Annotated in this window: 66 protein-coding genes, 3 tRNA genes and 1 pseudogene; 38 read left to right on the top strand and 32 right to left on the bottom strand. The window is 71.2% G+C overall.

Annotation, left to right across the window (positions count from 1 at the left end):
- Together ACWGKQ_RS33770 and ACWGKQ_RS33765 are read left to right on the top strand one after the other, a co-directional pair.
- Positions 1-649: acyl-CoA dehydrogenase family protein (locus ACWGKQ_RS33770; RefSeq protein ID WP_453295827.1), on the top strand; the 649-nt coding region annotated here is incomplete at its 5' end.
- Positions 646-2,022, top strand: coding sequence for an FAD-binding oxidoreductase (locus ACWGKQ_RS33765; protein WP_453295826.1), 1,377 nt, complete (start codon positions 646-648; stop codon positions 2,020-2,022). The genes ACWGKQ_RS33770 and ACWGKQ_RS33765, both read left to right, overlap by 4 nt.
- 51 nt (positions 2,023-2,073) lie before the next feature.
- Here ACWGKQ_RS33765 and ACWGKQ_RS33760 read toward each other — a convergent pair whose 3' ends face one another.
- Entirely contained in the window at positions 2,074-3,525 is a 1,452-nt protein-coding gene (locus ACWGKQ_RS33760) for an MFS transporter (RefSeq protein WP_453295825.1), read from the bottom strand.
- A gap of 142 nt (positions 3,526-3,667) precedes the next feature.
- Between ACWGKQ_RS33760 and dusB the strand changes: the two genes are divergently transcribed.
- Complete coding sequence (gene dusB / locus ACWGKQ_RS33755; RefSeq protein WP_453295824.1) at positions 3,668-4,810, top strand: tRNA dihydrouridine synthase DusB; 1,143 nt, start codon at positions 3,668-3,670, stop codon at positions 4,808-4,810.
- A gap of 7 nt (positions 4,811-4,817) precedes the next feature.
- On the opposite strand, the gene ACWGKQ_RS33750 is transcribed toward dusB, so the two are convergent.
- From ACWGKQ_RS33750 to ACWGKQ_RS33740, 3 genes are all read right to left on the bottom strand, one after another.
- Positions 4,818-6,944 (bottom strand): sulfatase-like hydrolase/transferase, encoded by a 2,127-nt coding sequence (locus ACWGKQ_RS33750; RefSeq protein WP_453295823.1) that lies wholly within the window; start codon positions 6,942-6,944, stop codon positions 4,818-4,820.
- 227 nt (positions 6,945-7,171) lie between these two features.
- A complete protein-coding gene (locus ACWGKQ_RS33745) occupies positions 7,172-9,109 on the bottom strand; it encodes an amylo-alpha-1,6-glucosidase (protein ID WP_453295822.1) in 1,938 nt (645 codons plus the stop codon).
- 64 nt (positions 9,110-9,173) lie between these two features.
- The gene (locus ACWGKQ_RS33740) at positions 9,174-10,649 is read right to left on the bottom strand and encodes an MGH1-like glycoside hydrolase domain-containing protein (RefSeq protein WP_453295821.1); all 1,476 of its coding nucleotides are present in this window, start codon (positions 10,647-10,649) and stop codon (positions 9,174-9,176) included.
- A gap of 120 nt (positions 10,650-10,769) precedes the next feature.
- Here ACWGKQ_RS33740 and ACWGKQ_RS33735 point away from each other — a divergent pair, with 120 nt between their 5' ends.
- From ACWGKQ_RS33735 to ACWGKQ_RS33725, 3 genes are all read left to right on the top strand, one after another.
- Positions 10,770-11,990, top strand: a complete 1,221-nt coding sequence (locus ACWGKQ_RS33735; protein WP_453295820.1) for an ROK family protein — start codon at positions 10,770-10,772, stop codon at positions 11,988-11,990.
- Between the two features lie 420 nt (positions 11,991-12,410).
- The gene (gene ppdK / locus ACWGKQ_RS33730; protein ID WP_453295819.1) at positions 12,411-15,131 is read left to right on the top strand and encodes a pyruvate, phosphate dikinase; all 2,721 of its coding nucleotides are present in this window, start codon (positions 12,411-12,413) and stop codon (positions 15,129-15,131) included.
- Positions 15,132-15,464: 333 nt separating this feature from the next.
- Positions 15,465-15,686, top strand: a complete 222-nt coding sequence (locus ACWGKQ_RS33725; RefSeq protein WP_453295818.1) for a hypothetical protein — start codon at positions 15,465-15,467, stop codon at positions 15,684-15,686.
- A gap of 277 nt (positions 15,687-15,963) precedes the next feature.
- Here the strand turns inward: ACWGKQ_RS33725 and ACWGKQ_RS33720 are convergent, their stop codons facing one another.
- Both ACWGKQ_RS33720 and ACWGKQ_RS33715 read right to left on the bottom strand, forming a co-directional pair.
- A complete protein-coding gene (locus tag ACWGKQ_RS33720) occupies positions 15,964-16,692 on the bottom strand; it encodes a rhomboid family intramembrane serine protease (RefSeq protein ID WP_453295817.1) in 729 nt (242 codons plus the stop codon).
- Between the two features lie 81 nt (positions 16,693-16,773).
- Positions 16,774-17,880 (bottom strand): Lrp/AsnC family transcriptional regulator, encoded by a 1,107-nt coding sequence (locus ACWGKQ_RS33715; RefSeq protein ID WP_453295816.1) that lies wholly within the window; start codon positions 17,878-17,880, stop codon positions 16,774-16,776.
- Between the two features lie 80 nt (positions 17,881-17,960).
- Here ACWGKQ_RS33715 and ACWGKQ_RS33710 point away from each other — a divergent pair, with 80 nt between their 5' ends.
- On the top strand, positions 17,961-19,121 hold the full coding sequence (locus ACWGKQ_RS33710; protein WP_453295815.1) for a lactate 2-monooxygenase: 1,161 nt from the start codon (positions 17,961-17,963) through the stop codon (positions 19,119-19,121).
- 17 nt (positions 19,122-19,138) lie between these two features.
- Here the strand turns inward: ACWGKQ_RS33710 and ACWGKQ_RS33705 are convergent, their stop codons facing one another.
- Entirely contained in the window at positions 19,139-19,948 is an 810-nt protein-coding gene (locus tag ACWGKQ_RS33705) for an SDR family NAD(P)-dependent oxidoreductase (RefSeq protein WP_453295814.1), read from the bottom strand.
- A 101-nt stretch (positions 19,949-20,049) separates the two neighbouring features.
- On the opposite strand from ACWGKQ_RS33705, the gene ACWGKQ_RS33700 reads away from it, so the two are divergent.
- Positions 20,050-20,616, top strand: coding sequence for a TetR/AcrR family transcriptional regulator (locus ACWGKQ_RS33700; protein WP_453295813.1), 567 nt, complete (start codon positions 20,050-20,052; stop codon positions 20,614-20,616).
- A 103-nt stretch (positions 20,617-20,719) separates the two neighbouring features.
- Positions 20,720-21,298, top strand: a complete 579-nt coding sequence (locus ACWGKQ_RS33695; RefSeq protein WP_453295812.1) for a YciI family protein — start codon at positions 20,720-20,722, stop codon at positions 21,296-21,298.
- A gap of 35 nt (positions 21,299-21,333) precedes the next feature.
- On the opposite strand, the gene ACWGKQ_RS33690 is transcribed toward ACWGKQ_RS33695, so the two are convergent.
- The 8 genes from ACWGKQ_RS33690 to ACWGKQ_RS33655 all read right to left on the bottom strand — a co-directional run bounded on the left by ACWGKQ_RS33690 (position 21,334) and on the right by ACWGKQ_RS33655 (position 30,286).
- Entirely contained in the window at positions 21,334-22,266 is a 933-nt protein-coding gene (locus ACWGKQ_RS33690) for an aminoglycoside phosphotransferase family protein (protein WP_453295811.1), read from the bottom strand.
- Positions 22,267-22,334: 68 nt separating this feature from the next.
- Positions 22,335-22,685 carry a nitrite reductase small subunit NirD gene (nirD, locus tag ACWGKQ_RS33685; RefSeq protein ID WP_453295810.1) on the bottom strand — a complete coding sequence of 117 codons (351 nt, stop codon included), beginning with the start codon at positions 22,683-22,685 and terminating at the stop codon, positions 22,335-22,337.
- Complete coding sequence (gene nirB, locus ACWGKQ_RS33680; protein WP_453295809.1) at positions 22,682-25,303, bottom strand: nitrite reductase large subunit NirB; 2,622 nt, start codon at positions 25,301-25,303, stop codon at positions 22,682-22,684. Before nirB ends, nirD begins: the two co-directional genes overlap by 4 nt.
- The gene (locus ACWGKQ_RS33675) at positions 25,303-25,629 is read right to left on the bottom strand and encodes a hypothetical protein (protein WP_453295808.1); all 327 of its coding nucleotides are present in this window, start codon (positions 25,627-25,629) and stop codon (positions 25,303-25,305) included. Before ACWGKQ_RS33675 ends, nirB begins: the two co-directional genes overlap by 1 nt.
- Before the next feature lie 264 nt (positions 25,630-25,893).
- Entirely contained in the window at positions 25,894-26,517 is a 624-nt protein-coding gene (locus ACWGKQ_RS33670; protein ID WP_453295807.1) for a class F sortase, read from the bottom strand.
- A gap of 167 nt (positions 26,518-26,684) precedes the next feature.
- Positions 26,685-27,206, bottom strand: coding sequence for a hypothetical protein (locus ACWGKQ_RS33665; protein WP_453295806.1), 522 nt, complete (start codon positions 27,204-27,206; stop codon positions 26,685-26,687).
- Between the two features lie 487 nt (positions 27,207-27,693).
- Positions 27,694-28,368 (bottom strand): YceI family protein, encoded by a 675-nt coding sequence (locus ACWGKQ_RS33660; RefSeq protein WP_453295805.1) that lies wholly within the window; start codon positions 28,366-28,368, stop codon positions 27,694-27,696.
- Between the two features lie 274 nt (positions 28,369-28,642).
- Positions 28,643-30,286 carry a M4 family metallopeptidase gene (locus ACWGKQ_RS33655; protein WP_453295804.1) on the bottom strand — a complete coding sequence of 548 codons (1,644 nt, stop codon included), beginning with the start codon at positions 30,284-30,286 and terminating at the stop codon, positions 28,643-28,645.
- A gap of 138 nt (positions 30,287-30,424) precedes the next feature.
- Between ACWGKQ_RS33655 and ACWGKQ_RS33650 the strand changes: the two genes are divergently transcribed.
- Positions 30,425-30,859, top strand: coding sequence for a gamma-glutamylcyclotransferase family protein (locus ACWGKQ_RS33650; protein ID WP_453295803.1), 435 nt, complete (start codon positions 30,425-30,427; stop codon positions 30,857-30,859).
- Positions 30,860-31,524: 665 nt separating this feature from the next.
- Positions 31,525-32,835: an AMP-binding protein gene (locus ACWGKQ_RS33645; RefSeq protein WP_453295802.1), complete on the top strand. Its 1,311-nt coding sequence runs from the start codon at positions 31,525-31,527 to the stop codon at positions 32,833-32,835.
- A 19-nt stretch (positions 32,836-32,854) separates the two neighbouring features.
- Here the strand turns inward: ACWGKQ_RS33645 and ACWGKQ_RS33640 are convergent, their stop codons facing one another.
- Positions 32,855-33,535, bottom strand: coding sequence for a SanA/YdcF family protein (locus tag ACWGKQ_RS33640; protein WP_453295801.1), 681 nt, complete (start codon positions 33,533-33,535; stop codon positions 32,855-32,857).
- 165 nt (positions 33,536-33,700) lie between these two features.
- Between ACWGKQ_RS33640 and ACWGKQ_RS33635 the strand changes: the two genes are divergently transcribed.
- The 5 genes from ACWGKQ_RS33635 to ACWGKQ_RS33615 all read left to right on the top strand — a co-directional run bounded on the left by ACWGKQ_RS33635 (position 33,701) and on the right by ACWGKQ_RS33615 (position 40,783).
- The gene (locus ACWGKQ_RS33635; protein ID WP_453295800.1) at positions 33,701-34,435 is read left to right on the top strand and encodes a sirohydrochlorin chelatase; all 735 of its coding nucleotides are present in this window, start codon (positions 33,701-33,703) and stop codon (positions 34,433-34,435) included.
- 239 nt (positions 34,436-34,674) lie between these two features.
- Positions 34,675-35,949: a deoxyguanosinetriphosphate triphosphohydrolase gene (locus ACWGKQ_RS33630; RefSeq protein ID WP_453295799.1), complete on the top strand. Its 1,275-nt coding sequence runs from the start codon at positions 34,675-34,677 to the stop codon at positions 35,947-35,949.
- Between the two features lie 158 nt (positions 35,950-36,107).
- Positions 36,108-37,370 (top strand): NAD(P)/FAD-dependent oxidoreductase, encoded by a 1,263-nt coding sequence (locus ACWGKQ_RS33625; protein ID WP_453295798.1) that lies wholly within the window; start codon positions 36,108-36,110, stop codon positions 37,368-37,370.
- Between the two features lie 129 nt (positions 37,371-37,499).
- A complete protein-coding gene (gene dnaG / locus ACWGKQ_RS33620) occupies positions 37,500-39,401 on the top strand; it encodes a DNA primase (RefSeq protein WP_453295797.1) in 1,902 nt (633 codons plus the stop codon).
- An 80-nt stretch (positions 39,402-39,481) separates the two neighbouring features.
- On the top strand, positions 39,482-40,783 hold the full coding sequence (locus tag ACWGKQ_RS33615) for an RNA polymerase sigma factor (protein WP_453295796.1): 1,302 nt from the start codon (positions 39,482-39,484) through the stop codon (positions 40,781-40,783).
- A gap of 135 nt (positions 40,784-40,918) precedes the next feature.
- Here ACWGKQ_RS33615 and ACWGKQ_RS33610 read toward each other — a convergent pair whose 3' ends face one another.
- From ACWGKQ_RS33610 to ACWGKQ_RS33595, 4 genes are all read right to left on the bottom strand, one after another.
- The gene (locus tag ACWGKQ_RS33610; protein ID WP_453295795.1) at positions 40,919-42,847 is read right to left on the bottom strand and encodes an ABC transporter ATP-binding protein; all 1,929 of its coding nucleotides are present in this window, start codon (positions 42,845-42,847) and stop codon (positions 40,919-40,921) included.
- Positions 42,847-44,580, bottom strand: coding sequence for an ABC transporter ATP-binding protein (locus ACWGKQ_RS33605; RefSeq protein ID WP_453295794.1), 1,734 nt, complete (start codon positions 44,578-44,580; stop codon positions 42,847-42,849). The genes ACWGKQ_RS33610 and ACWGKQ_RS33605 overlap by 1 nt, the downstream gene beginning before the upstream one ends.
- 163 nt (positions 44,581-44,743) lie before the next feature.
- Positions 44,744-46,198: an FGGY family carbohydrate kinase gene (locus tag ACWGKQ_RS33600; RefSeq protein ID WP_453295793.1), complete on the bottom strand. Its 1,455-nt coding sequence runs from the start codon at positions 46,196-46,198 to the stop codon at positions 44,744-44,746.
- Between the two features lie 175 nt (positions 46,199-46,373).
- Positions 46,374-46,676, bottom strand: coding sequence for a YtxH domain-containing protein (locus tag ACWGKQ_RS33595; RefSeq protein WP_453295792.1), 303 nt, complete (start codon positions 46,674-46,676; stop codon positions 46,374-46,376).
- A 132-nt stretch (positions 46,677-46,808) separates the two neighbouring features.
- Between ACWGKQ_RS33595 and ACWGKQ_RS33590 the strand changes: the two genes are divergently transcribed.
- The 3 genes from ACWGKQ_RS33590 to ACWGKQ_RS33580 all read left to right on the top strand — a co-directional run bounded on the left by ACWGKQ_RS33590 (position 46,809) and on the right by ACWGKQ_RS33580 (position 47,214).
- A tRNA-Asn gene (locus tag ACWGKQ_RS33590) sits at positions 46,809-46,881 on the top strand.
- A gap of 5 nt (positions 46,882-46,886) precedes the next feature.
- Positions 46,887-46,959: transfer RNA gene (locus ACWGKQ_RS33585), tRNA-Asn, on the top strand.
- 178 nt (positions 46,960-47,137) lie between these two features.
- Positions 47,138-47,214: transfer RNA gene (locus ACWGKQ_RS33580), tRNA-Ile, on the top strand.
- A gap of 182 nt (positions 47,215-47,396) precedes the next feature.
- On the opposite strand, the gene ACWGKQ_RS33575 is transcribed toward ACWGKQ_RS33580, so the two are convergent.
- Together ACWGKQ_RS33575 and ACWGKQ_RS33570 are read right to left on the bottom strand one after the other, a co-directional pair.
- Positions 47,397-47,810, bottom strand: a complete 414-nt coding sequence (locus ACWGKQ_RS33575; protein ID WP_453295791.1) for a PIN domain-containing protein — start codon at positions 47,808-47,810, stop codon at positions 47,397-47,399.
- Positions 47,807-48,064 carry a type II toxin-antitoxin system VapB family antitoxin gene (locus ACWGKQ_RS33570; protein ID WP_453295790.1) on the bottom strand — a complete coding sequence of 86 codons (258 nt, stop codon included), beginning with the start codon at positions 48,062-48,064 and terminating at the stop codon, positions 47,807-47,809. The genes ACWGKQ_RS33575 and ACWGKQ_RS33570 overlap by 4 nt, the downstream gene beginning before the upstream one ends.
- A 129-nt stretch (positions 48,065-48,193) precedes the next feature.
- On the opposite strand from ACWGKQ_RS33570, the gene ACWGKQ_RS33565 reads away from it, so the two are divergent.
- The 3 genes from ACWGKQ_RS33565 to ACWGKQ_RS33555 all read left to right on the top strand — a co-directional run bounded on the left by ACWGKQ_RS33565 (position 48,194) and on the right by ACWGKQ_RS33555 (position 50,900).
- Positions 48,194-48,895, top strand: coding sequence for an MmyB family transcriptional regulator (locus tag ACWGKQ_RS33565; RefSeq protein ID WP_453295789.1), 702 nt, complete (start codon positions 48,194-48,196; stop codon positions 48,893-48,895).
- 214 nt (positions 48,896-49,109) lie between these two features.
- The gene (locus ACWGKQ_RS33560; RefSeq protein ID WP_453295788.1) at positions 49,110-50,252 is read left to right on the top strand and encodes a serine hydrolase domain-containing protein; all 1,143 of its coding nucleotides are present in this window, start codon (positions 49,110-49,112) and stop codon (positions 50,250-50,252) included.
- A gap of 174 nt (positions 50,253-50,426) precedes the next feature.
- A complete protein-coding gene (locus ACWGKQ_RS33555; RefSeq protein WP_453295787.1) occupies positions 50,427-50,900 on the top strand; it encodes a hypothetical protein in 474 nt (157 codons plus the stop codon).
- Between the two features lie 79 nt (positions 50,901-50,979).
- Here ACWGKQ_RS33555 and ACWGKQ_RS33550 read toward each other — a convergent pair whose 3' ends face one another.
- The 3 genes and pseudogenes from ACWGKQ_RS33550 to ACWGKQ_RS33540 all read right to left on the bottom strand — a co-directional run bounded on the left by ACWGKQ_RS33550 (position 50,980) and on the right by ACWGKQ_RS33540 (position 52,553).
- On the bottom strand, positions 50,980-51,660 hold the full coding sequence (locus ACWGKQ_RS33550) for a response regulator (RefSeq protein WP_453295786.1): 681 nt from the start codon (positions 51,658-51,660) through the stop codon (positions 50,980-50,982).
- Between the two features lie 55 nt (positions 51,661-51,715).
- Positions 51,716-51,886: pseudogene (locus ACWGKQ_RS33545) on the bottom strand (CocE/NonD family hydrolase C-terminal non-catalytic domain-containing protein); the annotation flags it as partial.
- 124 nt (positions 51,887-52,010) lie between these two features.
- Positions 52,011-52,553, bottom strand: a complete 543-nt coding sequence (locus ACWGKQ_RS33540) for an NUDIX domain-containing protein (protein WP_453295785.1) — start codon at positions 52,551-52,553, stop codon at positions 52,011-52,013.
- A 144-nt stretch (positions 52,554-52,697) separates the two neighbouring features.
- Between ACWGKQ_RS33540 and ACWGKQ_RS33535 the strand changes: the two genes are divergently transcribed.
- The 3 genes from ACWGKQ_RS33535 to ACWGKQ_RS33525 all read left to right on the top strand — a co-directional run bounded on the left by ACWGKQ_RS33535 (position 52,698) and on the right by ACWGKQ_RS33525 (position 55,280).
- The gene (locus tag ACWGKQ_RS33535; RefSeq protein WP_453295784.1) at positions 52,698-53,891 is read left to right on the top strand and encodes an AfsR/SARP family transcriptional regulator; all 1,194 of its coding nucleotides are present in this window, start codon (positions 52,698-52,700) and stop codon (positions 53,889-53,891) included.
- Positions 53,892-54,037: 146 nt separating this feature from the next.
- Positions 54,038-54,463, top strand: a complete 426-nt coding sequence (locus tag ACWGKQ_RS33530) for a hypothetical protein (protein WP_453295783.1) — start codon at positions 54,038-54,040, stop codon at positions 54,461-54,463.
- A 1-nt stretch (position 54,464) separates the two neighbouring features.
- Positions 54,465-55,280, top strand: a complete 816-nt coding sequence (locus ACWGKQ_RS33525; RefSeq protein ID WP_453295782.1) for a helix-hairpin-helix domain-containing protein — start codon at positions 54,465-54,467, stop codon at positions 55,278-55,280.
- A 24-nt stretch (positions 55,281-55,304) separates the two neighbouring features.
- Here the strand turns inward: ACWGKQ_RS33525 and ACWGKQ_RS33520 are convergent, their stop codons facing one another.
- Positions 55,305-55,631, bottom strand: a complete 327-nt coding sequence (locus ACWGKQ_RS33520) for a hypothetical protein (RefSeq protein ID WP_453295781.1) — start codon at positions 55,629-55,631, stop codon at positions 55,305-55,307.
- Between the two features lie 261 nt (positions 55,632-55,892).
- On the opposite strand from ACWGKQ_RS33520, the gene ACWGKQ_RS33515 reads away from it, so the two are divergent.
- Positions 55,893-59,135 (top strand): patatin-like protein, encoded by a 3,243-nt coding sequence (locus tag ACWGKQ_RS33515; protein WP_453295780.1) that lies wholly within the window; start codon positions 55,893-55,895, stop codon positions 59,133-59,135.
- 65 nt (positions 59,136-59,200) lie between these two features.
- Here the strand turns inward: ACWGKQ_RS33515 and ACWGKQ_RS33510 are convergent, their stop codons facing one another.
- Positions 59,201-60,853, bottom strand: a complete 1,653-nt coding sequence (locus tag ACWGKQ_RS33510; protein WP_453295779.1) for an alkaline phosphatase family protein — start codon at positions 60,851-60,853, stop codon at positions 59,201-59,203.
- Positions 60,854-61,213: 360 nt separating this feature from the next.
- Positions 61,214-67,333, bottom strand: coding sequence for a LamG-like jellyroll fold domain-containing protein (locus ACWGKQ_RS33505; protein ID WP_453295778.1), 6,120 nt, complete (start codon positions 67,331-67,333; stop codon positions 61,214-61,216).
- 482 nt (positions 67,334-67,815) lie between these two features.
- Between ACWGKQ_RS33505 and ACWGKQ_RS33500 the strand changes: the two genes are divergently transcribed.
- A complete protein-coding gene (locus tag ACWGKQ_RS33500; RefSeq protein WP_453295777.1) occupies positions 67,816-74,490 on the top strand; it encodes an RHS repeat domain-containing protein in 6,675 nt (2,224 codons plus the stop codon).
- A 23-nt stretch (positions 74,491-74,513) separates the two neighbouring features.
- The gene (locus tag ACWGKQ_RS33495; RefSeq protein WP_453295776.1) at positions 74,514-74,852 is read left to right on the top strand and encodes a hypothetical protein; all 339 of its coding nucleotides are present in this window, start codon (positions 74,514-74,516) and stop codon (positions 74,850-74,852) included.
- A 161-nt stretch (positions 74,853-75,013) separates the two neighbouring features.
- On the opposite strand, the gene ACWGKQ_RS33490 is transcribed toward ACWGKQ_RS33495, so the two are convergent.
- Positions 75,014-75,694: a hypothetical protein gene (locus tag ACWGKQ_RS33490; RefSeq protein ID WP_453295775.1), complete on the bottom strand. Its 681-nt coding sequence runs from the start codon at positions 75,692-75,694 to the stop codon at positions 75,014-75,016.
- Between the two features lie 400 nt (positions 75,695-76,094).
- Between ACWGKQ_RS33490 and ACWGKQ_RS33485 the strand changes: the two genes are divergently transcribed.
- Positions 76,095-76,754: a response regulator gene (locus ACWGKQ_RS33485; protein WP_453295774.1), complete on the top strand. Its 660-nt coding sequence runs from the start codon at positions 76,095-76,097 to the stop codon at positions 76,752-76,754.
- Here ACWGKQ_RS33485 and ACWGKQ_RS33480 read toward each other — a convergent pair.
- From ACWGKQ_RS33480 to ACWGKQ_RS33470, 3 genes are all read right to left on the bottom strand, one after another.
- Complete coding sequence (locus ACWGKQ_RS33480; protein ID WP_453295773.1) at positions 76,715-77,758, bottom strand: DMT family transporter; 1,044 nt, start codon at positions 77,756-77,758, stop codon at positions 76,715-76,717. The two genes, ACWGKQ_RS33485 and ACWGKQ_RS33480, sit on opposite strands and share 40 nt — an antisense overlap.
- The gene (locus ACWGKQ_RS33475) at positions 77,755-78,279 is read right to left on the bottom strand and encodes a MarR family winged helix-turn-helix transcriptional regulator (RefSeq protein WP_453295772.1); all 525 of its coding nucleotides are present in this window, start codon (positions 78,277-78,279) and stop codon (positions 77,755-77,757) included. The genes ACWGKQ_RS33480 and ACWGKQ_RS33475 overlap by 4 nt, the downstream gene beginning before the upstream one ends.
- A 65-nt stretch (positions 78,280-78,344) precedes the next feature.
- Positions 78,345-79,088, bottom strand: coding sequence for a sulfotransferase-like domain-containing protein (locus tag ACWGKQ_RS33470; RefSeq protein WP_453295771.1), 744 nt, complete (start codon positions 79,086-79,088; stop codon positions 78,345-78,347).
- A 380-nt stretch (positions 79,089-79,468) separates the two neighbouring features.
- Between ACWGKQ_RS33470 and ACWGKQ_RS33465 the strand changes: the two genes are divergently transcribed.
- The 9 genes from ACWGKQ_RS33465 to ACWGKQ_RS33425 form a co-directional block, all read left to right on the top strand.
- Positions 79,469-80,044: a hypothetical protein gene (locus ACWGKQ_RS33465; RefSeq protein ID WP_453295770.1), complete on the top strand. Its 576-nt coding sequence runs from the start codon at positions 79,469-79,471 to the stop codon at positions 80,042-80,044.
- The gene (locus tag ACWGKQ_RS33460; protein ID WP_453295769.1) at positions 80,034-81,086 is read left to right on the top strand and encodes a BtrH N-terminal domain-containing protein; all 1,053 of its coding nucleotides are present in this window, start codon (positions 80,034-80,036) and stop codon (positions 81,084-81,086) included. The genes ACWGKQ_RS33465 and ACWGKQ_RS33460 overlap by 11 nt, the downstream gene beginning before the upstream one ends.
- Positions 81,087-81,117: 31 nt before the next feature.
- Entirely contained in the window at positions 81,118-82,422 is a 1,305-nt protein-coding gene (locus tag ACWGKQ_RS33455) for a DegT/DnrJ/EryC1/StrS family aminotransferase (RefSeq protein WP_453295768.1), read from the top strand.
- Positions 82,419-83,276 (top strand): transketolase, encoded by an 858-nt coding sequence (locus ACWGKQ_RS33450; protein ID WP_453295767.1) that lies wholly within the window; start codon positions 82,419-82,421, stop codon positions 83,274-83,276. The genes ACWGKQ_RS33455 and ACWGKQ_RS33450 overlap by 4 nt, the downstream gene beginning before the upstream one ends.
- Entirely contained in the window at positions 83,273-84,220 is a 948-nt protein-coding gene (locus tag ACWGKQ_RS33445) for a transketolase family protein (protein ID WP_453295766.1), read from the top strand. The genes ACWGKQ_RS33450 and ACWGKQ_RS33445 overlap by 4 nt, the downstream gene beginning before the upstream one ends.
- 56 nt (positions 84,221-84,276) lie before the next feature.
- Positions 84,277-84,453: a lysine biosynthesis protein LysW gene (locus ACWGKQ_RS33440; protein WP_453295765.1), complete on the top strand. Its 177-nt coding sequence runs from the start codon at positions 84,277-84,279 to the stop codon at positions 84,451-84,453.
- A gap of 4 nt (positions 84,454-84,457) precedes the next feature.
- Complete coding sequence (lysX, locus tag ACWGKQ_RS33435) at positions 84,458-85,324, top strand: lysine biosynthesis protein LysX (RefSeq protein WP_453295764.1); 867 nt, start codon at positions 84,458-84,460, stop codon at positions 85,322-85,324.
- Positions 85,321-86,346 carry an N-acetyl-gamma-glutamyl-phosphate reductase gene (argC, locus tag ACWGKQ_RS33430; RefSeq protein WP_453295763.1) on the top strand — a complete coding sequence of 342 codons (1,026 nt, stop codon included), beginning with the start codon at positions 85,321-85,323 and terminating at the stop codon, positions 86,344-86,346. Before lysX ends, argC begins: the two co-directional genes overlap by 4 nt.
- Positions 86,347-86,365: 19 nt before the next feature.
- Positions 86,366-86,881 (top strand): amino acid kinase family protein (locus ACWGKQ_RS33425; RefSeq protein ID WP_453295762.1); only part of this gene is annotated, 516 nt, incomplete at its 3' end.

Genomic DNA, 86,881 nt, shown 5'->3' with positions numbered 1-86,881 from the left:
GGCGACCACCGACGAACCCGAGCCGAGGGTGGGCACCTTCCTGGTGCCGGGCGACGCACCCGGCATCGAGATCACCGGCCGCTGGGACCAGCTGGGCCTGCGGGCGAGCGGCAGCCACGACGTCACGTTCCGGGCCGTCGAGGTGCCGTACGAGCACGTCATCGGCATCGGCCCGCACGGCCCGGCCGCCGAGCAGGACAACCGCGCGGGCGCCGCCCTGCACCTTCCCCTCGCCGCCCTGTACCTGGGCGTGGCGCGGGCGGCGCAGTCCTTCTTCCACACGTTCGCGCACACGCGTGTGCCCGCCAACCTCGGCCACCCGGTGGCCCGTACGGAACGCTTCCGCAGGACGGCCGGCGAGATCGAGATCCTGCTGACGGCCGCCGAACAACTGGTGTTCGACGGGGCCGCCCGGGTCGACGCGGCCGAGCCGTCGTACACCCCCGAACAGGCCCTCGGCGCGCGCGTGCTGGCCGACCGGCACGGGGTACGGGCGGTCGAACTGGCCGTACGCCTGCTCGGCAACCCCGGCCTGGCCCGGGGCAACCCCCTGGAGCGGCACTTCCGCGACATCCAGTGCGCACCGGTGCACGCACCCCAGGAGGACATCGCCCTGCTGACGATCGGAACGAAGGCCCTGACCCCGTGACCACCGCAGACACCACCACCGCCCCGGCCCGGTTGCTGGGCCTGCTCGCCCGTGACCTGCCGCCCGACCGGCTGGCCACCGACCCCCGCACGCTGGCCGCGCACGCCACCGACCGCTCCGGCACCCACCCCGAAGGGCTGCCGACGGCCGTCGTGCACGTCCGGCGCACCGAGGACGTGACGGTGACCCTGCGGCACGCGCACGCGCTGCGGGTGCCGGTGGTTCCCCGGGGCGCGGGCACCGGCCTGTCGGGCGGGGCGACGGCCGGCGAGGGCTCCCTGGTCCTGGACCTGTCCGGGATGAACCGCGTCCTCGACCTGTCCCCGGACGACCAGCTCGCGGTCGTGGAGCCGGGCGTGATCACCGCGGAGCTGGACCGGGCGGCGGCCGCCCACGGACTGCGCTACGCGCCCGACCCGGCCAGCGCGGCCCTGTCCACGATCGGCGGGAACATCGCCACCAACGCGGGCGGCCTGCGCTGCGCCAAGTACGGCGTGACGCGGGACAGCGTGCTGGGTCTTGAGGCGGTCCTCGCCGACGGCACGGTGATCACCACCGGCCGCCGTACCGTCAAGGGCGTCACCGGCTACGACCTCACCGCGCTGCTGACCGGCTCGGAGGGCACCCTCGCGGTGATCACCGGGGCGACCCTGCGACTACGGCCGCTGCCGGCCGCGACGGCGACCCTGGCCGCGTACTTCGCCACGTTCGAGGCGGCGGCGCAGGCGTCGTACGCGATCGCGCGGGCCGGGGTGGTCCCGGCCCTCGCGGAACTGCTCGACGGACCGGTCCTGGAGGCCGTCGACCCGGCCCTGCGCGAGCGCGGCGCCGCCCTGCTGATCGTGCAGTGCGACGGCGCCGGGGCGGTCGCCGAGGCACAGGCGGTGGCCGACGTCCTGGCCCCGCTGGCCACGAGCGTGCGGACCACCACCGACCCCGCCGAGGCGGAAGCCCTGCTGTCCGCCCGCCGCCGGGCGCTCCCCGCGCTGGAACGCCTCGGCCGCCCCCTCATCGAGGACATCGCGGTGCCCCGCTCCCGGCTCGCCGAGGCGGTCCGCGGGATCCGCGCGATCTCCGCCCGCAACGGGACGCCGGTCTTCACCATCGCCCACGCGGCCGACGGCAACCTGCACCCGATCATCGTGGTCGACCCGGCCCTGGACCGGCTCCCGGACGCGGCCTGGGAGACGGCGGGCGAGATCTTCGCCCTGGCCCTGCGCCTGGGCGGCACCCTCACCGGCGAACACGGTGTCGGCGTCCTGAAACGCCAGTGGGTCGCCGAGGAACTCGGCCCGTCCGCCCACGCATTGCAACGCCGCCTCAAACAGGCCTTCGACCCACACGGAATCCTCAACCCGGGAAAGGCCTTGTGAGGCGGCCCGAAGCCCCTTCACCGGCCTCGGTGAACCTTCCTGGTCACAGCGCTACACGCGCTCCGCCGCCCCCGAGGCCGCGCGGATCTCCGGTGACTCCAGTCGTTCCGCGGCCCGCTCGGCGGTGGCGCGGGCCCAGCGGCCGTTCGTCAGGGCGCCCAGGACCAGGACCGCGAGGCCGCAGCCCGCGAGGATCCACCAGCCGGGGCGGGCGGCGGAGACGAACCTGCCGGCGTATGACGACGAGCCGATCCCGGAGGCCAGCACCGCGCCGATCACCGCGACGCCGAGGGTCTGGCCGAGCTGCCGGCTGGTGGAGGCGACCGCGGCGGCGACGCCGGCCTGGGACCTCGGCATGCCGGAGACCGCCGTGTTGGTGATGGGGGCGTTCACGAAGCCGAAGCCGATGCCGAACAGCACGTAGCCGAGGAAGAGGCTGGTGTTCGAGGTCTCCGCCTCGAACGCGGCGAAGAGGACGGCACTGCCGGTCATCGCGACCCCGGCGATCACCAGCGGCAGACGCGGACCCCGGCTGCCGACCAGGCGGCCCGCCAGCGGGGCGCACAGGAACATCGGGACCGCCATCGGCAGCATCCACAGGCCCGCGTGCAGGGCGTCCAGACCGCGCACGTTCTGGAGGTAGAGCGTGGACAGGAACAGGAAGCCGCCCAGGGACGCGAACGCGCTGATCGCGATCACGGTGGCGCCGCTGAACGGCGCGGAGCGGAAGAAACGCAGGTCGATGAGGGGCTCGTCGCGGCGCGGCTCGTACCACAGGAGGCCCAGCAGCGCGGCGAGGGCCACCGCGGCGAACGGCAGGACCGTGCCGGTGCCCGCCGTCGGCGCCTCGATGATCGCGTAGGTCAGCGAGCCGAACAGCGCGATGACCAGGACCTGGCCGACCGGGTCGGGGCGGCGGGCCTTCGGCGCCCGGGACTCCGGTACGAAGCGCAGCGTCAGCAGTACGGCCGCCAGGCCCACCGGGATGTTGACCCAGAAGATCGCGCGCCAGCCCACCGACTCCACCAGCAGGCCGCCGACCAGCGGGCCGGCGGCCATGGATATGCCGACCACCGCACCCCACACCCCGATCGCCCGGGCCCGCTCACGCGGGTCGGTGAAGGTGTTGGTGATGATCGACATGGCGACGGGGTTGAGCATCGAACCGCCCACCGCCTGGACCATGCGGAACGCGATCAGCGAGTCGAGGTTCGGTGCCAGCGAGCAGAGCAGCGAGCCGATCGAGAAGACGACCAGGCCCGTCATGAAGACCTTCTTGCGGCCGACCCGGTCGCCTGTCGACCCCGCGAGCATCAGCAGTGAGGCCAGGACCAGGGTGTACGCGTCGATCGTCCACTGCAGACCCGCGGTCGAGGCGTGCAGTTCGCGCTGCATGGACGGCAGGCCGACATTGAGGGCGGTGGTGTCGAGGCTCACGATCAGCAGGCTCATGCAGCAGATCGCGAGGACGAGCATGCGTCGGCGGGGGCTCAGCTCGGGCATGGCTCACATCGTACGCCCGTTTCAATAGTGCGTCTAACTAATGACTGCTACATGATCATGACGGAGGGTGCGGAAGGGACGGTTGTCCACAGCCCGGACGAGTGCCGGACGAGCACCGCGCTCCGTACGCGACAATGGGGGAATGCCCGAGCCCATGTCCCCCCTCCAGGTCGGCCCGCACACCGTCCGGCCGCCGGTCGTCCTCGCCCCCATGGCGGGAATCACCAACGCGCCCTTCCGGACCCTGTGCCGGGAGTTCAGCGGGGGCAAGGGCCTGTTCGTCAGCGAGATGATCACGACCCGGGCGCTGGTCGAGCGCAACGAGAAGACCATGCAGCTGATCCGCTTCGACGAGACCGAGAAGCCCCGGTCCATCCAGCTGTACGGCGTCGACCCGGCCACCGTCGGCAAGGCCGTCCGCATGATCGCCGAGGAGGGCCTGGCCGACCACATCGACCTGAACTTCGGCTGCCCGGTCCCGAAGGTCACCAGAAAGGGCGGCGGGTCGGCCCTCCCCTACAAGCGGAACCTGCTCCGCGCCATCCTCCGGGAGGCGGTGAGCGGCGCCGGCGACCTCCCGGTCACCATGAAGATGCGCAAGGGCATCGACGACGACCACATCACCTACCTCGACGCCGGCCGCATCGCGGTGGAGGAGGGCGTCACGTCGATCGCCCTGCACGGCCGCACCGCCGCCCAGCACTACGGCGGCACCGCCGACTGGGAGGCCATCGCCCGCCTGAAGGAGCACGTCCCGGAGATCCCCGTCCTCGGCAACGGCGACATCTGGTCGGCCGAGGACGCCCTCAGGATGGTGCGGGAGACCGGCTGCGACGGGGTGGTCGTGGGACGCGGCTGCCTGGGCCGGCCGTGGCTCTTCGCGGACCTGGTCGCCGCCTTCGAGGGCCGGGACCAGGACGTCCTCAGGCCCGCTCTCCGCGAGGTCGCCGACATCATGGTCCGGCATGCCACCCTGCTCGGCGAGTGGCTCGGCGACGAGTCCAGGGGCGTGGTCGACTTCCGCAAGCACGTCGCCTGGTACCTCAAGGGCTTCGCGGTCGGCAGCGAGATGCGCAAGCGCCTCGCCGTCACCTCGTCCCTGGCCGGACTCCGCGCGGGTCTCGACGAACTGGACCTGGACCAGCCCTGGCCCACCGGCGCCGACGGGCCCCGCGGCCGTACGTCCGGCAACAACCGGGTGGTGTTGCCGGACGGCTGGCTGAAGGACCCGTACGACTGCGCGGGCATCGGCGAGGACGCCGAACTGGACTCGTCCGGCGGCTGATTCGCCGCTAGTTCGACTTGGGGTGCGGCGTGGAGCCGTACGCAGTCAGGAACTTGTCGCGGAACGCGCTCATCTTCCACACCGGGGCGTTGTGCGCCGGGCGCAGGCCGTCGGTCCAGTTCCAGGAGTTGATCGCGTCAAGCACCTTCGGGTCCTTGGCGACGATCGAGATCGGCACGTCCCGGCTGGCGTGGTTGCCGCTGACCCGGGCGATCGGCTGGTGGTCGCCGAGGAAGACCAGCACCGTGTTGTCGTTGCCGTAGCGCTGCAGCCACTGGGTGAGCGCGGTCACCGTGTACTGCACCGACTTGCCGTACTCCTGCCGGGACTTGGTGGTGTCGGCGATGACGTCGGACGCCTTGTTGCCGGCCTTCTGGATGGCGTTGAAGATCGAGCCGTCGCCCAGCTGGTCCCACGGCACCATCTTCGGGATCGGCGCCCACGGCTGGTGGCTGGAGGTCAGGATCAGGAACGACATCCGGGACTTGCCGTCGGCCGGCTTCTTGCTGTGCACCCGGTCCTGGAACTGCTGGAGCGCGTACTGGTCGGGCATCGTCGACCAGCTGAACTTCGGTCCCTTGTAGCCGAGCTGGAAGGCGTTGTAGACCTTGTCGAGGCCGTAGAAGCTCTGCTCCGGCCAGCCCTTCTGGATACCCGGCATCACACCGACGGTGTCGAAGTCGCCGGTCTTCTTGAAGGCCTTGGTCAGGCTGAGGTGGTCGCTGGCCATGACGGTCCGGTAGCGCTGCTGGTTGCTCACCCACAGCCCCGACATCGTCGTCGAGTGCCCGAGCCAGCTGCTGCCGCCGTACGTCGCCGACGTCAGCCAGCCGCTCTTCGCCGCGTAACCGGCCTTCTTCAGCATCGCCGTCTGCGCGTCCAGCGTCTTGTCCACACCGGGCGCCTCGATCGGGTCCTCGATCGCGCTGCGGCCGTAGCTCTCGATGAACGTGAAGACGACGTCCTTGCCGCGCAGGGCCGGCACCAGCTGGCTGCCCGGGGTGTTCCCGAAGGCGTCCACCTTGGCCACCTTCTGGAACTCCGCCTCGTCCTTCAGCGTCTCCCGGACGGACCGCACCTGCGTCTTCAGGGCGGCGGTCGCCTTCTGCGCGGCGATCGGCGACCCGGCGATCTGCAGCCCGAGAGCACTGCAGGTGATCCAGACCACGCCGATGATCAGGGTGGTCCGGGTGGCGCGCGCCCGGACCCGGGTGAGCTCGTTGGCGACCCGTACGGTGGCCAGCGCGACCAGCCCGATCAGCAGGAAGATCAGCACCATGGCACCGGCGGTGATCGCCAGCTCGGCGGTCCCGCCGAGGGTGTCCTTCAGGTAGCTGCGGGCGTCGGGCAGCAGCGACCAGTCCAGGATGATGTTGAAGGGCCGGCCCAGGTAGTCGACGAAGCCCATGTTGAAGAAGTCGATGATGGTCAGCGCCCCGACCACCGCCCCCGCCAGCGCCGACAGCACCAGCCGGGCCCGCCGCGGCAGGCTCAGCAGCACCACCGCGCCCATGATCGCCTCGGCCGGGATCCGCACGAACGTGACCGCCTTCAGCCCGCTGAGCGTGTTCGGCATCAGCAGGCAGGCGTAGACGAGCAGGGCGGACACGGTGGTGAGCGCGATGGAGAGCACACGAGCCGCGGTGGGGTGCTCCTTGCGCCAGCGCTGCCATATCCGGGGCCGCCGGGCGGGGGTGGCGGCATCGGGAGCCGGCAAGGTTTCGGCCTCTGCCTCTGCCTCGACCTCTGCCCCGGCTGCCGCCTCAGGCTTGGCTTCTGGTTCTGCTTCCGCCTCGGGCTCGGCTTCGGGCTCTGCTTCCGCCTCGGGCTCGGCCTCAGGCTCGGCTTCGGCTTCAGGCGTGGTCTCGGGGCCGGGGGCTTCTTCGGGGGCGGCCGCTTTCTCGGGCTCGGCGGCGGCCGCCTCGGCTATGCCCGCCTCTTCGGACTCGGACTCGGACTCGGACTCGGGAGCGGCCGTTTCCGCTTCCGCCGAGGCGGCGGCAGGGGCTGCCGTCGCCTCGTCCTCCGCGGTCTTCTCGACCTCTTCTGCTTCGGCCTCCGTGGTCTGCGTGACCTCAGCCTCGGTCTCCCCGTCCGTACTGGATGACTGGCGTGTGCTCGTGTGCTGAGGCAACCCGGAGGTCCTTCCGTGCGAGACCCGTGAAACGGAAACGGCGGGCCGACGCTGGGGAGGCCTGGACCCGACAACTTTCCGTACGGCTCACACATGGCCCCTGTTCAGGCCTTTCGGCAAACACAGGGCAAACTACAGCGCCCCAAAGGGGCGCGGGGCTGTGTCGATATGCGGCTCCGCCGTGTGGGCGCGAGCAACCCCCGCCAACCCGCGCCCGGGACGCAACCCTACGCACCCCCCACCGCAGTCAACAACGCCAACGGAGCCGCCGCCGACCGCGATTCGCGTACGCACGCATGCGGATACGGCACCGGCTCCGGATGCGAGTCCCGCCCGTACCCGGCCAGCACCTCCGGCAACCGGTGCCCGCCCGCCGTCGCCGCGTCCACCAGCCCGTGCGCCACCGCCCGCGCCTCGTCGTGCAGCCCGTACCGCGCCAGCCCCAGCGCGATCAGCGCGTTGTCGTGCGGCCACACCGAACCACGGTGGTACGACAGCGGGTGGTACGCCGCCTGCCCCGCGGCCAGCGTCCGCACCCCCCACCCCGAGAAGAAGTCCGGCTCCAGCAGCCGCCGCCCGACCACCTCCCCGTACTCCTTGTCCAGCAGCCCGGACCACAGCAGGTGCCCGGCGTCCGAGGCGAGCGCGTCGACCTGCCGCCCCTCCCCGTCGAGGGCCAGCGCGGGGAAGGACGCCTCCCGCATCCAGAAGTCCTGCTGGAACCGGTCCCGCAGATCACCGGCGGCCTGTTCCAGCAGCGCCGCGTACGTCTCGTCGGCCCACGCCGTCCGCGCCAGCCACGCCGTCCGGCGCAGCGCGTCGTACGCGTACCCCTGCGCCCCCGCCGCCATCACGGTCCCCATCGGCCGGCTGCCGTCGGCGGAGCAGATCGCGCCGGGGGAGTCCTTCCAGTTCTGGTTGGCGAGGCCGCCCTTGTCCGCGCGGTAGACGAGATAGCCGCGCGAGGTCAGCCCGCCGTGGTCGAGCATCCAGCCGACGGCCGCGCGCGCGTTGCGTTCGAGCCGGCGGGCCATGTCCAGGTCCCCGGTCTGCTCGACATACGCGCCCAGCAGGATCAGGAACAGCGGTGTCGCGTCGACCGATCCGTAGTAACGCCCGTACGGCACCTGCCCGAAGTGGGCCAGTTCGCCGTGCCGTACCTCGTGGACGATCTTCCCGGGCTGGGCCACCGAGTGCGCGCCGGTCTCGGTGGCCTGGGTGGCGGCGAGGGCGGGGAGGGTGGCGGCGGCCAGGTGCGGGCGGTAGGGGAGGGCGAAGAGGGAGGTGAGCAGGGCGTCGCGGCCGAGCAGGGTGAGGAACCAGGGGGCCCCGGCCGCCGGGACCTTGAGCTCCTCGCCGTCCGGGCCGGTGGCCGGCACCTGGAGGGTGGCGAGGTCGGAGAGACCGCGGGCACAGGCCGCCGCCAGCTCCGGCCAGCCCGTCGGGAAGGCCACGCCCTCCACGAACTCGCCCTCCAGCGCGAGGAGTTGTTCGTTCAGTGCGGCCGGGTCGCGGGGCACCCGCAGCGCCCGCCGGTCGCCGTGCGGGCGCGCCATCACCCGTACCAGCAGTTCGGTGGTGCCGTGCGGTTCCAGTTCCAGCGTCCACACCATCCGCCGGGCGCCGGTCCCGGTCTCCTCCACGGCGTCGGGGGCGGGCTCGGCGGTGATCGTCGTCGAGGACCGCCACTCGCCCCGGCGGTAGCCGAACTCCAGCCCGTCGTCGAGGACATGGCGGGAGCGGACGGCGCCGGCCTTGGTGTAGGTGCGGTGGTCGGCGCGGAGTTCGAACTGGTCGGTGAAGTCGGCGTCGGCGGTGATCGCGAGCCGGATCGTGGTCGGCACCGGGCGGTTGCTGGTGACCCGCAGGGACTCGGCGAACGAGCCGTAGCCCACGGCCTGTTCACGGAAGAGCGTGTGCGCGGGCGGTTCCTGGCGGCCGCCGCGCGGGACCAGGACACAGCGCGTGCCGTCCCCGTCGGTGACCGGGGTGAGCACCTCGGGCAGCGCCCCGTCGACGGTCAGCTGCCAGCGGCTGAGGTGCCGGGCGTCCCGTACGAATAACCCGTCCGGGGAACCGCCGCCCCGCACGCCGCTGATGTCGCCGCGGTCGTCCACGGCCGCGAACGTCGTGCCGTGCACGAGCAGATGATGCCGGTCCGTCATCCCCGGTCCCCTCCTCTGTTCCTCAGGTCGAACGCGCGGTGCCCGCCTAAGACACCGCGTTTTGTCAGCTCTTGTCCAGGTTTTGACGTGCACTGTGTGGCTCTTCGCGTGCCGCGGGGTGCGGTGCGGCGGTCCGCCGGTGGTGCAGGTCCAGCGCGAGCGCCGCCGTCCACCCGAACCCGGTCGCGCCGCACGCCTCGCCCGTGAACGGGTCGACGTACTCGGCGAAACCGCTCGCGTCGGCCGTCCGTACGACCGCCTCGGCGAGCGCGTCCGCCCGCTCCCGCTCGCCGTGCTCGCGCAGTCCCCGCTCCAGCAGCCACCCGGTGTTGAACCAGGCGGGCCCGCGCCAGTAGCGGTGCGGGTCGAAGGCCTCGCCGAGCAGGTCGTAACTGGGCACCAGGCGGGTGCCGGTGCCGAAGTGCGGGCCGTCCAGGGTGCGGACGAGCGCGGCGGCGATCTCCCGGGGCAGCTCGGGCAGCAGCAGCGGGACCAGCCCGGAGACCCCGCGTTCGGGGATCAGCGCGCCGCCCTCGCCGCCGTCCTCGCCGCCTCGCAGGTCCCGGCACAGGAAGATCTCCCTCTCCGGGTCCCACAGCCGGTCCACCAGCGCCGCCGTCAGCCGCCCGGCCCGCGCGTGCCGGGCCGTGCCGGGTGCGCCCAGCTCCCGTGCGATCCGGGCGAGGGCGTGCTCGGAGGCGATGAGCAGCGCGTTGAACGCGGGGTCCTCGACGGCGAAGTCCCTGGTCCGGTCCGCGTATCCGGCGTCCCGGTAGTCGGCCGCCAGCCGCACGTACCGTCCGTAGTCCAGGTCCGTGGGCCGGTCCTCGGCGGCACCGTGGTCCAGGTCGGCCCGGCGGAAGGAGCGCGCCGGGGCCGGGGTGACCCGGGCCAGCGGGGCGTCCCAGCAGGGGCTGTTGTCCATGCCCTGCTCCCAGGGGTGGACGACGGACGCCAGCCCGCCGCCGCCCAGGTCGCGCCGGTGCAGCAGATAGCGGTGCCAGGCGGCCAGCCGTGGGTAGACGCCCGCCAGGAAGCCGCGCGCCCGCGACAGGCCCGGGTCGGCGAGGTGCACCAGCCAGGCCGCCAGCGCGTGCACCGGTGGCTGCACGATCCCGGAGGTCTGTACGGTGCGCGGGGCGCCCGCAGCGCGCCCCGCGGTCGAGGAGCGCCAGAAGTCGGGGCTCGGGAAGTACGCGTCGAGGGGCACGGAGGGGTTGAAGACGATGTGCGGGATCCGCCCGTCGCCCCACTGGGCGGCCAGCAGCGTCTCCAGCTCCGTCTGCGCCCGCAGCGGCGAGAGGTGCCTGAGGCCGATCGCGATGAACGCCGAGTCCCACGACCACTGGTGCGGGTACAGGCTCCGGGAGGGCACGGTCGAACTGCCGGTCCAGTTGTCTTCGAGCACCCGTGCGGCCCTGACGTGCAGGGACCGTCCGCCGGCGACCGCGGTGCCGGCGGTGGTGGCGCGGACGGGCGGCGGATCGTATGCAATACCGCGATCGAGCGCATGGGTGGTGAGCTGGGCAGTGCGATCCACTCGGGACTCCCCGAAGACGTCCGGCCGGCCGGGTTTGGCTGTGGCTACCGTAGGGTTACGTCTATTTAACACGCAAAACTCAATATGTAATGCAAGCTTGAGAAACACAAGGGGGTGCGCATGACCGGACGTCCCGGCAGGACCGGCAAGGGCGGCGGACAGGCGAGCGCCGGCGATCTGCTCGAACTGGTGCGCAACGGGCGGGCCGTGACGCGCGGAGCGCTCCAGCAGGCCACCGGACTCTCCCGCGCCACCGTCGGCCACCGCCTGGACCGCCTGTTCCGCGCGGGCTGGCTGCGCGAGGGCGCCGGCGGCCCGGTCGACTCCCCGCTGGGCGGACGTCCCTCCATCACCCTCGAATTCGACGACTCCCACGCCGTCGTCCTCGCCGCCGACCTGGAGACCCGGCACGCCCGCGCCGCCGTGCTCTCGCTCACCGGCGAGCTCCTCGCCGAACACACCGGCACCCTGGTCATCCAGGACGGCCCGGACGCCGTGCTCGGCGAACTCGGCCACTGGTTCGCCGAGTTGCTGGAGAAGGCGGGCCACCGCGCCACGGAGGTGTGCGGGATCGGCCTCGCGGTGCCGGGGCCGGTCGACATGGACACCGGCCGGGTCGTCCAGCCGCCGATCATGCCGGGCTGGGACGGCTACGACATAAGGGGCCGGCTGGCCAGGGCGTTCACCGAGCACACCGGCGCGCCCGCCGTCCCGGTCCTGGTGGACAACGACGCGAACCTGCTGGCGTACGGCGAGCAGCGCACCGGATACCCGGACTGCTCGGCGTTCGTCCTCGTCAAGGTCTCGACGGGTATCGGCGCCGGGGTCGTGGTGGACGGCTCGATATACCGCGGCGTCGACGGCGGCGCCGGGGACATCGGGCACATCCGGGTGGGTGCGGAGGCGCAGTGCCGGTGCGGTTCGTACGGCTGCCTCGCCGCGGTCGCCAGCGGCGGCGCGGTGGCCCGGCGGCTGGCGGAGGCCGGGGTCCCGGCGTCCTCCGGCTCGGACGTGCGCGACCTGCTCGCCTCGGGCCACCCGGAGGCGGCGGCGCTGGCGCGGGAGGCCGGCCGCATGGTCGGGGACGTGCTGGCGACGGTCGTGACCCTGCTCAACCCGGGCGTCCTGATGATCGCGGGCGACCTGGCGGGCACCCCGTTCCTCACCGGTGTCCGCGAACTGCTCTACCAGCGGGCGCTGCCCCGCTCCACCGCTCATCTGGACGTCGTGACATCGCGGCTGGGGGAGCGGGCCGGGCTGGTCGGGGCCGGTGCGCTGGTCGTGGAGCACCTGTACGCGCCGGAGCGGGCGGAGGAGCGGTTGCTGGCGCTGGGCGTGTGACCGGGGCGTTTCCGGCGGGTTGTGGTGTCCGCGCCCGCGTCCGCATGGTGAACCCGGGCGGTCTGTGGCAGCGTGATTCTCGCCACCCTTGATAAGGGTTGCGCTCAGATGAGCGGATCATGAGCGACTGCACTTCTCCAAGGGGTGGCACTGGGTGCCACCCCTTGATCGTTCATCGATCGAAATCAGGTGTGCGGTCTACTCGCTCATCTGAGCGGAAAGGTGTGATGCTGAGCGGTCTTGCGTTCAACAAGTGAAAACACGAACCGGTCTCCGCTTGCCAAGCTTTGACTTTCGATCCGGTGGCGGACGACTGGTTACGGGCGCATGACACGCAAGTAGACGTACCCAGGCTCCTTCGATCTGGGTATGTTCCTGGCCGTCAGGGCAGCCACCGAGTCCTCGAGGGAGTCGAGACCCGTGTCGGAAAACAAAGATCCCCATGGTGTGAAGTTCGTTTACGACTTCACCGAGGGAAACAAGGACCTCAAGGACCTCCTGGGTGGCAAGGGCGCGAACCTCGCCGAGATGACCAACCTGGGGCTCCCCGTTCCCCCGGGCTTCACGATCACGACGGAAGCCTGCAAGGTCTACCTCGACAGCGGCGAGGAGCCGGTGGCACTGCGTGACGAGGTGAGTGCGCACCTCGACGCCCTCGAAGAGCGGATGGGCAAGAAGCTCGGCCAGCCCGACAACCCTCTCCTGGTCTCGGTCCGCTCCGGCGCCAAGTTCTCCATGCCCGGCATGATGGACACGGTCCTGAACATCGGCCTCTCCGACAAGTCCGTGCAGGGCCTGGCCAAGCAGGCCGGCGACGACCGCTTCGCGTGGGACTCCTACCGCCGCCTCATCCAGATGTTCGGCAAGACGGTCCTCGGCGTCGACGGCGACCTCTTCGAGGAGGCCCTGGACGCGGCGAAGGACGCCAAGAAGGTCACCGTCGACACCGACCTGGAGGCCGCCGACCTCAAGAAGCTGGTCACCAGGTTCAAGAAGATCGTCAAGACGGAGGCCGGCCGGGACTTCCCGCAGGACCCGCGCGAGCAGATGGACCTCGCCATCAAGGCGGTCTTCGAGTCCTGGAACACCGACCGGGCCAAGCTCTACCGCCGCCAGGAGCGCATCCCCGGCGACCTCGGCACCGCCGTCAACGTCTGCTCGATGGTCTTCGGCAACCTCGGCCCCGACTCCGGCACCGGCGTCGCCTTCACCCGCGACCCCGCCTCCGGCCACCAGGGCGTCTACGGCGACTACCTCCAGAACGCCCAGGGCGAGGACGTGGTCGCGGGCATCCGCAACACGGTCCCGCTGGCCGAGCTGGAGAACATCGACAAGAAGTCGTACGACCAGCTGATGCAGATCATGGAGACGCTGGAGAACCACTACAAGGACCTCTGCGACATCGAGTTCACCATCGAGCGCGGTCAGCTGTGGATGCTCCAGACCCGCGTCGGCAAGCGCACCGCAGGGGCCGCCTTCCGCATCGCGACCCAGCTGGTGGACCAGGGCCTGATCGACGAGACGGAGGCCCTCCAGCGGGTCACCGGCGCCCAGCTCGCCCAGCTGATGTTCCCCCGCTTCGACGAGCAGGCGAAGGCCCAGCACGTCGGCCGCGGCATCGCCGCCTCGCCGGGCGCGGCGGTCGGCAAGGCGGTCTTCGACTCGTACACCGCCGTGAAGTGGTCCCGCTCGGGCGAGAAGGTCATCCTGGTCCGCCGCGAGACGAACCCCGACGACCTGGACGGCATGATCGCCGCCGAGGGCATCCTGACCTCCCGGGGCGGCAAGACCTCGCACGCGGCCGTCGTGGCCCGCGGCATGGGCAAGACCTGCGTCTGCGGCGCGGAGGACCTGGAGGTCGACACCAAGCGCCGCCGGATGACCGTCCCCGGCGGCCACGTGGTCGAGGAGGGCGACGTCATCTCCATCGACGGCTCGTCCGGCAAGGTCTACCTGGGCGAGGTCCCGGTGGTCCCCTCCCCGGTGGTCGAGTACTTCGAGGGCCGGATGCACGCGGGCGCCCATGACGCCGGCGAACTGGTCGAGGCGGTCCACCGCATCATGGCCTTCGCGGACCGCAAGCGCCGCCTGCGGGTGCGTGCCAACGCCGACAACGCCGAGGACGCGCTGCGCGCCCGCCGCTTCGGCGCCCAGGGCATCGGCCTGTGCCGCACCGAGCACATGTTCCTCGGTGACCGCCGCGAACTGGTGGAACGCCTGATCCTGGCGGACACCGAGGAGGACCGCGAGGAGGCGCTGAGCGCCCTGCTCCCGCTCCAGAAGAAGGACTTCGTCGAGCTCCTCTCGGCGATGGACGGCCTCCCGGTGACGGTCCGTCTCCTCGACCCGCCGCTGCACGAGTTCCTGCCGGACATCACGGAACTCTCGGTCCGGGTGGCCCTCGCCGAGTCCCGCCAGGAACCCCACGAGAACGAACTCCGCCTCCTCCAGGCGGTCCACCGCCTGCACGAGCAGAACCCGATGCTCGGCCTGCGCGGCGTACGCCTGGGCCTGGTCATCCCCGGCCTGTTCACGATGCAGGTCCGCGCCATCGCCGAGGCCGCCGCGGAACGCAAGAACGCCAAGGGCGACCCCCGTGCGGAGATCATGATCCCCCTGGTCGGCACGGTCCAGGAACTGGAGATCGTCCGCGAGGAGGCCGACCAGGTCATCGCGGAGGTGGAGGCGGCGACCGGCACCAGCCTCAAGCTCTCCATCGGCACGATGATCGAACTCCCGCGGGCGGCCCTGACGGCCGGCCAGATCGCGGAAGCGGCCGAGTTCTTCTCCTTCGGTACGAACGACCTGACCCAGACGGTCTGGGGCTTCAGCCGCGACGACGTCGAAGCCTCCTTCTTCACCGCCTACCTGGAGAAGGGCATCTTCGGGGTGTCCCCCTTCGAGACGATCGACCGGGACGGCGTCGGCTCCCTGGTGGCGGCAGCGGCGAAGGCCGGCCGCGCCACCCGCCCGGACCTGAAACTGGGCGTCTGCGGAGAACACGGCGGCGACCCGGAGTCGGTCCACTTCTTCCACGAGGTAGGCCTGGACTACGTCTCCTGCAGCCCGTTCCGCATCCCGGTGGCCCGCCTGGAAGCGGGCCGCGCGGCAACGCAGTCGACCGGCAGCGACCACCGCTGAGGCGCACTGCCCGCGAACCCCGGGTCCGCCGTCCGTCCCCGACCCTCAAGACCGATGGACGGCGGCCCCGGCACGCAAGAAGAGGGACGGCACCCTGTGCGGGGGTGCCGTCCCTTCGTGCATGAGCTGCGGATGCGGGACCGCTTGGCGCCCGGGCGTCCGCCTCAGCGGCCCCCGGCTGCCGTCAGCCCCGGTTCGTGACACAACCGTGTCAGTCGCCGGAACCTCATCGAATCTCGAAATGCCTGGTCAGGGGCGTGGCGCCGGTTCGCCCCGGTGGATCTGTGCCGACGGCCACAGCCAGCGGGGCGCAACGTGGGCTCATACTGAGTCATGACTAAGCCTGCGGCACCGAAGCGTCACCTGCCCACCAGCCCCTTCAAGGCCCCGGTTCCACCGGCTCCCAAGCACTTCGAGATGGGCGATCAGGTCACGCATGACGTGTACGGCCTCGGCCGGGTCATCGGCATCGAGGACGGAATCGCGGCGCTCGTGGATTTCGGTTCTACCCAGATGCGGATCCTGAGCCCGTACGCGAAGATGACCAAGCTCTAGAACCGCTGTGCCCGGTCACGGCACACCAGGCCCCGTCCGGGGTCTGTGACGAAAGGCAGCACTCTCATCGACTCGACCTCACTGTTCTCCGCACCGGAAGGGCAGCCCCGCCGTTCCACCGCGGTGTCGCCGCCCCCGGCGACAGACCCCTTCCAGGCTCCGGACTTCGGAGAAGACGACGCCCTCTGGCCCGACTGGTCCGAGGAAGTTCAGGAGCCCACCCCGGGCACGCGTAGGGGGCGGTCCAAGGCCGCCTAGTCCCGTAGGCCTGCTGTCGTCAGAGCAGGCCGAGGTCGTCGAGTTCCTTGTAGAGGTCGGAGCGCGGGGAGCCGGGGACGGCGCGCGGGGCGCCGTCGGCCGTCGCCCCGGTGGTGCTGTCGGCGGTGCTCGTCCGCGGGCGCCGGTCCCGGAAGAGCCACGCTCCGACCAGGCCCCCGAGCAGCCCGCCGAGGTGGCCGAGCCAGCTCACCCCCGGTGTCCCGGGCACGGCCACGGTGAGGAGGTAGGCGAAGGACGCGCCCATGACGACCCCGATCAGCGTGTCGATCAGGTGCCGGTCGAAGAGTCCCCGTACGACGACGTAGCCGAAGTATCCGAAGATCAGGCCGCTGGCGCCGACCGTCGCCACGTCGCCCCGCTCGAAGAACCAGACCACCAGGCCGCTGCTCAGCGCGATCAGCAGGGTCAGCCCGAGGAACCGCAGCACTCCCCGGTAGGCGGCGAGGAACCCGAAGACGAACAGCGGGCCGGAGTTGCTCTCGATGTGTGCCCAGCTCCAGTGCAGCAGCGGCGCCACCAGGACGTCGGGCAGCGTGCCGACGTCGCCGGAGACCACCGCGTAGTCCCGGGAGAAGGCGTAGTGGTCGGCCCAGTTGGCCAGTTGCACGAGCCAGACCACCGCGAGCAGGGCGAACATCATGAAGAACGCCTTCCGCGCCTCCGTGATCATCTGCTCGGGACTCGTCGGTACCGGGCCGGCCGCCCGGTTCTTGTTCGGCGCACCCATGGCAGGCTCCCCCTCGAACGGATGTCGCGTCCCCACCACGGCGCACTCTACGGCAGCCCGGTGACAGCCGCCGAGGCCCGCTCACAGGGCCGGATCCGCCCACAGGTCCGCCGGTACGACGCCGACCGAGCGGCCGTGCGCGTCCAGCAGACGGCCGAGGAGTTTGTCCTGGCGCAGGGTGATGACCCGGTCCGCGATGTCGAGGGTCGGGTGGGTCGTCGCCAGGTGGGTCTCCAGGCGGAGGATGTCGCTGACCGAGTGCAGGCCGGCCTGCAGGATGAGGTTCTGGGGGCCGCTGATGGCCGCGCAGTTGCGGGTCTCGGGCAGCCGGATGAGGGCGTGGCCGATCTCGGGGAGGTCGGCGGCCGGGACCCTGGCCCAGAAGGTGACGGCGACCGGCCAGCCGCCGAGTGAGCGGGCGAAGTCGCAGCGGAAGCGGAGCAGCCCCTGGCGGGTGAGGGCTTCGACGCGGCGCTTGGCGGTGGAGAGGCTGACGCCGAGGTCCCGTGCCAGGGTCTGGTAGGGCGCGCGGCCGTCGTGCGCGAGACGGGTGGCGAGGGCGCGGTCGAAGGAGGTGGGCTGCCGGTGCGCCGCCGTGCCGCCGGTGCGGGCCGGGGGCGGGGCCGTCAGCCGGGCGCGTTGGGCCGGGGCCAGGGCGGCGATGCGCCAGCGGCCGCCCTCGGTGAACATGTGGGTGACGATCCGGGACCGTACGACGGTGATCCCCGGCAGGTGGGGGAGCAGGTCGAGGGTGTAGCGGGACAGGGCCGGCAGGTCGCGGGTGGCGACCGTGGCGAGGATGTCGTGGCCGGAGGCCGTCCGCTCGATCGTCACCATGTGGGGGTGGGCGCTCAGCGCCCCGGCGACCCGGGCCGTCGTCCCCGGAGCGCAGTCGATCACGACGTACGCCACGCAGATCTGCTCCAGCAGCAGCGGGCCGGGGGAGAAGCTCACCCAGGCCGTGCCCTGCGCGGAGAGGCGGTGGAAACGGCGGGCCACCGTGACCGGGTCGACGCCCAGGGCGCGTCCGAGCTCGGTCCAGGAGGCCCGCGGGCTCAGCTGCAAGGCGTTGATCAGCGCCAGCTCGTCCTCGGTCAGCAGCGCCGGTACGGCCGAAGCGGCGGCAGCATCCTGCGTCTGCTCGCCGTCCGAGCCGGAATCCTGCGTTTCGGAGCCGTTGTGCGCCACTCTCCCATTGTGTACTTCGAGCATCGTGTGCTTCGAGAGGCCCGCACCCCGCGGGCGCAGTCGTGAGGAAGGGCCGGATCATGGCGTTCGCCGACTACCAGAACGAGATCTACCTCGACGGGCTGCGCGGAGTGGTGCCGCGCTTCCCGATGACGTACGACGATCTGGAGCCGCTGGCCCAGGCCGCGATGGCCCCTTCGGTGCGCTCGTACGTCGCGGGCGGCGCCGGCGACGAGCGGACGCAGCGGGCCAATGTCGGCGCGTTCGAGCACTGGGGGCTGGTGCCGCGCATGCTGGTGGGGGCCACGGAGCGGGACCTGTCCGTCGACCTGTTCGGGCTGCGGCTGCCCTCGCCGCTGTTCATGGCCCCGGTCGGGGTGATCGGGCTGTGCGCGCAGGACGGCCACGGTGACCTGGCCGTCGCCCGCGCCGCCGCCCGGACCGGCGTACCGATGGTCGCCTCCACGCTGACCGTCGACCCGCTGGAGCAGGTGGCCGGCGAGTTCGGCTCCACCCCTGGCTTCTTCCAGCTGTACACCCCCACCGACCGGGAGCTGGCCGAGAGCCTGGTGCACCGGGCCGAGAAGGCCGGGTTCAAGGGGATCGTGGTCACCCTGGACACCTGGATCACCGGCTGGCGGCCCCGCGACCTGAGCACCAGCAACTTCCCGCAGCTGCGCGGGAACTGCCTGGCCAACTACACCAGCGACCCGGTCTTCCGGGCCCGGCTCGGCAAGAGCCCGCAGGACGACCCGCAGGCCGCCGTCGCGCTCTGGGCGGGGATCTTCGGCAACCCGCTCACCTGGAACGACCTGCCCTGGCTGCGGTCGGTCACCGATCTGCCGCTGATCCTCAAGGGCGTCTGCCATCCCGAGGACGTCCGGCGCGCCAAGGACGCCGGCGTGGACGGCATCTACTGCTCCAACCACGGCGGCCGCCAGGCCAACGGCGGCCTGCCCGCCCTCGACGCGCTGCCGGGGGTGGTCGAGGCCGCCGACGGCCTGCCGGTCCTGTTCGACTCCGGGGTCCGGACGGGCGCCGACGTCGTCAAGGCGGTCGCGCTGGGCGCCACCGCCGTGGGCGTCGGCCGTCCCTACGCCTACGGCCTGGCCTACGGCGGTGAACCCGGACTCGTCCACGTCCTGCGGGCGCTGCTCGCCGAGGCCGACCTGATCATGGCCGTCGACGGCTACCCGACGCTCGCCGACCTCACCCCGGAGGCGCTGCGCCGCGTCGCCTGACCGGTGAAGCCGGGCTGTCAGTCGGTGCCGGCCGTGACCTGCTCCCAGCGGTCGTACTCGGCCATCAGCTCGGTGAAGCGGCCGCGCACCATCTCCAGACCGGCGGTGGCCACCGCCAGGTGCAGCGGGGGCTCGTCGGTGCCGGTGATGTCGGCGACGGCCGCCATGGACTTCACCAGGTCGCCGCGTACCGCCTGCTCGGAGAACTCGGCCATGGTGGCGTAGGCGGGCGCGTAGTCCGGGATGGAGGCGGCGGGGAGCTTCGCGTTGCCCTCGAAGCCGGTGTCGAAGCCCGCAGGCTCGACCAGGGTGACGTGGATGCCCAGCGGGGCGAGCTCCAGGGCCAGGCCCTCCGTCAGGTTCTGTACGGCGCTCTTGGAGGCGCAGTACACGGCCATCGTGGGCAGGCTGACGTGGCCGCCCATGGAGCCGATGTTGAGGATGTGGCCCGAGCGGCGCTCCCGCATGTGCGGGAGGACGGCCTGTATCACCTGGACCAGGCCCACCACGTTGGTCTCCAGCTGGTCGCGCAACTGCTCGGGGCTGATCTCCTCGACGGCGCCGACCTGGCCGTAGCCGGCCGCGTTGACCAGGGCGTCGACGGCGCCGAAACGGTCGACGGTCGCCTTGACGGCCTGCTCGATGCCGGCGGGGTCGGTGACGTCGAGGCGCGTGACCAGGACGTTGCCGAGGCCGGCGAAGGCCGGGTTGGCCTTGGCGGTGTCCCGCATGGTGGCCGCCACGTTCCAGCCGCGGGCGGCGTACTCGAAGCTCAGCGCCTCTCCCATGCCGGTGGAAGCGCCGGTGATCAGAACGGTCTTGCTCATGGTGCTCTCTCTCGTTCTCGCGTGACTCTCGTGTGCCGTGGCCCCCCACTAAACAGAATCAACAAAACATGTATAGCACGCCCAGTCGGTATGGTGTGCGTATGACCGTGACCCGGGGGGACACCCAGCGCCGCGAGCAGGTGCTCGCGGCGGCGCTGACCGTTTTCGCCACGTTCGGCTATCGCAAGACGTCGATGGACGCCGTGGCCCGGGCGGCCGACATCTCCCGGCCCGGCCTGTACTTCCTCTTCTCCGGCAAGGAGGAGCTGTTCCGCGAGACCATGCGCCAGGAGCTGGACCGGGCGCTGGCGGACGTCCGTACGGCGCTGGCCGCGCCCGGCACGGACCTCGGGGCGCGCCTGGTCGCCGCGCTCGACGCGAACCTGGGCCGGTACGTCGGCACGCACCTCAACGAGGGCGTCGACGACCTGCTGGAGCACGGGACGGCCCAGCTCCACGACATGTACGACGACTACCGCGACGCCTTCCTCGACACGCTCGCGACAGCGATCACCGACTCCGGCGGACCGGCGACCACCGCGGTCACCCCCCACCAGATCGCCGAGGTCCTCCAGGCGGCAGGCGAGGGCTGGAAACACCGGGTCGCCGACCGCGCGGAGTTCGTGCAGAAGCTGGGCGTGGCGGTCGGGGTGGCGCTGCGGCCGTAGGGCGTGCGGGGCCGGATCGCGTCATCGTGCCCGAACCTTGCGTTACTCGGGCTCGGGGAAACCGTGTTGAGACGCTCTGCCGTCCTGCGTAAGGCTCCCGGTCATGGAGTTCTTCTGTTACCACCGTGACCGTGCCGGCTCCGAGGTGTTGCGTGGGGAGTTGGGGGAGAAGCACTGGGCCTACATGGACCGCTACGCGGACGAGTTGACTGCCCGGGGGCCGACGTTCGGTGTGGGCGGTGAGGTACCGACCGGGAGTGTGCACATCGTCGACCTGCCCGGCCCCGCTGCTGCCCGGGCGTTCGCTTTCGACGAGCCGAACTACCAGGCCGGCGTGTACCGGGATGTGCTGCTGCGGCGGTGGCGCAACCTGCTGGGACGCACCATGTGGGAGTTCCCCGGTGGCCGAAGCGGTGGCAACCGGTACCTGGTGCTCGGGCTGGGGCCGGTGCGGCCGGTGCACATCGTCGACGGAGTCGTCGCCGAGCCCGGCCTGCCGTCCGGCGGCGACCAGGACGGCCTGATCGCCTTCGGGCCGCTGCTGTCCGACGACGGCACCACCTGGGTCGGTACGGCGGCGCTGGTCCGGGCCGCGGATCGGGACCGGGCGGCGGATGTCCTGGCGCCGGTCCGGTACGCGGACGTCGAGGTGCATGAATGGGAGTTCGGCGGACGGCGGTGATGAGGGGGGGCGTTCGGCGGTCGTACCGTCTCCGCCTAGACGGCCAGTGACTCCGCCAGTACGTCGGCGCATTCCGTGATGCGGTCCAGCCGGGGGCCGCTGCGGGCGACGCGGAAGCCGTGCCGACGGCCCCAGAACGCTGCCTGGACGGCATGGAACTGGGCCCAGCGGCGGACGCGTTCACGGTCGAGCTGCGCCGCCTCGGCGAAGACGTCCAGGAGGCGGCGGGCCGTCTTCGGCAGGTCGTCGGCCTGCATGAGGTTCAGGGCACGGGACTTGAGGAGCGTGCCGCCGTCGTACGCCGGGTCTCCCACGTAGCCCTTCGGGTCGACCGCCAGCCACGGCTCCCGGTCCGCCCGCAGGATGTTGCGCGCGTGCAGGTCGCCGTGGACGAGGGTGTCCGGCTGGGACCGGCCCAGTTCGCGGGCGGTGGCGACGGCCGCGTCCAGCGCGCGGGTCGGCAGTGCGTGGGACAGGTCGGCGGCGTCCTTCCGCAGCTCCGCCACCCACTCGTCGGCGCGGTCCCGGAGCCGGGGCAGGCCGGCCGGGGCCGGGATGGCGAGGCGGTGGTTCAGCCGGCCCGCGACCGCCATCACCGTCTCGTCGTCGGACTCCAGCGCCGCCAGTGTCGACACCCGGGCCCGCTCCAGGAGGAGGGCGAACCGGGCGTCGTCGCGCCGGTGGAGGCGGACCGCGCCACGGCCCGCCCACGCCTCGAAGGCGTCCGGTTCGTGGACGTTGCCGGGGTGCGGGAAGGACACCTTGACGACGCAGGGGCGGGCGGTGGGCCGATGCCGGACGGGGACGATCAACCCGACACCACCGTGGGTCACCTCGCCGTCCGGTGCGCAATCCCAGCGTTCCATCAAGTCCTCGACGATCGCGGGGAGTTCGATGATCCACGCCGCTCCGCGGTCACCCTCGCGATCGATCGTGCCCCGCACCAGCGCCTCTGGAATGCCGATCATCCTGGCACCCTACGCGCCCGGACCGGACCGCAGGGCGCAAGGCGGCGCGACCGTCCTCCTTCGGCGGTTCAGGCCGCCCGGACCTCGTACGCCGTCACCCGTACCGTGTCGTCGTCCAGGCACTCGCCGGTCTCCAGGTCGAAGCGCTGCTTCAGGAGCGGGGAGGCCACGAACGGGCGGCCCTGGTGGGTGCCGGTCAGGCCGCGGGACAGGACCGCCGCGCCGCCGAACGGGTCGCGGTTGTCGATGGCGTAGAGGCGGTCGGCCCGGTCGCGGAAGAGGGCGACCTGGCGGCCGTCCGGGAGCAGCGCGGCCACGCCCCGGCCGGGGGTCAGCCGGTTCAGGTCGCAGACCGTGAACCAGCTGTCCGCCAGCTGGAGCTGGACCTTCAGGTCGGTGGTCTCGGGTGCCAGGGTCATCGCTGGGCGCTTCCTTCCAGAACGTCTGCCGGGTCTTGCGCGGGGCGGCGCATGCCGATGGACAGCAGCGGCAGGTCGGGCTTCATCTGGTCGCGCTCGGGGACGAAGCCGACGACCGGGTCGGGGGTGTCGGGGGCGTTGACGAAGGACACGAACCGGGCGAGCTTGTCCGGGTTGTTGATGGTGGTCGCCCACTCGTCCGCGTAGCCGGCCACATGCGCCGCCATCAGCGACTCCAGCTCCTCGCAGATGCCCAGGGAGTCCTCGACCACCACGTCACGGACGTGGTCCAGGCCGCCCGGGATCCGCTCCAGCCAGGTCGACGTGCGCTCCAGGCGGTCGGCCGTACGGATGTAGAACATCAGGAAACGGTCGATCAGACGGACCAGTTCGGCGTCGGTGAGGTCCTGGGCGAGCAGGTCCGCGTGGCGCGGGGTGGCGCCGCCGTTGCCGCCGACGTACAGGTTCCAGCCGGCCGCGGTGGCGATGACGCCGAAGTCCTTCGACTGGGCCTCCGCGCACTCGCGGGCACAGCCGGAGACGGCGGACTTGAGCTTGTGCGGCGACCTGAGCCCCCGGTAGCGCAGCTCCAGGTCGATCGCCATCCGCACCGAGTCCTGGACGCCGTAGCGGCACCAGGTGGACCCCACACAGGACTTGACGGTCCGCAGGGCCTTTCCGTAGGCGTGCCCGGACTCGAAGCCGGCGTCCACCAACCGCATCCAGATCAGCGGGAGCTGCTCGACCCGCGCGCCGAACATGTCGATCCGCTGACCGCCGGTGATCTTCGTGTAGAGGCCGAAGTCGCGGGCGATCTCGCCGATCGTGATCAGGCCCTCCGGGGTGATCTCACCGCCAGGGATCCGCGGGACGACCGAATACGAGCCGTTCTTCTGGAGGTTGGCGAGGAAGTGGTCGTTGCTGTCCTGGAGCGCCGCCTGTTCGCCGTCCAGGACGTAACCGCTCGCGCCGATCGTCGGGGCGAGGGACGCGATGATCGACGCCACCGCCGGCTTGCAGACCTCGCAGCCGTCGCCGCCCCGGGCGCCCTCCCGGCCGTAGCGGTCGAGCAGGTCCCGGTAGGTGTTGATGCGCAGGGCGAGGACGATCTCGTACAGCTCCTCGCGGGTCTGCGCGAAGCAGCCGCACAGGCCCTTGTCGACCTCGACGCCGGACGCCTCCAGCTCCGCCGTGACCAGCTGGCCGAGCACCTTCACGCAACTGCCGCAGCCGGTACCGGCCTTGGTGCACTTCTTCACCTCCGGCACGGTGGTGCAGGAGTGCTCGGTCACCGCGCCGCGGATCGTGCCCTTGCTGACGTTGTGGCAGGAGCAGATGACCGCCTCGTCGGGGAGCGCGGACGGGCCGAGCTGGGCGCCGCCGCTCGCGCCGGCCGGCAGCACCAGCGACTCCGGCGAGACCGGCGGCACCGAACCGGTGAAGGCCTTCAGCGTGCCGTACGCGTCCGCGTCGCCGACCAGGATGCCGCCGAGCAGGGTGCCGTCCCGGCCGATGACCAGCTTCTTGTACAGGCCCGACCGGGCGTCGGAGTAGACGACGTCCAGGCAGTCCCCGCTGGTGCCGTGCGCGTCCCCGAAGGAGGCCACGTCCACGCCGAGCAGCTTCAGCTTGGTGGACAGGTCGGCGCCGGTGAAGGCGGCCTCGTCGGAGGCGATCGTCGCCGCGGCCGTCTCGGCCTGCTCGTAACCCGGCGCCACCAGGCCGTACACCCGGCCGTCCGCCGCCAGCGCGCACTCGCCGATCGCGAACACGTGCGGGTCACAGACGGTACGGCACTGCTCGTCGACCGTGATGCCACCGCGCTCGCCGACCGTCAGACCGCAGTCGCGGGCGAGCTGGTCCCTCGGCCGGACGCCGGCGCTGAACACCACCATGTCGGTGGCGAGTTCGGAACCGTCCGACAGCTTCATGCCCGTCACGGCGCCTTCGGAGTCGACCACGATCTCCTGCGTGCCGACGCCCGTGTGGACCGTCAGGCCCATCTCCTCGATGGTGCGCAGCAGGGCCGCGCCGCCACCCTCGTCCACCTGCACCGGCATCAGCCTCGGTGCGAACTCCACGATGTGCGAGGTGAGTCCGAGCCCCTTGAGCGCGCCGGCCGCCTCCAGCCCCAGCAGTCCGCCGCCGACCACCGCCCCCACCGCCGCCCCCGACTTCGCGTACTCCTCGATCGCGAGCAGGTCCTCGATGGTGCGGTAGACGAAGCAGCCGGTCGCGTCCTTGTGCGGGACCGGAGGCACGAACGGGTAGGAACCGGTGGCGAGTACGAGCGTGTCGTACGCGAATGCCCTGCCGGACCGGGCCGTCACCGTCTTCGCCGCCCGGTCGATCGTCTCCGCCGGGTCGCCGACGTACAGCTCGATGCCGTGGGCGTCGATGAACTCCATGTCGGTCACGGAGAGTTCGGCGGGCGTCCTGCCCGAGAAGTACGAGGTGAGGGCGACGCGGTCGTACGCGGGGCGCGGCTCCTCGCACAGCACGACCACACGGTGCGTGGCGGTCATGCCGCGTTCGGCGAGCGCCTCGAGGAAGCGCTGCCCGACCATGCCGTGACCGACGAGTACGAGCGTGGGGGTGGCCCCGGGGGCGGCGGTCATCAGGAGCCTCCATCATTGGTGAGCAGGTGGAGCGGGCGGGGCGGGCCGATCAGGGGGTGCGGGCGGTCCGGCGCATCCTGCGCGTCGTATGCGATCGCCGTGCCGTCCGCGCGGCCGGCGGTCCGGGTGGTCACCTCGGGGGCGTGGTCGCGGCCGGCCGGTGTTCCGGCGAGCGGCACCCGGCGCCATGCGCGGTGCTCCTCGTCGCCTACGGACGTCGGTGGCCTCCCGGACTCCACGGGGGTGCCGGGCTCGCCGGGCCGCCGGGCGGGACGGGCGCCGGTGAGGCCGGCGCCGATCACCACCACACGCGTATTCGAGGTCATGTCCAGGAGCGTGCGGGGCCGACGTTACCCGGCCGCATCACAGCTGTTTCCCGCGAGGAACGCTGCCCTCTTCGGGGGCGGGGAGTGGGTGTGAGGGGTCCGGGAGAGGGGCGGCGGGGACTGTGAGGTGGGGGAAACACGGGGTGGCGGCGGGGGCGGCGGGGTCAGTCAGGCGGGGGCGCGGCTGTGTACGTCGCCTCGAAGGCCTGGAACGCGCGATCGGTCAGCGATGATCAACCGCGACTGCCGGTCAGCGACTGATGCTCAGCGACTGTTGGTCAGATGGGCGAAGACGACGACGTTCCCCTGGTAGCCGGTCGTGCGCGAGTAACCGCCACCGCAGGTGATGACGCGGAGCTCGGGGCGTTTCGCGGCACCGTACACCTTCTCGTCGGGGAAGTCGCGGGCCTGGTAGACCTCCACCGCGTCGACGCTGAACACGGCGACGCTTCCGTCCCGCCGGTCCACCTCGATGGTCGTGCCGCGTCTGAGCGCGCCGAGGTCGTAGAAGACGGCGGGGCCCTCGGTGTTGTCGACATGCCCGGCGACGATCGCGGTGCCGGTCTCGCCCGGGGTGGTGCCCGCCTCGTACCAGCCGGCGAGGTTCTTCTCACCGGCGGGCGGTACGTCGAGGCTGCCGGCGGGGGTGAGGGCGAGGCCCATGAGGGGGGCGTTCACACGGATGGCCGGGATGCGGATGCGGGTGGGCGGGGACGGGGGCAGCGCGGGGGCTTCGAGACGTTCCTCGCCGGGGTCGGGGCGGCCCTCGGCGGCGGACGGCTGGGGCGGCGCGCTGTGCGGTCCGATGCCGGGGCCGAGCAGCCATACGCCGGAGCCGAGGGCCATGACGGTCACAGCGGCTATCGCGGTGTCCCCGATCTTGCGCATGTGAACCCCTCCTCCTGGGGTTAGAGCTTCTAACGAGGGGGTGAGGTGCCAGAGGTGGTGAGAGCCTCTGACGAACGTGACCCCCTACCCCCTCCGGGCCGCGAGGGGCGTCGGACCCGGAGGGGGTGGGATTGCGGTACCGGCGGACGGACAGCGGAGGGTGTCCGTCAGATCACATCGCCTCTCGCCCGGCGATGCAGGAGCCAGGTACCGCCCGCGGCGGCGACGGCAAGAGCCGCCACGCCCGCCGCGGTCTGTGCGGGGTCGGAGCCAAGAGCGCCTCCGACCCCCGTCCTCACACTGCCGTGGGGCTGCACCTGCCCCGCGGCCGGCGTCAGCGCCACCACCAGGTCCCCGGTCACCTGCCGGGTCCCCTCGGCGCACTTCGCGACGATCTCGTACGTCCCCGGTTGCGCGCTCGGCGGCACCTGGAACTGCCCGATCGCCTCGCCCTCGTGCGTACTGGGCGCAAGGGTGAACTGGCCGGCGCCGACCGAACTGGCGTCCCCGACCGCCGTTCCCTTCTCGCCGCACGCCGCCGTGTTCACGGTGACCTGACTGCCCGCCGTCGCGGTGGACGGGTACACGTCGAGGCCGCCGGTGCCGCCGCCGTACGCCGGCGCGACGGCGAGTCCGGCCGTGGCCACGGCCAGCGCGGTCCCGGTCAGCAGGCGGGCGCTGCGTCGCATGGTGCTCCCTCGTCGAGGTCGTCCACTCCCTTGCTCTACCGAGGTAAAAGCCAACCGCCCGGCCGCGCTCCCTGAGGAACCGTCAGTTTTGGGATGAACGGGTGTCACGACGGGGGTCCGGGAACCCCGTTGACGAGGAGTTCGGGCAGGTCAAGGGGGTCGCACGGGCACCGGTATGAAGAACACACGAACGGCGGGCGCCGGGGGGAACGAACGGGTGACCCCCCGGCCAGGGGCGGGGTCCGCGCAGCAGTCCTGCCGGCGCCTGCGGCGGCGGTGCGCCGGCCGGTGCCGTCGGCCACGTCGGCGGATCGCCGGGACGCGCGGCGGATGCCGCCCGCGGCGGAAGCGGACCTGGGGCGGTCGCAACGCCCTGACCGTTCGGCGAGGGGTATTCCTGAGGGTGGGCCGGCTGCGAGTGCAGGGGGCGCTTCGCGGGTGATGGCCGAAGACGCGTGAGCCGGACGTCCGGACCGCGTCCCCGGCGCTACGGCATCCTCTGCGTGCCCTCCGGCATCATCCGGATCGCCGCGATGTCGAACTGCAGCCGTACCGTCTCGCTCACCATCGCCCCGCCCTCCGCCAGGCGGGAGTTGTAGGACAGGCCCCAGTCCATGCGGTTGATGGTGGTGGTGCCGTCGAAGCCGACGCGTTCGTAGCCGAAGGGGTCCGTGACGTTGCCTATGTAGGTGAGTTCCAGGTCCACCGGGCGCGTCGTGTTCTTGATGGCGAGGTCGCCGGTCATGACGTAGACGTCCGGCGCTTTCAGGCGTACCGCCGTGCTCTGGAAACGCATCCGCGGATAGGTCGCGGAGTCGAGGAAGTCGCGGCCGATCAGATGGGCGTCCCGCTGTTCCACGCCCGTGTCGACGCTGCCCGTGGACAGGATGATCTCCGCCTGCGAGCGGGACGGGTCACGGCCGTCGAAGTACAGGCGGCTCTTGTACTCGGCGAAGGCCCCGCGGACCGTCGTCACCATCGCGTGCCGGACCGAGAAGCCGATTCTGCTGTGGGCCGGGTCGATGATCCACTCGCCGGTGAGGGCGGCGAGGGCGGGGTCGAGGAGGACGGGGGCCGAGGTGGGGGAGGTGGGGGTGGCGGTCGGGCGTGGGGGGATCGTGGGGGTGCGGCGGGACGTGTGGGGGCGGCTGAACAAGTTCATGATTTATCTAGTTAGTCCACTCGGGGAATTGTCGCAAGTGGTCGCCAGGACAAAGGAGTTCGGGAATTCCGTATACCGTCACCGAAGCTGCACATCATCGCCATGGGATCCACTCAGGAAGTGCTCGGTATTCCCGAGTTCCGCATTTCCTTGAATTGGGCTATTCCCCGTTGTCTGGGGTGTATGCGACGGCCGCCCCGGTTCGTTCACCGGGGCGCCGGGATGCCGGGATGCCGGGTGCCGGGGCGGCCGCCTCACCTCTGTGTGCCGTGCCTCAGTTCACGTTCACCGCGCTCCACGCCGCGGCCACCGCGTTGTACTCCGTGCTGCCGTTGCCGTACAGGTCCTTCGCCGCGTTGAGGGTCGCCGTCCGGGCGCCCGCGTAGTTCGTCGAGGACGTCATGTAGACCGTCAGCGCGCGGTACCAGATCGCGCCCAGCTTGTCGCGGCCGATGCCGGTGACCGTCGAGCCGTTGTACGTCGGGGAGTTGTAGCTCACCCCGTTGATGGTCTTCGCGCCGCTGCCCTCCGCGAGCAGGTAGGCGAAGTGGTTCGCGACACCGGAGGAGTAGTGGACGTCCAGATTGCCCACCGACGAACTCCAGTAGTCCGCCGAACTCCCGTCCTTCGACGGCTGGTCCATGTACCGCAGCGCCGTCTTGCCGAAGCCGGACCGGACGATCTTCTCGCCGATCAGGTAGTCGCCCGGGTCGGAGGGGTTGTTGGCGTACCACTCCACCAGCGTGCCGAGGATGTCGGAGGTCGCCTCGTTCAGGCCGCCGGACTCGCCCGTGTACGTCAGCGCGGCCGTCTTGGAGGTGACCCCGTGGGTCATCTCGTGGCCGGCCACGTCGAGCGCGACCAGCGGGCCGAAGGTCGTCCCGTCACCGTCGCCGTACGTCATGCAGAAGCAACTGTCGTCCCAGAAGGCGTTGTTGTAGCTGTTGCCGTAGTGGACGCGGTTGTACGAGCCCTTGCCGTCGCCGGCGATGCCGTTGCGGCCGTGGACGTTCTTGTAGTAGTCCCAGGTCTCGTTGGTGCCGTACTGGGCGTCGACGGCCGCCGAGGAGCGGTCGGCCGTCGCCCCCGTGCCCCAGTGGTTGTCGGCGTCCGTGAACACCGTGTTGGGCGCCCGGCTGATGCAGATGCCGAAGATGCACAGGTCGGTCTTGTTGGCCGCGTCCCCGGTGAACGTGTTGCCGCGGGTGGGGTCCGTGAGGTTGTACGACGACCCGGAGAGGGTCGTCTCCAGCGGGACCGTGCCGCTGTACAGGGACTTGCCGTCGCCCGTCGCCGTCTCGATGCTGTCCCAGGCGTCGATCTGGGCGCCGGTGCGGGCGTCCGTCAGCACCGTGCGGGCGACCGGGTTGCCGAGCGAGTCCTTGCCGACGGCGTTGGTGCGCCAGGCCAGCTTCGGGGTGCCGTGCAGGGCGTCCACGACCAGCTGCGGCTTGGCCTGCACCTGCTTCAGCGCGTCGCCGAGGTTGGCCGCCCGCAGCGCGTTCACCGCGAGATCGGCGGCCTTCGGCGCGGAGACGCTCGGGGCGATCGAGCCGAGGGATATCCTGGCGCGGGTCGCCCGGTCGGCGCCGCGGTACGCGCCGTCCGACTTGAGGTGGACGACGAAGTCGCCGCCCAGGACGGGGAGTTCGCGGTACGTACGGTCGTAGCGGACGTGCTGGGTACCGTTCTTGTCCACGATCACGTCACGGACCGAGGTGCCCTCGGTGGCCGTGAGGCCCAGGGCGGCGGCGTGCTGCACGAGTGCCTGCGCCGCGTTCGCGATCGCGGTGGCCCGGGTCGGTCTGGCGTCGGCGTGGGCGGCCGGGGAGAGCGCGGCGGCCAGCAGGGTCGCGGTGGTGGCGGCGACGCCGGCCGTGGCGAGACGGGAAACTCGGGTGTTCCGGGTCCGGCTCATCGGTCTCCTTGGAGATGCGCCTCGAAGGCGTGGGGGTGGCGCTGATGACGACTGAGATTTAAGAGGCCATGACAAGTCATGTCCATAGCGCCTCCATGGAGATGTGTGTGGAGGTGGAGGGGGTGCAGAATCCTTCCTGTGACCACCCGCAACCCCCGCCACCTCCCGTTCTTCGTCTACGGCACGCTCCGCCCCGGCGAGATCAACCACGACGCGTTCCTGCGGGGGCGGACGGAGACCGAGGAACCAGGCCGCCTCGACGGCGCGGTGCTCTACGACGGACCCGGCTATCCCTACGCCGTCGAGGAGCCCGGGCCGGTGGCGGTACGCGGCGAACTCGTCACCGCGCGCCCCGAGTCGTACGACCGGCTCCTCCTGGAACTGGACGAGCTGGAGGAGTGCGTGCCTCAGGACCCGGCGAGCCTGTACGTACGCGTCGAACGGGACGTCGTACGGCTGCGGGACGGGGCCGCGGTGCGGGCCTGGGTGTACGTCGCCGGTCCCGTGGTGACCGGGAGACTGCGCGCCGGCGGCCACCGCATCGACGGCGGCGACTGGCTCTCCCACCGCTGACCGACGGGGCGGGACGGGGGACCGGGGGGCAGGGGGCGGGGGCCGGGAGGCGGGGAGACCTCGACGCCCCCCATGGGCAGGGGCGACAGAGCCATCCCGCACCGCGGGGCGCGGTACGGGTGTGGGTGGGCGCCGAGGCGGTCTCCACATCGCCCAGCGTGCGGCCGGTGTGTTACGGCCCGTGACGGACTCGCGTTGCGCGGCCGAAACGGCCAACTCCCCGCGGTATCCCAGCCATCGTGAGAACCGATACCGGTCCGGTGCCCGCCGGTGCAGGGCCCGCGCGGGGCTGAAAGGTGCCGGAACCGGTCCGGTACGAGCCCCGCCCCGGACCGGCACGCGCCCCCGCCCCGGCCCGCCTCGGCGCACGTCCGCCCACGTCGGCCCGCCTCCGCCCCCGTACGGCCGGTCCGCCGCGGCCCCTGCGGCCCCCGCGGCCCGGAACCCCGCACATGGCTCGTTCCCCACCCCCGGTTGGCCGGTCCCGCCCCGTTGAGACTTCAAGGGCCCCGACTACAGTCGTCGTCTGCCACCGCAGCCCGCAGGACCCGCAGGACCCCGCAAGCCCCCGCACGGCGCTCGACACCCCGCCCTGACCGGGCCCCCGCCGCACCCGGACTCGGCCTCCCCCCACGCGAGAGAGTCAGCCAGGAGGTCTCCGAGCCATGCCTCTGCGTCACCTCACCCCCCGCGACCAGCACCTCTTCCGGCAGTACGGCCGCGGCGCCGACGTACCCGTCCACGAACCGCTCGTCCACCGCGCCGTCGAACGGCACGCGATCGCCCACCCGCACGCCGTCGCCGCCGAACACCACGGCGCGACCCTCACCTACGGCGAACTCGACCGCTACGCCGGTGCCCTCGCCGCCCGCCTGGTCCGCGAGGGCGTCCGCCCCGGCGACCACGTCGGCCTGTTCGCCCGCCGCTCCATCCCGACGCTGGTCGGCCTGCTGGCCGTGCTCAAGGCGGGCGCCGCCTACGTCCCGCAGGACATCGGCCGCACACCCCCGGCCCAGCTCGCCCACGTCATCCGCACCGCCCGCACCCGGGTGGTCCTCACCCAGAAGGAACACGCCCCGCGCGTCCCCCTCCCCGCCGGCCACCGGCTGATCGCTCTCGACGACCCGGCGCCGTACGGTCCCGGCCCCGTGCCGCTGCTGCCGCCGCACCCCGACGACAGCTGCTGCGTCCTCTTCGTCCCCGGCCCCGCCGGCCGCCGCCACGGCGTGCGGCTCACCCACCGCAACCTCGCCAACCTGCTGCTCACCGAACCCGGCGGGTTCGCCGTCCGCCCCGGCGACCGGGTCGCCCAACTCCTCCCCATCGCCTCCGGGTTGGCCGTCTGGGAGATCCTCGGCTGCCTCGCCCACGGCGCCACCCTGGCCATCCGCGGCCAGGACACCGACGCCGCGGTCCGCACCGCGACCGTCCTGATCGCCACCCCGGCCGTGCTGTCCGGCATCGACCCCGCCGACTGCCCGCGCGTCCGTACGGTCGCCGTCGCCGGGGAACCCTGCCCGCGCCCGCTCGCCGACCGCTGGTCGCGCCGGGCCGCCTTCTTCCACTGCCGCGGACCGGCCGAGGCGACCCTCGTCACCACCATGGGCCGGCACGCCCCGGTCGCCGGACGGGCCGCCACCGGCCGCCCCACCCCCAACAACACGGTGTACGTCCTCGGCGCCGACCGCCGTCCGCTGCCCATCGGCGAGACCGGCGAGGTGTGGGCGGGCGGCGACTGCGTCTCGGCCGGCTACCTCGGCGACGACGCCCTGAACGCCGAGCGGTACGCTCCCGACCCGTTCCTCGGCGCGGACCGCGTCATGTTCCGCACCCGCGACCTCGGCCGCTGGACCCCCGACGGCGACCTCGAACACCTGGGCCGCGCCGCCGACCGGCCCGGGGTGCCCGACCGCCGGGCACTGCTGCGGCTCGCCGCGGAACGCACGGCGGGCACGGTGGCGGCGGCCACCCGGTGAGGACGCCGGCGCCGCGTCCCTAGTGCGCAGCCGCGGCCAGGGCTCTGGCCACCCCTGGTTCCTTCTTCCCCAGGAACTGGGGGTTCGGCTCGAAGAGCACGTCGAGGGCCGCCTTCCCCGCCGCGAAGACCTCCCGCGTCCCCCCGTAGTACCAGGTCGCGTCGTGCTTGGCGTCGACCCCGACCCCGTACGACGTCACCCCCGCCGCCTCGCACAGCGCCACCGCCCGCCGGATGTGGAACCCCTGGCTGATCAGAACGGCCCGGTCCACCCCGAAGATCTTCTTCGCGCGGACGCAGGAGTCCCAGGTGTCGAAGCCGGCGTAGTCGCTGACGATGCGTCCGCCGGGGACGCCGTGCCGGGTCAGGTAGGCGCGCATGGCGTCCGGCTCGTCGTAGTCCTTCCGGCTGTTGTCGCCGGTGACGAGGACCACCTTGATCCGGCCCTCCTGGTAGAGGGTGGCCGCCGCGTTCAGGCGGTTCGCGAGGTACGGCGACGGCTCGCCGTCCCACAGGCCCGCGCCGAAGACGACCGCGACGTCGGAGCGCGGCACGTCCGCCAGCGTGCGCAGCCGGTCGGCCGTCGAGACGTACAGCCAGGTGGCCGGCAGCAGTGCCAGCACACAGCCGGCCATCACGCCCTGCACCAGGCGCCGCCGGCCGGTGCGGGTCCGCGGCAGCCTCGGACGGCGGATCTTCATACGCTTGTTCCCCCCTTGTTCCCCCCTGCGGGCCTCGCCCATGGAGGACGCAGCGCGGGACGTTCCGGTTCGCTCACAACGTGCGGGTCCGTACCGTGAAGCGCCGGAAAAGACTCGTGACGGTCAGGCAACGGGCGTGCAACCTCGTCCGGCGAGGATCCTCGCATGACGGTGACCGACCTCCCCCCGCGCCCCGGCCCGCCCGCCCTGGTCCTGGTGGCCCACGGCAGCCGCGACCCGCGCGCGCTCAGCACCGTACGGGCGCTCATGGACCGGGTGCGTGCCCTGCGCCCCGGCCTGTCCGTGCGCCTCGGTCACATCGAGCTGAACGAGCCGCTGCTCCCGGACACCCTCGCCGCCCTCGGGGACACCGAGGCCGTCCTCGTCCCGCTCCTGCTCGGCCGCGGCTACCACGTCAAGCGGGACATCCCGGAGCTGGCGGCCGCCGCCGGCGCCCGGACGCGCATCGCCGCCCCGCTGGGCCCGCACCCCCTGCTGGCCGACACCCTGCACGCCCGCCTGCTGGAGGCGGGCTGGCGCCCCCGCCCGGCGAGCGCCGTGGTCCTGGCGGCGGCCGGCTCCCGCGACCCCGACGCGGCGGCCGACACCCGCAGCATGGCCTCGCTCCTGGCCGCCCGCCTGGGCGTCCCGGTCGTCCCCGGCTACGCCTCGGCGGCGACTCCGACGGTTCCGGAGGCGATCACCGCCCTGCGTGCGAAGGGCCGCCACCGCATCGCCGTCGCCTCCTGCTTCACGGCCCCGGGCCGCTTCGCGACGGAGTGCGCGGCACAGGCCCCGGGGATCGCGTCGGCCCCCCTGGGAGCCCACGACGCGATGGCCGGGCTGATCCTCCACCGCTACGAACGGGCACTGGGAACGCCGGTGACTGCGGCCGCCTAGGGGCGCGTGGACCGCTGCGGGTGCCTGGGGGGCTTGTCGCGCAGTTCCCCGCGCCCCCAAGAAGGTGGGTCCACTGCGCCGACCTGAAAGGGGCGCGGGGCTGTGTTTGATCTGTGGCTACCGCCGCTTGGGCGCGATCAACCACAACGCGTCAGCAGCCGCAAACGCACCCCGACCCGGCAGACGAGTAGGCACCCCACAACCCCCGTTTTGTCACCACGAACCCGTACTGTCGAACCATGGCAGTCCCCGCACCCTCTTCGGCCTATGACCCGACGTCAGTCGACCGCTGGGCCCCCGAACCCGACAAACGCCCCGGCCGCACCGCCTTCCAGCGTGACCGCGCCCGCATCCTCCACTCCGCCGCCCTCAGAAGGCTCGCCGGCAAGACCCAGGTCGTCACCCCCGGTACCTCCGCCCAGGCATGGGACGCCAGCCCCCGCACCCGCCTCACCCACTCCCTCGAATGCGCCCAGGTCGGCCGGGAGCTGGGCGCCGCCCTCGGCTGCGACCCCGACCTCGTGGAGGCCGCCTGCCTCTCCCACGACCTCGGCCACCCGCCCTTCGGCCACAACGGCGAGCACGCGCTGAACGAGTTCGCGGACGACTGCGGAGGTTTCGAGGGCAACGCCCAGTCCCTGCGGCTCCTCACCCGCATCGAGCCCAAGCGGTTCACCCCCGAGGGCTCCGTCGGCCTCAACCTCACCCGCGCCGCCCTGGACGCCGCCACCAAGTACCCGTGGCCGCGTGGCGCGCACCCCACCGACCCGGCGTCCCCCAAGTTCGGGGTGTACGAGGACGACCGGCCGGTCTTCGACTGGGTCCGCAAGGAGGCCCCCGGCACCCGCACCTGCTTCGAGGCCCAGGTCATGGACTGGTCGGACGACGTCGCCTACTCCGTGCACGACGTCGAGGACGGCCTGCACGCCGGTCACATCGACCCCGACTGCCTGCGCGCGGAGCCGGAACGGCAGGAGGTGTTCGCCGTCGCCGTCGGCCTGTACGTGCCCGCCGGCACCGACCCCGCGGAACTCGCCGCCGCCCTCGACCGGCTCCAGGACGAGGAGTGGTGGCCGCACGGCTACGACGGCAGCGCGGTCGCCCAGGCCCGCCTCAAGGACGCCACCAGCCAGCTCATCGGCCGGTTCTGCCTGGCCGCCGAGGGCGCCACCCGCGAGGCGTACGGAGGCGGCCGCCTCACCCGGTACGGCGCCGAACTCGTCGTACCGCGCGAGGCCAGAATGGAGTGCGCGGTACTCAAGGCCATCGCCCACCGTTACGTCATGCAGCGCGCCGAACAGGAGCGGCTCCGCGCCGACCAGCGGGTCGTCGTCGCCGAACTCGCCGAGGCGCTCACCGCCCGCGCGCCCGACGGACTCGACCCGCAGTTCCGGGCGCTGTTCGACGAGGCCGGTGACGACCACGCCCGCAAGCGCGTGATCGTCGATCAGATCGCTTCGCTCACCGACGCCTCCGCGCGGTCGCTGCATGCGCGGTTGACGGGACGTATGTGAACAGTTTGTGACTCTCTGCGACTCCCTGTGGCCTGATCGGGGCAAGATCGCGTCAGCGGGGGTCACTCCCTCTTCCCGCATCACGCTGCGTGCGGGAGGCTCACAGTGCGGCGCATGTGGGCGGCATATGTGGCGGCACCCTTACGAGGAGGCATCAAGTGGTCGACGCGGACCAGACATTCGTCATCGTCGGAGGCGGACTCGCCGGCGCGAAGGCGGCCGAGACGCTCCGAGCCGAGGGCTTCAGCGGCCGGGTGATACTGATCTGCGACGAGCGCGACCACCCGTACGAGCGGCCGCCGCTCTCCAAGGGATACCTGCTCGGCAAGGCGGAACGCGACAGCGTCTTCGTGCACGAGCCCGCCTGGTACGCGCAGCACGACATCGAACTGCACCTCGGCCAGACCGTGGACCACATCGACCGTGCCGCCAAGACCGTCCGGTTCGGCGACGACGGCACGCTGGTGCGCTACGACAAGCTGCTGCTCGCCACCGGAGCCGAGCCCCGCCGCCTCGACATCCCCGGCACCGACCTGGCCGGCGTCCACCACCTGCGCCGCCTCGCGCACGCCGAGCGCCTCAAGGGCGTCCTCGCCGCCCTCGGCCGGGACAACGGGCACCTCGTCATCGCGGGTGCCGGCTGGATCGGCCTGGAGGTCGCGGCGGCGGCCCGGACCTACGGCGCCGAGGTCACCGTCATCGAGCACGGGCAGACCCCGCTGCACAGCGTGCTCGGGCCCGAACTGGGCAACGTCTTCGCCCAGCTGCACAAGGAGCACGGGGTCCGGTTCCACTTCGGGGTGCGGCTCACCGAGATCGTCGGCCAGGACGGCATGGTGCTCGCCGCGCGCACCGACGACGGCGAGGAGCACCCGGCGCACGACGTCCTCGCGGCGATCGGCGCGGCGCCGCGGGTCGGGCTGGCCGAGGCGGCCGGGCTGGAGCTCGCCGACCGGGCGTTCGGCGGGGGCATCGCGGTCGACGAACGGCTGCGGACGTCCGACCCCGACATCTACGCGGCCGGCGACGTGGCCGCCTTCCCGCACGCGCTGTTCGACACCAGGCTCCGCGTGGAGCACTGGGCCAACGCGCTGAACGGCGGGCCGGCGGCGGCCCGCTCGATGCTGGGGCAGGACGTCACGTACGACCGGGTGCCCTACTTCTTCACCGACCAGTACGACCTGGGCATGGAGTACAGCGGGTGGGCGCCGCCGGGGTCGTACGACCAGGTGGTGATCCGGGGGGACGTGGGGAAGCGGGAGTTCATCGCGTTCTGGGTGAAGGAGGGGCGGGTGCTGGCCGGGATGAACGTGAACGTGTGGGATGTCACAGAGCCGATCCAGAAGCTGATCACTTCGGGGGGCGTGGTGGACACCGAGGCCTTGGCGGATCCTCATGTGCCGTTGGAATCGCTCGCCTAGGAGGCTGCCGGGATCCGTCGTGTCGCGGGTGCGGGTGGTGCGTGGTTGCTCGCGCCCGCGCGGCGGAGCCGCATGTCGGGCACAGCCTCGCGCCCCTTTGGGGCGCTTGAGTGACCGTAGAATTCATCCGTGGCTGGACGGATCAATGACGAGGATGTGAAGGCGGTACGGGACGCGGTCCCGATCGACGCCGTTGTGTCCGAGTACCTCCAGCTGCGCAACGCGGGCGGCGGGAACCTCAAGGGACTGTGCCCGTTCCACGACGAGAAGTCGCCGTCCTTCCAGGTCAGCCCGAGCAAGGGACTCTTCCACTGCTTCGGCTGCCAGGAGGGCGGCGACACCCTCACCTTCGTGATGAAGGTGGACCACCTCTCGTTCTCGGAGGCGGTCGAGCGGCTGGCCGCCCGGGCCGGCATCACCCTGCGCTACGAGGAGGGCGGGTACAACCCGTCCCACCAGCGCGGGGAGCGGATCCGGCTGGTCGAGGCGCACAAGATCGCCGCCGTCTGGTACGCGGAGCAGCTCGCCACCAGCCCCGAGGCCGAGACCGGCCGGCTCTTCCTCGCCGAGCGCGGCTTCGACCAGGCCGCCGCCGTCCACTTCGGCGTCGGCTACAGCCCCCAGGGCTGGGACCACCTCACCCGCTATCTGCGCGGGCAGGGCTTCACCGACAAGGAGCTTCTGCTGTCGGGGCTGTCGCAGGAGGGCAGGCGCGGGCCCATCGACCGCTTCCGGGGCAGGCTCATGTGGCCGATCCGGGACATCGGCGGCGAGGTCGTCGGCTTCGGCGCCCGCAAGCTCTACGAGGCCGACAACGGGCCCAAGTACCTCAACACGCCCGACACCGCGATCTACAAGAAGTCCCAGGTCCTGTACGGCATCGACCTCGCCAAGCAGAGCATCGCGAAGGCCAGCCGCGCGGTCGTGGTCGAGGGCTATACCGACGTCATGGCCTGCCACCTGGCCGGGGTGACGACCGCGATCGCCACCTGCGGTACGGCGTTCGGCGGCGAGCACATCAAGATCCTGCGGCGGCTGCTGATGGACAACGGCAGCGCCCGCGTGATCTTCACCTTCGACGGTGACGCGGCCGGCCAGAAGGCGGCCCTGCGCGCCTTCGAGGACGACCAGAAGTTCGCCGCCGAGACGTACATCGCCATCGCCCCCGACGGCATGGACCCCTGCGAGCTGCGGCTGGCCAAGGGCGACGAGGCGGTCGCCGACCTGACGGAACCGAGGATGCCGCTCTTCGAGTTCGCGCTGCGCCAGATGGTCGAGCGCTATGACCTGGACACGCCGGGCGGGCGGGCGGCTGCGCTGGACGAAGCAGTGCCGGTGGTGTCGAAGATCAAGGAATTCACGCAGCGGCGTGAGGTCGCGGTGCAGCTGGCGGGACTGGTCGGCATCCGCGACGAGGAGTACGTCGTGGAGCGGGTCGGCCATACGAGCCGACGCAATGGCGGGCGCCAGCGTTCCGGGCAGGCGGCACGGTTCCGCGCCGGAGGCTACGAGGAGGCCGCCCCGCGCCCGGCCGTCTCCGGCCCCTCCCTCACCCTCCGCAACCCCGTCTACATCACCGAACGCGAGTTGCTCAAACTGGCCCTCCAGCGTCCGGAGTTGGTGGCACCGGTCTTCGACGCGTTCGGCGTCGACGAGTTCACCGCCGCCCCCTACGCCGCCGTGTGCCAGGCCATCCTCGACGCAGGCGGCGTGGAGTACGGCCTGCAGGAGCCCCAGGAGTTCCTGCACCAGGTCCTCGACACCGCTCCGGACGACTCCGTGAAGTCGATGGTCACCGAACTCGCCGTCGAGCCCATCAGACGCAAGAACGTCGACGAGCCCTACGCAGGGGCCCAGCTCGTCACAGTTCGCCGTCGTGCCGTCGAGCGGCGTGTCGCCGAGATCCACGTCACCCTGACCCGCCTCGACCAGCACGGTGACCCCGCCGAATTCGCCGCCGTGCAGAACGAGTTGTGGGTTCTCCAGCAGTACGACCAAGCACTGCGGGCACACGGCGCCACCGCTCTCTGAGCACGCGGTCACGGACCGGACGCAAAAAGTCACCGCACGCCCCTCGTGGCGGCGATGTGTCTTACCCCACACTGGGGGCGGTGCCTGAGTCCTCGGAGCGCGGCCGGCCCGTCACCGACGGGTCCCACACCCCCGCCGTTCCACTCATCGCGTACGGGACGGACAGCGGCGAGGCCGTCGTCTCCGCCCCCGAAGTACCGCTGCCGTACCCCCTGGCAGCGATCATCCTGGAGGTCGCCCCCGTGCAGACCCAGACCCTGACCCAGACAGACGGCAGCAGCACGCTCACGGACGAGCCGGAAGCCGACAGCGGCGGCCGGGCCGGTGTACCGCCGCAGAGCCGGGCCACGCTGCACCCCGAGACCGAGCCGGAGGGCCCGCCGCCGGAGGAGCTGGCGGCCGACGCCCCCGACCCGGAGCCCGAGACCGAGCCCGCCGAGCCGCCCGTCGCCGCCCGCGCCGACACCGGCGGGCCCTCCTCGGACCTGTTCCGCCAGTACCTGCGCGAGATCGGCCGTATCCCGCTGCTCACCGCCGCGGAGGAGGTCGAACTCGCCCGCCGGGTCGAGGCCGGCCTGTTCGCCGAGGAGAAGCTCGGCAGCACCCCCGACCTCGACAGCGAGCTGGCGCTCGACCTGGACCGGCTGGTCGTCATGGGCCGGATGGCCAAGCGCCGCCTCATCGAGGCGAACCTGCGGCTGGTGGTGTCGGTCGCGAAACGGTACGTCGGCCGCGGCCTGACCATGCTCGACCTGGTGCAGGAGGGCAACCTCGGCCTGATCCGCGCCGTCGAGAAGTTCGACTACGCCCGCGGCTACAAGTTCTCGACGTACGCGACCTGGTGGATCCGCCAGGCCATGTCCCGGGCCCTGGCCGACCAGGCCCGCACCATCCGGGTCCCCGTGCACGTGGTGGAGCTGATCAACCGGGTGGTCCGGGTCCAGCGCCGGATGCTCCAGGAGCGGGGCTACGAGCCGACGTCCGACGAGGTCGCCGCGCATCTGGATCTGCCGCCGGAGCGGGTGGGCGAGGTGCTGAGGCTGGCGCAGGAGCCGGTGTCGCTGCATGCGCCGGTCGGCGAGGAGGACGACGTCGCCCTCGGCGACCTCATCGAGGACGGCGACGCGGCGAGCCCGGTCGAGTCGGCGGCGTTCCTGCTGCTGCGGGAGCACCTGGAGGCGGTGCTGTCCACGCTCGGGGAGCGGGAGCGGAAGGTCGTCCAGCTGCGGTACGGCCTGGCCGACGGGCGGCCTCGGACGCTGGAGGAGATAGGGCGGATCTTCGGCGTGACGCGGGAGCGGATCCGGCAGATCGAGTCGAAGACGCTCAACAAGCTGCGGGACCATGCTTTTGCGGATCAGCTGAGGGGTTATCTGGACTGATTGCCGGGTGCGGGTGCGTGGGGGTTGCTCGCGCAGTTCCCCGCGCCCCTTACGGGGCACGTTGTCCGCGGGCGGCACCCCGCAAGCGCGGGCAAGTGAAACCCCCCGCCCGCGCCCACAGCGTGCCGCACCCGATCAGTCCACCTCGGCCACCGCCTGTGCGAACTGCGCCTTGTACAGCCGGGCGTACGCCCCGTCCGCCGCCAACAGCTCGGCGTGCGCGCCCTGTTCGACGATCGAGCCGTTCTCCATCACCAGGATGGTGTCCGCGTCCCGGATCGTCGACAACCGGTGGGCGATCACGAACGACGTCCGGCCGTCCGCCAGTTTGGCCATCGCCTTCTGGATCAGCACCTCGGTACGGGTGTCGACCGACGACGTCGCCTCGTCGAGGACCAGGATCGTCGGGTCGGACAGGAACGCCCGCGCGATGGTGATGAGCTGCTTCTCACCGGCGCTGACGCCCGTGCCCTCGTCGTCGATGACCGTGTCGTAGCCGTCGGGCAGGGTACGGACGAACCGGTCCGCGTGGGCCGCCCGCGCCGCCTCCTCGATCTCGCCCCGGGTGACCTCGCGCGAGGCGCCGTACGCGATGTTCTCCGCGATGGAGCCGCCGAACAGCCAGGTGTCCTGGAGCACCATGCCGATCCCGGCGCGGAGTTCGTCCCGGGACATGTGGGTGATGTCGACGCCGTCGAGGGTGATCCGGCCGCCGGAGACCTCGTAGAACCGCATGAGGAGGTTCACCAGCGTGGTCTTGCCGGCGCCCGTCGGGCCGACGATCGCGACCGTGTGGCCCGGTTCCACGGTGAGGGACAGGTCCTCGATGAGCGGCTTCTCCGGGTCGTACCGGAAGGAGACGTGCTCCAGGGCGACCCGGCCGCGCAGTTCGGCGGGACGCTCGCCCGGGACCGGGTCGGCCGTCTGCTCCTCCGCGTCGAGGAGTTCGAAGATCCGCTCGGCGGAGGCGACGCCGGACTGCACCAGGTTGGCCATCGAGGCGACCTGGGTCAGCGGCATCGAGAACTGCCGGGAGTACTGGATGAAGGCCTGGACGTCACCGATGGAGAGCGCGCCCGACGCGACCCGCAGACCGCCGACGACCGCCACCAGCACGTAGTTCAGGTTCGACACGAACATCATCAGCGGCTGCATCACACCGCTGTTGAACTGCGCCTTGAACCCGGCCTCGTACAGCGCCTCGTTCTGCTCGGCGAACTGCTGCGCCGACTCCTCCTGCCGGCCGAACACCTTCACCAGGTTGTGCCCGGTGTACATCTCCTCGACGTGGGCGTTCAGCTTGCCGGTGGTCCGCCACTGCTGCACGAAGTGCGGCTGCGAGCGCTTGCCGATGCGGGTGGCGATCAGGAACGACAGCGGCACGGTGGCCAGGGCCACCAGCGCCAGCAGCCAGGACACCCAGAACATCACCGCGAGCACGCCGACGATGGTGAGCAGCGAGTTGATGAGCTGGCCCATCGACTGCTGGAGGGTCTGGCCGATGTTGTCGATGTCGTTGGTGGCGCGGGAGAGGACCTCGCCGCGCTGCCGCTTGTCGAAGTAGGAGAGCGGGAGCCGGGACAGCTTCGCCTGGACGTCCTCGCGCATCCGGTACATCGTGCGGTTGACGGTCCGGTTGACCATCCGGGTCGCCACCGCCATCAGGAGGCCGGCGACGAGGTACGTACAGAGCGCGAAGAGCAGGACGTGGCCGACCTGGTCGAAGTCGATGCCCTTGCCCGGCGTGAAGTCGGTGCTCCTCAGCATGTCGGCGACGGTGCCCTGGCCGCGCTCGCGCATGCCTGCCAGCACCTGGTCCTTGGTGGTCCCGGCGGGCATCTGCTTGCCGATGACGCCGGCGAAGACCAGGTCGGTGGCCTTGCCGAGGATCTTGGGGCCGATCACGTTCAGGGTGACGCTCGCGACCAGGCAGATCAGCAGCAGGCAGATCGTGAGCCGCTCGGGTTTGAACCGGGCGAGGAGCCGTTTGCCCGAGTTCTTGAAGTCCATCGAGCGCGCGTCGGGACCGCCCCCAGCCATCATGCGTCCCATGGGCCCGGCCATCAGGCAGCCTCCGCTTCCGTCAGCTGGGAGAGCACGATCTCCCGGTAGGTCTCGTTGTCGGCCATGAGTTCGTGGTGGCGGCCGGTGCCGACGACACGTCCCTCGTCGAGGACGACGATCCGGTCGGCGTCTCTGATGGTCGCCACCCGCTGGGCGACGATGACGACGGTCGCCTCGGCCGTCTCCTGGGCGAGCGCGGCACGCAGGGCCGCGTCGGTCGCGTAGTCGAGGGCGGAGAAGGAGTCGTCGAAGAGATAGATCTCCGGACGCTGCACGAGCGTACGGGCGATGGCGAGCCGCTGCCGCTGGCCGCCGGAGACGTTCGTACCGCCCTGGGCGATGGGCGCGTTCAGCCCGCCCTCCAGCTTCGCCACGAAGCCCTTGGCCTGCGCCACCTCCAGCGCGTGCCACAGCTCCTCGTCGGTGGCGTCCGGGTTGCCGTACCGAAGGTTGGTCGCCACGGTGCCGGCGAACAGGTACGGCTTCTGCGGGACCAGGCCGACCGTCCTGGCGAGCAGCTTCGGGTCGAGCCCGGCCACGTCCTCGCCGTCGACGAGGACGTGGCCGTCCGTGGCGTCGAAGAGGCGGGCCACCAGGCCGAGCAGGGTGGACTTGCCGCTGCCGGTGGAGCCGATCACGGCGGTCACCTCGCCGGGCCGGGCCACCACGTCGACGGCCCTGAGCACCGGCTCCTCGGCACCCGGATAGCAGAAGCCCGCGCCCCGGATCTCCAGATGACCGTGCCGGCGCAGCTCGGTCACCGGCGCGAGCGGCGGGACGACGCTGGACTCGGTGTCCAGGACCTCCTCGATGCGCTCGGCGCAGACCTCCGCGCGCGGCACCATCATGAACATGAAGGTGGCCATCATCACGGACATCACGATCTGCATGAGGTAGGCGAGGAAGGCGGTCAGATCGCCGATCGCCATCTGGCCGCTCTCGATCCGGTGGGCACCGAACCACACGACCGCGATCGAGGACATGTTCACCGTCGTCATGACGATCGGGAACATCAGCGCGAGCATGTTGCCGGTGGCCAGCTGCATGTCGGTCAGGTCCCTGTTGGCCTTCCCGAACCGGCCCTGCTCGTAGTCGTCGCGCACGAACGCGCGGATCACCCGGTTGCCGGTGATCTGCTCGCGCAGCACCCGGTTCACCGTGTCGAGCCGCACCTGCATGGCCCGGAACAGCGGCCGCAGCCGGCGCACGATCAGCGCCACCGAGATGCCGAGGACGGGGACGACCGCCACCAGTACCCCGGACAGCGGAACGTCCAGACCGAGGGCGAGCACGATGCCGCCGACACACATGATGGGCGCCGACGCCATCAGCGTGAACGCCATCAGGACCAGCATCTGGACCTGCTGTACGTCGTTCGTCGTACGGGTGATGAGTGAGGGCGCCCCGAAGTGACCCACCTCACGTGCGGAGAAGGACTGCACCCGGTCGAAGACGGCTGCCCGGACGTCCCGGCCGAGCGCCGACGCGGTCCGGGCGCCGTAGTACACCGCACCGATGTTGCACACGACCTGTGCGAGCGAGATGCCGATCATCAGGGCGCCGAAGGACAGGATGTAATCCGTGTCACCCTTCACGACGCCGTTGTCGATGATGTGTGCGTTGAGCGTGGGCAGGTAGAGAGTGGCGCAGGTCTGCAGGAACTGCAGCAGCACCAGGATGGAGATGGGTTTCTTGTAGGGCCTGAGATAGGTCCGCAGAAGTCGTATGAGCACGCTACGTCTCTCGGAGTCGGCGGTGGGGGCGGGTTCGCTTGCCCGAACGGGCGGTGTCGCTTGCCCTAGGCCCCTATCGTCCGACACTCCACCCGCGTTACCTCAACCGATTAACCCGACAGCGGACGCACGCGGGGGTACACGGGTGTGCGTTTTGCGCCGTTCAGGACCGGAACGCCCCCGGATGGGTCTGCTCCCGCACCGAGATGTACTGCTGCCGCACCGCCTGCCCGACCGCCAGCTCGTCACCGGGCTCCAGCACCTGCGCGGCCGCGCCCTGCCAGACGGGCGGGGTACGCGGGTCCAGGGTCGCCTGCGAGACCCCGAGCGCCCAGGCGGCCTGCCGCGCCGCCCCGATCGCCGCGTAGTCCGCCGGCTGCGGTACGACGACCTGCGCGCCGAACAGCATCGGCGCCGCCGCCTGTACGGCCGGCAGCTCGGCGGCCTGCCCCAGCAGGAAGATCCGGCGCACCTCGACACCCCGGCCGCGCAGCACGTCCAGCGCGTCGGCGAGCCCGCACAGCATGCCCTCGAAGGACGCCCGCGCCAGGTGCTCGGCCCGCATCGACTCCCGGCGCAGCCCGGCCAGCGTCCCGGCGGTGTGCGGCAGGTTCGGTGTCCGCTCGCCCTCCAGGTACGGCAGCATGACCAGCCCGTGCGAGCCCGGCGTCGACTTCATCGCCAGGTCGGAGAGGGCCTCCAGGTCGGACAGCCCGAGCAGCTCGGCGGTGCCGCGCAGGGCCCGTACCGCGTTGAGCGTGGTGACGACCGGCAGGTGCATGCCGGTGGCGTCGGCGAGCGAGGTGATGATCCCGGAGGTGTCGGCGAGCGCCTCCGTGTGCACGGCCATGACCGACCCCGACGCGCCGAGCGACACCACGGCGTCCCCGAACCCGAGCCCCAGCCCGAAGGCGGCGGCCATGGTCTCGCCGGTCCCCGCGGAGATCAGCAGCCCCTCCGGGGTGGTGCCGGCCGCGTCGGAGGGCCCGATCACCTCGGGCAGCATCGTCTGGTGCCCCAGGGCGAGTTCGACGAGGTCGGGCCGGTAGCCGCCGGTGGCGGCGGACCAGTACCCGGTCCCGGACGCCCCGCCCCGGTCGGTGGTCCTCCTGACCGGCCGCCCGAGCAGCTGCCACACCAGCCAGTCGTGGGCCTGGAGCAGTACGGCGGTCCGCCGGGCGTTCTCCGGCTCGGTCTTCGCCAGCCAGCGCAGCTTGGTGACGGGCTGTGCGGCCTGCGGCACGCACCCCACCGCCTGCGCCCAGGCCTCCCGGCCGCCCAGCGCGTCGATGAGATCGGCGGCCGCGACCTGGGAGCGCTTGTCGCCGCCGACCATCGCGGGGCGCACGGTGTTGCCCTGGGCGTCCAGCGGGATCAGCGCGTTCTGCTGCGCGGACACGCCGATGGCCTGCACGCCCTCCAGGAGCCCGCCGCCGGCTGCCTCGCCGAGCGAGAGCAGCCAGGCCTGCGGGTCGACGTCACTGGGGCGCGCCGCGCCGTCCGGCGTGTCGACCGGGTGCGGTGCGTATCCCTGGCGGAGCACCGCGCCCGTGTCCGTGTCGCAGACCACGATGCGAGTGAAATCCGGTGAGCTGTCCAACCCGGCGACTATCCCCATGCCCGAAATTCTGCCGCACGCTCCGCTGTGGTTCGGCCGATGGGCGCCGTTGGGGTGAGGGCCGGGTTTCGGGTGCGGGCGCGTGGGGGCCGTTCGCGCCCACGCGGCGGAGCCGCATATCGGACACGGCCCCGCGCCCCCAGGGGGTTGCAGCCGGGCGTGTTGAAAAGTGGACCTACGTGTTGCTGGTGCCCCAGTCGTCCGCCCCGTCGGTCTGGCTGCGCTCGCGCAGGGAGCGGACCCGGGCCGCCACCGAGTCGGGCATGCGGTCGCCGACCTTCTCGCTCACCGAGTGGAAGGCCTTGCCGGCGTAGACGCGGCCCTGCTGGGCGGCGGTCTCGGCGGTGTTGCGGACGGCCGGGTTCTGGGCGACCTGGCGGGCGGACTTCTTCAGCTGCTCGTAGCGCTCGCGTCCGGCACGCGTGCCGAGCACGTAACCCAGAGCGAGCCCGACGACGAACGTGAGCTTGTAGCGCATGACGGCGACCCTTCCGGTGTGGGGGAGTACCGATTGGCGGAGCACCCCCCTGCTTGCGCTAATGTATGTGTCGCAGCGAGCGTCCGCCCCCTGGCGAATACCCAGGTAGGTACGTTCGATGCAACGAGGCATTCCTCCGTAGCTCAATTGGCAGAGCAGCCGGCTGTTAACCGGCAGGTTACTGGTTCGAGTCCAGTCGGGGGAGCTCGGTCCTCCGTAGCTCAATTGGCAGAGCAGCCGGCTGTTAACCGGCAGGTTACTGGTTCGAGTCCAGTCGGGGGAGCATGCTGAACGAGGACCCCTGGTGGGGTCCTTTTTCATGTCCGCGGGAACCGCCGGGCCTGCACCGATGTCCTCAAGGTCGTGAACGTCCGCAGAAGCCGACCAGCCGAAGCAGGAGATCGTATGAGCGGCTATGCTGCGGCAGACGGCGCGCACACATGTACGCGACACGCCGCTATGGGGCGGTAGCTCAGCCGGTTAGAGCAGCGGACTCATAATCCGTCGGCCGTGGGTTCGAGTCCCACCCGCCCCACCAGTGCAGGTCGCTGGCCTGTGGAAACGTTCATTTTGTGCTGTCGGAGCGTCAACTTCGCCTGAACGTGCGGGTTGGGCGGAGCGGACGCGGTATGCGCTCGGTGCCGGAGGCCGGCGTCATGATGCTGGGAACACCGTCATCCCGGTGAGGGGCTCGGGCTTCCGCTCTGCTTTCGTGGAGTTCTACTGCCTGAGGTCGATCATGCGGACCGCCTGCCCTGTCGTGCGGGCGATGGTCTCGAAGTCGCGGTCGCAGTGGAGCAGTGTGAGCCCCGCCTCCTCGGCGGCGGCGGCCACAAGGAGATCGACGGGGCCCGCGCTGCGGTGCTCCCCCTTTGCGGTCAGTTGTTCCTGGACGATGCGGGAGCGGCGGTAGACGCCGTCCGGCATGGGGCACCAGGCGTAGTGGACGTCGAGCGCCGCCTTCAAACGCGTACGGTCTGCGGCCGAACGGGCCGAGTACAGGACCTCGAGTTCGGTGATGTCGCAGATCGCGACCAGGCCGGCGCCGATCCTGTCGTCCCATGCGGCTGTGTTCTGGCGAAGCAGGACGCGGGCGAGGGCGGAGGTGTCAATGAGGTAGTCGGCGACGGTCACTCATCCACTCCACCGTCGCGGACGTCGTCTGTCCTGCTCGTGGGCCGGTACTTGCTCTTGTCCAGGAGGAGGTCAATGTCCAGTGCGCCCTCGGCCGTCAGGGCGCGGGCTTCTTCGAGCGCGCGCAGACGCCGGTAGCGGGCCGTGACTTCCCGCAGGGCGGTGTTGACGGTGTCGCGCTTGGTGGTGGTACCGAGCTCCTTGGCCGCTTCTTCCAGTGCCTCGTCGTCGAGGTCGATGACGGTACGACTCATGAATCCCTCCCTCTATGCATAGAGCATGTGGTACCAATATACAAGATCTTTTATATATTGGTGCGGTGTGCGGCATGCCCGGCGTCGCTGTGCGTCTGAGCGGCCCGTGATCGCGCCGGGCGCCGCGACATGATCAACGCCTCCGACGGCGTCATCGAGGCCCTCGCTCGCGCCCTGCGGCTTGACGACGCCGAGCATGCGCACCTCTTCGACCTCGCACGAGCCGGGAATCCCGCTGTTCACCACGGCCACGGCGACCAGTCCCGAAGAGTACGGCCAGTCGTTCAACAGCTGCTCGCCGCCTTTACCGGCGCCGCCGGTCTCGTCGGCAACGATCGTCTGGAGATCCTCGGCGCCAACCGCATCGGCTACGGGCTCTTCGCCGCGATGTTCGCCAACGGCTCCCGACCGGCCAACCTCGCCCGGTTCACGTTCTTGGACCCGGCGGCGAGAGAGTTCTTCGCCGACTGGGAAAGTGCCGCCTCGGACATCGTTGCGGCGCTGCGATCCTCAGCGGCACGCAACCCCCACGATCGTGAGCTGACCGGGCTGATCGGTGAACTCGCCACGCGCGCCGAAGCGTTCCGCGTCCGCTGGGCGACCCATGACGTCCAGCTGCACCCCAGCGGCGTGAAACGCCTCAGACACCCGCTCGTCGGCGAGATCGAACTCAACTACGAGCAGCTCGACCTCCCCTCGGATCACCGGCTGGCGATCATGACGTTCACCGCACCCGCCGGAACTCACGCCGCGGAAGCCCTCGACTTCCTGGGCAGTTGGAACCTCGGCCAAGAAGAGGCCGATTCATCCACGACTTCGCCGGCGTACTGAGGTCGAACTCGTGGGAGTGCAGTTCCTTCGGAGGGATCGCCTCACCAGGGCGGTGTCGGGACGCAGTTGGGACGCAAGGACGGGAACAGACCGACAAGGGTCGCCAAGATCCTCGAAGGACTCATGATCCGTCGGCCGCGGGTCCGGGATGGCGCGGCCGTGTCCAGGCGACAGTGTCTCGTCGGGGCGGCCGGACAGCGCGGGCGGGAGAACGATGAGGGGCTCACGATTCGGGGCGTCGGCACTGCTGACGGTGTGCGCGCTGGTTCCCACGGTGGGCAGTGCGGTCGCCGCACCGCCTGCCGTGGTACCAGACGGAACCGCGTTGCAGGCGGCGCTGGACCGGGTGACGGCAACCGGCGCGGTCGGCGCGGTCGGCGCGGTCGCCGAGGTCCGGCAGGGTGGCGCCGTATGGCGCGGCAGCAGCGGCAGGTCCAGGCTCGACGGCCGGCAGCCCGCCCCCGTCGACGGCCGCTTCCGCGCCGGAAGCGTCACCAAGACGTTCACCGCCACCGTGGTGCTCCAGCTGGTGGGCGAGGGGCGGCTCCGCCTGTCCGACACCGCCGAGAGGTGGCTCCCCGGCCTCGTCCCCGCCCCCGGAGGCGACCGGATCACGGTGCGGGAACTGCTCCAGCACGCCAGCGGCCTGCCCGAATACGCCGACGGACTGCTCGACGGCGACGCCCCTCGCGACCGCTTCCGCACCTGGACACCCGCCGAGCTGGTCCGACGGGCCGTCAAGGACGGCGACCAGAACCGCCCTCTGCTGTTCCCGCCGGGCACCGATCACCACTACTCCAACACGGACCACATCGTGCTCGGCATGATCGTCGAAAAGGTCACCGGCCGCTCGTACCGCACCGAAATCGACCGGCGCATCATCCGGCCCCTCGGACTCCGGGACACCCGCCTGCCGGGCTCCTCTCCCTTCATCACCGGGCCCCATTCCCACGGCTACGAACCGGTGGAGAAAGGGGACGGGACACTCGTCCCGGTCGACTACACCACCGTCAACATGTCCATCGCCGGCGCTGCCGGCGAGATCATCTCCACCACCGCCGACCTCGACCACTTCTTCCGCGCCCCGCTCAGCGGCGGCCTACTGCGCCCGGCCGAACTGCGCGAGATGACCACCGACACCAGCGGCGCCGGCTGGGGCCTCGGCCTGGAGACGGCCACGCTCCCCTGCGGCGCCATCGTGGGCCACGGCGGCGGCACTCCCGGATACCGCACCATCTCCTTCCACACACTCGACGGCACCCGCCAAGGCACCGTGGACTGGACCGACTGGGGCGCCGACGCAGACGCCGGCCCCGCGGCCCTCGCCCTGATGACCGCCGCCCTCTGCCCCTCGTAGCGCCCGCTCCCCGGAACGGTATGCGCGGCCCGGCGTCGCCCTGTCGCCCGGCACGTCGCCGAACGCGACCCTGCCGGTCGGCGGCGCAGGTGAATCCGAGGGCATCAGGGCCTCGGGCTCATCCCGTTACTCCTTCGGCGCGGATCTCGGTCCCACCCCGCCTAAGCTGCGGGCGTGGATTACAGCGAACTTGAGGCGGACATTCTCCGGCTGATCGTCGGAGCCACCGAGGGCGGTGTTCGTGCCTTCGGAGAGGAGACGGTCACCCGTCTGGTGCGGCCGGAGCTGCTGCGCGATGCGGCCGAGGACGAACTCACGGAAGAGGCCCGGACGGCGCTGACCACCGCGTGCGCGAACGTCCTGACGATCAGCGCCGCCGAGCTGCACGACGAGCTTGCGACGATCTATGACGGCATCCTGGTCGAGGACGGTCTGGACCTCGGAGTCCTCACCGCCATCAGCGCGTTGGCGCACTGGCAGAGCTACCTGGAGCAGAACCGGCGCGGCGAGCTCTACGAACTCGCCATCCGTTCCATCGAGGACATCGACCAGGAGGTGTCCGCGGATCTCGACGACTTCCTCGCCACACCGGAGATGGCGGCCGAGTACGAGCGCATCCGGCGGCTGCTGGCCCCAGACGCGAAGTAGGGGCGCCCGGCGGAAGCCGACAGCGCACGGACGGTTCGGTACCACCGCCGAAGTCCGCCGCGGGCGGTCTGCCGGGCAGTCAGTCCCCGGCCCGTATCAGCCCGCTCTCGTAGGCGAAGATCACTGCGTGGATACGGTCGCGGAGGCCGAGTTTGGCCAGGATGCGGCCGAGGTGGGTCTTGACGGTCGTCTCCCCGACGAAGAGGCGGTCGGTGATCTCGCCGTTGGCCATTCCCCGGGCGACCAGGGCGAGGACGTCCCGTTCCCGGTCGGTGAGTGCGGCCAGGCGGCTGCGCTCTGCGGGCGCGGACGTGGGGGACTGCAGGACGAAGCGTTCGACCAGGCGCCGGGTGAGCGAGGGCGCCACCATGACCTCGCCCCGCAGCACCGCGCGGACGGTCACCAGGATCTCCTCGGCAGGGGCGTCCTTGACGAAGAAGCCGTTCGCGTCGGCCCGCAGGGCCGCGTAGGCGTACTCGTCGAGATCGAAGGTGGTGACGACGAGGATGCGGGGCCCATGGGGCTGCGCGCAGAGGTGCTCGGTCGCGGCGAGCCCGTCCAGACCGGGCATGCGTACGTCCATCAGGACGAGGTCCGGCTCCAGGGCGGCCACGCCCGCGATCGCCGCGTCGCCGTCGGCGGCCTCGCCCACCACGGTGAGATCGGGCTGGCTGTCGACGACCATGCGCAGTCCCATCCGGATCAGTTCCTGGTCGTCGCAGATCAGCACCCGGGACGATGACGGGCTCCGGCTGGTCATGGGGCCGAGGGCCAGGACACGGCGGGCCGCGGCCGCCGCGTGACCCTGCCGCTGTGTGGAGCGTGATTCGTACCGGTGTGAATTCTTCGGCGTCGACCGACGACTCCCCGGTACCGGGACTCCGGGCATGGCGCGGATGGGCGCCTCCGCTGATCTGCCAGCGAATACGGTGACCGGCGGCGAAGCGGTAGGCGGTGAAGCTCATCGGTACGGTGACCTTCGAAGGCGCCTAATGTCGCATATGTTCAATAGCCGCCCGAAGCGCATGACATGGCGTAGCCCGCGCGCCGGCAGCCCCCGATCCCGCGCACCCGGACCCCGCGCACCCGGAACCCCGGACCCGGCAAGGCCTACCCGGCGGCGCCGAAGCCGGCGATCGACAGTTGGGCGCCGCCGCCCAGATAGTGGCCGAGGGCGATGCCCGTCGTCGGCACGATGGCCTCCGGGATGGCGCCGGTGCCGGTCCAGCGGACCTGTACATGCTTGGCCGGTTCGGCGTTGGCCGGCTCGCCGGTCCACTCGTGGGTGGCGAAGACGACGGTGAGGAAGCCGCCCGGTGCCTCGACGCCCCAGGCGCCGTGGATGAGGTGGGCGACGCGCAGCGACTTCGGGTCGACGACCAGCCCGGTCTCCTCCCGCAGTTCACGCACGGCCGTCTCGGTGACGGGCTCGCCGGGGTCGCTCTTGCCGACCGGAAGGTCCCACAGACCGTTCCCGTACTTGGCGCCCGGGCCCCGCTGGAGGAGGACGACCCGGTTGTTCTCCTTGTCGTGGACGATGACGGCGGCCGCCAGGAGAGTCATCGATTCCACCGCGGGCCGCAGGGCCGGAGGCCTGCCGCCGGTGTGCTGGTCCGCCACGGGTTTCCCTTCGTCGATGGGCTCGCTCGGCATGCTAGGGAAGGCCGTCCGCCCGCGGGGCGGTTTCCGGTCCCGACGGCCTGCGGACGCCGCCGGTCGCTACACCGAAATGCGGATTGACACGCCCAAACCACCGCCCTTGAGTGGACGCCAGGCAGAACCGCAGGGGGAGACGTCATGCCTGGTCACAGCAACTCATCCGCGCCGCAGCCGCCGCTGCAACCACCACTGCCCGGAGTCCCGAACGACCGGCTCTGCCGTGAGCTGCTGGAGGCGAGCGACGCCGCCGCCGACACCGGCGACCTGGCGACCGCCGCCGCCCATGCCCGTACCGCGGCGATGCTGGCCGCCTCCGCAGGGCTGGCGACCCACCTGCGGGCCGCCCAGCTGCGCCAGGGACGCCTGGCCCTGCTGGCCGGGGACCATGAGGCCGCCGCCGACTGGTTCCGGCAGGCCGGGGCGCCGGAAGCGGACCGGCCCCCACCGCGCCCATCGGACGACGCGGCCCGCGCCGAGCCCGGCCCCCGGCTGTGGGGGCGGCTGCGCCACACCTGGCGCGCCCCGGAACCGCGACGGTCCCCCGACCCGGCAGGGCCTGCCGCGCACCCTGCGCCGCAGCTGGCGATCGCGCTGCTCGGCTCCCTCAACGTCAGCGTCGACGGCGTCCCCGCCGAGGGCTGGAACGGCCACCGGACCCGCTCACTGCTCGCCTTCCTGGCCACCCACCGCGACCCCTGGCCGCACCGGGAGGCGCTGATGGGCGCCTTCTGGCCGGACTCCGCCCCCGAGGCCGCCCGCAACAGCCTCGGTGTCGCACTGCACCAGCTGCGCCAGACCCTGCGCACCGCCACCGGTGATCCCGTGGTCGTCTTCAGCTGCGGCACGTACCAGCTCTGCCCGGGCCTCGGCCTGTGGCTGGACTCCGACGAGTTCGAACTGCGGCTGTGCACCGCCCGGGACGCGGAGGACCGCGGCGACAAGACCGTCGCGGTGACGGACTACGAGCAGGCGCTCGCCCTCTACCGGGGCGAGTTCCTCGCCGAATCCCCGTACGAGGAATGGAGTGCCCTCTACCGGGAGCGGCTGCGCCTGGCCCACCTCGACGCCCTCGCCCGGCTCAGCGAACTGCACTTCACCACCGGACGTTACGTCCCCTGCGCCGAGCTCCGCCGCCGGCTGGTCGAACTGGACCCGTGCCGGGAGAGCGCCCACCGCCGCCTGATGCGCTGCCTGAGCCGGATCGGTCAACCCCACCTGGCCATCCTCCAGTTCCGCTCCTGCGCCAAGGCCCTGCGGGCCGAACTCGGCATACCGCCACAGCGCGAGACGGCGGCACTGTACGACCGGCTCCGCGCCGACCTTCCGGTGTGAGCGTCGTTCGACACGTGGCTTAACGCGCCGGGCCGCGCGATTAAGCGGTGCCCAGCGAGGCCGTTAAGCGGCGTCCGGCATAACCGGTGCCATGGCCGGCGGCACTCCGCCGCCGAGCCGACCGCTCACAAACAGAGGAGAACGGCATGTCAGGCCAGCCGGATCTCACCGACGTCGGTTTCGGCGTCGACGCCAGGGCCCTCCAAGTCACGGACAACGACGGCATTCCGTCCAGCCTGATCGTCACCGGTTCGTTGCCGATCACAGTCAGTCTGACCTTCGAGGCCAAGGGACTGGCCCTGCCACTGATCACCAACCCGACCTACGAAGTGACCTACGCCTTCAACTCGCGTAGCGGCACCCCTGACGTCATCCGCAACGTCATCCGCACACTCAACACGAGCGGGGGCCCGTCGCCCACGCAGGTCGTGGTCAGCGGCGCCACCACCCAGGACGTTCTGCCCCCGGGCACGCTCGTGCCGGGGATCTACGAGGTCGTGGCGACGGTCCGATTCCCTGGCAAGCCAGGCATCGGCGCATTCGCCACGACCCCGGTGATCCAGGTCATCTGAGATGAGCGACGACGAGCTGACCCGGCTTGACGGCGTTGGCGCGTCCACCGCTCGCAGGCTGGCCGCCGCCGGGATCCGCACGTACGCCGACCTGTCGGCCGCATCCACGGGTGAGGTCCTGGCCGCCCTGCGTGGCCTGCACGGCCTGTCCGTGAGCCGGGTCGAGCAATGGCGCAAGAGCGCGGCCGAACTCCTCGCGGCGGCACCCGAGTCCGAGCCGGACGCGGCAGATGAAGAGTACGAGAGCTTCATGCTGCGGGTCCGGCTCGACCGGGGCCGGGTCCGCGCGACGGAGATCCGCAGAGTACGCACCGGGGAGACCCGGCACTGGCCCGAGTGGGACGCCCAGGCGCTGCTGGCCTGCGTCCTGGGCCGGCCGGCCCCGCCGGAGGCCGACGTACAGCCGGAGCCGGAGCCGGTGGCAGCGGTGGCGGGAGCCGACGAGCCCGGGGCTCGCCCCGTGCCGCCGACCGTCGTCCTGGCCGAGCCTCGGCTGTCGGTCGGGGACGGCGGCACCGTACGCGCGTGGGCGCCGTTCGCCATGGACGTCGCGCTCGAACTGCCGCGGTCCGGTGGCCCGGAGCAGCGCTTCGCGTACTACGCGGCCGTCACCGAGACCCTGACCGATGCCGGACGGCGGATGCTGGCCGACGGCCGGGGTGTGGTGGTCGCCGGACACCCCGTCATCCGGCTGCCGTTGCCCGGCCTGCCGCCCGGCACCCACTGCCTGGGCGTCGCGGTCAGCCTGCGCGAACCCGGCGGGCTCCACCCGAGCGCGCTGGCGGCCACCGTGGACGGGCTCGTGCTCAGCCTGTGACGGCGACGGGCACCGGACCACGCCTCACGCGGCGGAGTCCGAGTCCGGGCCCGCCTCGTCGTCCCAGGCGATGCCGATCTCCCGCAGCCAGCGGCTGTCCTCCGGTCCCGGCCCGGAAGGCATGGCCGACGGCTGCGGGACGGTCGGCGCGGTGGGCACTTCGGTTCGTACGATCGAAAGGCCGCCCTTCCCGCCCGCATGGGTGACAGTCTCGTCGCCGCGCTCCAGCACCACCAGCTCGTACCGGGGCGGCCACTGCATCAGTATCCGTCGCCGGCAACTCGGGCAGAACCATTCCTCGGCGCCCGATGCCAACGTGTTGACCAGCCGCATTTCATGGGTCGTGCTCATGGCGTCTCTCCGTACCGGCGCGGAACAGGGAAGTCGGATCGGGGACCGGACCGGCCGCGGGGTGGAGCGGCCGTACGCCCGTATCCGGTTCATGCCCATTGCGCGCTGATCGCCAATCAGTTTTCCGGCAGTCGGGACTTCGCAGACGTCGGGTGACGGTCGCCGTCGGCCCGGCGGTGGTGTTTCCTCACTCGCTTGCCGGATAGCCAGCGACGGTGATCGCCGTGAGCATGGTGTGACATCCGACCCTTGGGGGATGCCGTGCCCGGAGGAAGCGGCGGTTCGCTGGATATCGACGGTCAGGACGTCCGGCTGGCCGTGGTGATGAACGGCGGGGTGAGCCTGGCCGTCTGGATCAGCGGCGTCACCCAGGAACTGCACCGGCTCGCCACGGCCCGGCGCGCGCCGGGCCGGGCCTATCTGCCGTTGCTCGACCTGCTCCAGGCCACGGCGCGGGTGGATGTGATGGCGGGTACGTCGGCCGGCGGTATCAACGGGGCGTTCCTGGCACTCGGGCTCGCCCGCGGCTCGGACATCGAGGCGATGCGGGACCTGTGGCGGGACAAGGGCGCAGTGGACAAACTGCTGCGCGACCCGCTGCAGAAGAACCCGCCGTCCGTCCTCAAGGGGGACGACTACTTCCTCGCCGAGGTGACGAAAGCCCTCCGGAAGGTCGGCGCTCGAGGAGCGGGTGGCCCGGCCGTCGCGGGGGAGGGGGACGAGGCGGCCGTGGAGCTGATTCTCTCGGGCACGCTGTGGCGCGGCCGTGAGACGTCGTTCAGCGACGACCTGGGCGTACGCATCACCGAGACCGACCGCGACGCGCTGTTCCGCTTCGGCTGGCGGGCCGATGGCCCGGCCGACAGCACGGTGTGCGATCTGGACGGCCCTGACGCGGTGGACCGACTGGCCGTGGCGGCCCGCTGCACCTCCTCTTTTCCCGCCGCCTTCGAGCCGCACTGGGTCGAGGTGTCCGGCGAGGCCGCGGGTGGCGAGGGCCTCTGGGAAACAGCCGCGGGGACGGCCAACTTCGGCACGTCGCAGTACGTCGTGGACGGCGGCCTGCTGCTCAACAAACCCGTCCGGCCCGCGATGGAGGCCGTCTACCGGCAGCCCGCGCAGTGGCAGGTCCGCCGTGTGCTCGCCTATGTCGTCCCCGACCCCGGAGAACAGCAGCCCCCGCAGCGGCCGTCCGCCGGGAAACCCACGACTCCCGAGCCGCTGCCGACCGCTCCCGAGGTAGTCCTCGGCACACTCACGCGGCTGCGCTCGACCGACTCCGTCTCCCGCGAACTGGCGGAGATCCGCTCCCGCAACACCGATACGCACGTCCGGCGGCGGGCCCGGGACCGGTTCGCCGCCGCCCTGACCGAGGACGCCGGACAGCTGGCCGTGTCCGCGTGGCCGGCCTACATCGAGGTCCGCACCGACAGCGCCGCGCGCACGATCGGCTGTCTGCTGGCCGCGGGGCAGAAGGCCTCCGACACGAGCCGTTGGAGCGAGACGGACCTGGTCGCCCAGCTCAGAAGGCTGCTGGTGCGGCGCCGCGCGGAGGCGGAGCCGTTCTTCATCCCCCAAGACCCGCCGGATGCGGCCGTCACCCGTACGGCGGAGTACTGGGACTGGGGGCAGACCACCGTTCAGCGGCTGCGCGACATGGCTGTGGACGTGCTCCGCCGGGCCGTGTGGCTGGCCTGGATCGGCTCGCCCGAGCGAAGGGCGATCGTCCAGGCCCGTGCCGAGGCCAGCCGCGTCTTCAAGGACCTCCAGGCCGACCGGCGCGGCCTGGAGGAGTTCTGGACGGCCGCCTCCGGGGACCCCGGCCGCCCGATCCCGGTCCGCAGGACCGACGCACAGGGCCGGGCAGCCGACATCGCGCAGTTGCGGGACTGGCTCGGCGACACGCTCACCGCCTGGGGGCAGGAACCGGCCGGCGGTGCGGAGGAGCGCCGCCGAGGTCAGTACGGGCAGGCACGGGGGCTCGCCGAGTGTCTGGCGCAGTGCGCGGACGCGATCTCCGCCGTCGTGGAAAAGGGCAACAGCGTGCTGGACCCCGACGGTTCGGAGCGCGACCGCCTCAAGGCCCTCTACGAATACCTGCTCGCCGACGCGTCCGCAGGGCCGGAGGCCGTACTGGAGCGCATGCTGCGCCTCGAGGTGGTCCAGCAGGCCTTCTCGGGCGTGGCCCACGACGTCGAGCAGGAGGTCGAGCTGGTCCAGTTCTCCGCCGGTTCGCCCGGCCTCGTCACCGGCAGGCAACTGCACCACTTCGGCGCTTTCTGGCGGTCTTCCTGGCGGGTCAACGACTGGATCCACGGACGCATGGACGGCGCCGCGCAGATCGTACGGACGCTGCTGTCGCCGGAGCGGCTGCGCCAGCTCGGCACGGTGCCGGACGAGGGGATGGTCGAGGAACGCGTCGAGCAGCTCGTGTCGGCGGTCCGGGCCTGTGCGGTGGCGGCCGAAGACGAAGCCGACACGGTGTGGCTGGCGCAGCAGTGGCAGGCCGTGGAGCCGGACTGCCGTGACTTCGTCAGGGACCACGTCGTGAGCGCGGCCACCCCGCTCGCCGACTCCGATCGGAGAGCGCCCACCGGTAAAGAGGTCTCGGACGCCGCCGCGACCGACCCACGGTTCGTACGCTGCGTGGCCGCCGTCACGCTCGCCCTGCACCTGCGCATCCTGCGGGAGGACCTGCAGGCCCTCGCCGCGGCGGTACGGGACGAACAGCGAGGCACCGCACCTGACAGCCCCGCCGGACAGACGGCTGCCGCGGGCGCCACACAGGGCGGGGAGACCTGGCTCCGAGGCTACGGCGCGGCGGTCGGCAGGCAGTCGCCGTTGTCTCCGCCGGACCTGCGGGAGCAGTGGGAGCGGGCGGCAGCCATCGGTGGTCAGACCATCGAGGACGACATCGGCACCGACTACTTCGCCCGCACCATCTCCAGGGCGGCTGCTGTCACCGCCGGTGTGATGGGCGCACCCGGGCTGCCCGGCCGGGCGAAGCGGCCCGTCGGCATGGTGCTGAGCGCCCTGCGCGGCTACACCCTGGCCGTCTGGGCCATGGTCACGTTCATGACCAGTGGGAGCAGCGTCGGTCGTAACGCCGTCCACCTGGCGGTCGCCGTGGGCGGAACGCTTCTGGGCGTCTCACTGGTCGTCCCGGGCATGCCGCTCGCGGTCCCGCTGCTGGGCGCGCTGCTGCTGATCGCCGGCTGGTCGGCGGCGGCCCTGCTCGACAAACGGACGAAACCCGTCGGGCGAAAGCTGCTTCCCCTCGCCTGTCTCGCCCTTCTCCTCGTCGTCGGATACGGGGTCTGGGCCTGGGGGCACGACGGCCTCAGCAGCCTGCTCGGATTCCTGGTCAAGGCCGGCGTGGTCGTCATGGCGGTCTTCATCGGCTGGTGGATCAGCCGCGCCCACACCACACCCACAGCGTCGGCGAGCCCGGCCGACAAGTCCGGAGGCCAGGACGGCCACGACCCGGCCGGGCCGAACGGCTGAGCCCGTGCCGAGCATGAGGCCGCCCGGCACCCGAGCGGCCTCATCGCCGGCAGTCAACGCCCGGTTCAGCCGACCGGCAGGACGGCGGTGTGCTCCTCGCGGACGGCCTTGAGGGAGCGGGGGTCGAGACCGAGCAGGCTCAGGATCGTCGGTGCGATCTGCTTGGTCTGCACGTGCGCGGAGTCGCGCACGCCGTCCGGGACGGAGGCGCCGGACACGACGAGCGGAACCGCGAGGTCGTCGGAGTGGCCGCCGCCGTGCTCGGCGACCTTCTTGGTGCCGCCGGTGTAGACGACGCCGTACTGCGCGACACCGAGGAGGTCAGGGACCCGGGCGTCGCCGGCCTTGACGTGGAAGTAGCCGGCCGCGGCCTGGCCGGCGTAGACCTTGCTGAGCCCGCTGTGGGTGTAGGCCTTGGGCGCGGCGTTGATGTCGGTGCCGGTGCCGCTCTGTGCGAGCAGGTACTTCTTGGCGAAGGCGGTGGCGGCCGCGGAGCGGTCGGAGAGCCAGAGCAGCATGGCGTCGTCGTCCACCGCGTGCGTCACCAGGTCGGCGGCGCCGGGGTGCAGCTTCTTCCAGGCGGCGTCGAGGCCGTCCAGCAGCGGGCCGTCGTCGACGCGGGTGAGCGCGGCGGGGTCGGTGGGCGACTGGCCGTGCTTGGCGGAGAGGACGACGGCGGTGCTGCCGGACAGGTGCCGCTTGCGGATCTCGGCGGTCAGGGCGCCGATCTCCGTGTTGACGTAGTCCAGGTTCTTCACCAGCAGCGGGCCCGGGACGTTCTTGGCGGTGTAGCCGCCGGTGAGGCCGTCGGAGGCGGGCAGCTTCTGTGCGGTGGAGACCGACTGGAAGTTGAGGCCGAAGATCGCCGGGGTGCCGACCTTGTGGGTGCGGCTGTGGTCGTAGCCGTCGATCTCGTTGAGGACGGCCTTCACCTTGTAGCCGTCGTACTGCTCGGTGGCCTTGTTGTCCGTGGTCCAGTCGTTGCCGGCGGCGTAGCCGAGGGCGTCGCTGTTGATCTCCGGGGTGAACAGGTCCTGGACGCCGGTGCCCGAGGGGCCGTTGAGGATCTCGTAGGCGGCGTGCTTGTCCGACCAGGCGGTGCGCAGACCCGCCTTGCGGGCCACCTCGAAGATCGTGTTCACCTTGAGGTACGAGTGCGGGTACACCGGCTTGCAGGTCTTCGGGTCGACGGGCAGCTTCGACGCGTTGATCAGGCTCTCCGGCCGGCCGGTCATCGACAGGATGCTCTCCGGCAGGCCCGCGAGGCCCTGACCGGCGTCGATGGAGGCCTGGTTCTTGTCCAGGTCCTCGGTGAGGTCCACCTCGACCCCGGGCTTGACGCCCTTGCAGCTGGTGGTTCCCGCCGGGAGAAGCGCGGCGTTGTAGGTGTCGTCGTAGTAGATGCCCGTGGTGCCGGGGCTGCCGCCGGTCGCCTGGGCGACCATGCCGGGGAAGGAGTCGGACGGCGTGGTGGTGCTGGCGTGGGTGTACTCCACGCCGCCGCCGGCCAGCCGGGCCAGCGCGGACTTCGGGTGCCTGGCGATGTACCAGGCCAGGTCCGACTGGTGCAGCCCGTCGACGGAGATCAGCAGAACGTGCCTGGCGGCGGCCGCCGGGTGGGGGGAGGCGGCGAACGCGGACGGCTGGGCCGCGGTCACTCCGGCCAGGACTCCGGTGGCGGCGAGGACGGCTGCGGGTCTGACGTAACGTCTGGACATCTGATCTCTCCCGGGTGTTCGGGGCGTGTTGCGGGTGCCGGGCTCATCAGAGTCGTGCCCTGTGTACCGGAACCGGCGCATCCGTGAACACACCCGGAATGGGCGGTCGGGGCTTCACCAAGCAGGTCTGGTTTTCCCCAAGGAGGAGGGCGTCCCCGCCCTCGGGCGAGCCGAACGACCGGAGCCGGCAGGCCGCCGGTGGGGTGAGTCCGGGTCAGCCCTCGAAGCCCTGGGCGCGCAGGATCCGGTCGACGCGGGTGCGGTGGGCCTGCTCCCACGCGTCGAGGGTCTCGGCGGCCTCCGAACGGAAGAAGGCCCCCGGTATGGGGGCCTTCGACCTCTTGGAAACAGCCGGCCGGGTCAGTGCAGGGCGCTGACCTCGGTTGCCGAGAGCGTGCGCGGGTAGACGTGGACGTCCGCGACGGAGCCGGGGAAGGCCAGGTAGGGGGTCGTGGCGGAGGCGCTGTTGACGCAGCCGCCGATGGTCAGGGGCAGGGAGGAGTCGTACTGGGGGCTGAGGTTGGTGGCGGTCCCGACCAGGGTGCCGTTCTGGTAGAGGGCCATGTTGCCGGTGGTGGACGCCCCCGGGACCGGTGCCCGGAAGGTGGCGACCAGGTGGGTCCAGGTGCCGACCGGGCCGGAGTTGTTGTCTCCTTCGGCGGTGGGGAAGTCGGAGTTCTCGTCGTTGGTGGTGGTGGTCTGGAACATCCAGGCGGCGCTGGGTTTGTCGTAGGAGAGGTAGAAGGACTGGTGCTGGGTGGTGCCCTGGCAGACGGCGGCGGTGCCGAGGGCCGAGTTGATCTTCACCCAGGCGGAGACGGTGTAGTCGCCGAGGGTGTTGACCGCGCTCTGCCTGCTCTTGAGGAAGCCGGTGCTGCCGTCGAAGGCGACACTGCCGGACAGGCCGCTCGGTGCGTCGCTGCCGTAGGTGGCGCCGCCGGTGGCGGTGACCGGGTTGAGGGAGGCGCTGTCGGTGCCGTTGGCGGCGAGCTTCCAGTCGTCCTCGGGCATGCCGTTCTGCCAGCCGCCGGGCACGATCACGCTGTTCGCGTCGGCGTCACTCGCCGGCATGGCGTAGGGGTAGACCTGGACGTCCGAGACGGAGCCCGGGAAGGCGTTGTACGGCGAGGTCGCGGCAGGGTCGTTGACGCAGCCGCCGACGGTCAGGGGCATCGAGGAGTCGTACTGCGGGGTGAGGTTGGTGGCGGTCCCCATGAGGGTGCCGTTCTGGTAGATGGACATCACGCCGCTGTTGTCGTCGCCCTCCACGGGTGCGGTGTAGGTGACCAGGAGGTGGGTCCAGGTGCCCACGGCCCCGGTGTTGGTGTCTCCTTCCGCGGTGGGGAAGTCGGCGCTGTCGTCGTTGGTGGTCGTGGTCTGGAACATCCAGCCCTTGTTGCCCCGGTCGTAGCCGATGTAGAACGCCTGGTGCTGGCTGGTCCCCTCGCAGATGGCGGTGGCCGGGTTGTCCGTGGAGTCGAGCTTCACCCAGGCGGAGACGGTGTAGTCGGCGGAGGTGTCGACGGCGGTGTGGTCGCTCTCCAGGAAGCCGGTGCTGCCGTCGAAGGAGGTGGCGGTGTCCGGGGCGTTGACCGCGTCCGGTCCGGTCGAGCCGAAGGTCGCCCCGCCGACCGCGGTGAACGGGTTGTCCCCGCGTGCGTCGGTGCCGTCGGCGGCCAGCTCCCACTCGTTGTCGGGGGTGTCGCTGCCGGTGGCCTCCGGCACGAGCAGGTTCGGCGCGATGCCGACGACCTGGGTGTTGGTGTCGTTGAGGTAGCGGGCGGCGAGGTCGTCGTAGTACGTGTTCGACGGGTTGCCGCTCGAGAGGTCCGCCGCCTTGACGGTCGAGGAGGTGGCCGTGCCGTCCGTGGAGACCGCCGCGGCGAAGTCGATGACCTGGGTGGGGAAGTTGTCGAGCAGGTACTGGTTCACCTGCTCACGCGCGGACTCCTGGGTCGCCGTGCCCGGGTGCGCGGCGGTGAACGGCGCGATGGTGGTGAGGTAGACGGTGATGTTGGAGTTCTGCGTGACCGGCTGCCCGTTGACGTAGGCCTGTCCGTCGTCGGTGTAGTAGGAGCTCAACTCGCTGTTGAGCGCGGCCAGTCCGGTCTCGACGCCGGTGGCGCAGGCGTCGGCGGTGCCGGTGCAGTTGAGCAGGTCGGCGGCGCCGGTGGAGACCAGCACGGTCCGCACGTTGCCCTGCGCCAGCACGTTGCGGTCCAGCGGGTTGAGCGCGTTGGTCGGGCTGTCGCTGGACGTGCCCTGCGGCAGCAGGTTGTTGCTCAGGCTGGTGCTGTTGGTGCCCGCGTTGAGCACGCCGTAGTCCACCGAGGAGTCCCCGTTGGCGTCGCCCACGATGGCGCCGGTGATGGCGTCGCTCAGGTGGTGCCGGCCGTCGCCGCTCGCGGTGTCGCCGTTGACGCTCTGGTCACCGTAGAGGACCAGGGAGCCGGTGGGGGCGGAGGCGGGCGTGGTGACGTCGATGCCGGCCAGGTACGGCAGACCGGTGTACGTGGTCTGCGTGAACTTGGTGGCCGCGGTGTCGCCGGTGCGGTTGGCCGCGTCGCTGACCCACACGGGTGTCTGGGCCGTGGCGTGGCCGGGCAGCGCGGACACCGAGCCGTGCACCTGGAGGCTGACCAGCACGGTCGCCTGCTGTGTCACGGCCAGCGTCACCGGGTCGCTGGTGACGTCGCCGCCCGCCGGAATCGTGACCGTGGCGGCGCCGCCGAAGGCCAGCGCCACCGGTGCCGCGGCCGCCGTGGCGCCGCCCGCGGTGGTGTCCTGCAGGGCGACGGAGGCCGCGTCGAAGGTCACCGGGCCGCTGCCCATGGCGTTGGACAGGTGGATGCGGACGCCGTTGCCGTCGTCGGAGCCGATGCTGACGTGGGCCGGGACGCGCAGCGTCTGCCCGTTGACGGTGGCGGCGCTGCCACCGGACTGCGTCACCTTGGCGGTGTCCTGGACGGAGGACCAGGTGCCGACCCAGTGCTGGGCGCTGGTTCCGCTGCCGGTGGCGGTCAGCGGCCGCAGGCCCATGCCCAGGATGTGCAGCGCCGGCTGGCCGGCCTGGACGCCGTTGGTGAACAGCGGCAGGGAGATGCTGCTGATGACCGAGCCGGGGCAGGTCAGCGGGACGCTGACGGCGTAGATCTTCGGGCCGGGGCTGGGGCTGGTCTGGGTGTTGTTGCTGTGGTTCTGGTGGACGAGGGTCAGCGTGGCCCCGGAGGCCGGCCCGCTCAGCCAGTCGGGCACCGTGTCCAGCGTGTACGACTGGTCGGCGGGGTCGCCGTTCGGGTCCAGGCAGTTGTTCTTGGCGTAGGTGATGGTGCCGGTGGCGCCCTTGGCCGCGCCGCCGGTGGCGAAGGCCAGGAAGACCACGGCGCCGCCGGTGTTCACCGCGCCGCTGCCCGGCACGGTGACGGTCTGCCCGGAGGCCAGCATGTTGTCGTAGGTGCCGGTGCCGAACTTCGGCAGCGCGATGCTCGTACCGTCGACGGTCACCGACTTGCCGCTCTGCCAGCCCGAAGTGCCGGTCAGGTCGGCGGAGTTGATGCTGTTGCCGGACCCGTCGGCGTCGGCCGTGCTGGTCGTGGTGGTGAAGGTGCTGGTCGCGGTGTTGTTCAGGCAGCTGCTCGTGCTGTTGATCGCGCAGGTCAGCGCGGGCGCGAGGCGCAGCACGTCGAGGCCGGCCTGGTAGCCGGTCGAGCTGGGGTTCTTGCCGGTCAGGGTGAGGGTCAGGGTGTGCACGCCCTGCTTGAGGGTGAGCAGTTGGCCGTTCGGGTCCTTGGGGATGCCGAGGTTGACGAACCGGGTGGTGACGTAGGAGTTGTAGGCGTCGAGGCCGCTGAGCAGGGTGGCCTGGGTGGGCTTGCCCGCGTCCAGGACCAGGTTGTAGATGCCGTAGTCCTTGGCCCTGGTCAGGTTGGCCCCGAAGCTCCAGGGACCGTCCTTGGGGATGTCGAAGCTGAACGTCGCGCTGTCACCGCTGACCACCTTCGAGGTGGTGCTCTTGTTGGCCAGCATGGCCTGGTAGCCGTCGGCGAACTCGTAGCCGCTGCCCGCGGCCTGGCTGATCAGCTGACCGCCCTTGGACGTGGTGGTCGCCTTCGGCACCACGGTGGTCGTGCCGTCGGTGTTGGTCGCCGTCCAGCCGGCGATCATCTTGTCGCCGTAGGCGTACGTCGGGGTGCTGGTACCGGCGTAGAAGGCGTAGCTCGTCTGGGTGATGGACGTCGAGCCCGCCTGGTCCACGGCCTTGGCGTACAGCGTGTGCGGTCCCGCCTTGGCGGGGGCGAAGGCGGGGGAGGCGCTGCCGTTGAGGACCGCGGTGCCGGTGCCGGGACCGTTGTCCGAAGTGGCGTAGTAGACGTGGCCCGGCACGATCGTCGTGCTGGTGGTCCAGTGGGTGACGCTGCTGCTGTAGACCGTGTTGCCGAGCGTGGCGTCCAGCGCGAACAGGTAGCCGGTGATGTTGTTGGTGTGGTTGTTGCTGATCGTGAAGGTGCCCTTGTCGCCGAAGGCGGCACCGATCTGCTTGGCCGGGAACTGACTCGAGGTCACCGTGGGCGCGGGAGGCGCGCTGGTGTCCACCGTGAAGGTCTGCGTCTTGGTCCAGATGCCCGATCCGGTACCGGCCCAGTAGCCGGCCGCGTTCTGCGCGGTGGCCTTCCAGGTGTAGGTGCCGTCCGGCAGGCTCGGGGTGGTCCAGTCACTGCCGTTGGTGTTGTAGCGGGCGCGCTTCTTCGAGTCGGTACTGGGACCGAAGCCCTGGTGGACCAGGGTGCCGGAGGAGTTGTAGACGTTGTACTCGATGCGCACCAGTTCGCTTCCGCCGGCCAGGTCGGGGTCGACCGCGCGCGCGGACAGCGTCGGGGTGTGGGTGGTGGTCATCGTCTTGCCCAGGTTCACGCTGGACGGCTTGATGGCCGGGGTGCCGGTGCCGTTCTTCAGCTTGGGCCGGTAGCTGTACGTCACCGACATGGTGGCGCCGCCGCCGTAGGCGAGCTGCTTCCACTGCGTGGCGTCGTTCATGTCGGGCGACTGGACCATCAGCGTCATGCTCTTCCAGCCGCCGGCCGCCGCGCTCTGCGCCCGGGAGGTCACGTCGAACTCCAGTGACGGCGGGCTGACCCAGGAGTTGGCGCCGTCGGTGACCGGGCAGGTGCCGGCCTCGTGGCTCTTGGGGTTGGTGCCCAGCGAGCCGGTGCGGCCGCCGGGCTCATGACCCCAGTACAGCGACGACGAACCCCACCCGGCGGGACGGTCGGTGCCGTAGACGGCGGCCGGGGTGTCCGAGCAGGAAGCGGCGGAGAGCTGCTTCACGTACAGCGAGGCGTGCGTGACCACCGCGCCCTTGATGCCGCTCGTGTTCATCTGGTAGTAGGTGCGGGCCCGCTCGCCGTTGCCGGGGGAGGAGTTGTCCCACCCTTCGCGGGCGTTGGTGGAACCCGAGGTGGACGTCGAGTTGTAGACGTTCCACCCGTTGTCGGAGATCCGCGCCCAGTCCAGCTGGGAGGGCCTGCCGCTCCACTCGGGGTCGACGTAGACCGGGTAGGCGGTGCTCTTGGCGGTGAGCAACTTCTGGTCGAGGCCCAGCAGTTGCCTGCCGTGCCGGAGGCTCACCCGGACCCGGGCGCGGTGCCTGCCGACCTTGGCGGCCGCCTGCTGCTCGGCACGGGCCGAGGAGACGGTCGCCGTGCGGGCCGAGGGCGTGCCGGCGGACTTCTGGCCGGCGCTGTCCCACATCAGCGCGGTGTCACTGTGGAACACCGTCTCGCCGGTGCGTCTGTCGGTGGCCCGAGCCCCGCCGTCACGCGTGGGGGTCAGCTCGACATGGGACGAGGTGGTGTTCAGCGCGAGGCTCCGCAGCCGCGGATCGGCGGCCGCCTTGCGGGACTTGACCACGAGGATCGAGGAGTAGCCGGAGGCGTCCGCGGTCAGCTGGAGGTCCACCTGGGGCAGTACGTCGGGGTAGGTGGCGGTGGCGCCGGAGATCACCGGCTCGGGCAGCCTGCCCGGCCAGGAGAAGCCCAGCCGGTCACTGCCGCTGCGCATCGTGACCAGCGGGTCCGAACCGCCGTCGGAGAACGCCACGTCGGTGACCGCGGCCCGGGGCGCCCAGGTTCCGTTCGCCTGCCGCACCAGCTTCGTGTCGATCGGCACCCACTTCCCGTGCCGCAGGGTGCGCTGCGGCATCGAGGAGTCGGTGCGGGTGAAGGTGCCGTTCGGGTTGGCCACCACCAGCGTTCCGGTGTCGGTGAGTTGGTCGATCGTCACCGGCTTGCCGGTCGCCTTGGCCCGCGCGGACGCCGCCTCCGTGGCGTTGAGGCGCCGGGCGTTGGACCGGGAGTGCGGGCTGTGCGAGGTCGGGTGCGACGACCGGGCGGAGGTGGCAGGCGTCGCGTGGGCCGTCACCGTGGCGGTCAGCGAGCCGGCGGCCAGGGCCGCGACGACGGCGACGGCGACGGGTCTTGGCACCGGCCGTCTGGACGCGGGCATGCGTGTGCGGAAGGCGGACATTCGAAGTCGGGATCCTTTGCAGGTCTCGGGCGGTCCCCCCGTGGGCCCCGCGCCGAGGTGCATTCTGTGCGGCCGATGTGAGCCGGGTCCATCGTCGATTGATCGCCTGGTGACCGAACCAGGTCCGTTTTTGACGTATGCAGGTCAAATTGAGTTCAACCCTAGGGGATTCCTTTGCGATCCATGTGCACGAGCTTTGCATGCCGTGTTGATCTCACGCCCTAGCGTGAAGCTTTCGTGGGGGCTTGATCAACTGTGCCTCCACTCGGCGTGCGCTCAACCGACCTGGACCGAAGGCCACTTGGGCGCCCACAGAATCACCCGGGGGCGGCTTTGTCGTGCCCTGGGCCGGGAACGGGGGAGGGCTCACGATGACGCGAACGGCCGGGCTGGGGAGACGGATAGGACGGGGCGTCAGACGGCTCCGTGGTCTCAGCCTCATGACAACGGGTGTCCTCGTGGTGAGCATGCTCATCCCCGCCGCGGACGCGATGGCCGCGCCGGGCTGGCATCGGCACGTCTCCGCCCCGGACGTGGCCAAGGACAAGCGGATTCCCTTCACGCACGCGAAGCCGAAGGCGGCCGCGGCGTCGAAGAGGTTCACCCGGTTCGATCCCGCGGGGCACGCGTCGTTGCCGGGCGCGGGGAGCGCGACGGTGTCGCTGACCGCTCCGTCCACCGGTGGGCGTTCCGCGCACGCGGCGGCGGGTTCGGCGTCCTCGCGGCGGACGGTGTCGCGGGTGCGGGCGGGGTCGTCGCCGGTGCTGCTGTCGGCGGTGCGTTCGGGCGCCACGGCACGCCGGGTCCGGGTGACCACGGCCGACCAGAAGACCGCACGGGCCGCCGGTGTGCACGGCGTGCTGTTCACCCTGCGGAGCGTGGGCGGTACCGGCTCCGGCGGCGTCGGGGTCGACGTGGACGACTCGTCCTTCCGCAACGCCTTCGGCGGCGACTACGCCTCGCGGCTGCACCTGGTGCGGCTGCCGGCCTGCGTGCTGACGACCCCTCGGCTGCCGCGGTGCCAGGCGCAGACCCCGCTGCGCACCAAGGCGGGCGCGCCGTTGTCGGCCCAGGTCTCACTGCCGGCGGCGACGACGTCCAAGACTCTCGCCGCGCACACCGCCGCGGCCTCCGCCGGCCTGGTGGCGCTGGCCGCGACCGCGGGCACGAGCGGCTCGTCCGGCGACTACACGGCGACCAGTCTGTCGTCCGGCGGCACCTGGTCCACTGCGGGCAACACCGGGGCCTTCACCTACAACTACCCCATCGCCGTGCCCGGAGCCATCGGCGGTTCGGCACCCACGCTGACCCTGAACTACAACTCGGCGACCCAGGACGCGCGTACCGAGGGCACCAACAACCAGTCCTCGTGGCTGGGTGACGGCTGGTCGACCTCGGACAACTACATCGAGCGGACCTACAAGTCCTGCAAGGACGACTCGTCGGCGGACGCGCCCAAGAACGACGGCGACGAGTGCTGGGCGGGCCAGCTCCTGACCCTGTCGCTGGACGGGAAGTCCACGGCGATCGTCTACGACGACAGCACCAAGACGTTCCGCGCCGCGCAGGACGACTCCACCACGAAGATCGAGGATCTGACCGGCGCGACCAACGGCACCGACAACGGCGAGTACTTCAAGGTCACCGAGAACGGCATCCAGTACTACTTCGGCTGGAACCGCCTGCCGGGCTGGAGTTCGGGCAAGGAGGAGACCAAGTCGGCCTGGACGATGCCGGTCTACAAGGCGCACGGCGGGGTGTCGGACTGCCCGGCGGGCACCGACTTCGCGTCCAGCTCCTGCACTCTGGGCTACCGGTTCAACCTGGACTACGTCGTGGACCGCCACGGCAACGCGATGGCGTACTACTACGCGCCGGAGACGGGCTACTACGGCCCGGACATGAAGAACACCGCGGTGGCCTACACCCGCGGCGGGACGCTGAAGCGCATCGACTACGGCATGACCTCGTCCACGGTCTACTCGGGCACCGCGCCGGAGCAGATCCTGTTCGACGCGACGGCCGAGCGCTGCATCGCGGGCACGCCCGCTGGCAACACCTGCTCGGACTCCCAGTTCACCAAGTCCAACCCGGACTACTGGCCGGATGTGCCGATCGACCTGAACTGCGCCAAGGACGCGACGGACTGCACCAACCACGGTCCCAGTTTCTGGTCGCGCAAGCGTCTGACCTCGATCACCACGCAGGTGCAGGTCGGCGGGGCGACCAAGCAGGTGGACCGCTACGACTTCACCCAGTCCTTCCCCGACGGCGGGGACCACGCCCCGACCCTGTGGCTGGACAGCATCAAGCACACCGGCCTGGACCTGCTCGGCGGGGCCTCCGCCAGTGCCGCCACCCCGTCGGTCAGCTTCGATCCGCCGTTGCAGCTGGCGAACCGGGTCGGGACGATCCCGCAGATGCCGCTGATGTACCACGACCGGATCCAGACGGTCACCACGGAGACCGGTGCGCAGACCACGGTGGCCTATGACACCCCGGACTGCTCCGGCGCCCCGGCAAGTGATCCGTCCGACCCGGCGGACGCGGCGGCGAAGGGGTTCGCCTCGACGAACAAGCTGCGGTGCTTCCCGGCGTACTGGACGCCGGACGGACAGCCCGCGCCGCTGCTGGACTGGTTCTATCTGCACCCGGTCAGATCGGTGTCCACCATCGACCCGCACAACAGCTACCAGGACGGCACCGAGCCGGAGTTGCTGACGGAGTACTCCTACAAGGGGAACCCGGGCTGGCACTACGACGACAACGAGACGGTCAAGAGCAAGAACCGCACCTGGGGTCAGTTCCGCGGCTTCCCGGAAGTGGACGTCACCACCGGTGACCCGAACGTCTTCCACTACACCGACGGGGCCAAGGTCTACGACCAGAAGACCCTCACCAAGACCTACTACTTCCTGGGCATGAACGGCGACATCATGCCGTCGGGGACCCGCAGCGTGCCCGCGCTCACCAGCCAGGACGGCAGCGTCAGCGTCGCCGACGACAACCCGCTGGCCGGGCAGGTCTTCGAGACCGACACCTACACCGGTGTGAACGGCGACATCGACAAGGCCGTCGTCAACGTTCCCAAGATCATCGGCCCCACCGCCACGCGCGCCCGGACCGGAGTCGCGGACCTGACGGCGAACATGGTCCGCCCCGCCAGAACGCTGACCCGCCAGGCCGTCTCCTACGGCTGGCGGAAGACCGAGACCGACACCTTCTACAACACGACCCTGGGCCAGACCACCACCGGCATGGCCGTCCAGAGCGACGACCGCGGTGAGACGGGTGCCACCGGCAACACCGCCAAGTGCACCTTCACCCGCCGCCTCGACGGCAGCGCCGCAACCCTGGTGGTCACCGCCGAGAGCATCGTCACCGACCAGGACTGCAACAGCTCCGGAGCCACTCCCTCCGGCAACCTGATCTCCGACACCCGCACGTCGTACGACGGGCACGCCTTCGCCTACAACGGCGACGGCGACGGCCAGACCAAACCGGACCTGCCGAGCACGGGCGACGCCACGCTCGTCCAGAAGGCGTCGGCGTCCAGTGGGGCGACCGCCACCAAGTTCGTCGACCAGACCCAGACCACGTACGACTCCTACGGCCGAGTCGTACTGGCCACCCGGACGCCGCACTCCACCGCCCAGGACGGCAGCAGCCTGGCCCAGACGGTGGCGACCTCGTACACGCCGGCCGCCGGCGCGCTGCCGACCAGCACCACCACCGCCACGCAGATCACCCCGGGCGCGACCTGCACACCGGCCACCACCTCGTCCAAGGACTGCCAGGTGGCGACCACCGACCTGGATGCCGCCCGTGGCGTGCCCGTCACCAAGACCGACGTCGCCGGTCTGGTCACCTCGCTGTCCTACGACGCGCTCGGCCGGCTGACCGGTGTCTGGCTGCCCAACGAGAACAAGGCGTCCGGTGCCGCCGCCAGCATGACCTACAGCTATGCGCTGTCCGCCACCGCTCCTTCGGTGGTGTCCACCGGCACCTTGCTGGACAACGGCAGCTACAGCGTCAACGAGACGCTGTACGACGCCATGCTGCGCACCCTGCAGACCCAGGTGACGGCGGAGAACGGCAGCACCACGGTCTCGGACACCCAGTACGACTCGCACGGCTGGACCGTGGTCACCGACAACAGCTACGCGATCTCCGGGAACCCGGGCTCCAGCCTGGTGTCGGTCTCCCAGGTGAGCATCCCCGCCACCACCGTCACCGACCACGACGCGATGGGACGCACCACCCGGAGCACCGAGGAGCACGACGGAGCCCAGACCTGGAACACCCGCACCGCCTACACGGGGGACAGGACCACCGTCATCCCGCCCACCGGTGCGGTCGCCACCACCACGGTGACCGACGCCCGCGGTCAGAACACCGAACTCGACCAGTACACCGCGGCACCGGCCGTCAGCGGCAGCGCGACCGGCGGCTACACCACCACCGGCGGGACCTCCCACGCCACGCGGTACGGCTACGACGCGGCCGGCCGGCAGAACAAGGTGACCGGCCCCGACAACGCGGTGTGGTCCTTCGGCTACGACCTGCTGGGCCGCAAGACCTCGCAGGCGGACCCGGACGCCGGCACCAGCCACTACGGCGTCGACGACGCCGGGAACCTCTTCTCCACCACCGACTCCCGCGGCGACGAACTGGACTTCACCTTCGACCTGCTCGGCCGCAAGCTGACCGAGACGGACAAGGCGAAGAACTTCAAGGTCGCCTCCTGGCTGTACGACACCCTGCGGATCGGCCAGCAGACCTCGTCCACCAGCTACGTGCAGGGCGTGACGGGCGGATACACGGTCGCGACGACCGGCTACACCACACTCGGCAAGTCCACCGGCACGAAGATCACGCTGCCCGACAGCGAGGCGCCGCTGCCGGCCAGCTACCAGACCACCTACACCTACACCCCCAAGACGCAGCTGCTGGCCTCCCAGGTCGACCCGCGCACCCAGGGCCTGATCGGCGAGACCATCACCTACGGGCACGACGTGCTCGGCAACCCGACCACGACCGCGAGCAGCGCCCAGACCTACGTCGGCGGCACCGTCTACACCAACTACGGCCAGCCCTCGCAGCTCACCCTGGGGGCGTCCAGCAACCCCGCCTGGATCACCTACTCCTACGACGACCAGACCCGCAGACCCACCGAGCGGCTCATCACGCGCACCCAGGCGCCGGGACCGCAGGTGGACGACACCACGTACTCCTACGACGCCGCCGGCAACCCGCTGTCCGCCGCCGACCAGCAGTCCGAGACCGGCAACACGGTCACCGACACCCAGTGCTACCAGTACGACACACTGGCCCGGCTGTCCCAGGCATGGACGGCGAAGGCCGCCTGCCCAGCGCAGGGCACCGACCCCACCGCCGCGACCGTGGCCGGCACGGCCGGGTCGTACTGGCAGTCGTACAGCTACAACGCCGTCGGTGACCGCACCCAGGTGATCGACCACTCCACCACCGGCGGAGCGGACGTCACCACCGGCTACGTCGAGGGCTGCACCACCGGTTGCAACGCCACCGGCGCCCAGCCGCACACCCTCACCAAGACCACCGGCGGGAGCAACCCGGCCGACTTCGTCTACGACGCCGCGGGCAACCTGCTCACCCGCACCCCCGCCGGCGGCGGCGCCGGCCAGAACCTGACCTGGGACGACGAGGGCCACCTGGCCCAGGTCGACACCACCGGAAGCAGCCCCACCACCACCAAATACGTCTACGACGCCGACGGCAACCAGCTGATCCGCCGCGACCCCGGGAAGACCACGCTGTTCGCGGGCGACACCGAGATCGTCGTCAACACCGGCGTCACTCCGAACGTCCTGCTCGGTGCCGTACGCACCTACGCGCACGGTGGCGCCGGCAGCGCGGTGGCGGTCCGCTCCAGCCTGCCCGGCGGAGGCACCGACTACCTCTTCGACGACCCGCACGGCACCGGCACCATGGCCATGGACACCACCACGCAGAAGGTGTCCCGTCAGCAGTACACGCCCTACGGGCAGCAGCGGGCCAACGCCAACGGCACCGCGTGGCCCGACCCCACCCACTCGTACCTCGGCAAGTCCCAGGAAGCCGCCACCGGTTACACCGACGTCGGCGTCCGCAAGTACGACCCGGCGCTGGGCCGCTTCATCAGCGTCGACCCCAAGTTCGAGGCCACCGACCCGCAGCAGCTCGGCGGCTACGCCTACGCCGGTGACAACCCCGTCACCAACGCCGACCCGAGCGGCCAGATGTACCCGGCGGACATGGGCCCCGGGCCGGGCTACCGCCCGCCGACGGATGCGACGGACTGGCTCTTCCGCGGCTCCACGGTGGACTTCGGGGGTTCGGAGAACATCCAGTCCAGCGGGTTCACGCCGACCTCCTCGGACCCCGGTGTCTCCGTCCACTTCGCCACCCAGTCCGCGAACGACTACCACGCGCAGGGCGTACTCCACATCCTGAACAGGCAGGACCTCACCGACGTGGAGGTGGTCGACAACTACTACCAGTCGCTCCCGTACGAGAGCGAGGTGTTGGTCGAGTCGTCCGCCAAGGGGCTTGCCGACCGGGCCCGGGTGACGATCCCGGTCGAGCAGGCGCGGGACATCCTCTCCAAGATGGGGATCGACGTCGATCCGTCCACCCGGCTCGGTGATCTCAAATTCAACATCGAGTCGACCCCCAAGCTGACCCCCCATCAGATCGAGGAGTTCGCCAAGAGCGCCGGGGCCACCGGTGGTTCGGGCAGCGGTGCCGCCTCGACCGCGAGCAAGCTGGCGGACTCGGCGGGCGGCGACGCGGGCTTCATCACGGTCGGCGGCGCGCTGAAGGGCAGCCTCTTCGTCGGCGCGGTGGCGCTCTCCGCCTACGACGTCGCCAAGGCGCCGCCGGCCCAGCGGCTGCACACCGCCACCCGGGACGCCGCGGGCCTCGCGGGCGGCCTCGCGGGCGCCGCCTACGGCGCGGAGGTGGGTGCGGCCATCGGCTCGGCCATTCCCGGAGCGGGTACCGTCGTCGGCGGTGTCGTCGGCGGTGTCGTCGGAGGCATCATCGGCAGCGGCGTGGCATCCGATGTGGCCGACAAGGTCATGAATTGGTTCTGACCCTGGATGGAGGCATCCTCGCAATGAGCGGTACCGAGCCCGTCGGCCTGCTGCAAGTGGAGCTCGTGTACGAGCGGCCCTCGGCGAACAGGGTGGTCTGCCACGCCCGTTGCGTCAGTGTGGGGCGGAGTGTCTTCCCCGGCGATTCGGTGCTTCCGGTGGACAGCCCAGTGGATGCCGGGACTCCCCCGGCCCGGGTGGTCCGGATACACCGGGCGCCGTTCGGAGAGTTCTCCGAACTGTCCCCCGGCTGGCACGCCGTCGTCGATCTCGAAGGCGCGGACCTGTCCTGGGTGCAGCCCGATGCGAACCTGCGAGTGGTCCCGCCGACGGCCGGCACGGAGCAGGGGCGGACGGGCTGAGCACCGCCTTCGGCGGCAGCCGGCCAGCACCGGTGCCGCGGTGATCGGCCCGACGGGCCGGGGCCTCTCCTCGGAGAGCCCCGGCCCGTCGGTCTGTCTGCCCACCGGCCCGGAGGCGAGGCCTCCTCACGGGCCCAGGAAGAGCTCGACCACGGGCACCGTCACCTCGGGGCGGTCTGACGGGGGGTGATCCTCCACAGCAGGTGCTGGATCAGCCGCAGTGCCCGTTCGGCGTCCCAGAGCCGGGGGGAGGCCAGCGGGCCGCTCTCGGCGCGCAGTTCGTCCGCCGGGAGATCCTCGCGGGTCGGCAGGGCGTGCAGAAGGTCTTTCAACAGTGTGCCGAAGTCTTCGCCGAGCGGTTCGGAGGCCGCCCGGCGCAGCTGCTCCAGCGCCGCTTCCACCGCGGCCAGCCGGGCGAGTACGGCGGTGTCGTCGACGACCTCCCCGGGCGGCGGCGCGAAGCCCATGGAGCGCACGATCCGTTCGGCCACGGCCGCGTCACCCGGTGCGTCCCGCCACTCGCGGGCGTCCATGGCGTCCTGGGCACGCAGCACGATCCCGGCCACCGCACGGGCGACCGGCCGGGGGTGCAGGGCGAGCGGGCGGCCCGGCCACTCGCCCGCGTACTCCGCGAACGAGGGGTCGCCCAGGATGTCGCTGTCCACCTCGATGTAGTCGATGTCGATCCGCTCGTGGGCCTCGGAGTGCTCCCACAGCAGTTCCACCGGGTGGTAGTCGTGTTCGTACAGGAACGTCCACCACGCCCTTCGGGGAACCGGGGCGTCGAGCAGCCCAAGCTTGATCCGGCACTGGTGACACACCACGTCAACGGGCTCCCACACGACTGCCTCCACAACCTCGGTCGGAATTCCGGTAGCCGGCCGGCGGACCGGTACCGCGCGGAGCCGGTGGACCTGCCTGACCGTCCGTTCCGGCAGTATGGCCTGATTTCTGCGGTGCGAGTGCCTGCGGGGTCGCTTGTTCGGAGCGAGGAGCGTGCCGTCGATGGGGCGGGGAAGCCGATATCCGGCGGCAGTCCGCAACGACCGTGGAGGCGCGGCGATCAAGGGAGGAGAGCGCGGCAAACTGCCGTAATCCTTTGGCACGGAGAGTTTTATCAGGCGTGCCTTTTGGCGGAATTGTGCGGCTTTGCCGTTACTTGGTTGCAGTCATGTAACTTCTGATCATACGGTGACCGGAAGAAATCCCTGTGGAGGAACCGGGAGACGCGGTGAAATGGGAATGAAAGTGCTCGTGTGCGATTCGGTTCCGGTTGTGCGGGACGGTCTCAAGGTCCTCCTGTCTTCGGCGCCGGACGTGGCGAGTGTTTCCACCACCGGAAATGCCGTCGAATGCCTCGTCATGGCCCGCTCCTTACGCCCCGACGTTCTGATAGCGGACCTCAACCCGGAGGGCATGGACGGCATCGATTTCGTTCACCGGGTGATCCGGGAAAGCATGCAGGAACGGGGTGAGCGACCCCGCGTGGTCGTCTTCACCAGTGAGCTGACCGACCGGATCATAGAGACGATGTTACGGGCCGGAGTGATAGCCCTCCTCGAAAAGGAGACCGGGCGCGAACAGCTTCTCACCGCGGTCAGGGCGGCGGCGCGGGGTGAGGTCATGCTCGCCCCCAAGGTGACCGGGAAGCTGGTCTGCTGGTTCAGGAGCCAGGGCTTCGGGCCGGCGCCGCGCCTCGATCCCCAGGTGGAGTCACTGACCCCGCGTGAGCGGGAGATACTCGTGCTCGTCGGCGAGGGGCTGCCGATCGAGGAGATCGCGGCCAAGCTCGTCATCGGCGTGGCGACCGTACGCACGCACATCTACCGTCTGAGGCACAAGCTCCATGTGCGGGACCGTGCTCAGCTCGTCTCCTTCGCACACAACTGCGGGTTGCTCTGATCGCTCCGGGGCCCTTCCGTGCCGGAGCCGGCCGACGCCTCGCCGGACTCGCCGGACTCGCCGGACTCGCCGGACTCGCCGGACTCGCCGGACTCGCCGGACTCGCCCGACTCCTCGGACGACTGGCCGGGAACCTCGATCAGGAACATCGCCGTCACCACCAGGGCGCCGCCGGCAAGGGTGGAGACGGTCAGGCGCTCGCCGCCGACCAGCACGGCGAACAGCCCCGCGAAGACCGGCTCCATGGTGAGGACCACCGCCGCCTGAGTCGCCGTCACATGCGACTGCGCCCAGGTCTGCACCATGTAGGCGAAGGCCGAGGCGAGCACCGCGGTGACGAGGACCGCCGTCCAGGCGCTGCCGCTCTGCGGAGGCCGCAGGCCATGGGCGTGCGGGAGCGCGCCGATGACGCACATCGACGAGGCCGTCGCCAACTGGACCACGGTGAGCGCGTAGGCGTCCCGCCCGGGTGACCAGCGCCCCAGCGCCAGCAGATGCAGCGCGAAGCAGACGGCGCACGCCAGGGTGAGCGCCTCCCCCGAGCCGAACGAGACGCCGCTGAGCGTGATGAGCGCCAGGCCGGCCGCTGCGGTGAGGACCGCCGTCCAGCCCAGCGGGGACAGGTGCTGACGGAACACCAGCCGGGCCAGGAGCGGCGTGAAGACCACGAAGAGGCCGGTGAGGAACCCGCTGACGGCCGCCGACGTGCTCTGCAGACCCAGGGTCTGCAGGATGTACGACATGCCCAGCAGGAAACCGGCCGCCGCGCCGCACCCCAGCGTCCCGCGGTCCAGGCGCCGGACCACCGAGGGGCGGACCGCGGCCATCACCGCCGCGGCCAGCGCGAACCGCCAGGCCAGGAAGTCGAAGACGGGCATGCCCTCGGTGGCGTCCTTGACGACCAGGAACGTGGCACCCCAGACGGCCGTGACGGCCAGCAGCCCGAGTACCGCGCCGAGTCGCAGCTTGCCGTGGGCCGGCCGGAGCCGGAAGCTCCCGTTCATGACGGTCCTTTCGTCCGGGCGACGGCCGCGGTGTCGACCGGGCACGACTGCCTGGGGCAGTCGGCCAGGGCGCACATACGGCAGATGCGCTGTCCGTGATCGGCGTCGGTTGTCAGGTGGGCCAGCATGCGTTCGAGGAGACCGGTCAGCACCGTTCTCTCACGTGGGCTGAGCACGGACATCGCATCGCTCATGAGGCCGCCGCGCAGTTCCAGTACCCGCTCGGCCTCACGGGTCCCCTCCGGGGTGAGGAACACGGAGACCTTTCGGCCATTGGCCCCGGGCTCCCGCCGTGCCTTGCCGTCGCGTTCCAGACGGTCCACCAGGCGGGTGGCGGCGGACTGGGTCAGGCCCAGGGGTCCGGCGAGCCGGTCGATACCCGCGCCCGGTTCCTGGAGCAGGTAGGTGAGCGCGGCCGGGGTGGCCCCGCTCTGTCCGGAGGCGCCCTCGCTCGCCGTCCGCTGCGCGTCGCCGAGCGCGGTGACCAGGGCGCCCAGCAGGTTCTCCGTCCGACCGTCCATACCATCAACGATGCATGACTCATGCATGAGTGTCAACGGCCGCATCGCCGACGGCGGCATGGGTGTCAGCGGCGGAGCGACAGGCGGTGCCGGTACAGCTCCTCGTAGTACGGCAGCTGACTGCGGTGGAAGGCCGCCAGCACCGGATGGTTGTCGACGGTGAACTCGTACTCCCGCGGGGTGCGCGTGAAGCCGGCGCTGCGGCCCGCGTCCTCGTGCCACTTCGGAGCCCTGAGCCATTCCTCGCGCATCCCGCCCGACCAGTTCAGCGTGTCGGGCCGGAAGGGAAGTCCGACCTGGGAGCAGTACTCCCGGACGGTCTCGGCGGGGTGGTCGAGCAGGTCGTCGGAGTCCACCACCGGCCCCGGAGCGCTCCCGGTCGCCTTCCGCACCGCCTCGAACAGTTCGTGCAGCCGGCCGAAGCCGATGCCGTCGGCGGTGACCTCCGGATCGAGTGCGTAGTGGGAGGCGATGACCTCTTCCGGCCGCCGGATGATGAAGGTGTGCCTGGCCTCCGTCAGGAAGCGGCGGTCCTCCAGTACCCGCGGAAAACGGAAGTCCGTCGTGTCCTTGAAGAAGACGCGAGTGGTACGGGACAGCTCCCGTACGGCTTCGATCAGCTCCGCTTCCGTCCGGACCGCGCGTCCCGCCACCTCGGTCGACCCGAAGTCCGACAGGTGTGAGAAGGGCTCGTGAAGTGTGGTGAGGTCTTCGCGCTCCATCATCATGCGAAGAAAAGCGGTGGAACGCGATCGAGGTGCGCTCCACAGTGCGATGATGCGTGGCTCCTCGGTCGTGGCGTCGCTCATGGTCGCGCCTTCCGTCATCGTCCGGCTGATCTTTCCTGATATCTCTCACGAGATCTTTCGGGAGATATTTTTTCGGAGCGTAGCACCGCGGGTGCGGGCCGCTGAAGGGTGAATTCGCCGCCGGTCCGTCCGCCGCTGTCTGCCGTCATCGTGATGATTACGGCCCCAACTGGGCCCTTCGTCGCCTCGCGCGGTATGCGCGGATTCGGCGGACGCTCCGGATAATTCCCACGGCCACCGGAGAATCATCAGGATGCTGGCCGTGCCGCGATTTCGGGGCGCCGAAACTGTCAGGGCGAAGTAATCATCCGGCGGAGGACTCCCGGGATTCGCGGATGTTTGAATCCATGGAAATGAGATGGAAATGAGAGGGAGTGATCATGCGCACTGTCGATCTGGCGCCGCACGTCAACAACGTCGGTATTTCCGCCGCCGACCACACCTCACGCGGGGCCTTCAACGTCTGGGGCAACTCGTTCCCGGCGGAACACCTGCCGGCATCGGGAGCCCTGGTGACCGTGGACGACGTTCCGTTCCGGTTCCCCCGGGTGGGGGAGGGGGACGACAACGTGCGGTGCGACGGGCAGTTCGTCACCGTCGAGGCGGGCCGTTTCGACTGGCTGCATCTGCTGGCCGCGTCCGAACGGCGTGCCGAGGACGTGGTGGAGATGCACTTCGCGGACGGCAGCGTCGACACCGAGTGGATACGCGTCTCGGACTTCTGGGCCGCGCCGCCGTGGTTCGGCGAGCGGACCGCCTTCGCGACCCCGGTGATGCACTATCCGCACCATGTGCAGCAGAGCCTCTCGGCCATGTTGTGGTCCCAGCGGGTCCCGGTCACCCGCCGGGCGGACCTGAGCGGGTTCCGGCTGCCGCCCAACGCCGCCGTCCACGTCTTCGCCGCCACCTTGCAGCCCCCCGGCACCGCAGCCCCGGAGGCCGGCCGTGACCAGTGACTCCCTGACGTCCGCGCGGCCCGGGGCACTCGTGCTGGAGGCACCCGTGCTGTGGTACCGGGACCCGGTCAGCTGCCTCCAGTCGACGTTCGCGTCGGTGCTGGCCCGGGCGGGCGTGAACCCGCTGTACGCACTCGGAGCCGGCTGGGAGTTCCGCTACGTTCCCGGCGACGTCCGGTCGGAGGAGTTCTACTACCCCTGCCGTCACCCGGGTGACCTGGGCCGCAGCCTGCTGCCGTACCACGAGGTGAGTTCGTCCTGGTGGTGCCCGGCGGACCCGGCCGATCCGCTGCGCGAGATCCGGGCTGCCCTGGCTCAGGAGCGGCTGGTCATCACCGCCGTGGACAACTACCACCTCCCCTTCAGGCCCGCCTTCGGCGACGTCCACGCCGCGCATCTGCTGATCGTGTACGGCCTGGACGAGCAGCGGGGGCTCGTCCACGTGTCCGACGCCATGCCGCCCGCGTTCCAGGGGCCGATACCGCTCGACGACTTCCTGCGCAGCTGGGGTTCGGCGAATCCGCAGGACCACCAGGACGCCTTCTTCAGCGACTCCCGGATCAGCCGGCGCTGCCTCTCGGTCTCGGTCGGCTCCGGTGGCGCCGACCCGGACCCCGAGCGGTTGGCCCGCTGGCTGCGGGCCAACCTGGAGCGGTTCGAGGACCCCGGTACGACGGCCGCTCTCGCCGGACTGCCCGGCCTCGACGGCTACCTTCGCGAACTGACCTCCCGGGCCCGCGCCGGTGAGGTCCGCGCACTGCAGGAGCTGTACCCCTTCGGCTGGGGCATGCAGGCGCAGGCCGCCCTCCACGGTGAGCTGCTGCGCGACCGCGGAGCCGCGTGGGACGTGCCGGAGCTGGCGGCGGCCGGACGCGCCGTGGAAGGCGTGGCACACGCGTGGACCCCGCTGCGGATCACCGCGGCCCACGGACTCGACGACCCGGCCGCCGCGGCGGACGACCTGCGCCGGCACGCGGGCGTACTGCGGTGGCGGCACACCGCGGCGGTCGAATCCGTGCGGCGGGCCCTGAGCGCCCTGTGAACAGCCGCTTCCCCGACCACGAGAGGACGACATGAGCAAGCTCGCAGTACTGGGCGGCACGGCCGCCGTGCCACCGGAACGGCGCCAGGTCGAGTGGCCGGTGATCCAGGACGACGAACGCAAGGCGGTGCTCGACGCGCTGGACGGCGGGCGGCTGGTCTCCGACACCGACGGCGAGACGCCGGTGAGCCTCCTGGAACGCGAATGGGCCGAGCGGTTCGGCTTCGACCACTGCGTGGCCGTCGCCAACGGCACCGCGGCGCTCTCGCTGGCCCTCGCCTCGCTGGGCGTGGGACCGGGAGCGGAGGTCATCGTCCCGGCGCTCAGCTTCATCGCCACCGGACTGGCCCCGCTGCACAACCTGGCGGTGCCCGTCTTCGCCGACATCGACCCCGTCACCTTCAACCTCGACCCGGCGGACGTCGAGCGGCGCATCACCCCCAGGACCGCCGCGATCATCCCCGTACATCTGCACGGCGCCCCGGCCGACATGGACCGGATCACCGAACTGGCCCGCCGCCACGGTCTCGCCGTGGTCGAGGACGCCGCCCAGGCGCCGGGCGCGCTGTACCGGGGGCGTCCGGTGGGCGGCCTGGGAGACCTGGGCGCGTTCAGTCTCCAGGTCACCAAGAACATCCCCACCTGCGGAGAAGGCGGTCTGCTGGTGACCGGCGACGCGGGCCTGGCGGCGGCCGCGCGCCGGGCGCGCCAGTTCGGCGAGGACATCGAAAGCGGCCGGGACCGCGACTACATCTCGCACCGGCTCGGCTGGAACCACAAGATGAACGTCCTCCAGGCGGCCTTCACCCGGGCCCAGCTGGCCCGCTTCGACGGCTACGAGCGGTCCCGTCAGGACAACATCACCCGTTTCCTGGACCGGCTCTCCGGCCTGCCCGGCCTGACCGTGCCCACACCGCCGCCCGGCGCCACGCATGTCTGGCACATCCTGCGGTTCCGCTTCGACCCGGCGGCCGCGGGCCTGCCCGGCATCGCCCCCGAACGCTTCCGCGACGCCCTGCGGCGGGTGCTGAGGGCCGAAGGGGTGCCGATGTCCCGGTACCAGCTGATGCCGCTGCCCGACCAGACCGTCTTCCGGGACCGGATCGGCTTCGGCCGCGGCTATCCCTGGGCGGCGATCGAGGACGGCGCGGCCTCCTCGGCGGCGGACGGCGACGGCCATCCCGTCACCCGCGCGGTCATCCGTGACTCGCTCACCCTCCAGAAACGCCATCTCAACCCCGGCAGCGGCGGACTCCTGGACCGGTACGCGGACGCCTTCGAGAAGACGTGGCAGAACCTCGACGTGGTCGCCGGGTTCGCGGGGGTGAGGTCATGACGGCCACGGCAAGTCCGGCGGCGGCCGGAACCGGCGCCCTGCGCGAGCGGGCCACCCGCATCCGCGAGCACGTCGCCGACATGTGCGCGGGGCCCGAGGGCGGCCATCTCGGCGGTGCCTACTCGTCCGCGGACATCATGACCGCCCTCTACTTCGACGTCATGAACGTCGATCCGGCCCGGCCGGAGGCACCCGAGCGGGACCGTTTCGTCCTCAGCAAGGGGCACGCGGCCGTGGGCCTGTACGCGACCCTCGCCGAGCGCGGCTTCCTCCCGGTCGGCGAACTCGCCTCCTACGGCCGCCCCGGAAGCCGGCTGATGGGCCATCCGGTGCGCGCGGTGCCCGGGGTCGAGGCGGCCACCGGATCGCTCGGCCACGGCCTCGCGCTCGGATGCGGCTTCGCGCTCGGGGCACGCCTGGACGGCACGGCCGCCCGGACCTTCGTCCTCATGGGCGACGGCGAACTGCAGGAGGGTTCCGTATGGGAAGCGGCCGTCGGCGCCGCCTCGCTGGGACTGGACCGGCTGGTCGCCGTGGTGGACCGCAACTCCCTCCAGCTGACCGGTGCCACCGACTCCATCGCCGCCATGGAACCGCTGGCCGACCGCTGGCGCGGCTTCGGCTGGGCCGTGCGGGAGGCCGACGGCCATGACCTCGAGGCCCTGGTGCGGGCCCTCGGCGACACACCGTGGGAGCCGGGCCGCCCGAGCGTCCTGATCGCCCGCACCGTCAAGGGCCGCGGCCTGCCGTTCCTGGAAGGACGTACCGCCAGTCACTACGTCACCTTCTCCGAGCGCAACCACGCCCGGGCCCGCGCGGTACTGGGCCGGAGCAGGAAGGACGACACCAGGTGACCACCACCACAGCGGCACCCGCGGTGACCCGCGAGGCCTACCGCGACCGGCTGATCCCGCTGCTCGGCACCGATCCGCGGCTGATGTGCCTGGACACCGACACCGGGCTGTTCGGTCCGGACCATGTCGAGGCGGCGGGCGACCGGTACCTCAACCTGGGCATAGCGGAACACAACCTGATGGGCATCGCCGCGGGTCTCGCGTTCGGCGGCCGCATGCCGTTCGTCAACACCATGGCCGGGTTCGCCAGTGCGCGGGCGCTGGAGGCCGTGAAGGTCGACATCGCCTATCCCGCCCTGCCCGTACGCATCATGGCGACCCACGGCGGACTGGCCGCCGGCCATCTCGGCCCCACCCACCACGCGCTGGAGGACCTGGCCGTCATGCGGACGCTGCCCACCATGACGGTGGTCGTGCCCGCGGACGCCGCCGCCACCGCGGCCGTGGTCGAGCAGAGCCTCGGCCTGCCGGGCCCGCTGTACGTCCGGCTGGGCCGCAAGGCGACGCCGGCCGTGCAGAGCGACGAGCCGGTGGTCGTCGGACGGGCCCAGCGGCTGCGCGAGGGCACCGACGTGGTCCTCGTCGGCTGCGGACCCCATCCGGTCGCGGCCTGCGGCGAGGCCGCCGAGCTCCTGGCCCCCCTGGGTGTCTCTGCCGCCGTGCTCAACATGCACACCCTGCGGCCCCTCGACACCGAGACCCTCCTCGCGGCCGCCGAGCGCGCCTCGCTCGTGGTCACCGTGGAGGAGCACTGGCGCAGCGGCGGTCTGGGCGGCGCCGTCTGCGAGGCGCTGGCCGAGCGGCGGCCGGTCCGGGTGCTGCGGATCGGCATGCCGGACAAGTTCTCGGACGCCGTCGGCAGCCAGGAGCACCTGCTCGACCACTACGGCATCACCGGCGCGCGGACCGCCGCCGCCGTGACCGCCGTGCTCGAAAGCCACTGACGACACGTCAAAACTCACTGATGACACATCAAAGCCCCACAGAGAAAGGGAACTTCATGACGACCGCGACCCAGACCTGCCCCGAGTGCGACGGCCCGGTGAACGTCGGCGACGCCGTCCGGCCCAGCGAGGTCATCGAATGCCCCGAGTGCCGCAGCGAGCTGGAGGTGGTCACCACCTCGCCGCTCCTGCTCGCGCTGGCCCCCGAGGCCGAAGAGGACTGGGGAGAGTAACCAGGTGGCCTCCTCCACAGCGCCCCGGACGGCGTTGCTGGCTTCCAGGATGCGTTTCGAGGAGAAGCGCATCCTGGAGGTCCTGGACCGCCGGGGAATCCCCTGTACGACGATCGACACGCGGACCGTGCGGCACCATCTGCACGACGCTCCGCCCCCCTGGGACCTGGTGCTCAACCGCGAGATCTCGGCGACCAAGGCCCTGTACGCGGCCCGCACCTTCGAGGCCGCCGGCGTCCCGGTCCTCAACTCCGCCACGGCCATCGAGACCTGCGGCGACAAGTGGCGCACCTCGCTGGCACTGCGCGCGGCCGGGATCCCCACGCCGCCCGCGGCCCTCGCCCTCACCGCCGAGGCCGCGGAGGAGGCGGCCGCGGAGATCGGCTATCCGGTGGTCCTCAAGCCCCTGGTGGGCTCCTGGGGCAGGCGGGTGGCGCTGCTGCCCGACGCCGCCGCGCTGCGCACCCTGCTGGAGTACAGCGAGGCACTGCCGTCGCCGCTGGCCAAGCTGGTCTATCTGCAACGCTACGTGGACAAGCCCGACCGGGACATCCGGGTGATCGTCGTCGGCGGCACACCGGTCGGCGCCATGTACCGGACGTCGGACGGGTGGCGGACCAACGTGGCGCGCGGCGCGGTGACCACGCCCTGCGAACTCACCGACGACATCGCGGAACTCGCGGCGACCGCGGCCCGGGAGACCGGGGCACGGATCGCGGGCGTCGATCTCGTCGAGGACTCCGGCGGCGGCCTCCACGTCCTCGAAGTCAACCACGGTGTCGAGTTCAGGGGGTTCCAGGCGGCGCACCCGGGCCGGATCGACGTCGCCGAGATCATCGTGGACCGCCTCGTCCTGGGGGTGGACGCATGATCAGGGCCGCGGTGTTCGGTGCCGCCGGCTACATCGGAGGCGAACTGCTGAGGCTGCTGCTCGGCCACCCCGAGGTGGAACTGACGGCAGCGGTGTCCTCGCGCTTCCCGGGCAAACGGATCGACAGCGTCCACCCCAATCTCCGCTCCGCGACCGACCTCGCCTTCGGCACGCCCGAACAGGCGGAGGGCTGCGACGTGGTCCTGCTGGCCACACCGCACCGCTCCACCATGGACCTCGTACGGCGCTGGGCGGACCGGACGGATCTGCTGATCGACCTCTCGGGAGACTTCCGGCTGCCCGACACGGACGTGTACGAGCGCTACTACGGGGTGCCCCACGAGGCCCCGGAGCTGCTGGACGCCTTCGTCCCGGGCCTGCCGGAACTGCACCGCGACCGGCTGCGCACCGCCCGCCTGATCAGCGTCCCGGGCTGCATGGCCAACGCCGCGGTCCTCGCCCTGCACCCCCTGGCGGCCCGCGGGCTCGCCGCCGCACCGGTCCTGGTGGACGGGCGCACCGGCTCCAGCGGCTCGGGAGCCTCCGCCGGCGACTCCAACCTGCACGCCGAACGCAGCGGCGCCCTGCGGGTCTTCGCGCCCACGGCCCACCGGCACGAGGCCGAGGCGGCCCGGCACACGGGCCTCGACGTCCGGATGACGGCGACCGGGGTGGAGGCGGTGCGCGGTGTCCAGGTCGTTTGCCACACCGAGGTGCCGGAGGGCACCGACCAGCGGGCCGTCCGCGCGGCCTACCGGGAGGCCTACGCGGACGAACCGTTCGTCCGGCTGGTGGCCCACAAGCGCGGTACCTACCGCTACCCGGAGCCCAAGATCCTGCTCGGCTCCAACTTCTGCGACATCGGCCACGCGTGGGACGACGCGTCCCGGCGGCTGGTGGTCGTCGCCGCCCTGGACAACCTCGTCAAGGGCGGCGCGGGGAACGCCGTGCAGTGCCTCAACGTGCGCATGGGCTGGCCCGAATCGTACGGACTGTCCTTCCCCGGGCTGCACCCGGTGTGAGGACCGCGAAAGGAGACCTATGGGCGCCCCCCAGCTGGTGGTCGTCAAGTGCGGCGGCAACAGTGAGGTGAACGCCGAGGCCGTCTGCGCGGACATCGCCGCCCTGGTCAAGGACGGCCACCGTCTCGTGGTGGTACACGGAGGATCGGCCGAGATCGACCGGCTCGCGGACGAACTGGACGTACCGCAGCGGCGTCTCGTCTCACCCGACGGCGTGTCGGCCCGGCACACCGACCGGGCCACCCTGGAGGTGGTCACGCTCGCCCTGGCCGGTTCGGTGAAGCCGAAACTCGTCAGCGAACTGCTGCGCAGGGGCATCCCGGCCGTCGGCCTCACCGGCCTCGACGGCGGGCTGGTGCTCACCCGGCGCAAGAAGGGACAGAAAGCAGTGGTCGACGGGCGCACCGTGGTCGTGCGCGACGATCACAGCGGCAGGATCGAGACGGTGCGCGGCGAGCTGGTCGCGACGCTCCTGGCGCACGGATACGTCCCCGTCGTCTCGCCGCCCGCCTCCGACGAGCACGGCGATCCGGTC

This window comes from Streptomyces sp. NPDC054770 (genome assembly GCF_053611985.1).
Note: the sequence above shows the minus strand (reverse complement) of the source record. Positions and strands in the feature narration are given on the sequence as shown.

Excerpts from the sequence above, each read along its gene's own strand:
- ACWGKQ_RS33760 (WP_453295825.1), bottom strand. The coding sequence starts at position 3,525 with ATGCCCGAGCTGAGCCCCCGCCGACGCATGCTCGTCCTCGCGATCTGC.
- dusB (WP_453295824.1), top strand. The coding sequence starts at position 3,668 with ATGCCCGAGCCCATGTCCCCCCTCCAGGTCGGCCCGCACACCGTCCGG.
- ACWGKQ_RS33745 (WP_453295822.1), bottom strand. The coding sequence starts at position 9,109 with ATGACGGACCGGCATCATCTGCTCGTGCACGGCACGACGTTCGCGGCC.
- ACWGKQ_RS33735 (WP_453295820.1), top strand. The coding sequence starts at position 10,770 with ATGACCGGACGTCCCGGCAGGACCGGCAAGGGCGGCGGACAGGCGAGC.
- ACWGKQ_RS33725 (WP_453295818.1), top strand. The coding sequence starts at position 15,465 with ATGACTAAGCCTGCGGCACCGAAGCGTCACCTGCCCACCAGCCCCTTC.
- ACWGKQ_RS33720 (WP_453295817.1), bottom strand. The coding sequence starts at position 16,692 with ATGGGTGCGCCGAACAAGAACCGGGCGGCCGGCCCGGTACCGACGAGT.
- ACWGKQ_RS33710 (WP_453295815.1), top strand. The coding sequence starts at position 17,961 with ATGGCGTTCGCCGACTACCAGAACGAGATCTACCTCGACGGGCTGCGC.
- ACWGKQ_RS33705 (WP_453295814.1), bottom strand. The coding sequence starts at position 19,948 with ATGAGCAAGACCGTTCTGATCACCGGCGCTTCCACCGGCATGGGAGAG.
- ACWGKQ_RS33700 (WP_453295813.1), top strand. The coding sequence starts at position 20,050 with ATGACCGTGACCCGGGGGGACACCCAGCGCCGCGAGCAGGTGCTCGCG.
- ACWGKQ_RS33695 (WP_453295812.1), top strand. The coding sequence starts at position 20,720 with ATGGAGTTCTTCTGTTACCACCGTGACCGTGCCGGCTCCGAGGTGTTG.
- ACWGKQ_RS33690 (WP_453295811.1), bottom strand. The coding sequence starts at position 22,266 with ATGATCGGCATTCCAGAGGCGCTGGTGCGGGGCACGATCGATCGCGAG.
- nirD (WP_453295810.1), bottom strand. The coding sequence starts at position 22,685 with ATGACCCTGGCACCCGAGACCACCGACCTGAAGGTCCAGCTCCAGCTG.
- nirB (WP_453295809.1), bottom strand. The coding sequence starts at position 25,303 with ATGACCGCCGCCCCCGGGGCCACCCCCACGCTCGTACTCGTCGGTCAC.
- ACWGKQ_RS33675 (WP_453295808.1), bottom strand. The coding sequence starts at position 25,629 with ATGACCTCGAATACGCGTGTGGTGGTGATCGGCGCCGGCCTCACCGGC.
- ACWGKQ_RS33670 (WP_453295807.1), bottom strand. The coding sequence starts at position 26,517 with ATGCGCAAGATCGGGGACACCGCGATAGCCGCTGTGACCGTCATGGCC.
- ACWGKQ_RS33665 (WP_453295806.1), bottom strand. The coding sequence starts at position 27,206 with ATGCGACGCAGCGCCCGCCTGCTGACCGGGACCGCGCTGGCCGTGGCC.
- ACWGKQ_RS33660 (WP_453295805.1), bottom strand. The coding sequence starts at position 28,368 with ATGAACTTGTTCAGCCGCCCCCACACGTCCCGCCGCACCCCCACGATC.
- ACWGKQ_RS33655 (WP_453295804.1), bottom strand. The coding sequence starts at position 30,286 with ATGAGCCGGACCCGGAACACCCGAGTTTCCCGTCTCGCCACGGCCGGC.
- ACWGKQ_RS33645 (WP_453295802.1), top strand. The coding sequence starts at position 31,525 with ATGCCTCTGCGTCACCTCACCCCCCGCGACCAGCACCTCTTCCGGCAG.
- ACWGKQ_RS33640 (WP_453295801.1), bottom strand. The coding sequence starts at position 33,535 with ATGAAGATCCGCCGTCCGAGGCTGCCGCGGACCCGCACCGGCCGGCGG.
- ACWGKQ_RS33635 (WP_453295800.1), top strand. The coding sequence starts at position 33,701 with ATGACGGTGACCGACCTCCCCCCGCGCCCCGGCCCGCCCGCCCTGGTC.
- ACWGKQ_RS33630 (WP_453295799.1), top strand. The coding sequence starts at position 34,675 with ATGGCAGTCCCCGCACCCTCTTCGGCCTATGACCCGACGTCAGTCGAC.
- ACWGKQ_RS33610 (WP_453295795.1), bottom strand. The coding sequence starts at position 42,847 with ATGGCCGGGCCCATGGGACGCATGATGGCTGGGGGCGGTCCCGACGCG.
- ACWGKQ_RS33600 (WP_453295793.1), bottom strand. The coding sequence starts at position 46,198 with ATGGGGATAGTCGCCGGGTTGGACAGCTCACCGGATTTCACTCGCATC.
- ACWGKQ_RS33595 (WP_453295792.1), bottom strand. The coding sequence starts at position 46,676 with ATGCGCTACAAGCTCACGTTCGTCGTCGGGCTCGCTCTGGGTTACGTG.
- ACWGKQ_RS33570 (WP_453295790.1), bottom strand. The coding sequence starts at position 48,064 with ATGAGTCGTACCGTCATCGACCTCGACGACGAGGCACTGGAAGAAGCG.
- ACWGKQ_RS33565 (WP_453295789.1), top strand. The coding sequence starts at position 48,194 with ATGATCAACGCCTCCGACGGCGTCATCGAGGCCCTCGCTCGCGCCCTG.
- ACWGKQ_RS33560 (WP_453295788.1), top strand. The coding sequence starts at position 49,110 with ATGAGGGGCTCACGATTCGGGGCGTCGGCACTGCTGACGGTGTGCGCG.
- ACWGKQ_RS33550 (WP_453295786.1), bottom strand. The coding sequence starts at position 51,660 with ATGACCAGCCGGAGCCCGTCATCGTCCCGGGTGCTGATCTGCGACGAC.
- ACWGKQ_RS33540 (WP_453295785.1), bottom strand. The coding sequence starts at position 52,553 with ATGCCGAGCGAGCCCATCGACGAAGGGAAACCCGTGGCGGACCAGCAC.
- ACWGKQ_RS33535 (WP_453295784.1), top strand. The coding sequence starts at position 52,698 with ATGCCTGGTCACAGCAACTCATCCGCGCCGCAGCCGCCGCTGCAACCA.
- ACWGKQ_RS33530 (WP_453295783.1), top strand. The coding sequence starts at position 54,038 with ATGTCAGGCCAGCCGGATCTCACCGACGTCGGTTTCGGCGTCGACGCC.
- ACWGKQ_RS33525 (WP_453295782.1), top strand. The coding sequence starts at position 54,465 with ATGAGCGACGACGAGCTGACCCGGCTTGACGGCGTTGGCGCGTCCACC.
- ACWGKQ_RS33520 (WP_453295781.1), bottom strand. The coding sequence starts at position 55,631 with ATGAGCACGACCCATGAAATGCGGCTGGTCAACACGTTGGCATCGGGC.
- ACWGKQ_RS33510 (WP_453295779.1), bottom strand. The coding sequence starts at position 60,853 with ATGTCCAGACGTTACGTCAGACCCGCAGCCGTCCTCGCCGCCACCGGA.
- ACWGKQ_RS33500 (WP_453295777.1), top strand. The coding sequence starts at position 67,816 with ATGACAACGGGTGTCCTCGTGGTGAGCATGCTCATCCCCGCCGCGGAC.
- ACWGKQ_RS33495 (WP_453295776.1), top strand. The coding sequence starts at position 74,514 with ATGAGCGGTACCGAGCCCGTCGGCCTGCTGCAAGTGGAGCTCGTGTAC.
- ACWGKQ_RS33485 (WP_453295774.1), top strand. The coding sequence starts at position 76,095 with ATGAAAGTGCTCGTGTGCGATTCGGTTCCGGTTGTGCGGGACGGTCTC.
- ACWGKQ_RS33480 (WP_453295773.1), bottom strand. The coding sequence starts at position 77,758 with ATGAACGGGAGCTTCCGGCTCCGGCCGGCCCACGGCAAGCTGCGACTC.
- ACWGKQ_RS33475 (WP_453295772.1), bottom strand. The coding sequence starts at position 78,279 with ATGGACGGTCGGACGGAGAACCTGCTGGGCGCCCTGGTCACCGCGCTC.
- ACWGKQ_RS33470 (WP_453295771.1), bottom strand. The coding sequence starts at position 79,088 with ATGAGCGACGCCACGACCGAGGAGCCACGCATCATCGCACTGTGGAGC.
- ACWGKQ_RS33465 (WP_453295770.1), top strand. The coding sequence starts at position 79,469 with ATGCGCACTGTCGATCTGGCGCCGCACGTCAACAACGTCGGTATTTCC.
- ACWGKQ_RS33455 (WP_453295768.1), top strand. The coding sequence starts at position 81,118 with ATGAGCAAGCTCGCAGTACTGGGCGGCACGGCCGCCGTGCCACCGGAA.
- ACWGKQ_RS33450 (WP_453295767.1), top strand. The coding sequence starts at position 82,419 with ATGACGGCCACGGCAAGTCCGGCGGCGGCCGGAACCGGCGCCCTGCGC.
- ACWGKQ_RS33440 (WP_453295765.1), top strand. The coding sequence starts at position 84,277 with ATGACGACCGCGACCCAGACCTGCCCCGAGTGCGACGGCCCGGTGAAC.
- argC (WP_453295763.1), top strand. The coding sequence starts at position 85,321 with ATGATCAGGGCCGCGGTGTTCGGTGCCGCCGGCTACATCGGAGGCGAA.